This is a genomic window from bacterium, from assembly GCA_037128595.1.
GTDB lineage: Bacteria > Verrucomicrobiota > Kiritimatiellia > CAIKKV01 > CAITUY01 > JAABPW01.
Map to the genome: position 1 here is coordinate 1 of JBAXWB010000020.1, position 92,461 is coordinate 92,461.

A 92,461-nucleotide genomic window follows, 5' to 3' on the forward strand; every position below is an offset into this window, starting at 1 on the left:
TTAGGATGTCATGTTTCAAAAACAACAATAATGAGATGGTAATTCGGCGCTCACCCCAATTAGTATGTCCCTGGTTTTCCGATCAAAGAAATATTTGCAGGCAAATATAAGAGTGATAGAGTTAAAACATGACAGTCAAAGAAATTGCGATTCATACAATAGAAGACCTCCCTGAGGAAGCCTCTTGGGCGGACATTCAAGAACGAATCAATTTTGTCGCCGGGATTCGCAAGGGGCTCCGGGAATTGGATGAAGGCAAAGGAATCCCCCACTATCGTGTTAGGGAGGAGTTTGCCGAATGGCTTACGAACTAACCTGGTCGCCTGCTGCCCGCTTGGACTTGAAAGAGATTTTTGCCTACATCGCCGAAGACGATCCCATTGCAGGAAAGAAATTCATCCGAAGTCTGTTTATGGCTGTTGAGCGTCTTTCGGTGTTCCCAGAATCAGGTCGTGTCGTCCCGGAATTCAAGGACGTAACAATCAGAGAGATCATTCATAGGCCGTGCCGTGTTGTTTACAGAATCAAAGCCGGACAAAACCTAGTTGAAATCGCTCGAATTTGGCATGCCGCGCGAGGGATACCCCAATTATAATTGACCAACCACCGACCCCACTGTACGCCTCGCCCTGTCGGGCTCGTCGCCAGTGAGCCGGACCGTTCGGCCCATTAAAATGATTTGACCCACGGGATTTCAATACATACACTGTATTTATATGAGTGGCATTCAATTCAAGTGGGATGAAAACAAAAACAGCAAGAACAAGAGGGCGCATGGGGTCTCTTTCGAAGAAGCCCAGACAGTCTTCTTGGACGAAAATGCCATTCGGTTCTTCGATCCCGATCATTCGGAAGAGGAAGATCGATTCATCATGCTCGGAATCAGTTTTAAGCTCCGGGTGTTGGTCGTCTGTCACTGTTACCGGGAAAATGACGAGGTGATCAGGTTGATTTCCGCCCGGAAGGCCGACAAAGAGGAATGCAAAGATTACGAGAGGTGAACTATGCGAGCACATTATGACTTTTCGAAAATGGAAGGGGCTAAAAACCCCTACATTAAGCAGCTTAAGCAGCCCATTACCATCCGACTGGATAAGATGACGGTGGCTTATTTCAAAAACCTCGCCACCGAATTGGGAATGCCGTACCAGAATTTGATCAATCTTTACCTCCGCGACTGTGCCGCTGAGCACCGTAAGCTGGCATTGAAATGGGCATCATAAATTTGCCGAACCAGCAAATTCAGCCTATCGCCGGGAAGCCCGGCTCAGGCTGATTTGCGTCGTGGGGATGAAAGAATGATTGAAGGATAAGACGATTCAGAGTTTAATAAAGACATGACAGCATTACTTGAAAAAGCAATTAGTCGGGTGTCCGGCTTGCCCTCGAAGCAACAGAACGAGATCGCGCGTTTTGTGTTGGCCGAAATCGATGCTGAAGTGAAATGGGACACGTCGTTCAAGAACTCCCAGGATGAGCTCGCAACCCTTGCGGGAGTTGCGTTGGCAGAACGGCGGAGGGGCAAGACCCGAAAGATGGATTTTGCTCATGATATCTGAAACGACGGACTCCTTCCGGCGGAAGCTGCGTGAGGCGCCGACGGCGGTTCGTTCTCCTGCTCGTCAAGTCTATCGACTTTGGGCATCCAATCCCCGCCATCCCTCGCTGCAGTTCAAGCGCATTCACCACTCCGAGCCTATCTACTCCGTTAGAATTGGAATCCACTGGCGGGCCGTTTGCGTCGTTCATGAGAATACGGCGGTTTGGTTCTGGATTGGATCGCACGCGGCTTATGACGCATTGATCAAAAAGTTGCGGAAACGATGATCATGAAATCAGTACCCCCACCAGCCAATTTACGCGACGCTTTACAGCGCGCATGATTGGCGCCGTTGTCCGCCTTTGTTTGTGCCGTCCAGACTGCCGCACGCGGCGATATTGCCGGTGTTGTGCTTTGCTTCGGACTTGTCGGCATGTTTGGCAGTTTCGAGGTGGGCTACGACGGAGTGCGGCTCCCGAGCGCGAAGACCAACGTCCGCCTCGCCTATGCCGAAAATCCCGTCGAAGTCGAACGGGTACGTTTCGATATCACCGACGACGGGTTTACCCGCTGCGATGAAAACGGACCGTTCCCCGCCCGGGTCGCGATACGCTGGCGTGACTTGGCCTCGTCTCATGATCACCTCACATCGCGCCTACTGGGCAATGCCTGAATAAACTAGGCTATGCCTTTCCAGACCATGGACCATGGTGATTCAGGTACAGCAGGACTGTCGAACAGCCTGATCATGTCCCTCGGGCCAAGATGAATATCCCCAGTTATCATCAGTCCCATCAGGATCATTAATCCCACTGCCAAAATCATTACGGCCACTCTCCTCAGCGTCTCTTCCGGAATTCGATGTAATATCGTGTAGGCATGTTCCTGATGTAGGGTGCCATGGTGACCATGTTCCCATATCCTTATGGCTGATACTGGATGCATCACGCCCTCCTTTCTCAACCTTCCCTCCTGAAGATATTTTCCCCTTTTGAGGGGAATGTGTCCAATATCATTTCAAGGGTGACGTGTTGAGTCCAGCCATGCAGATGTCACAGAGCTTCCAATCTCCATGCGAGAGCAGGCCATGGATGGCGTGATGTCGCCATTCTGCCTGTGAGGCTGGGGTGGCGAGTCTGGCTAAGTTTGTTGGGATAAGCCCGTTTGCAAACGGGTTGAACCCCAACTGTACGGCACGACTCATTGCTTGAGCGGTGGCATTTTTCGTGGCCTTCTGGTCACCACAGATATCACAAGGCATGGTTCACCTATTTCATTTGCTAATCATTAAATAACTATTTAGTTCTTTTAGATATACAATGTTCCCATAACGGGAACAAGGATATTGTGCCCGAAGTTGACTCGCCTCTTCCCACTAATGGAGGGCGCCGCTCTGTCGGCGCCAGCAACTACCTGGAAATGGTTTTGACGGAGCAAAACCCTCCATTTCAGCAGGTGAAACGGAGAACTTGCCGTTCATAGGGGGCTTGGTGTATATGTTAAATATGAGTAAAACACTGGTGGTATTGGCGGCGGGGATTGGGAGTCGGTATGGGGGCCTGAAACAGATTGAGGCCGTAGGCCCCAATGGAGCTATTGTGATCGAGTATTCGGTCTATGATGCCATTCGCGCCGGTTTTGACCGGGTGGTCTGCGTGATCCGGCGGGACATCGAAAAAGACTTCCGTGACATTGTCTCCTCCCGTTTCGAAAAATACATTCCTGTCGATTATGTGTTCCAGGATATGGCGGATCTGCCGGCTGGTTTTTCAGTCCCTGCCGACCGCAAGAAGCCATGGGGGACCGGGCACGCCGTGCTGGCCTGCCGGAATGTGGTGCAGGCGCCGTTTGCGGTGATCAATGCCGATGATTTTTACGGGCGCCGCTCGTATGATGCGCTGGGTGCCTTCCTCAAGGGCGTCAAGGCGGACTCTTCGGATTACAGTATGGTGGGCTTTACCCTGCGCAATACCCTGTCCGAGCATGGTCATGTGGCGCGTGGGGTGTGCGAGGTGGATAAAAATGGCCTTCTCACGCGGGTGGTGGAGCGCACCAACATCGAAAAGATGGGGGCGGGTGCCCGTTTTAACGATGCGGATGGGTCGCATCTGGACCTGACGGGAGATGAAGTGGTCTCCATGAATATGTGGGGGCTGACCCCGTCACTCTTCAGTCACCTCGAGCGTGAATTTGTGTCGTTCCTTCAGAAAAATGCCGCAAATCCCAAGGCCGAGTTCTTTTTGCCGACAGTAGTTGATGGGTTGATCAACAGCGGGAAAGCAACGGCCAAAGTCCTCTCCACTCCGGAACTGTGGTTTGGCGTCACCTATCCCCAGGACAAGGCTGTCGTTGTTGAGGGGATTCGTGCGTTGGTGGAAAAAGGCATTTATCCCGAAAAATTGTGGGGCTGAACCGATTGGCGTGTCAGCTTTTCGGGAACCCGAACACCTCGGCCACTACCATGCAGACGTCGTCATCAAAGCCGATGCCAGCCGTGTAGTTCTCGGAGTCGGCGGCCATGGAGGCAAGCAGCGTATCCGGAGATAAGGCTAGATGTTTGCGGGCGCTGGCCAGCAGACGCTCCTCCCCATACTGCTCCCGGCCTTTCCCTTCAGCTTCCGTAATGCCATCGGTATAAATCAGGACGCCATCGCCTGCATGAAGGGGGCGCTCGATGGTGGGGTACGTATGCTTGTCCATGATGCCGAGGGCCGGGCCCAGAGGTTCCGGCCGGTCCCGAAGCGGCACGACGGTTTTGTTCAGCCGGTTGATCAGCAGCGGATTAGGGTGTCCTGCATCGCTGAAGGCGAGGCGCCGGGTATCCAGGTCGAAAAAGACATAGGACGCCGATACAAACATGAACTCTTCGGCATCCCGCATGATGGTCATGAATTCCCGGTTGATGTGGGACATGAAAAAGCCGGGGTCATGAGCCACGGGTTTCAGCTCCTCGACCATACTCCGCATAATGGCCGTGATGAGGGCGGCCCGCATGCCATGGCCCATGACATCGCAGGCAAAGACTCCCGCCTGATGGCTGGAAATGGGCAGAATGTAGAAGAAATCGCCGCCTAATGTGGTGCTGGGCCGGTAAAAATGGTTGAATTTCAACAGGCTATGCTCGGGTTTACTGTTGGCCGGAAAGGTCGGGAACTGGCGGGGGAGCAGGGCGAGTTGAACATCCCGCGCCATGTCGAGATCCGCTTCCATCTCCGTGTTCCTGATCCGGAGTTGTTCGGCATACAGTTCCCGCTGGGATTCGGCCAGGCGCCGTTCCGTCACATCATTGAAGGAGAGCACGATGCCAGTTAATTCGTCGTCCGTATTGAAATTGGCCGTGGCGGCAGCTTGAACATAGAACAGACTGCGGTCCAGGCGTTGTGCCTGAACCTCCTGGCTCCAGGCCTGTCCCGTGGAGACCATTTCCATAATGGTTTTTCCGAGATGGGGATTGCTGAATAACTGGGAAAGGGAAAGCGTCTGGGCTTGTTCCTGATTTTCGATACCCCACATTCGTAGCGCCGCCGGATTGCCATAGGTGAGTTTGGATTGCAGATCGGCAATGGCGATACCGCTTCCTGCCAGTTGGATGGCCGTGTGCTCGGTTCGCAGTTGCTCATCTGCCTGCCGGCGCAGCGTAATGTCGCGCACAAAAAAACAGAGATAATCCTGGCCCGAGAGAAAGAGCCGGTTAATGGCCGTCTCTGTGGGGAAAACCGATCCGTCCTTTCTGACAAAAAACGCCTGAAGCAGCACAAAGCGGGTGGAGGCCAGGTTTTCCCGGATCATCGGCAGGATGGTTTCGTCCGCCCCATAGAGCAGATCGAAAAGTTCCATGTGGCAGAGATCGTGGTGTTCGTGTCCCACAAACTGGCACAGACGCACGTTAACATCCACGATGCGGCCTTGATAATCCGTAATGATCGCCCCGTCATATACGTTTTGGAGGAGCTGCTGAAAGTCCGAGTCGCCCACCAAGCTGGTATCGGCCTTGGCCTTGGTAATGCGGATGGTGGGGCGCCGTGAAGACGTGGTGAATTTGGGGCCCAGCTTATCGGGGGCAATGTCCGGCGTAAGATCAATACGCATGGTCCGGGAACTTTCCCGGGCCTGATCGGCAGAAGGGTTGTGAGTATCCATAATGTCGAATGACTTCCGTTAATTGGGAGGGATGCTACCACGTCAGCAGCATCGACACAAGTGTCACCTCATCTCGCGCGCGGCACGTGGCCGTCATTGATTCCTTTTATTTTTATTCATCCGGTTGAATGCACGTAAACCGGGATATTCTCCGCTTGCCAGTACTCAGGCAAGAATAGTACCGTTACTGTTATTCGTTTTGTGACCGGACGTGGAATGCGAGAGGAGTCAAAATGACAGGAACGCTTGAGCAATACGGGAAATTTTCACTCGAAAAGGGCTGTTTTGAGATCACGGCGGAGCCCCCGCGCAAGTGGCGAAATATCCTATATAACCAGTGGGGCGGGGCCGAATACTACGCCGAGGCGACGCATATCGGGGATGGCATGTCCCGCTATCGGGATGAGCAGGGGAATACCCTGAATGTCATCGGGTATGACTGCAAATATCTCTATATCCGGGATGATGAGACGAATACGGTGTTTAATCCCGCGGGGATGCCAGTGGCCACGCCGGTTCAGGATCGCCTCATCCGCATCTACCCTTCCAAGACCGAGATTTCCTCCCGCTGTGGTGATCTGCGCGTGACGGCCCGCTATTTTGTGCCTAAGTCCGAGACCTTGGAAGCCTGGACGGTGACGCTGGAAAATCTCAGTGACCGGCCGCGTACCATTTCCGTGTTCGCCTATGCGATGTTCGCCCTGAATGGCAGTGATGCCGAGGGGCGTGGATTCTGGAAGGATGTCTACTCGGAAATCCATGCCGAGCTTGGCGGGACGCTCATCCTCAACCGCCTGCACCCGCACCCGCTCCAAAAAAGGAATGGCTATCTGGTCGCCTTGAACCATTATCGTGCCGCCAATGGCTACCGCGATCAGTTTACCCGCGCGGATTACGGATTGGGGGCGCCTAAAATCCTGCAGGGGTGGAATTGCGACAATCAACGGAATTACGGTCCTGACTGCGCGGGAATTGTGCAATGTACCCTCACCATTCCCCCTCACGGTAAAGAGCGGGTGGATTATATCGCCGGGCCCTGCTCAGGTGCGGATGAAGTGCAGGCTATCAAGGCACGGCTGTCGCCGGCCCGTCTGGACGAGTTGGATGCCGAGCAGATGGAGGCGGAGCGGGGCCGGGCGGGCAGCTTCTCCGTGTTTACGGGGGAGGAAAACTGTAACCGCGATGCGCTGATCAATCTCTTTGCCAAGAAGCAGATCTACTCCTACCTCATCGACAAGGGCGGGGTGCGGGATAATTTGCAGAATGACAATGCCCTGGTGCTGTTTGATCCGGCCGCTGCACGGGCCAATATCCTCAAGACCCTGACGGTGCACAAGCCGGACGGGAGCAGCCTGCATAGCTGGCGGCCGCTGAACCGGCATCACTACTCGGATAAGCCGTTCTATATGCTCCAGACCATTCCCTGGTATATCAAGGAGACGGGGGATACCAGTATTCTGGAAGAAACCGTCCGGTATTTTGAGTCGGAAGAAACCGGCACGGTCTGGGATCACCTTCAGCGCGCCTACCGGCATTTGAGCCGGGATCTGGGAAAGCGCGGCCTGTGCCTCCAGCATCATGCCGACTGGAATGACCAGCTGGAGCCTTCGGCAAAGACCGGGGCGCGTGAAAGCGTCATGGTAAGCGAACAATTGTGTGCGGGGCTTCTTGAAATGGCGGAACTGGCGGATCGCATGAAGGAGCCGGCCACCCGTGACGAGTGTCGTGGCCTCCATTCCGAGATGGCCCGTAAGGTCAATGAAGCGGCCTGGGACGGGGCCTGGTACCAGCGCACGATCTGTGAGGACGGCTATGCCTTGGGGTCCGGTAAAAATGAGGAGGCGAAGATTTTTGTCAACACCCAGAGCTGGGCGGTATTGGGGCGGGTGGCCGATGAGGTGCGATTGCGGCAATGTATGGACTCGGTTGATCGGTACCTGACCAAACCGGAGGGCATCCCGATCTGCGACCCGCCTTGCAGCAAGTTCGATGAACGGATCGGAAGGTTCACCACGGTCATGCCCTATCATATCGAGAATGGCGGCTGCTATAATCACGCGGCGGGGTTCAAGACGGTGGCCGACTGTCTTCTCGGCCGTGCCGAGCAGGCGTGGGACACCTATGTCAAGGTGGTTCCTGATAATCCTGAGAATCCCATCAGCCAGTCCTGGGTCGAACCCTTTTCCTTCACCAATTTCTACACGCGGGTTCCGATGATCCTGGGCCGGTCCGGCTATGCCTGGCGGACAGGAACGGCCGCCTGGTTCACGGTGGCGCTGGTGGAATATATTCTCGGGGCCCGGCGGCATTATGACGGGTTGCAGATTGACCCCTGCCTCACGAAACGGATCAAACAGGCGAGGGTCATCCGTCGTTTCCGCGGGGCGACCTATGAGATCGCCCTCGACAACCGTGCCGGCCGTTGCCGGGGGGCCGCCTCCATCACCGTGGATGGGCAGGCTATCAAGGGGAATATCCTGCCCCTATTTAAAGACGGACGCCATCAGGTAAACGTGATTATTTAAGGGTTGATTGGATGGCGGAGATACCGGATTCTAAAAAGATGGTTTTGACAGAGCAAAACCCTCCATTGTAAAAGTGGCGGTCACCGCGTTGTTGGCATTAGATAAAACAAAGGAAAATAATGAAATCAGCTGTTAGCAAGACCCTCTCGGCGCTCAAGGCACGCCACCAACGGTTGTTGAATTTAAAAAACAAGGTGGATCCCCATTCCTATAACGGGTGGTATGACCGGTGGGTCAACCCGGTACTGACGGCTGATCATGCGCCCCTGGAGTGGCGGTTCGACCTGAACTTGAAACGCAATCCCCTGTTGCTTGAGCGCATGGGCGTCAACGCCACCCTCAATTCCGGTGCGATGGAATGGGGGAAGGGGATCGTGCTGAGCGTGCGCGTCGAAGGGGCTGACCGGAAATCCTTCTTTGCCATTGCCGAGAGCAAGACGGGCGTGGACGGGTTCCGCTTCTGGAACGAACCGGTCGTGATGCCCGAAACCGCGATTCCCGACACCAATGTCTACGATATGCGGCTCGTCCGGCACGAAGATGGCTGGATCTACGGCTTGTTTTGTACGGAGCGCAAGGATCCCCAGGCGGGCCCCGGCGATTTGTCCAGTGCGGTGGCGCAGTGCGGCATTGCCCGCACGAAGGATCTGGTTAAATGGGAGCGCCTGCCGGACCTGAAATCCCGGTCGGCCCAGCAGCGCAATGTGGTGCTGCACCCGGAATTCATCAAGGGGCAGTACCTGTTTTATACCCGGCCCCAGGACAGCTTTATCGAGGCCGGTAGCGGGGGCGGCATCGGCTGGGCCTTGGCCAAATCCATGGAGCGCGCGGTCATCGGGGAAGAGAAGATTGTCGATCCCCGCGTGTATCATACGATCAAGGAAGCGAAGAACGGCCTGGGTCCGGCGCCCATCAAGACCCCCAAGGGCTGGCTGCATCTGGCGCATGGGGTCCGCAATACGGCGGCGGGATTGCGGTACGTGGTGTATCTCTTTCTGGCGGATTTGAAAGAACCCTGGCGGGTGACCCATCGGCCCGGCGGCTATTTCATTGTGCCGCAGGGTGACGAACGCATCGGCGATGTGTCGAATGTCGTATTCAGCAACGGTTGGGTGGCTAAGGCGGATGGCCGCGTGTTTATCTATTACGGAGCCTCGGATACCCGGACCCAGGTTGCCACGACCACGGTGGAACGGTTATTGGACTATGCCCTTAATACGCCGGAGGATGGCTTGCGCAGCGCCGAATGTGTGCGGCAGCGCATCGCCCTGATCCGGGGCAACCGGGGCCGGTAGTCCTGCGGGGTTACGGCGGTTATTCGTGATTGAAATTGTAAGACGGGCGTAATACCGTAACCCTTCATTTATGACATTGCGGAAAGTAGCGGAAAAAGCGGGAGTGGCGATCGACACGGTGCGCAAAGCGCTCCGTGACGACCCTACGATCCGTTCCTACCTCAAGGAGCGGGTGCTTAAGGCGGCCGAAGAGATTGATTATCACCCCAATCTGGTGGCCCGTGCCCTTCGTGAGAAAGCCCTGCAGATTGTCCCCATCTCCGTCAATGAACTGCAAAACCCATATTTCGGGAGTTTGGCGCTTCACCTGTCCCAGTGTTTGTCTGAGCAGGGGTTGGAGCCGGCCCTCTGCCTGGATGCTGAACATTTATTGAAGCTCAGCCGAACGTTGTCTCCCTGTGGCAGCATTCTGGGCTATGGTTATTCTGACGAGGCGGTGCGCCTGCTGGGCAAACGTCAGAAAGTCGTGAGTGTGGGCGTTGAGATGAAAACCATTCCAGGAATGGGCATGGTGTTCATTGATTTTGCTGAGGCTTATCAGTCGATTGCCAAAACCTTGAAGCGGATGGGGCGACGCAGTGTGGCCGTGCATTCGATTACGATGGCCGACTATGTCCAGAGAGGGGAGACCTCCCGCAAATTCGGTGCCGCCATCAATAGTCTGAGCGAATCAGGCTTGAAGCTTGTCCGGATTGACGGCCGTGATTTCTTCACGGATCTTGAGGTGATTCCCAGGTTTCTGGCGGCTCATCCGCGAGCGCTGGATACCGTTATCTGTGAAAATGACCAGGTGGCCACCCGGCTATACGGAGCCCTGATGTCACGTGGCATCCGCGTCCCTGAAGACGTATTGATTGTGGGCTGTGACGCCAACCTGATGATGCCCGGTACCCTGTCGATCAAGATTGACACCAAGGCCGTCGCTCAGGAAGCGGTGGGACTGTTGCTCCGGTTGTTGGATGGGGTGAAGAATCCGGCGGCCCGGGTGTTCAAACCTGTGGCTGTGGATGAATCCGGGATGCTTGAAACAAAATAGAGTTATATTAACCAAAGGAAGCTACGATGAGAATTAATCAGATTGCGGCTCAATTGTACACGGTCCGGGACTATCTCAAAACCCCGGCGGATATCGCTGTCAGTTTGAAGAAAATACGCCAGATCGGGTACGAGGCGGTTCAGGTGTCCGGGATGGGCCCCATTGATGAAGCTGAACTCAACCGGATCCTGGCGGGGGAGGGCCTGATCTGCTGCGCCACCCATGAGGACGGGAATAAAATCCTCAATGAAACCGAAGTGGTCATCGAGCGCTTGCAGAAACTGAACTGCCGGTATACCGCTTATCCCTGGCCGGCCGGTGTCGATTTCAGCACGCTCCAGAATGTGCTGGATCTTGCGGCCAAGCTGGATGCCGCCGGGAAGAAGATGCGTAAAGCGGGCCAGGTATTGACCTATCATAACCACGGCATCGAACTGATGCATGTGGACGGCAAGCCGGCTTTGGATTGGATTTATGAGAAGAGCAACAAGAAGAACCTTCAGGGCGAAATCGATACGTTCTGGATTCAAAATGGCGGCGCGGATCCCGTGGCCTGGTGCAAGAAGCTCAAAAACCGCCTGCCGTTGATCCACCTTAAAGATTATACGGTGATGGAGCATAAACCCAGTTTCGCGGCGGTGGGGCAGGGCAATTTAAACATGCCTGCCATTGTCAAGGCGGCGGAAAAGGCCGGCTGTGAATGGTTTATCGTGGAGCAGGACGACTGCTACGGGCGTGACCCCTTTGATAATCTGGCCATCAGCTATGCCTACCTCAAGGGACTGGCGACTTAAGCGGCGGCTGCGGTTTCGGTCTGAGTGAAATAATTCCGTGCAATTCCTCACGGGCTGTGTCATCTTTATTATAGTATCGATATCATTATTAGGGAGGCGCAGATGCAGTACGGGTATTTTGATGCGAAAAACCGCGAATATGTGATTACCCGGCCAGACACCCCGCGGCCTTGGAGCAATTATCTGGGCACGCGGGAGTATGGCGCGATTATTACGAATCACGCGGGTGGCTACAGCTTCTACAAGTCGGCCGCCCTTGGGCGTTTTCTCCGGCTCCGGTTCAACAGTGTTCCCCTGGATCAGCCGGGACGGTATTTCTATTTGAGAGATGCCGAATCGGGCGATTTCTGGTCGGCCTCCTGGCAACCAGTGGGCAAACCGCTTGATCAATACAAGAGTATCTGCCGTCATGGTACCGGGTACACGGTGATCGAGTCCGAGTATGCCGGAATCCGTTCAGAAACCACCTATTTTGTGCCGCGCGGTCAGACGTTCGAGTACTGGCGGTTGCGGGTGACCAACACGACTCAGGTGCCGCGCCAGATCTCCCTCTTCAGCTATTGCGAGTTTGCCAGTAACTGGAGCACCTCCCAGGATCTGGTGAATCTGCAATACAGTGCCTATATCACGGAAGCAACCTGGAAGGACGGGCTGCTCCAGATCGCCATTAATAATCATCTGCCCGCCGATCCCGCGAATTTTGTGAATAACGATCAGGGCCGCTGGTCGTGGATGACGCTGGTGGGGGCGCCGGTGGCGGCCTTTGACTCAGACCGCGATGCCTTTCTGGGGCCCTACGGGACCTATGCCCATCCGGCTGCGCTTGAGTCGGGCCGGTGTTCCGGATCATTGGCCTATGGCGACAATGCCTGCGGCAGTCTCCAGTCTGACCTCCGCCTCAACCCCGGAGAAACCCGGGAGATTATCGTCATGTTGGGCGTTGGCAAAGCCGCTGAAGCGGGGCGACCTGCGGTGGCCGAGTTTGGTAGCCCGGCCCGTTGCGAGGAGGAGTTGCAGAAGATGAAGGCCGGCTGGCATGCGCAGCTGGACGGGGTTGAGGTGACCACTCCTGATGAGTCCTTTAATCACATGGTCAACATGTGGAACCCCTATAATGCCCTGATCACGTTCGCCTGGTCCCGCTCGGCCAGTCTGGTCTATAACGGAGAGCGCGATGGCCTTGGCTTCCGGGATTCCGTTCAGGATGTGCTCGGGGTGGCCGCCATGATCCCTGATGAGTGCCGTGCCCGGCTTGAACTTCTGCTGACCGGGCAGGTATCCCATGGCGGGGCGATGCCACAGGTGTTCCCTTTCTCCCATCAGCCCGGGCACGAGACTCCGCCGCCCCCGGAGCGGTTGCGTTCGGACGACTGCCTATGGTTCTTCAATGCCGTTCCGCTTTACGTGGCCGAAACCGGGGACCTGGAGTTCTATCGCAAGGTGCTCCCGTTCGCCGATCAGGGGGAGGCCACGGTGCTGGAGCATTTGCGGCGCGCCCTGGAATTCAATCTGACCCGCACCGGCCGGAACGGGCTCCCTTGCGGGCTGGAGGCCGACTGGAATGACTGTCTGCGGTTGGGCTATCACGGGGAGAGCGTGTTTGTGGCGTTTCAGGTCCGGTTCGGACTCGGGGTGTATGCGGAGGTGGCCACCCGGCTGGGCTTGATGGATGAGGCGGCATGGGCCGAGTGCGAGCGAACCCGGCTGGATGAGCGCATCCAGGCCCGGTGCTGGGATGGCAAGTGGTTTATCTGGGCGATCGGCGAGGATGGCACCGTGTATGGTTCGCAGACCCACCCGGAGGGGCAGGTCTATCTGAATACCCAGGTGTGGGCGGTGATGAGCGGTGCGGCGACCCCGGAGCAGGCCCGGCAGGCATTGCAAGCCGTCAAGGACCAGCTGGCCACGCCCTACGGCCTCATGCTGTGCGCCCCTCCGTTCGTGAAAACCAAGGTGGATGTGATGCGGGCGGTTCTGTTTGTCCCCGGCACCAAGGAGAACGCCGGGATCTTCAGCCATCCCCAGAGCTGGGCCGTCATGGCCGAGTGCCTGCAGGGGCAGGGGGATCAGGCCTATGCTTATTACCGGGCCTTCATGCCGGCGGCCTTCAATGACCGGGCGGATGTCCGGGAAGTGGAGCCTTACGTCCACTGTCAGAGTACCCATTCCCGCTATTCGCCGCGCTTCGGGGTATCGCGGGTACCCTGGCTCTCCGGCACGGCCTCATGGAGTTGTTTTACGGCCATGCATTACATCCTCGGGATCCGCCCGGAGTTGGACGGCCTGCGTATCGATCCCTGTATTCCCTCGTCCTGGCCGGCCTTCAGGGTTTGCCGCCGTTTCCGGGGAATGAATCTGAACGTGGTCGTCCGCAATCCGGCCAAAGTCTGCCGGGGCGTGAAGCGTCTGACCGTCGATGGCCGGGAGCAGGCTGGAACATTGATTCCCTTGGACGCCCTGCGGGACCAGAGTGTGATTCAGGTGGAATTGGGGTGAAGTGGATTTGGTAAACAGGTTGACTTGACATAGTCATAGCCCCGCCTCGGGAAGTCTAATAAAATCAATTGGAAATGGAGAAAAACGCATGAAGCATAAATACGCAACGATCTTTCACGCCAACCTGAACTACGCTTTTCTTGAGGAGTACAAGTATGAGCAGGTGATCCGGGCCTCCTACGAGACGATTATTGATGTCTTCCGCGAAAAATGTCCCGATGGCCGTTATACCTTTGAAGCGTCCGGCTATACCATTGAGCAGATGGCGGAGAAGACCCCGGATGTTCTGGAAAAGCTCAAGGCGGCGATCCGCAGCGGCCAGTGCGAATTCATGGGCGCTCCCTATTCCCACCCGATCATGGCGAATATTCCCGAGGAGGATGGCCGCTGGTCCTGCGAGTTCGCCCAGCGTGTCTATGAGAAGCACCTCGGGTTCCGGGCGGAATCCTTCTGGAATCCTGAATGCACCTGGATGCAGTATGTGCCTCGCGCGTTCCATGATGCCGGCGTGAAGTATCTCACCCTCGACTTCGAGTCGTATATGAGCTGCAACGACAAGGATTACAGCTGGGTCGAGCGCAACCGCACGCGCGACATCGGATGGGGCGGGCATCTGCCCTGGTATAATCTCGATCCCAACTGCAAGTTCCTGCACCGGCCTTTCCGGGATGTCGTGCCCGGCATGCACGGCTTCTGCCGGAGCGACCGGCTGATCGGCAAATATGTAGGGTACTTCCTGGATCGTCTGCCGCTGTCGGAATATATAGACAACATTAAGAAATGGACCCCCTCTGACGGAAAAGGGGCCACCCTGATTATTGCCGACGATGCCGAGTACTGCGGCACGACCGGATATTTCTTCGTGAAGCATTACCGCGACTATACCCGTAGCTTCACGGTGGATCCCGGTGCGGCGGGCAAGCTGGAGCGGCTGACCAAAGCGGTGATGGAGATCGGCCAGTTGGTGACCTTCAAGGAGGCTTGTATGGAAGAGCCGGTGGAAGAACCCTTCTTTGTCGAGGATCGCTTCGCCTGGCATAAGACCTGGGCGGATGCCTGGGCGGGAACCCCGGAGGCACGGGAATGGGACCCGATTCTGGCCGAGATGCGGCGTGATTATGCCCGGACGGTCCAACCGATCGCCGAGGCGCCGGCGAATGCCGCCCGGTTCCGCCCGCTGGTCGAAAAATACTGGTTCCATCTCACCAACTCCGCCAACAGCGACGGGCGCTGGCCTGCACCACCGGCGGAGACCTGTCCCTTCAACCGGGAATGGGTGTTAACCGAAATGGACCGGACACGAGCCGCCCTGGCCGCCCTCAAGGTCGCCATTGCCGGGATGCCCTTGCCGCCACCCGTTGAGGATAAGGATGACCAGAGGGATTGGGAATACGGCTATCACTTTACGGACAAGGATGTCACCCAGGTCGCCCGGCTGAACAATTATGAGTTACAGCACGCGATTTACTTTGCCCACAAGATGGTGGATAGCAAGAAGGCGGAAAAGGCGGCGGAAGGCAAGGCGCTCCTGCGCCGCGTGTTTGATGAGTTGGACCGGCGTGGCATGAAAGGGGTTCGCCCGCCTTCCATTCAGGAAGGCACATGACCCTGTTCCCCATCCTCACCCAACAGAAGAAGGTCCCTTTTTTGTGGATCGTGCTGATGAACTTCTCATGGTTTGTCGGTTTGTACACCATGTTTGTGGTGGGGACGGCCCTGCCGTTCACCATGCGGCGGTTTACCGATGACACCCGGTTGATGAGCCTGGTCACCAGTGTCGGGCTATGGTTCGGGATTATTCTGGGGCCGCTGGTGAATTATATCAGCGACCGGATCTGGACCCGGTTCGGACGGCGCCGGCCCTTCATGCTGGTGGCCATCTGCGGCACCCTGCTGTCCATGTTCTGTATCCCGTTCATGCCAGCCCTGTCCCCCCTGATTATGGTGGTCGTGGTGAGCTCGATCCTTGGGGATGTGGGCTCCACCCAGGAGCCGCTGTGGCTTGAGGTCATTCCCTCGTCCCAGCGCGGGACGGCGGTGGCCGTGCGAACCCTGATGACCAGTATGGCCAGCCTCCTGTTCTTTCAGATCATGTTCGCCCAGTTCGATTTCGTATATCACCTGCCGGGCGGGATGATGCTCACAGGGGAGCAGATGTGCTACCTGAGCGCGGGCATCCTGCAGTTGCTCTACCTGCTCCTGCTGGCATTTGGTATCCGTGAGGTGAAGCCGGAAGGCATCACGTTGCAGCATCCGGAAGAAATCCGGTCGGAACAGCTCCTGAACGCCATTGAGGGAATCTTTGCCGAGCGTCGCTGGTGGCATTACCTGTTTCTCTGCCCCTTGCCGGCCCCCTGGATGCTGGCGATTGCGGAACGTTCCCGCCAGCGTTGGGTGATGCTAATGCTTTTTCCCTCGGCTTTCTTGGCGCGTTTCATGCGGGATGTCTTTTGTGAAACACGGTGGTGGTGGATTTATATGTTCTATATTGCCGGCACCTTTATGACGGCGGGGGGCGGCTTTGCCAACTTGATGCTGGTGGAGCAGTTCCATTATTCCAAGCCCCGGATTGCCCTTACCGGTCTGCCCGGCATGATTATAGGTAACGCAGTGATCATCCCCTTCATGGGCTGGTATGCCGACCGGTTGCCCCGGATTCCGGTCTGGCTGCTCGGGGGACTGGCTGCCGGGGGTGGGACCGGGCTCTGGTACTTCATGACACTATGGGGGGATGTCCCCAAGCTGGATCTGCCGCCGTTCTGGGTCATGATGGTGATGTTGGTGCTGGCGACCGTTGCGGTGGGTGCCCTGGAAATTCTTCTTTTCCAGGGGTTGCGGTCTTTGAAACCGGCCGCCAATCCACGTATCTGGGCCTGGTTGTTGAACATGGTGAAAACCCTGCTGGGGATCGCCTTGACCTATGCGATCATCAAATGGTCATCCGGGAGTGTTCCCAGTATGACGAACTGGTATCTGATGATGTGCATCTGCGGGGCCATGGGGATCCTGACGATTGTCAGTGGTCCGTTGTATTATGACTTCCTGCCGAAGGATAAGATCGGGACCATCAGCTCGGGGTGCGGGTTGCTCAGTACGACCGTCTCGGCTGTCATCAGTACATTTGTAGGGGTCTGGATATTCTACTTCACGAAATGGTCAAGTGGCCATGAGGCGACATCCGCCACGCAGGATTACTCCAGCTACCTGGTGATGCAACTGATGTTTGGCGTGATCACCATTGTGTTCACAGCCGTTTTCTTCTATCGTTTCATGAAAGGCCGGATGGTGGAATACGGGCGGCTCGGGCTGAACTCAACGGATCCGACCCCTGAAAATCACAGCTCAATGGTGTGAGCCAGCGGGTACTGAGGGGAGAAGGGGCGCTTTATGGATAAATTTTGGATTATCATTGTCGCGGTAGTCTTGTTGGCTGTCATGGTGAAGGCCATGGGTGCGTCACGGGGCAATGCCGCAACGGCCAAGGAGAAAATCAAGATGGGCGCGTTAATATTGGATGTCCGGACGGCGGGTGAATATCAGGGGGGCCATGTTGAGGGGGCCATCAACATCCCGGTTCAGGACCTGGAATCCCGCCTGGGTGAACTCAAGGATAAGAAGCGCGCCATTGTGGTCTATTGCGCTTCCGGCATGCGGAGTGCGTCTGCCGTCAAAATTCTCACGGGCGCCGGCTTCAGCGATGTGACGAATGCCGGCGGGTGGGGCAATCTGAAATAACCGCTCACTCGCTTGACTCTCGTTAGCGGTCAATGGCATCATGTCCCGCTATTTTTGTGGGGACATTGTGAAATCGAACCGGTTGGAAAATCTTGAGACCTTTCTGGTGGATTTGATCCAGCGAAAGGATACGTCGCGGATCAAAGACTGGCGTACCCGCCTGCTGCTGGGGGTGCTCCGGCAGGCCTCCTATGGGTTTAAAGGCATTGTGCGTCTCCGGCATCTGCTTTACGATCAGGGGATTTTCCGGCATCACACCCTGGGGTGCCAGGTCATCAGCATCGGCAATGTGACGGTGGGCGGAACGGGAAAAACCCCGGTAGTGGAGGTGTTCGCTCGCACACTTCAGAAGCGGGGCCGCAAGGTGGCGATCCTGAGCCGGGGTTATAAGAAAAAAGAAGCCCCGTTTCTCTCCCGTCTGGTGAATAAACTCCTCCTGCGTGAGTCGCGCACTCTCCCCCGGATCGTTTCTGATGGGAAAAAACTTCTGCTCGATTCGGCCTACGGGGGGGATGAACCGTACATGCTGGCGTCCAATCTTGCGGATGTGGCCGTTCTGGTGGATAAGGACCGCGTTAAAAGCGGCCGGTATGCCATCAGTCGCCTGGGCTGCGATACCTTGATCCTGGATGACGGGTTCCAGTATCTCTCGTTACGCCATCATGTGGAGATCGTTCTGGTGGATAGCAAAAACCCCTTTGCCAACGGGTATATGTTGCCACGCGGGCTGTTACGTGAGGATGTGAAGCATCTCGCCAAGGCCCATTACATTTTCATTACCAAGTGTGATGGGAGTGATAACAGTGCCTTAAAGGCCGATATTCGCAAATTGAACACGCAGGCGGAAATGATCGAATGCACCCATCGGGCGCGTTACCTGAAGAATGTCTTTACCACCACCCGCGAGGAACTCTCCTTTTTAAAGGGACTCACGGTTGCGGCCGTCTCCGGGATTGCGGTCCCCGGGGGGTTTGAACGGGAACTCGAGCATCTCGGGGCACACCTGATCCAGCGGGTTCAGTTTGCGGATCACCATCGCTATACCCAGCAGGAGATCATCGAGGTCATTAATACGGCCCGAAACAGCGGGGCTGAGGCGATCATTACCACTGAAAAGGATGCCGTTCGTTTTCCCCGTCTTGACCGGTGCGATCTTCCGGTCTATTTTCTGAGGGTAGACATAGAACTTCTGTCTGGAACGGAGGACTTCAATGCCTGTATCGCTCGAATCTGTTATAAGTAAGGCGTCGGATGCCGCTCCCCGCTTGTTGGTCGTGAGTCCGACGTGGCTGGGCGATTGCGTGATGGCCATGCCGGCCTTGAACGCCTTGCGCAAGCAGTTGCCCCGTGCCAGAATCACCCTGCTCGCCAAACCGTCTGTGGCACCGGTCTGGTCTCTTTTTCCGGGGATTGAAGGGGTAATTCCCTTGAAAAAGGGGTTGATGGGAATGTTGGATACCATCAGTAAGGTCAAGGCGGGCCAGTTTGATTTCGCCTTTATCCTGCCGAATTCTTTCAGGTCGGCCTGGATTCCCTGGTTGGCGGGGATTCCGGGGCGCAGGGGGGTGCCCGGCCAGAACCGGTGTTGGATGCTGACGGAGTCAGTCCACCTGTCGTCCTCCGCCCGGGCTGGCCATCAGTCGCTGGAAATGGCGGAAATCTTGCATCTGCCGGTTGATCGCCTGGAAGCCCCTCCCTTCCTTTTTGTGCCAAGGGCCGACCGGGAGCGGGCGAGCCGGTTGCTACCCGTAGACCGTCCTTGTGTGGCTTTTTTTCCGGGGGCATCCTATGGTCCGGCCAAGCGTTGGCCTGCCGAGCGATTTGCTTCCTTAGGTACCCGACTGGTGGCAGAGCAGGGGTGCAGTATCCTGGTCCTTGGCGGGAAGGCTGATAAACCCGTTTGTGATGAGGTGGCGGGCCGGATTGGCGGCGGCGCTATCAATCTGGCCGGGGAAACGGATCTGATCGAGTTGGCCGGGTTGCTCGGGCCGTGCCGGGCCGTGGTGGCCAATGATAGTGGCGGGATGCATTTGGCCGCCGGACTTGGTGTCGCGCTGGTGGGGATTTTCGGACTAACCGATCCAGTCAAAACAGCGCCGGTGGGAGCCTGTAGCCGGGTGCTTTGCGCCGAAGGGGTCGTCCGTTCGCGTGATATTGCCCGTGATTCGCTTGAAGCCCGTAACGCCATGGAAAGCATCGCGGTTGAAACCGTATATCAGACAGTGCTGGCATCCCTAAAAGCCTAATAGTCTACAGACTGCTTCCCTATTTATGAAGATCTCGATTATCACTCCCAATTACAATGGGGCACGGTTCCTGGAGGAATGTGTGCGCTCGGTGCATTCGCAGCGTGGGGCCGGCGTGGAGGTGGAGCACATCGTGATTGATGGGGGGAGCCGGGATCACTCCCTGGAGATCCTGCAACCTTATCGCGGAGGAATCACGCATTTGATTTCTGAAGCCGATCGCGGTGCCGCCTCGGCCATAAACAAGGGCTTACGGTTAGCCTCCGGCGACGTGATCGGTTGGCTTAATTCCGATGACCGTTATTATCCCGGTGCGCTCGCCCGGGTCACCTCGGTGATGCAGGCCCATCCCGGAAAGGCCCTGTGTTTTGGCCATTGTCCGATATTGAACGAAGAGGGGCAGGAGATCCGGAAGGCCATCACCCGCTTCAAGGAGTGCTTCTTTCCGGTCTCTTCGCGATTCATGATCCAGAGCATCAATTATATTTCTCAGCCGGCCATGTTTTTCAGGCGTTCGGCTTATCAGGTGGCGGGGCCGCTTCGCGAAGAGTTGAGGTATGCCTGGGATTATGAATTCATCCTGCGGCTTTGGCAACAGGGCGGGGCCGTGCATGTCCCTGGTGGCCCGCTGGCGGCCTTTCGATGGCATCCAGGGTCGTTGAGTGGGCAGGGGTTTGTGCCCCAGTTCCAGGAGGAACTGGAGGCGGCGCTGGCGGATGCCGGCCGGTATTCCCTGCAAGGCCTGATGCATCGTGCCGTCAGGTGGGGGATTGTGACGATTTACAGCCGGATGACGAAGCCTTCTCCAACTCCGTGATACGGAGTTCCAATTCGGCGGCATGCTGGCAGACCCGGCGCTGGTCAGCGCGCAACTCGGACAATGCGAGCGAGAAATCAAACACGACCAGCAGGAGAAAGGCAAATACGACCATGGTGATGGCGCTGATATACTGCATCCCGGTCAATGCGGCCAGCCAGCCCACCGCATCAGGGTAGATGGCAAATATCAGCAGCGTTACCCCGGTGAAAACCCACAGAAGGGCGTAGCGTTCTTCCATGGCAAACCGTCGCACCGCCTCCAGGGTGATCATCAATACGAGGGCGCTGAGGAATCCCAGTACAATGCGCATCCTGAACACCAGGGAGGCTGGATTTTCGTCCCGAAAGAAGGAGGGGTGATAGGCCGCCAGCGCACAACCGATGCCAATGGTGATCCAGGCCAGTCCGAGGAAAAAACGCTTCTGTTTCTGCGTCACCATGCGGAACCCCATCCCCAGCATTCCCAAACAGAGGGCGCACAGGAAAACTTTCTGCAGCGTCATGGCATCTCCTGGATAATGTTATGGCGGGCGTAGCGGCTGTTGACCGTCCGGGCCCGGTCAACCGCCAAGGCCAGTCCAACCTTGAACATATAGTAAAAAGCCCCTGATGACTTTATGGAGGAGACGCCGGTGGTGCGCGGGCGGAAACGGGCGCCCACTTCACGGAAACGATAGCCCTGCCGCCGGAGCAGCGCCAGGGATTCGGGTTCAGGATAATCGAGCGGGTAGGAACGGGAGAAATAGGAGATCAGGGGGCGGTTCATCATTTGAAAGCCCGAGGTCGGATCGGTGACACGAGCCCGGCAAATGAGGGAGAGTAAAAGGGCCAGACCCCGGATGCCGGCGTATCGGAAGGCGGTACTCTTGTAGGAGTCGGCGTCGTCTTCGAGGAACCGTGAGGCGATCACGAGGTCCACATCCCCTGATGCCATTGCGGCGACCAGTTTGGGGATTTCAGAAGGGGGGTGCTGGCCGTCGCCGTCACAGCGGATGATATAGTGATAGCCTTGCCGATAGGCGTAGCGGAACCCCGCCTGAACGGCGCCACCCACTCCGAGATTACACGGCAGATCGAGGACATGAACGCCCTGGGCACGGGCCACTTCTGCCGTCCGGTCAAGGGAGCAGTCATTGATGATCAGGATGTCAGTTCCGGGTGCCGCCGCGCGGACTTCAGCGATGAGTCCTGGAAGGGCCGCCTGCTCGTTGAAAGCCGGAATAATGACCAGAGTTTTTTTCAGAATGTCGTCCATGCCGGAAGACCATACTGAAAAATCAGTTACTTGTTAAGATGTAACTGTGCTTGGGGGGGCGGAGGGCCAGGGTCTATTGTTTTGGCCTGTTTTGGCTTTGCGGATGCGACGGAGCGCATCCCTCCACTGTGAGAACACATGATATTTTCCTGATTTCGATCAGTTTGGAGGGTTTCGCTCTGTCGAAACCAGCGCCAGATCGGTCAAAACAAAAGACCCTGGGCGGAGGGCGCCTTGGCCAGTGGGGTGACGCGGCTCGCCACAATGATTCTCAGCCGCGGACTGACGGCCAGTTCATGCACATCCCATAGGTCCCGGGGCAAGCCGGCCACCGTCGTCTCTATGAGGAGATTAGTGGCGTAGCGTCGCCGCTGTTGTTCGACATAATTCTCCTTTAAGGCCGGACTGATGGTACCAAAAACGCCGAAATCCATTCCTACAAGATCCTCCGGCTTATCCAGCACGATTAGGAACTGGTTCCCCAGTGCCATATACTTGGGGAGGGGGTTGTATTCAACAATCCTGTAGAATGTCAGGCGCGGGTTAAAGCCGGTGATGGCACGGTAGACGTCCGACTGAATCAGGGAGCGGGAGCATATCCCGAGCTTTTGATGAGGGTCAAGGTGTTGCGCGAGAAACTGGTGCGCCGCCAATGAGGTGGTGTCGGGCGAGGGGTCCCGGTGCGGGAACGAGCGGAGCAGGCGGATCGTGCGGACCAACTCGTCCTCTGCGCTGCTGTTGAGGAGGGGGTGCCCCGGCGGATGGGATAGTGTCCAGGCTCCACTTGCCACCAATCCAGATAGCAGCAGGGGGCGCAGACCGGTGCGCCAGTCCCACAGCGCGCCGGCAATGGTGCCTCCCATCGCGCCCACGGCAATCAGGAGGCTCCAGCCTTCGCGCTGATACGCCGTGAACTGCAGCCACCCGGTGGCCACTTGTACGCAGGCTAACCCGCCCCAGCATCCCAGTAAAAGCGTCAGCGGTTGTTTGCGACGCACACCCCACACGAGGGCGCACAACCAGAGCGCTATCAGGCCTATCAAGGTGGAATCAAGCAGGGCTGAATGCAGTCCAACGCGCTTGATGGCAAGGAAATCACGGCCGAGCATTTCCAGGGTCAGGAGCGTCGTCATCGATTCCGGATTCGCGTTCAACGGGCCGGTCGTCTGGTTCGCACCCGTCAGGTGGATCGCCGTCATCGCGCGTTGCCACGGGGTCATATGCGTCATGTGGAAGGCCAGGAGGCCGAGGCCGACGGTCATGAGCAGCAGAATCAGGCGACCGCGCTGCCACACGGACTGGCGCGTTCCGGCCCCATCAATGAGGAGCAGGAGGAGCAGCACGCCATAAACATGTAAAAGCATCATCGGCACGGTAAGGGCCAGCCCCGTGAATCCGGCCACCAGCCACAGGATGCCGCGGCTCCGCGTTTCCGGTACGCGGGCCAGCAGATAGCCAAGCCACAATAGCGGCAGCACGATAAAGCCGATCTGGTTGGCGAAGGTCCCGACCCCGGTTTTAATCAGCAGCATCAGGCCCGGGAACCAGGCGACGCAGGCGGCTCCACAGAGCGCGGCCACACCGGATTTGCTTCCCAGGCGCAACAGGGCGTAGACGGCCAGCACCATCGCTGAACCGAAGAAGGGGCCACCAAACCGCGCGAGATAATAGGGGTCCCAGTGAAAGGCGAGGGCGGGCAGGCTCATGATCCACGCGAAGCCTGCGGGATAGCTGCTGTTTCCAATATAGCCCCAGGCCAGTACTTCGCGGACCATTGTGAGGTGCGTATAGGCGTCAGACTGACCCAAGGCCCAATGCTGCAGGGGGTGCAGGCTCCTGACGAGGATCCCGATCAGCAAAATAGCGGCCAGTAACCCGCTCTCCCCTTTCGGGATGGTGGACGATAGCGGACTGGCGCGGCGTGGCAGGAGTATGGCCGCTAACGTGAGTGCGGCGCAAATAACCAGGAATCCGGCGCCCTCCAGATATGGGGTATGGCGAATACAGCGGGTCCAGATCAGGCCGTACACACTCTGAACGGTCAATCCGAGCAGGAGTGCTGCGGCCGCTGTCACAGGCCAGGGACCGGGCGCGAGGAAACGTTTGGCGGGCAACCAGAGTGGCAGCAGGTAGAGCAGGGTGAATGACGTCAGCACCCCAAGTGTGATCCACACGTCTTGCATAGAGGTCCTTTATCTGGAAAGCGACGGCAGCAGAGGTGTTTTCCCCTGCGCGGCATCGTAGGCGCCGCTCCAATACATGCTGGCTAACAGGAGTCTCCAGCGCAGCGGGCGCGGGTGGGATGGGGTGGCCGGCCCGGCCAGTCGGGTGGCCGTTCGGCGTGCCCATGGGGAAGCGAAGAGGCGCATCAGCAGGTTCCTCGCCAGCGCACGGGGACGCGAAAGGGGCAGGGCCCCGGTGTTATAGAAATGGATGGAGGAATAGCCCATGCGGTAGATCCGGGTGCAAATAGATTGCAGATTCATCCAGTGCCGATGCCGGACCACCAGGGTGGGGTCGAAGGTCAACTGCATGCCGTGCCGCTCCATTCTCAAGCCGAGCTCAAGATCCTCGTGCGAGGCGAAGGGAAAAGACTCATCGAATCCGCCCGCCAGCGTGAATAATCCTTTTTTGAAAGAGACATGGCAGGTGTAGAAGAAGTGACCGGAGACCGGGCAATCTACGGGAAGATCACGATAGTTGAAGGCGTAGTGCCGTCCCCCCTGTTCCAGCCAGCGCATCAGGACGGTGGGCGGAGGGGTATCGTCCCAGGACGAAGCCCCCAGCAGTGCCTCGGTCACCGCAGGATGTGCGGCATGCCATTGCATGTGCCGTGCGACCAAATCGGGCGGGGCGAGGATATCATCACCCAGGAGCAGGACCACCGGCGCGCGAACGAATCGTAGCGCCGCATTGCGTGCGCGTGCGGGCCCGCCTTGCTCACTAAGAACCACGCAAGTCATCGGGTGGAGCGCCTGTGCGGAGGCCTGAAGCAGTGTCGCCGGGGCCGTGTCACCGGAAGCGTCATCACAGACGACCACTTCGAAGGCTTCCGGGGGGAGTCCGGTCTGGGCGTTCAATGCCTCAAGCACAGGCCCCAGGGTATCCGGGCGACGATAAGTTGGAAAAACGACACTGATGGCGGGGATCATTCCGCTTTGCCAGCGTTGATTCTGCCAGGAGGTGTGGGCGGGAATGGGGGGGCTTGCGTTCATCACGGGGGATCCAAAGTGATGCGCAGGAAGCGGCCGCGGAAGGTGCCCAGCACATAGGCGAGATAGATGCGGCCGCGGATACGGTGGTCGCGCCCGGCCAAACCTGCGGCGGAGAGGGTGTGGCGCAGAGCGCGTGAGATCACCGCAAGGAACCCGGTTCCGGTGTTTGACTTGGCCGAGGGGAGCTGGGTGTTAGTTGCTGCGGGCAGTTGTTCACGCAATGTGCGCCGGATAACCGTATCGGTAATACCGCCCCAATAGTAGCGGCGGTAGAAGAACGCGGGTTGGACCCTTTCCGGCGGCACGTCGTGAAGCATCCGGATTTCCGGGTGGTAATACAGACGTCCGTTGCGCGCTTCGATGCGGCGCTGGAGCTGCGTCTCTTCGCCGGACAGCAGCAGTGTCTTGATGCGGCCAAGTCGTTCGTCGAAGCCGCCTAGTTCGGCGAGGAGCTCGCGGGAGAAGAAACTGTTGCCACCGCCCAGCCGCTCATATCGTTCCAACCAGCGCGGCTGGTCCCCGAGATCGAGTGCGCCCAGGCATTCCTGCATCGACTCATCCAGCCAGGTGGGGCAGGGCGCGTGCCAGTCGAGATCAATGGGCCCACCCGCCCAGGCGGGGGGCGGTTGCACCTCGGTGAAGGTTTTCAGCGCACCGGCCAGCCAGCCTTCGGACGCCTGACCGTCGTCGTCGAGATAGCCCACCACCGGGGCTTTCGCCTCGCGCCAACCGGTATTCCGTGCGCGCGATAATCCCGGCACCGGTTCCATGACATAGCGCACTCCGGAGGCCGCATAGGTGGCACATACGGAAGGGGTATCATCACTTGAGCCGTTATCAATGACCAGCACCTCGTATTGCTCGCGTGGGAGCGTCTGCCGCAATACGCTACGCAGGCAGAGATCAAGCAGGCGTGCTCGATCTCGCGTGCAAATGATGGCGGTAATCAGGGGGGCACTCATGACGGGGGTGGCTAGGAGCGGCTGGAGACAGGGGCCCCGCTCACCCGTTCCGGGACATGAAACTGCTTGCAGAACCAGGCGGTGATCAGGTGGTCAAAGATCACGTGGACATCTTCGACATAGCCATAACTGTAATTGGGGACCAGTACCGGGGTGTCGAGCAGGGGTTGAATCTTACCGCCATCAAAGCCCAGCAAGCCGGCGGTGCGCAGACCCATTTTTCGCGCCAGTTCAACGGCACAGATCAGGTTCGGCGAATTGCCGCTTCCGGTAATGACGATCAGCAGATCGCCTTTCCGGGCGAATAATTGAAGCTGTTCGGTAAACACGTGCTCAAACCCGAAGTCATTGCTGAGGGCCGTGATGAGCGATACGTTATCCGTCATCGACATCACCCGGAAACGCTTAGTCGTTTTATTCGGCAATTTGCCGAGCACGGTTTTGGCCAGGTCGCAGGCCATATGTGAGGCGGTGCTTGCGCTGCCCCCGTTGCCAATGATGAATACCTGCTGATCGGCATCGTAGGCATTCTGGAGTTCCTCGATCAATGCCGCCACCTGCACGGCATCCACGCTGTTGATCACTTGTTTGAGTCCCGTGAAATATTCGCCAACAAAATCGATGCTGGTCGCTTTTTTATGTGTCATGGTCGCTTCCTTTTCCTGAGATTCAGTTACTCGATGAAAATGATTTTACTGCCCTGCGGCTCGAACCGGAAGGGAATGGGGCGCAGTTCGGGGAGGGTCCGGATGATATCTGCGTGCCGGTCCGGATGTGCATAGAGCAGGAGGAAGCCGCCACCGCCCGCGCCGAGGAGTTTGCCGCCAATGGCCCCGTTCTTGCGTGCAAGTTCGTACCAGCCGTCAATGGAAGGACTGCTGATCCCTGCCGCGAGGGTGCGTTTCAGCATCCAGCCGGCGTGCAACATCTCGCCGAATCCATCCAGATTACCGGCGCACAGGCTTTCGCGCAGTTGATCAGCCAGGTCGCGCATGGTCCGGAGTCCGTCCATGGTCACGCCGTTCTGTTCGGTATTCTTCCGCTGCTCACTGAGCACGTCATTGGCCGAGCGCGTCAGGCCGGTGTAGAGCATCAGCAGGCTTGACTGCAATTGCTCCCTGAGCTCTTTACGGCAGGGAAGGGGATCGACAAAGACCGATTCGTCCGGATTGAACTGGATATGTTGCATGCCGCCATAGGCGGCAATGTACTGATCCTGCTTGCCGATCGGTTTGCCGCAGAGCTCAATCTCGATCCGACAGGCCTCGTCGGCCAGTCGCTCGGCACTCACCAATTTTCCCGTGAAGGCATAGAGCGCGTTGAGTAGTCCAACCGTGTAACTGCTTGACGACCCGAGTCCGGTACCCTGCGAGGGCACATCAGAGATGGAGGTGATCTCGATCCCGCCTGTAATACCGGTGAGTTTGAGTGCCTCCCGGATTAATTCGTGTTTCAGTTCCGAAGCGTGGTCCACGATCTCGGTGACCGAATAACTTACACGAACCTTGTCGTCGAATTTGCGATTGACCGTGATGTAGATGTATTTGTCTATGGCCGTGCTCAGGACAGCCCCGCGTTCACGGCCGTAATAGGCGCGCAGATCGGTGCCACCACCGGCAAAACTGACTCTCAAGGGGGTGCGTGAAATAATCATGATTCATAGCCTTTCGGGTGTTCGTGTTGCCAGGTCCAGGCGGTGGACACCATACTGTTGAGATCCGGGAATTGCGGGATCCAGCCTAATACGGTGCGGGCACGGTCGGCGGCGGCGATCAGGATGTCGGGATCCCCCGCGCGGCGCGGCGCAGGGTCAACGCGCAGGGAGCGGCCGGTGATGGCTTGCACGGTCGCAATGACTTCCCGATTCGAGTACCCGCGTCCCAGACCCAGATTGACAGCGGTGGGTTCCGTGCGGTCTATCCGGTCCAGGGCCAGCAGGTGGGCCCGGGCGATATCTACCACATGGACGTAGTCCCGGATACAGGTCCCGTCGGGAGTGGCGCGGTCGGTACCGAACAACTTGAAGGCGGAGCGTTGATTCAGGGCGACGGCAAAGAGGAGGGGGATAATATGTGTTTCCGGTCGGTGATCCTCGCCGTGCAGTGCCGTGGCGCCGCAGGCATTGAAATAACGTAGCGAAATATGCCGGAGCCCATGGGCAGAATAGTACCAGTGGAGCGCCTGCTCGAAGGCCCATTTGGAGGCGCCGTATGAATTGCACGGTTGGCCGGCCATATCCTCGGTGATGGGGGTGTGGGCCGGCTGGCCGTAGGTGGCGGCGGTCGATGAAAAAACGAGGCGGGGGACACCGGAGGCCACCATGGCGTCGAGCAGGTGGATTCCACCTATGAGATTGGCGCGATAGAACCGGCCCGGATCGCGCATGGAGACGTCAATCAGGGCTTCGGCGGCCAGATGCACGACGGCATCAGGGCGTATGGCCTGCATGGATTCAGCGACGGCGGTGGCCTCCAACAGGTCGACCCGCTGAAATTGCGCCCGTCCGTCAACGGCCTTGAGATGGCCGTTTGACAAATTATCCCATACCCATACGGTGTGGCCGGCATCACACAGCAGTTCTGTTACCACACTGCCGATGAATCCTGCTCCGCCTGTAACAAGCACTTTCATGAAGCTTCCTTGATATTGTGCAACCGCGACGGCCAGTCACGAATGGCCATAGCGTATTTGTCGGGCGTACCCATGTCAATCAGGTAAGCGGATTCCGGCAGTCCCCACCCGAAAATCGGTACGTTTTCAGATAACCATTGCGGGAGGATGTCGCGGCCGAAATCGCTGAAACGGCCTGCGGGAATCCTGGCTAGGAGTGCGCGATCAAGGACCATGATGCCGGAATTCACCCAGGGGGATTGAATCTCTTCTTTTTTAGGCTTTTCCAGGAAACGCGTCACCCGCTGGTTGTCATCCAGTGCCACCACCCCGCACTGCTCCGCATCCGGCCGCTGGTCAAGGGTGAGGGTGGTATGCGGAGCTGGCCCGTGAGCGTGATGGAAGGCGATCAGCGCCCCCAGGTCCAGGTCCGTCAGGACATCGCCATAGGCCACGACGAAGGACTCCCCGAAAAACGGTTCCATCTGTTTAACTCCGCCTGCCGTCCCTAGTAATTCAGGTTCTTGCGAATAGTGCAGTGACACTCCGAGCCCAGTCCCATCATTGAAGTAATCGCGAATGGCCGTACTCTGGTAGTGCACGTTGATAGCAATGTGAAGAATGCCGTGCCGGCGTAGCCAGTTCAAGGTGTGCTCAAGAACCGGTTTGCCGGCCACGGGCACCATCGGTTTGGGCATGGTCTCGGTGAGGGGATAGAGGCGTGTGCCTTTTCCTGCGGCTAAAATCATGGCTTTCATGGGGCTCCTTGTTTGCTGCTCGAGTATCCAGAATAATTCAAGGTGGCGTTCGGCGTCCCCGACGAACGATTCTGCGTACGGTCCGCCAATCAGCCGCCGAGGACGCCGGCTGCCACCCAATCAATCAGCCACCTGTGCGTTGCGCTTTTTTATTCAAATTGAGCGCCATTCGGCCCAGGGCCAGCCACTCCTTCAGGGAGGTCGAGCGTGTGCGGCGCAAGGGCGAACCTGCGTAGTGACGGATCATCCATGGTCCCAACGCCCCGGCGTGGTAACAGGCCCTGAACCAGATATCGCCCACCGTGCGCCTGAAGGTGGCCATTGGATAGCGCTCGCGGTTCGTGTTAGCGGCTAACAGGGCTTGCAGCCACTGTTCACCCCGTATGAGTTCATCGCGTTGACGGATCGGGAAACACCGGCCACGCCCCAGATTGCGATGAAAACGGGTCGTCTCATCGTCGGTGGGAAGTCCCAGTTCCGCCAATTCACGGGCGGCAATGCGCGTGGCCAGTCGATCCATTTCGCTCCAGTCCGCTTCCGACATGCTTTTGGCATGCACCCGGTAATGGAGTAAAACGCGATTGATGTTCGCACAGGGGAAAAGCCTCACGCAACGGCTCCAGAGCTCGTAGTCGTCGGAGGGACAGAAGGCCGGATCGAATCGTAAGCCGTGTCGGGTAACCAGTTCGCGGCGTAGCATGATGGTCGGGTGGGCAAACGGGTTGTCAAACAGGGAGTAGCAGAGCGTTTCTTCAGTGGTGAGCGGCGGGCAGTGAAAAGTACCCTTACGCAGGCCAAAGGCCTGAACGCGGCCGCCACACAAACCGACCTCCGGGAACGTGTGCAGGAAGTCGGACTGGATTGCAAGGCGATCCGGCAGCGCGATGTCATCCGCATCCATGCGGGCGATCAAGGCGCCCCGTGCCTGTGTCAGCCCCAGGTTGAGCGCACCGGAAAAACCGAGCCGTTCCGCCCCGCCGATGACGTGGACCCGCGGGTCGTCTGCGGCGAATCGGGAAAGGAGTTCCGGCGTGCCGTCGGTTGAGCCGTCGTTGACCACCAGAAGCTCAAAGTTCCGACAGGTTTGGCCCAGAATGCTCTCTACGGAGGCGCGCAAATACTCTGCGCCATTATGGACCGGCATCAGGACGGTAATCATTGGGGAAGATGTGTTCATCGGAATGTTTATGGTCCGGCGTGCGGGATTTTCATAAAGTAAACCAATAGGTTCATTTTAGAGCGCTACACAGGTGGCAGCCGACGTCTCGGCGGCTGATTGACGGATAGGACGCAGAATCGTTCGCCGAGGACGTCGAACGCCACCTGTCCAGAGTCAAAATTTAGTCTTTCCAGTGATGTCCGTAAGTCGATCCAGAGCACTGACGGCGGAGTCCTGTCCGCTCCAAGCCAGGAAACGCCCTGCGTAATTCTGAAACGTGCCGGCCTGGATCAATCCGCTCCAGAACATGGGGTAGGGGCCGTTGAGATAGCGGAGGTAGGAGAGCAGATGACGGTCCAGACGCTCCAGCATCGCTTTTCCTGCTAGGCGGGCTGTCCAACGGGCGATGTGAATCCCCTGAAGCGCCAGGCGGCGTGGCATCGGTCGTTCGAACCAGCGGCCGCCAATGGCATAGCCATCCCCACAGACCTGGTAGGTTCTGGAGCATAAGTCGGGATCCAGTTCTCGCGCGGCGCGGTCCATGGAGCCCTCGAAGGCCCGTGCGCTAAGCGCCTCGGGCTGGCTCGCGCGTAATTGGCGTAAGATACGGGCCAGGGTGGGTACGTGCCAGAATCCGGGGTGGAGGCTGAACTTCCAACGGAAGTCGGGTGCATTCCTCTGCCAATGTAAGTCGGACGCGCCCAGGACGGTTCCGGCTTGAGGCTGATGCTGATCCCAACCCATGAGATTCACCTGAATCGCGCCCAAACGCGCGGCAGTATCCGGAAGCGTGTGGTTCAGGTACTGGGCATTACAGGGTCCGAACGGCGCATGATCATCAAGAATTAGGTAGAGCCACTCGATTCCGCGTGCCTCCAGTGCCGTAACGGCCTGCAGGGTGATGCCGATCCAGTCGCGCGGGTTTCCGATGAACGGCAGACAGGCGTCGGGCTTAAGTGCTGGCCTGGTCAGGCCACAGATGAAGACTTCGGGATGGTCAGGCCAGCATGTGTCGAGACGACCGAGCGTAAAGTTAGCAACCGGTTGGTAGGCGTCGCAGGTGGATAGCAGGATGGCAATGTTCACGAGGCCCTCGTTGCCAGGTTATTGAATATCTCCGCATGGCGGCAGAGCCACGGTTGGATGTCCAGATGTGCCATCGCATGAAGACGGGCGGCCGCCGCAAAGGTGGCTTGTTGTCGGGCGACGGTAAGGAGTGCCTCCGCCAATGCGGCTGGCGAGGGAGGGTGGTCCTGCTCATAATCAATAGGGCCAGGTATGCCTACCCCGGCGTCTTGGGTCACCAGTTCCGGCATGCCGCCCGTTGCGGAGTAGACGATAGGTAGGCCGCAGGCCATCGCCTCGACGACCAGGCGCGGACAAGGGTCGTTGTATTTGGTGTGAAGGAGCACATGCGCCCTTTGCATTAGGGGCACGGCCGCCGTCTGCGGATAGGGGCCTGTCAACTCCACCCGGTCTGCCACGCCGCGTTTTGAGGCGTAGGCCTGCAGCTCCGCCTCTGCGGTTGCGGTATCGGAACGCCAGGCACAGCGGCCGGCAATAATCAGTTGAGATTCCGGCAGGTGCGGGAGGAGTTCGGCCAGCGTATCCACTGCCGTCTGTACGCGGTAAAATGAGCCATGGCTCCCGGCCAGCAAAATCACAAAGCGCCCCGGTGCCGGGTCCGTTGGGGCTGGCACGAATACACGGGTGTCGACTGGATTATGCAGGATATCGCTGGGACAGTGTGCTTCGCCCAGATAGCGGTCAGCATTGTCCTTGCAGAAACGGCTTTGATAAACGATGTGGTCGGCCTGCACGAGCAGCTTCCGCATGTCCGTATTGGCGTTCTCCCAGCCGGGACCGTACCACCCGGGATAGGCCACGCCATTCTGGTTGAGGATAAAGTGCGCCCCGGCCCGGCGGGCCCGTTCAGCCATCCGTGAGGCAAACAGCGGGGTGTAGCTGCTGATGAGGTAAAGGAGGTTGGCCCTATGGGGCGAGTTGGGGAACATCTGCTGGAGATCCTGGACCTTGATGATGCCCCCATGCCCGGGTTCATGGGGTGCGGGTAGCCGGTCGAATCCGTAGAACACCCGCGGCGGGGTCCCTGTAGGGGGGCACACCTTCCAGCGCCTATGCTCTCGCCATTCCACGGGGAGCCGGTACAGCATTCTCTGCCAATGAGTCTTCATGGTCATTTTCCGGGGCCGTGATAAAGGTTCGGTTGTGACGAGGCTTTCCAGACAAGAAGGTGCTGTGCCAGTAAATCCGTAAAGCGTTCAGCCCCGTCACGGTTAAGATGTTGCGAATTATAGAAGGCGGAATGATCCCGGCAGATCGGGTCATCCGAAAAGTCCCAGAACGGGACATGGTTTTGCGTGGCAAGTGTCATGTAGGCCTGGAAAATTTCAGCGCGGTTGATCGTCAGTTCAATATTGCGGTGAAATTCGGGGGGATAGACCACGATCAGTTGGGCCCCATATTCTTTGGCCAGGCCTGCAATGTGCTGCAAGTGGTTGATTCCCGCCTGAGTGATCGGGTACGTTTTGCCTCCGGGATGATCATCTATAAAGCGGTCGAAAGAACCGTCCCATGTCCCGTTATGTGGCCGATAACCGTCGAAGCGGTATTCCCATGAGGCCGTTTCGCGTCCAATCAGACTCCAGATGGATTCAAACAGCATCACTTTATCCACTGCAAAATTGTAAAGCGGGACGTGGCGGCGCATCCAGAAGCCGGGTTCGACTGCCCGCGTATACGCATAGAGTGACGTCTCGTTAAGATAGGGTGCGTAGAGCGAGGGTTGATACACCTGGTCGAGCGGTTCCAGGGAGAATATGTCTACCGTTTGAATGATCACTGCCGGCGCCCGGTTATGGTGCAGGTAGGTTTCGAGAAGGGCAGCCTGTGCTTCCAGCCGGGCGCCGTCGATGGCGATATTGAAACAGGTCAGACCGGTTGCCTGACCCAGCCGGCGGCTATCCACATCCATTAGCGCGCGTGATGAGCCCGAGATCAGAAGCTCCGTATTGATCCGCCCGGAAACAATCCGGTTCCATACCCCGTAATCGCCCGTTTGTTTCCGGTGGATGCCCCACATCAGGAGGGCATCCAATGCCAGTGCCACCAGCCACAGGCCGAGGGCAAACATCAGAGCACGTAATAGGAGCGCACGCATGGGCTAGAATTGGAAATAAATGAACGGTTGAACACGGAACTCGCCCAGGAGCACAATGGCCAGGATCATTCCATAGGCGACCCCCCAACGGATCCAGGTCGGCTGGTTGGATAGCATGGGCCGGAGATGCCAGCGGCGTTGCAGCAGATGTACGCTGATCAGGATGACCAGTGAGGCAATGGCCAGGATAAACTCCTCAGGCCTCAGTCCCGCCCACGCCGTCGTGTGCCAAGGTCCCTGCCAGGCGTTGCGCAACAGCACGCCAACATCCGATAGGCTGGCGGCACGAAAAAAGAACCAGGCCACCAACACCAGGTGGAACGTACACAGTACCCCGACGAACTTGCGGAGTGATGGCCAGCGCGCCAATCCGACTACCTCCCAAAGATGCGAACGCCAGGAAGCGGTAAACCGTCCGATCACCATGTACAGGCCATGCAAGCCGCCCCACACCACATAGGTCCAATTGGCGCCATGCCACAGCCCGCTGAGGAGGAAAACCGCCAGGGTATTCCGGACCCAGAGGACGGCTGACACGCGGTTGCCACCCAGCGGGATGTAGACGTAATCCCGGAACCAGCTGGATAGCGAAATGTGCCAGCGTTGCCAGAACTCGGCGATAGACGTGGCGAAATACGGACGCCGGAAATTCACCATCAACCGGACGCCCATGCACTGCGCTGCACCGCGCGCAATGTCCGAGTATCCTGAGAAATCGCAGTAGATCTGGAACGCAAAGAAATAGGCCGCCACGAGCACCGGCAGGCCGTGGTAGGCACCCGGATGGTTGAAGACCTCGTTGACCTGAATGGCTAGGCGGTCCGCAATCACCACCTTCTTGAACAGGCCCCACAGCATCAACAGGAGTCCATCCCGCAGCCAGACCGGGTTGAAGTCATGGGGCTCGCGCAGTTGATGCAATAAATTCTGCGGACGCTCGATCGGACCGGCCACGAGTTGGGGGAAGTACATGACATAAAGGGCGAACACTCCCAGATGCCGCTCTGCCGGTTGATTTCCCCGGTATACCTCAATGGTGTAACTTAACGATTGGAAGGTGTGGAACGACAGGCCAATAGGCAATATCCAGGCCAGGGGTTGAACGGGATAATTCCAGTCCAGCACTTGCGCCAGACCAGCCAGGTTGGCATTGATGAAATTGAAGTATTTGAAGAAGGCGAGTACGCCGACATTGGCAACTATGCTTAGCACCAGGTAAAATCGGCGCCGCTGCCCTTGTGCCGGCTCAATCAGGAGTCCGGCTACGTAATCCACAAGAATCGTAAAGAAAAGGATCAGGATATAGGCCGGCACGAAGGCCATGTAGAAATAACAGCTGGCGGCCAACAGCATGATCCACCTGACGCGCGGGGGCAGCAGGAAATACAGTGCCACCACGAGCGGGAAGAACAGCATGAATTGGAATGAGTTGAACAGCATGTGTCAATGAGTTGTCTGAAATCAATTGCCCCAGGCTCGGATCAGGTGACTGGTTCCATTAGATCACAGCGGCAAGACGGGCACAGGCGATGAATTTGTCAGCAAGTTCATCCATGCTGTCCACCCAGATCGTATTCTGGAACGATTCATAATGAGCGGTGATACGCTCGAGTAAGGCGGGGATTTCCAGCGGGTCGCGGAATCCCAGACCGCCGAACTCAACCAGCTCCGGATGTCCGCCGTCGTGGAGGTAAACAGCAGGAAGCCCGCAACTCAACGCCTCAACCAACGAGTTTGAGCAGGGGTCGCGCTGGCTAGCGGTGATGAAAACATCATGCTCTTTCAGCATGCTGGCCAGACTAATTGAGTCCACAGGTTCCACCACCCGGATATTCTTGAAGGTCTCTTGAATACGTCCCACGAAAGTGTATTCATAGCGGGTCCAGTCGAGATGCTCATCCAGCCACCGGTAAGTATCACGGCCCTTGCGAGGGTTGTCAGACCAGGCGGTCGAAATCAGCCGGGTTTTGCGTTTCGGGTCGAAGGGGAGGCATCCCTCTTTATTGAAAATGGCCCCATCACAGCTGTTCCAGAGCAGGACAGGCCGGAAGGGTTTGAACCCGAGATCGTAGGTCTGGCTCATGCTCCACCCGCTCTGCATGACGGTGACGTCAGCCAGCTCCTGGTTGATTTTGTAGCAGGCGGCGTCGCTTTTGGTGTCATTCCCGCGATACAAACCGATGGGACCATCAATTCGGTGGACCACCACGGCGCCAGGTTCGAGTTCCCGGTCAAACTTTTCACGATCAAACCAGATGGATTGGATGACATGTGCATCGGCACCAACCCCTGAATTCCGGACTACCGCCATGCCCTTCCGTTTTAAAGCCCCTTCGAGTGCGATCATGAACTGGTTGCCGCCACCATAGGGGGGCGGCTGAAAATCGTTCCATAGCGCGAAGGTTAATTGTTTCTTCTTCCCGATCCGTTGTTCGATCTGTGTCCTTCGAATCTCGCGGTTCGGGTTGACGACCGGGGCTTTACCCCGGCCAAACCATGAAGCAATGCCTGAGGGCCGGACCACCTGAGCCATGACGGCTCGCTTTGGGGAGGCGTTCAGCAGGGCCTGTTCATAGATATATTTGAGTCGACCGGCGATGGCCTGATGCGTGTTGAATTTGTGGATATGCTCATAGGCGGTCTCGATCAGGGGGCCAAGATAGTTATCCTCGATGTCCCTTGCCAGCATTCGGGCCCCTTCTTCTGCGCTGTCGAAAATCTGGTTCCTGAACAGGATATCGGGAGACTGGCCGACGCGGGTGCTGATTAGTTTGGTTTTGCTGGCAGCGCATTCCAATACTGAATTCGGGGCCCCCTCCCAGCGACTTGAAATGACATAGGCATCCAGCCCCCTGTACAGTTTTGCGACCTCATCCAGGCTCAGCGTATTCTCCGCAATGTCGTCCTTCGCGATTTCCTGTCCGACAAAGGTGTACGGGATACCCCGGGCTTTAAATTCCCTGCGAATCCAGTGACGTCGGGGCCCGGCCAGCAGGAAATGCACGGGCAGGCCCCTGCGGTGCAGGAGGGTTGCCACTTCCAACAGGACATCGGCGCCTTTCTGTTTCTTGGGAAGGGAAAGGTCGGACCCTGATGAGTCCCGGTGAAAATTACCGATCAGGTGGCGGTCAGACGGAATCCCGAACCGTGCTTTCAAGGCGGCGGAGGCTTCCTTCCGGTCCGGTGGAGGGGCGAACTGCATTACGTCAATGGCGTCCGGGAAGAGCATGCAGGGAAGTCCGCAATTGCTCACAAACTGGAGCGATTCAACATACTCGCAAAGCCAGATATCAATGAGTTCGCGTACCTTCAGATATTCCGGGCGGTTGAAGACGATATGGGGCTTGTCCGCAATGCTGGCAATCACGCATTTGCCGGCTAGCTGTTTCGGGGGCAGTTGCAGAAGGGAATGCCAAAACACGGTGTGGATGATGTCCGCCTTCTCAAGAGGGACCACCTCGACGAATTCTTTTGAAAGCTGTGTCAAGTGGTGGAGATCATGGTCCAGAGCCCAGCTGATGCCTTCACCACCTGTGAAGAAAACTTTAAACTTTTCCATAATAGTATCCTCTCTCAGAAAACGGGTCGCCGGTTATAGTGCGGCAACAATATGAGCCAGAATTGACTGATAAAACGGCAATGAATTGCAGGGAATCACGAAACCGCCCCATACGGAGTACATTGGGAGCAGGAGTCCGGCCAGGCCGACCAGCAGCAGGGCCCCCTGCCACTGTCCCTGCGATGCCGGCGTCCAGGATTGCTCGACATGGCGGTTGGCGCAGATCACGGCATGCAAGGCGGGGGCCCAGGCCAGAAGCGTAAAGACCCGTGTCGTGTCTGAGGTGAAGAAGGTGATGCCATAGAGACTGGTCTGGGCTGCTAGCGCCAGCAGAACGTAGCGTGGTGTGGATGACCAGAGAATGGCCAGACTGGCTGCCAAGGCCACCCACACGGCACCGTGAAGCGAAAACAGGGTCATGGGAAGCTGAGAAAAGTTGTTATGCACCAGATTGACCAGCGGCAAACTGCGAGCGCAGTGATAACGGGAGACCAGTTCGATTCCATATGCCATTAGAAAGCCATGAAGCACCCAGCGGCCCAAGGCAAGCCCGGCAATAGATGCGATGAGTTGGGGCCAGCGGAATCCCGGCTCGTGTGCGGCCCAACGTAAGAGGCAGAGCGTGGGGATAATAAATAAAAAAACGGCATGGTTGGTGGCGGCCAAGAGGGCCAACAGCCCCAGGGCGAGCGGGGCGTTTAGAAACAGAAAGGGCACGGTCATGACGAACGTCATGGCGTCGGGCATGCCGACGAAAGAATAGAGAACGCCTCTGACCGGATGTGCGAGGAGTATCAGGAGGAAAAGGGCCGCCGTTTTCCGGTGGGACCGCCATGCCACCAGGGTCGCAAAGGCCGCGAATCCGCAGAAAACCAGGGTCATGCAAAATAGGCTGTAGGCGGTAAGTGTCTTGAGGCCGAGGGCATGGGCGCAGAGCGGCTGGAGCAGGGTTTCCTGAAAGTAGTTTGCAGGCGCCAGATCCAACCTGGTGCGGAAGGGGTCCAGGGAGAGCTGGTAATAGATGGTGTCCGAGGCCACCGCAAGCCCGGTGTAGAGGATGCTGAATACCGTGGCGCCCACCATCAAAAGGATGGGGTGGCGTTGGACAAGGGCTTCGAAACGGCCCTGCAATAATTCGATCCAATGCGTGAACATGGGTGTGGTGGCCGCTTATAAGCCAAATGAACTGATATCTTTTTCAACCTGCGGGCCCCGCATGTAAAAGTCGCGCTTGAAATAAGGGATGTCCTCGCGCCCGAACAGCGAAAACACCCAGGAGCGGAGATTGAATGACCACATGGTTGCCTCTCCCACCCCTTTGCGGATCTTCACCTTTTCGGTGTTACGCCGCAGGTCCACACTGCTGCGGTGCGTGAAACAGAGGTGCAGGCACCGTAACGGGGTTGCCTCCCAATCCAACTGCTTGTGCAGTTCACACACGGAGTGTTCGTTGTAACCGGGTTTATAGGTAATGGTTCCGCCGTGAAGTCGCTCGGGGCAGGGGGAGGGCCAGGACTCAATGGCTCCGAAGTTATAGAGTTTCACCATGCTCCGGCAGGGTGGGGCGAGGTGGCCCGTGGCGCGTTGCCGGTCACGGTTAAACTGACGCACGTTCAGTACATTCCCCAGGAGTTTGAAATGCTGGTTATACCGGCCGGCGAGCAGATCGGCGCGGAACCGCTTGAGGCCGACCGGGTCATAGACCTCATCTCCATCCACGCCGAACACCCAGTTCGGTCCACCGGCATAACCAGCGATCCAATCGTGTGACTCGGAAGGATGATCCACTGTTTTGTATTCGATTTTTGGATGTTGCGTCGCCATTCGCCGGACAATGTCCGCTGTACCGTCGGTGGAGTGATTGTCGGCAACATAAATCCGATCGCAGAACTCAAGAATGTTCCGGAGGACGGCTTCGATGAAGAGATCCTCATTCTTGATGAGGACGATCGCAATGATTTGAGGTGTATTCATAGGGTTTTCGACGGGGCCTCCCGGCATGTCTGTGCCATGTCGTTCAGCATCAGGTGTTCCCGCAGCCAGCCGCGCTGCTGGGCGTTTTTCAATCGTTGGATGGCCAACGGTTCTTCGGGCCTGCCATGGAGCTGATTTAGTTGCGATTTGACGCGCGCAAGCGAGAAACCAACCGGATATGCGTCATCTTTCTCGGCCAGGATGGTTAATTCGTCTGCGAACCAGTGTTTGCCTCCCGGCAGGTGCTGCAGGAAGCGGCAGGCATGAAACAGCCAGGCCACGGAATTTGCTAACCACTTCCGGCCACGGAAGGCCCGGGTCAAAGGGTCGGCTGGCAGGGAATGAAACTGGCGCCCATCCTCAATTACGCTAAAGCCATTCAGAAACAGATTTGTCCGGAGGAATCGGAAATCCCAGAAACGCACATGATGCCCCTCACCGAACGGCCGGTTGCCACTGCATAAGGAATAGAGCCGGTAACCGGAATACGAGATGTTGGGGGTGTTGACCAATAGCATGCCGCCGGGCTTGAGGACGGTATGACACAGGCGCAGGAAGTTGTCCGAGTCGAACACATGTTCAATGGTCGCCAGTGACACCACGAGGTCGAATGTGCCGGCATGATTTTTGGCCACACGGTCCACCTCTGAAGCATCGGCATCCAAATCCACGTGCAAGGTGTCGAAGCCGAGTGCCTGCTGATGGGCGAGGTGGGCGGGGGCATAGTCTGCGCAGGTGACCTTCATGCCGAACTGGTCACGCAACAACTCAGAGAATTCGGCATTCCCGGCACAGAGGTCCAGGCAACGCAAGCCGCGCAACCCGCGTCGGGTCAACACGCTGGATGCGCTCCGGTACCAGGGCCGGTCATAGTGTTTCACGGTACCGCGTTCGTGTGCGGCCCGGGCATCATGTTCAGCTTTACTCATTGATATTCCCCCGCCTTACATTATCCGATGGAAGCGACTGCTTTGATCCAGGTCTTCATACAGTTTGCCGTGTCAGTCAGGAAATCACGGCCGCCGTGGTCCCAAACAAAGCCTTTGAACTGGTCCGCCTCCGCCGCGAGGTGGTCCGCCAGGCATGCATAGGCTTCCAAATGTGTGGCCCCCGACAATTTCACTTCTATCATCCATGGGATCAGCTCCTCAATCAAAACCATGCCGGCCAGCTCATGGTAAAGATCCTTGAACAGGTTATGCGGCGACCGACGATGATCCAGGATAGGCGTGCCGACCCGGATCCCTTGCCCAAGGTGTTTCACGCACTTCTGCGTCAGGTAGCCGCTCAGGATGTCGCCGTAGCGGTCAATCTGCAGTCCCTGCAGGGGGAACCCCATCCGGACGTAATAGTAGGTCAGCGCGGCCGCTCGCGTCAGCGCGGTGTTCTGCGTGTTGATGGGCGACCAGACATCCGGGCCCATGATGACGCTGGGGCCTTTGAATGTCAGGACTTTGGGCCGCCGGCACAGACGGTATACCGCATCGACATCCGGCTCATCAAGCCACAGTCCGACATTCATGGCAATGGGTAGCGGCGTCCCGCCATGTATCCATTTGGTTTCCCGTTCCGCACGCTGCGCAAAATAGGGGAATCCCCGGGGAAATATGCCCTCCGCATCTTCCTGCTGACCGTCCTGATTTGTGTCAGCCCGATCCGTGCGCTCCCCGCTTTTCAAAAGGCTGCAGACGTTGAACCAGCCATCTGACGAGTGCACGATGGGATCAGCGGTCGTCCCGCCCACGACCCGGTGGTCTTCGACGAATCGGGTGCCTGCGGGGCAATAGTTGTCGTCGTCGATCGAGACCAGCGTCTCGCACCCCTGGTCCAGGGCCATGAGGTATCCGACATTCCGCCGGTTGTCGGTGTCATAGGGGATGAACCCCGCAGGCAGTCCCAGGCGTTGGAGGAATGTCTCCTGCTCCTCGAGCGTCGGGCAGGCGACGCGGAAGCCTTTCTGCCGCGCCGCCATCGCCGCACGCCCCACGCTTGCCGGTGTCTTCCGGTCCGGAATGATGATGAGGTTGGCTGTGTCGGAAAGATGGCCCGCCTGCAAGGCCTCCACATAGCTGTCGAGAAAGGCCGGCTCGAATATGGTCGTTACAACGATGCTGGTCATGCGGTTACTCCATCTCCTGGTTTTACTTTATTCATGGATTGCACTTTCATGGCCCATCGTCGCGAGTAGGGCAGAAACCGCTGACGGGTTGCCCGATTCCAGCGCGGCCTGCATCTGGCGTACCAGCGGCTTGCTCTGCGCGGCGGTCTCCTTGAACCAGCTCCCTTCGTGCACGTCGTGGTCGTATTCCATGCCGGGCACGACATGGAGAAGCCCGCCCCCCTGCAGCCATACCAGGTTCGCAAAGAACACATCGGCCCCCCCCACATTCCGGCTGGCATACGGCGTAAGCCCGGCCACGTAGGGTTTGACCGGCACGATGTAATTTCCAGTGTTCAGGAAAACGCACATCGGATCCTTCCAGGCCGGCGTAAACAGGGCGGGCGCGGCTTTCAGGTCCATCGTCGTGCCGGCCAGGAAGCTGAAGTCAAACCGGGGCCGGGCGCGTTGGGGACAGTAAATCACCCGCTCGGACCATGTCGCCAAGGCATAGAAGCGGTCAAGATAGTCCGGGCCGAACTGGTTGTCGGAATCGAGCAGAAGCGCCCAGTCCAGACGGCAGTCGCCCACGACCGCCAGCTTGTTGCCAAAGGCACCCAGGTTGGAGGCATTGCGAAAGAGCCGCACCCGCGGTCCGAGCCGGCCGAGGCCGGCCGCCATCTTGTCAAAATTCGCAGTATCCGAGGCATCGTCGCGCACGACGATCTCGCCGATGCGCGGATCGGGAAGCATCCGTTGAACGACCTGCAGGACGCGGTCGGCCCGGTTGTGTGTCGGGATGGCCACGGCGATGCGCCGCGGATCGGAACGCAGCCGTTGGCGCGGCAGCGTGAACGTTCTCAACATCTGCATGATTCTTTCCGGTAGCATATTCATAATGTGGTTTGCCCCGTGTACGCCTTCAGGCGTTGTGTCAGGTGCCGTTGGTCCAGCCGTCCGTCCTTTCCAAGCACCAGCCAGCCAGGAAGCGGTCGGTGTCCGGTCGGTCCATAGATTTTAAGACCCTTGGAAAGCAGCGCCGCGCTGTAGCTGAGGCAGCTTTTAGCCATGACCAGCACATCGGAGAGCACCAAGCTGTGGAAGGTGGAAAGTAATTCTTCGTTCAGGTGGAACTCGACCCCGAACCGGCGCAGTTCGGGAAAATCCTCCTCGGTCCCTTGCGAAAACACCCTGATCACATAGGGCGCATCCGTGTCGTGGAGCGCATCGGTGATCGTCTGCAGGAGTACGGCGCTATCATCGCTGCGGGTCATGAGGTGCAGCTTGTGCGCGAGGTCCTGTCCCCGGCGGAGGTGTAAGGCGACGTTCACGACGCCGGGGGTGTAGTAGCCGGTACACCCGTCCTTCGGAGCCGCGTGGTAGCGCGCGGCAAACCGGTCGGTCAGGCGCAGGTACTGGTGGGGATACAGGTCTGCGTACGCATGGCAGTTGGGCGTTGACCAGAAGCTGTCGTCGATCATCCGGATTTGCGTGGGGTTGTTCACCCGGCGGGGCTCGCCCAGCTCGTGTGCCACATCCGCAACCGCCAACTCGCCGGCCCCGATCCCGAAAAACCGTTCGCACCGGGTCGGCCAGTCGGGCTCGTCGGCGGGCGTGTTGTGGAGGGAGGTGAAAGGACTGTGGACATACGTCAGCCCCTGACACTCCGCAAAGAGCATGCCGGAGAGGCGCGCCTGGAGTTGCGCGCCCAGCCCGTCCTGGTTTCCCGGGCAGGTGATGTGGCAGTTGCCGGCACGGAGCCAGCGCTGTTTGAGGAAGATCGCACGGGGGAGGACGCGTTCTGTCCACCACCGCTGCGTTCTGTTGGCGGCCCTTGTGTTTGTCGTCATGGTTTTGGTGATCCTTGCCAGCGGCTGGCCCACTGCCGCATCCAGGCCCGCCCATAAGTGGCGAGGGCGTAGCAGACAAATGCGGGGCTGCGCCAGCGGCGTTCAAAAACCTGCAGGGTTGCGGGTGTCAGGCAGCCCGTCTGGTACTCCCATTCGTTTAGCTGTGACGGATTGCCATCCACCCAGAGAGAGTGCCATTTTTCCAACAGATATTTTTTATCCCCTTGCGCCCGGTCCATGTTGTCTTTCCGAAGGAATGTGTTCGCGTGGTAGTTGTGTAGCGCCCGCGCCCCACGGGAAATATCGATTTGATATCCCGCCTGAACCAGGCGCATGCAGAGATCGAAGTCCGCAAAATAGAACTGGAATCCTTCATCGATCCAGCCGACCTGCTCCAGCGCGGCACGCAGGAACAGGCCGTGGTTGACGTAGACCTGGCCGAACACCTTGCGGATCCAGAGCTTCGGTTGGGTCGGCCACTCCAACCAGGGGAATGCCAGTGCTCCCAATTTTTGGCCTGCCGTCAATGCCGATTCAAACTCCTGGATGCCCCTGGCTAAGGCGCCGTATTCAAGGATGACATCATCACTGACCATGAGGATATATTTGCCCCGTGCGCACTTGAATCCGAGGTTCATGAAGCCACCCCAGCTCCGCCGTTCCAGCGGTTGCCCCTGCCAGTTGCCTTTGTTGTGCTGGAGGATCAGGACCACATCCTTCTGCTTCGCCAGCCACTCGACAGACCCATCGGTGGAGCCGCCTTCCACGATGATGATTTCACCGCCTACGGTCTTGAGCTCCCTGCGTAAACAGGCGATCGTCTGCTGGAGATACCACTTGCGGTTGAACGAACCCAGGACAATGGACACTAGGGGGGTGTTTATGGAAGGGGGAATCATGGTTGCGCGCATTTTCCTTTTAGTTCACTCATGAGTGGGCAGGCTTTCACCACCCCACTGTGCCATACCCAAACGTGCGGCAACATAAGGGGGGAATGTGAGAATAAAGCCATACCTCCGCGCCGACACCAAGGGGCGTAGTGCCCTGAAATAGAGACGTAATGCCAACTGAAATTGGGAGGCATGGGCGAGTTTAACGCATCGCCGGGCGAAGATGTTTCCTAATCGGCTGCGACGGGCATGAGCCCGGCCCGCACCACCGGCATAGGCTTGTTTGTCGAACTCCTCCTCGAGAAGGCGTAGGCTGCTCTCGTACAGTAGGGCTATGTTATTTGATGTATTGCCCTGATGAGAACGATGCAACATGGTCACCGGTTCCGTAATCAAAATATAGGGGATATGGGATCCAATCCGCAGGAGTAAATCCAAATCTTCGTCAGTGATCAATCCCTGATGAAATCCCTCTGACTTCATGAACAGGGCGCGAGGGATAGCACCGATGAGACTGGCAGCGTGTGAAGCATAGGTTGGCGCTGCAATGAAGTCAGGATAGCACTCGGTTTTCAGTTCTGTATTCACCCACGTCCGGGTGAGGGTCGTTTCCATAGGGGTCCGGATCATATACACCAGGCAAGTCGGTCCGTATTTCTGAACCGTTTCGTTAATGGATGCCAATGTCCATGGAAGCCATGTGTCGTCGCTGTCCAGACAGGTCAGGTAGGCGCCGCAGGCAACAGCGGCGGCCGCATTGCGTGCCGCTGCTGGTCCCTGCCGCTGCGTCCGCACTACCGTGATGCGGTCACCACAATCGGCCAGCACCTTCGACGTGTCATCCGTTGATCCGTCGTCGCAGACAATCACCTCATAATCCTGAAAGGTTTGCGCCCAGACCGAGGCCAACGCCTCCCGTAAAAATGTCGCTCGGTTGTATGTCGGGATGATGATGGAATAAAGTGGCATAGGATGTGAAGGACGCCTTAGGCGCCGGGGGTATTCAGGGTTGGATCGGACCAGGGGCCAGATAGGCGTCGGGCGCAATGTTGGCCGACCTGTTCAAGAAGACGACTCGTCATGATTGCGGTCAGATATCCTCCATACCAGAGGCTCAGGCCGAGCCTGTTCCGGCGCGGTAGAATGTGAACCGTTTGGCGGAACAGATCGGCACTTTCGCGCCAGGCTCCGAACTGCTTCGTCAGGTGGAGCGACACAGATATTCCGAACCGGACGATGCGCTTGGCAACCAGTGGGTCGTTTGCCCCATGCCCGTACAGTCCATTGTGAAAATGGTTCAGCATCTGCTTCACGCCTTCGAATCGTGGCTGCATCAGCCGCATGGTGCGACCTGCATGTTCACGCACGTAGACGGTCGTGGGTGCGTCCATACAGACATAGCGCATCTTACGGGAGAGCCGGAGTATCAGATCAGTGTCACAGCCGGAATATCTGTACTCCCAGAAGCCCTGAGCGGACACCAGGAGTTGACGGGGGATGGCCCCCAGCATGCCGGACCCATCCGGCACAGAGGGAGGGGCTTCCGCGTAAGAATTAAAAACGCGATAGGATACCGGACTCGGGTCCGCAGGTTGTTTTGGAACATTATCACCCATAAAATAGGTTGGATACAGATACACGCCTGCAGGTTGTTCCACGGCCTCGACTACCTTGTCCACCTGCTCCAATGTCCACGGCATCCAGAAGTCATCGCTTCCAATGATGGACACATAGGTGCCCTGGGCCATAGCCAGGGCGGCATTCGTGGCCGCGCCAATCCCCTTGTTCGATCCACGCTGGGTTCGGAGGCGATCCCCATAACTTTTCAATACCGACTGAGTATCGTCGGTGGATCCGTCATCATAAACCACCAGTTCGAAATCCCGATAGGTCTGCCCAAGCACCGAATCCACAACTTGCCGGAGGTAATCGGCGCGGTTGTAAGTGGCGATGATGATGGAGTACTTGGGCATGGGGGTAAAAAGGGTGTGATCTGTTGTTTATGTAAGTAGTTGTTGATAAACAGACAAGGTTTCGCTCGCTACGTCATCCCACGATGGCCAATGGGTAATCCGAACGGCGCCTTGCTGAATCAGTTCTGCATAGCGGCTCGCTTCAGTTGCGCGACAAAGCGCTGCGGCCATGTCATCGGAGGAAAGGGGGTTAAAATATTCAGCTGCTGAACCCGCTACTTCCCGGAATACGGGAATATCAGAGCAGACCACCGGCGTGCCGCAGGCCATGGCTTCGAGCAGGGGTATCCCGAACCCCTCAGCTAAAGAGGGGTACACTAAGAGTTTAGCCGCAGCGTACAATTCTACAAGACGCTGGTCGCTTACGGCGCCCAGGAAATGAATTTGCGTGTTCAGCCCCTGTTTATCTATAACGGCTTGATGCTCTTTTGCCAATGGTTCATCCGGGCCACAAACGACAAGATGTGCCGTCATAGAGGGGGCTAAAGCCGCGTAAGCCTCGAGTATCCGTGTAAAATTCTTGTATGAGCCACGACGTCCCACGAAAAGCCAGTAGGGGTGCCCTTGGCATACTGTATCGCGTAAATGTTGGCACGCAGCGGAAGCGACCTGGGCGGTGCGAAATACATCGCCAACGGCTAACTGAATGGTCCGGATACGTTCCGGTGGGGTATTGGTAAATTTAAGGATATCCCGTTTGGTGCATTCACTTATGGCGATCACGCCATCCGCTGCTTCGATGGCTGATCGTTGTTGTGCAAGGAAGGCCGATCCGTTGGGGTGAAGGTCGGGATGATGCGCATCGACAAAATCATAAACGCTTACCACATTGCGACTTTTGGGGAAGGGGCTTTTGGTATAATAGCTCGAGTGAAAAATATCGGGGCCCTTCCCGTAGAGCTTGGCCCGCTTTGATAAACTCTGCAGGGCACGTGCCGGATGAGTCAACGCTCCATGGAAAGAGGAGAATACCGGGACCACATGAATATTGTCATGGATACCCACGCTCCCTGGAATCACTTCGGAGACGAACCATTCAGCCGAGGCGTCCATTTTAGGCAACCGAACCAGAAGCTCATCAAAATATCTACGGATGCCGCCAACGGGACTGCGTGCGTAGACCATTCCATCAATCCAAATCTTCATAATCCATCACGGTTTCACAAATAGAAGGGCGCCAACGCCACAGCCAGGCATGGTTTCCCATGAATCAAAAACCTTGTAATGAAGCGCAAATAGTTCGGGATCCTTGACCGCGACATGATTGCCATCACGGATCCAATCTTGAATATAATGATGAAAATGACCGGGCTGTTTTTCCCCATACCAGCCAATGCGAGTGGGCTGTATTCCCAGGGGCCGGATTAATCTTTGCTCGATGGCGTCTGCATCATACCAGCGCTGGAAGAAGGTTTGGGTCGTTCCGTCAGGCAGGACTTGTGGTTGTTGGGTCCCGTAACAATCGTTTTGGCGGTACTCGATCCGGAATGTCCGATCAACGGGAACCGTCAGGATCAGATGCCCCCCGGAGCGCAGGGCGGAGAACATTTGCTGGACTGCCCACGTGTCGTCATGATGGCCATTCTGAATGTGCTCGATGACGGAAATCGACCAAATGACATCATATCCGCCTTTTCGAACGGGGAGTGATTCTATCCCGACTGGCTGTGTGGCGACGTTGGTGAAGTGGAGGGTTTCAATAATGGATTGGGTCTGTTGCACATCACGCAAATCAGGATTGATAATTTGCAAGTGTGCCGAAGGATGGCGCTTGGCTACATATAAACTGAATAAATAAGGAGAACTTACGTCCAGGCAGTGTTTGATTTTGGCCGGCAATGAGTCGCGCGCAAAGGAAAATTCATAATATCGCGTACTACTTAAAGGGGTTGACAGCAATCGCCACGATGCATGATGGGCTTTGATGAGCAGGCGAAAACCCAGCGAACGTCCAAACTGGAAAAAGTCATGTCCGATCAGGTTGGCGCGGCGGCCTTGTTGAATCGATTTTGACGAACGATAATACCAGAGAAACTGTTGCCAGAACCAATCCAGAGTTTGTCTGGGGCGGCTTCTGTTTTGATGGGGACCACGCCACCAGCGCAACATCCTCTGGACGGAATCATAGGCTTGGTCAAGCCGGGAAGGGCTTGCTGCGCGCTCACGAGCTGCCACATATTGCCGGGTGGCCGCAGTAACATCCGGGCGCAATTCGATTTCAGGGAAGCGAGCCGGAATCTCACGGGACATGGGATTAGTTTTGATCACAAATTTCTTGAGTCGCAGGTTCGGGCGGTAGTTGACGCCCCCGTCCAAGCCGATGTTGTTTGTCAGGTAGGCCTTGGTTAGTGCGTGTAACCAATCTCGTTGGAGGCACTCCAGGAAAACCGGATAGTCCCAATAACGGCCGGGATATTTATTTACCGCGCGCACTGCTTGCACCACGTCATCCCCGGCCTGCCGTGGGATTTGGTCAGGAGATTCAAATGTTGGGCGATACTTTAGCACATTGGCGCCCACCATCTGCCACCGGTCTGCCCACGTGGCCCAGCCCCAGCAGGCGAAACGGGGCGAGAGGATCACATCGAAGGGATACCTCTGCAGGGCGTCCGGGCCGATGGTGGGATAGCCCCCCACGGAGAAGATTCGGGGTTGATTCCGGTAAACGTCCAACAAGCGCTCCATGGCTTCGCAGAACACTTCTGATGGAAGTACGTCGTCCTCGACCACGATGGCTTGGGGGTATCGTTCGAAAATTTCGTTCAGGCCAGAGACAATATTGCCGGCAGACCCTAGGTTGGTTGGGCGCTCGGTGAGAGTGATGGGTAAGTCCCGGTAGTTGCGAAGGAGATCACGGACTTCGCGCACGCCCGCTTCATCCTCGGGCCGCGCGGGGCCGTCGGAAAAGGCCAGCACCTCTGCAGGCCGAACCGATTGGCACGATAGGGCATCCAGGACCCGTAAGGTCTGCTGGGGGCGGTTGTAGGCAAAGAATATGACGGGTGTGGTCATTAGCTGAAAAAAGGCTGCGTGTTTCTATCGGGCGACAAATAACATGTCGGCGTAGTCGTCGTTAGTATCCAACACTGTCAAAAGACGGTAGTACGGATCAAGTCGGCTTCGGATCAGTTTCTCGTCGCGGACTTCAATCAGGATATGTCCGGGGCGATGCCGCTGAAAATCCAGGCCACCCAGCACTTGAGGTTCATAGCCTTCGACATCGAGGGAAAGCAGATCAATCTGTTTGACGCCATGGGCATCCAGGATAGAACTCAGAGTTCGGGTTGGAACTTCCACGAGGCAGGGTTGTTGGCCCCGTTTCAGGTGTTGTGACGCGACGGTTTCGTGCCGTTGTTCCTCCGCCTTGTCCTGCGCGCCGGGAATCTGGCTCATCAGGCCAAGACACTTGATCGTGATGCTCTTGGGCTCGGCATCAGAAGCCACCAGCGCGCATGACTCGACAATACAGCGAGGACGGTTGACCCGACATCGTGCAGCCAGTTCGGGTACAGGTTCGACCAGAAGGCCTGTCCAGCCCCGGTACCGCTCGAAGTACAGGGTATTGGTCTGGCTGACCCCGTCATTTGCTCCGGCTTCGATAAAGAAGCCTCCGTGCTTTTTCAAATAGGGGGCCAGTTTCAAGTCTAAGCCATTGAGGCCGAACGAATGGCGCAACGGCGGCGGACAGAAACGGGAGCGTATCCACCGTAATGAGTCTGTCATGATCATGTTTGCTCCTTCTCGTTCAAAGTCCAGTCGCCCTGCAACAGTACGGGGGCCCCTTGCCCGAAACCACGCCGGCCGGTGCCATAAAAATCCCCTTCAGCGACTTGCAGGTGCCCAATGCCGTCACGAGGCCAGTCCACTTCGCTCCCTCTCGCGGTGATGCGTGCCCCGAGGCGATAGCGGCCCGCCGCGAATGGCAACTTGTTCAGCCGGAATCTCACTTCGCCACGGGGGGTTTGTAAATCAAACAGGTTTCCCTGATATGACCCGTAGATCACCGTCAGCATTTGGACTCCAGAGGAGTCCTGGATGGAGAGCCCGAAATCCACCTCGCGTAGGGGGACTTTGGCGCGATCACATTCATATGACAGCACGACCACCATCGGGTCGCCGCTGCGGGCGGTTTGGATGGGACGGCCTTCAGAATCCTCCAGATGCCAGGCGGTGAGCTTGACGACCCCGGAGCCACTCCGATCCGTGCGATGGGCCAAATCAACCCGTGCCAACGTCTGGTCAATGACGCCATTGATGTAGTGATGGATCACCTGCCGGGGTTGGCCGTCAGCGGCAACCTTCCCTTCGTGGATCAGCACACAGCGGCTGCACAGATTTTGCACTGCCGCCATGTTGTGGCTAACGAAGAGAATGGTCCGGCCGGTTTTTGCCACTTCTCCCATTTTTCCTAGGCATTTCTGCTGGAACGCCGCATCGCCGACGGCCAACACCTCGTCCACCAAAAGGATTTCCGGCTCCAGATGGGCGGCGACGGCAAATGCCAAACGCACATACATTCCGCTGGAGTAGCGTTTCACCGGGGTGTCAATGAACTGTTCCAGTTCCGAGAAAGCGACGATCTCGTCAAACTTGGCGGCAATCTCGCGTTTTTTCATGCCCAGAATCGTGCCGTTCATATAGACATTCTCGCGCCCCGTCAGATCCGGGTGGAAGCCTGTCCCTACCTCCAGAAGCGAGGCTACACGGCCATTGATAAAGGCTTCGCCGGATGAGGGTTCCGTGATCCGGGTGAGGATTTTCAACAACGTGGACTTGCCTGCTCCATTACGGCCAATGATGCCGATGACACTGCCTTGTTCCACGTCGAACGAAACGTCCTTCAGTGCCCAGAACAGATCGGCGCCTTTGCGTTCGGCCTCGACTTTGCGGGCCTCGGTGGCGGTATGGCCTACCTTGCTGAAGTGTTCATGTGGGTCACGGCCACGCAGTTTGTGCCACCAGTACTGTGCCTCATCCACCAGTGTATGGCGCCCGATGGTGCCAAGGTGATAGCATTTTGAGAGATTTTGAACAGAGATAGCGGTGGTTGTCATATCGTATCCACAAAATTGCGCTGAACGCGATTGAAGACTAATAAACCGCTGGCCAGCAAGATTAGCGTAATGGCCACACTGACGGTTGCGGCTAACAGGGTCACAGTACCGGTGCCGGTGAACATCCAGCGGGCGCTTTCGACCACAAATGATAGGGGATTGACCCAAAGCAGGATTTTCATGGAGGGACGCACCACCAGTGAAGCCGGCCAGACGATGGGGGTGGCATACATCCAGATCTGTGTCAGAAAGGTGAGGGCAAAGCGCAAGTCGCGATATTTTGTCGTCAAGGCCGCCACCCATAATCCGACGCCGAGTCCGATCAGCGCGCATTGGATAACCAGAAGGGGAAACAGGAATAATTCCCAGCGCGGGTGCATGGAGGATGGTGTGAATCCCAGGAAGTAAGCGTAAAACCCGAGAAACATGACGAGATTCAGGACAAAGTGGGCCAGGTTGCTGATCACTCCGGAAAGCGGGATGATCAGCCGGGGGAAATAGACTTTTGACAAGATACTTGTATTAGACACCAGGGAATTTGCGCCCTGGGTCATACAGCCTGAGAAATAATTCCATAACACCGTCCCACTCATGTAGAAAACGATTTTCGGGACCCCGTCCGTGGAGATATTGGCCAACTGCCCGAAAATGACTGTGAACACCAAGGTGGTGATCAGGGGCTGGATGATGAACCACAGCGGCCCTAAAATGGTTTGCTTATAGATGGCGGTCAGATCCCGGACGGTCAACATCCAGAGCAGGTCGCGGTATTCCACGATCTCTTTCCAGTTGATTTTCCACCAGGGCTGATTGGCTTTGATATGAGTTCTATGCACGGTTGTTAAGTTGTAATGTTGTTAAGTTGCTTAACCTGTGGGCAGACTTCGTCCCTGTAAATTATGCGGCACTTACGCCGGGCCTGCCGTCGCAGGCAATACTCAAAAAAATCAACTCACTCGCGTCAACAGTTTGACCAGCGGATTCTCCAGGACCGACATGGCGGTATCCCGGAGTTTTCGGGCGCGTTTGACGCGGCCCAAGATGAACTCTGCTTCTGATTCCGGTGCTCCGGTTTTCAATTCTGATTCGGCCTGCTGAAGTTCTGTCGCCAATAGGCTCATTTTATTGCGGACCATCATAAGGAGGCCCTGATGAAGGGCGCTGGCGATGTCGTCGGCGGTCCGGTAATAGGTCTTGCGGTCCCCTGATTTCCAGGAACGGCGCAGGAGGCCGAGGCTTTCCAACTGGCGCGCGGCAATGCTGACCGCCGCCTTGCTCAGTTCCAGCTCTTTTGCCAGATCCTCCAGCGACTGTTCAGCGGGAGTGAGATAGAGATGGACGAGCAGCTGCCCAACAATACGGCCCAACCCGAGGTCCTGGGCGGTTCGTCCCCCTACCTCCGTTAGCCGCTTCCTTACTTGTGCCGTCGATTCGCTCATAAAAAGTGCTGAGTGTTTACAAAACTGTTAACGCACAAAATACAAGAAACAGAAGGAGGTGTCAAGGAGGGTTTGGGAATGGGGCAGGGAAGACGCATCTAAATATTCAGTAGAATCAAGATAATCAGACAGAATTTCCAGATGTGGGTGCATCCCTGTGTTTTGACTCTCGCTGTGGGGCGGATGTCCCCATCCGCCTAGTTGCCAGGTGGATCCTCCGACAGGCGGCTGGGGACATCCGCCCCACAACTCAGAGATGCACTCAACCCTTGCTTCACTCTTTATTTTTTTTTGTTCATTCTATCAAATTCCATTTATTTTAAACGCAATATGGTGATTTTAGATGCGTCTGCCCTAGGGAAACCGACAGGGAAGTCCCATCAAATGATCAAGACAACGCCGGATCATGAGGCCTTCTTGACTACATCCTGGATGACCAATCCCGCCAAGGTGAAGCCAAATACCGCCGTCACATGCACCGCCGTCCCATTGACCTGAGTCTTGCGGGCGCACCAGTCGGGATTATCCTCATTGTCTGAAGGGGCGAGTGATGGAAGCGGGGCGGAATGGGAGCAGGCGCATTGGCCGGTACCGCAGATGGTCTCCGTTTTGGGATCAAGCGGCACTTCCTCGCTATAGACACAGAGAAAATCCTTGGTGACGCATTTTTTGCCCAGCCGTTTCCGGACCATGCGGGCAAGGGGACACATCCGGGTACGGGAGAGTGGCCCGGCTTTGATCTGGGTCGGATCCAGTTTGGCGCCGGTCCCCATGCAGGAATAGACGGTGGTGCCGGCATCCAGACTGCGTTCGATCAGCATGACTTTGTACTGGAGGCTGTCTATCGCATCGAGGACATAGTCGTAGGTTTTGAGATCAAACTGTTCGCAGGTGCGCCCGGTATAGGCCAGATGGTGGGCGTCGATGGTGGCATAGGGATTGATGTCCAAAAGCCGTTTTTTGAGTTCCTCCACCTTGGATTTCCCGACATTCACCGTGGTGGCCTGGAGTTGCCGGTTGATATTGGTCGAGCAGACATCATCCGAATCCACCAGCGTCAGGTGTTCAACGCCGGAGCGGATCAGGGCCTCTGCGGTCCAACTGCCCACCCCGCCCACCCCGAACAGGGCTACGCGGATATGGGTCAGCCGATCCATGGCCGGCTTGCCCACCAGCATGGTGGTGCGATGAAAGAGGTGCCCGCGGCAGGGGGAAGGTGCTGCCCCGCTCATGGTGCTTTAGCCCGGGTGGTCAAGACCAGCACGGTCCGGGATGGCAAATAGGTCAAAATTGAGCCCGTGGTTCCGCCATACTCCCCCCAGGGGGCCAGTCGGCCAAACCCGCCAAATTCCGCCGCGTCACTATCGACGAGCAGTTGGTATTTTCCCGGCGGCACCGGGATGGGGTAGTCCGTAAAGGATTTCGAGGGGCTGAAGTTAAAGATGAACACAAGCCCGGCCCGTTCAAAGGCCAGCACCTGATCGGACACATGCTCATGCAGGAAATGCGGGCCGGGTGTTTCGATGAGCTTGTAATCCCGGCACAGGCCCATCATGGCTTTGTCGAACTCGGCCAGAAACCGGTAGCGGAGATTCGGGTCATCGCGCAGATTCCATTGGCGGCGCGCATAGTGATAGCTCCAGTGATTGCCTTCCCGCGGGAAGTCAATCCATTCGGGATGCCCGAATTCATTTCCCATGAAATTGAGATACCCGTGCCCCGCGGTCGCCAGCGTGACCAACCGGATCATCTTGTGCAGGGCCATTCCCCGCTCGACCCGGAGATTATCCTGGGAGACGCTCATGGACGTGTACATGTCGGCATCAATCAGGCGGAAAATAATGGTTTTATCCCCCACCAGGGCCTGGTCATGGGATTCCGCGTAGGAAATGGTCTTCTCATCCTGGCGCCGGTTGGTCAATTCGTAATAGAGCGTGCCGACGTTCCATTGCTCGTCGGGAACCTCCTTGATGAGCTTGATCCAGTGGTCCGGCGTTCCCATGGCGAGGCGGAAATCAAAGCCAATGCCGCCATTTTGAAGAGGCGTTCCCAACCCGGGCATCCCGCTGACATCTTCGGCAATGGTCATGGCATCCGGCCGGACCGTATGGATGACCTGATTGGCGAGCGACAGGTAGGCGACGGCATCGTCATCCACATTCGCCCCGTAATAGTCATCATAGCAGGTGAAGGCCTTGCCCAGTCCGTGGTCGTAATAGAGCATGCTGGTAACGCCATCAAAGCGGTAGCCGTCGAACCGGTATTCGTCCAGCCAGAACCGGCAGTTGGAGAGCAGGAAGTGGAGCACCTCGGTTTTGCCATAGTTGAAGCAGCGCGAGTCCCAGGCCACATGATCGCCACGTGCCCCTTCATGGAAATACTGCGTCAGGGTGCCGTCGAACCGGCTTAAGCCCTCGGTTTCGTTCCGGACCGAATGAGAATGCACCAGGTCCATGATGACGGCCAGTCCGGCGCCATGCGCGGCGTCAATCAGGGATTTCAGCTCTTCCGGGGTGCCAAAGCGCGAGGAGGCGGCGAAGTAATTGCTGACGTGGTAGCCGAACGAACCATAGTAGGGATGTTCCTGAATGGCCATCAGCTGCAGGGTGTTATAGCCGGCGGCCACAACCCGGGGCAGAATCTTTTCTTCAAACTCCCGATAGGTACCCAGGCGGGCCTCCGGTTGGGCCATGCCGACGTGAGCCTCATACACCCGGGGGGCGTCAGCACCTCGTTTGAAGGAACCGTTTTTCCAGACATAGGGTTGTTCCGGCCACCAGACCTGGGCACTGAAGATCTTGGTGTGTTCATCCTGTATGGCGCGACGCACATAGGAGGGGATGCGTTCCGCCCAGCCGCCCTGCCACACCACGAGGAGCTTGAAGAGATCTCCATGTTTCAAGGCATCAGCCGGAAGCGGCAGTTCCCAGACTCCGCTGGATGATACCCGGGTAAAGGCGAAAGCGGCGGTGGCTTTCCATCCGTTGAAATCGCCAATCAGTGAAATGGCGGTAGCATTTGGTGCCCATTCCCGAATGATCCAGTTTCCGCCAGCGAGCCGGTGAAGCCCGAAAAATTCATGACCGGACGCAAAGTCGGCCAGCGCCGTCTTGCCGAGGGTTAAGCGCTTTTCCGTCGCCCGGGCAAGCTGGAGCCGGCGCCGAATGACGGATTCAAACGGTTTCAGGTAGGGATCCCGTTGAACCAGCGGCAACTCGGAGGTCATGTCTTGAGAGGGGTCTGTCATGTCATCTGAATCTTATGCCCGGAACACTTCAAACGTGCGGGACTGGCCATCGGCCCGTTGAATTCGCACAGTGATAATGCCATCACTGTCGCAAGTATAGGTTTCCAGGGCTTCGCCTGCGAGATCATTTCTGTGGAAAATCTGGGCCGGGGTCAGCATCTCATTGACGGCCAGCGTGGTGTCATAGGGGAACAGGATTTCGGACCAGGTCCGTAAGCCGGCCTCCGGTTTTCCTTCGGCATCTACCGAGGTGCATTCCAGGTAGCGGAACCGGCCGATATTATGGCATGGCTGGTAACGGACCTCGGTCGAAATCGGGGCCTCCCCGCGGGCGGGAAGCCGTAAGCCGGCTTGAAACACCGGGGCAAAGACTTCGCGGGTCCCGTGGTCAGCCAACCGGATCACGCCGAAATGACGGGCGAATACCTCGTGCACCCGCATGGTCTCCACGCTTTGGATGGCGGCACCCATGGAGGTGGCGCTGAAGGGCTTGTCCGTGGTGAAGAGTTTCACTTTCGGGAACCGGTGCGCAATCAGTTTTCCCACCAGTGGCAGACGGGAGGAACCGCCCACCAGATAGATGGTTTCAAGTTCATCGTTGCCCGCCGCTGTGATGACTTCTTCAAGCTTTGCCACGGCCGGCTCGATCAGGTCGGTCAGCTGTTTTTCGTAGGCGGCCGCCGTCACTTTGACCGGATTGCCCGACAGTCCGATTTCCTCGGGGTCCATCGTGAGGGTCCGGGACTGGCCGGCGCTGAGCCGTTCTTTTTCACGGCAGGCATGCATAAGGAGCAGGGTGCGGTGAAAAGGGGAAAGCTCGAGGAGTTTGATTTTCAACTTCTCGCAGAAGAGCTCGGCCAGGATGCCGTCAAAATCATCCCCGCCCAGATTCTCGATGCCCGCTGAACTGAGTACGGTGTAATCGGTGGCGTGGATGCGCACAACGGAGGCGTCGAAGGTGCCCCCGCCCAGATCGAATACGGCGACCGTCATCTTGGACTGGCGCGCCTTGGCCCGGTTGCCATGTACCATCCGGTCCGCCAACTCGATGGCCGCCGCGGAGGGTTCGTTCAAGGTGCTGATGACCGAGAAACCGGCCTCCTTGAAGGCCGAGCGGGTCAGGTGGCGCTGGGCCCCATTGGCATTCGCCGGCCAGGTGAGCACGACTTCAAGGGGTTCTGCGGCGCCCACAATCCCTGAGGCGCGCACGGACGCGTAGATTGCCCGGGTGAACTGCTGGAAGGTGTCCCGCATGTCCAGACCGCCGGGAATGGAGTCGGTGGCAATCCGCATTCCATCCACATAGTTCCGGAACAGCCGTTTGAAGGAGCGGACCGGGATATAGCGCTGGGCCGCCCCGGGTTCGGCCAGTGAACGTTCGGCTTCGGCGCCGAAGCGGAGTCCGCGCGTGGTGGTGTCGTAGACGAAGAAGGAGGGAAACGCTTCGCGGGCGACCCGGCCGATGGCGGTATCCGTGACATGCGGAACCAGGGGATAACGCCCCCGATCCGCACAGACGACCACGGTATTCGTGGTGCCGTAATCTATTCCCAGGCGTGCCATAATTATGCCCTCCGGTTGACTGCCACCAGGGCCTTGGCCACGATGATGCCGCGTGAGGTGTGAAACCCCGGGCGCAAGGTTTCCATGATGATACCGTCGGGAAGGGAGGAGTCGGAAACTTCGCGGGAGACGGTGTGGATCAGGGGATCGACGTGCTCCAGGCGTTCCGCCTCGAACTTCATGGCTCCCAGATCGGACAGCAGGGCATCCATCTGTTCGGCAATACGCCGGGCTTCTCCGCCCGCCGAGGCCGCGCTGTTCCGGATGGTGACCAGTTCCCGGATCACATCGTTCATGCGGGCTTCCATCAGATCATTCAGGACCCGGCGCAAGGCGTCCACTTCCTCCATGGAGCCGGTGGTGACCGGGGCCATCTGCCGGGAGAATTGCGTACGGAGGGCTGTGATTTCCTGACGGAGCGCTTCAATACCGGTAACGGGGGTGGGGGGCACCGCTTTCGTTTTCACGGGGGAGGCGATTTTGACGGGGGGGCGCACGACGGGTTTCACGACGGGCTTAAGAATCGCTTTTTTCGCAACAGTCTTGACGGCGGGTTTGCTGCCGGCTTTGGCGACAGTCTTAGTGAGTTTCATTTTCATTGGTATTTATCCTTCTTTACATTCAAACGAGTTCAACAGGTGAAACAGACTAGAACAGATTGTCAAAAAATCAAGTTCAAAACCTTAGGCGTCTACCTGATTTATGGCATGTATTATTGCATGAATGTGGTCACGGAAGCCGAGGGGGTTGCTTCGGCGGTGCTCCTGCGCGCGGTTGAGCCTCTGGAGGGGATCGTCGACCGGACGCAGGGTCCCGGCCTGCTATGCCTGGCGATGGGCATCGACCATAAGTTGAACCGGCATGATCTTCTGAGTGAAGAGTTCTATATTGCTGACGATGGGCCTACCGTATTCAGGATGGTGAAGCGGCCCCGGATCGGAGTGGATTACGCCGGGGCCTGGGCCAGACGGCATCTGCGCTTCTATATTGCCGGCAATCCCTTTGTATCGCGACGGTAGCGTCGAGCTTTGAGCTTGAACAGAGTGCAGGGCACCCCTATGATGCCTCTCGATTTCAACAATGCCCCGGTAGCTCAGCTGGACAGAGCAGCCGTTTCCTAAACTGCAGGTCGCGCGTTCGAACCGCGCCCGGGGTACCACTCTTCAGATTCATGTGAATATTTCCCGTGATCAAACGTCTATCTTAACAAAGGGGCGTTAGTGAACTTCCCAAAGAGAGAACTCACATGAATAAGATAATGAAAATTTCAGCAGTAATCGTGGCGGTGATGTTGGCGGGGTCGGTCACAATGGCGGATCCTTATGGGTGCAGGAGCGGTTATTCCAGCCACTCCGGCGGGTATGATCATGGACGACATGGCGGCTATTACCATGGGGATTACGGGGGACTGGCGCTTGGGCTGTTTGGCGTGGCGGCCATTGCCGCCGTGGCCTGTGCGGTAAGTCAGCCTGAACCGGTCTATGTCCAGAGGCAGGTGGTGTATGCCCCGCCTCCTGTTGTCTATGTGGCGCAACCCGCGCAAGTGGTGTATCAACCTGCGCCCGTTCAGATGGAATATGTGCAGCAACCCATATCCATGGTCATCAATGTCCAGAATTCGAATGGGTCCATGACCCCGGTAACGCTCCGGCAGATTGGCAACCAGTGGGTGGGGCCAAGGGGCGAGTACTACGACAATCTGCCAACCATCGGTCAATTACGGACGATTTACGGGTTCTGACCTGCGAGAACGTTGAGAGGAAGACTTCACCACTGATTGGGGAAATGAAGGAAATCTAGATAATGTTAGGCGATTTGATGTCTGGCGAGTACCCCAGCCATCAAATCGCCTAACGGTTTTCCTTAATTGAAGAAGCACCATGGCGGGATTTTTGGATCGGGTACTCCCGAACAAGAAATGCCGCCATATTGTTTGATCTTCGCGGTCTTCGTGTGTTTCTGTTCAAGCTTTTCTCTTAATCTGGATTTCTTTTATTTCTTAAATTAGTGGTGAAGTCTTTTCCGGGTTCTGAACTTTCTTTCTTTGCTTTGTGGCAGGTTGTGGCTAATGTTTCCCCTCAACACATTAAGGGAGCAGCATGAACGTTTCAGGTAAGTTGGTCGAAATTTTCGAGACCGTGAAGATCAAAGACTCTTTTCAAAAACGCGAATTCGTCCTTGAATACGCAAGCAACCCTAAATATCCGGAACTCGTTAAGTTTGAACTGGTTCAGGATAAATGCAACCTGCTGGATAGCTTCAAAGCGGGGCAGGATGTGTCGGTGGAGTTTGATCTGCGTGGCCGGAAATGGACCGATCAGAAGGGCGTGGTCAAATATTTCAATACCCTGCAGGCCTGGCGTTTGAGTGCCGCAGACGGCGCTTCCGGCGGTTCTCCGGCTGACCAGGATGGCCCGCCCGTGGAAGATTCAGAGGATTTCAGCACGGAAAAAGATGGTGGATTGCCGTTTTGATGACCTGATTCAAAAAAAATTACAATAAAACCGATAGGTCATCCGTTTTGCAGGGTAGTTGGTTGTTTTGTTAACAATAGTTAGGATTAATGAAAGGATCAGTATTATGAAATTGTTAGGTTTATTCGGGTTGAGTGCAATTGTTGCGGCATCTTTGTCAATGACGGCCTCGGCCGAAGAAGTCAAGGCTCCGGAGGCCGTTAAGGGTCACAAGGGCGACAAGATGGAAGCGTTTAAAAAAGCGGATGCGAATGCCGATGGCAAACTGTCGCTCGATGAATTCAAGACAATGGCCAAGGGGCCCGATGCGGACAAGAAGTTTGCCGCGGCGGATACCGATAAGGATGGGTTTTTGACCCCCGAAGAGCTTAAGGCAGCCAAGAAGGCGGCCCATGAAGCCAAGGCGGCCAAAGTGGCTCCTGCGGCTCCTGCAGCCCCGGCAGCACCTGCCAAGTAAAAACTGTTATCTGAGCTGACGCTCAAGTATAATGCTTGCCCTGCAATGGAAACGTTGCAGGGTTTTTTCTTTTTATAAGGGTATTGATAACGATTATGACTGAATGCGACACCTTTCTGGATTTGCTGAAGCAGGCACTGCGGGATAATACGTTTATCAAGCTGGTGCTGGGAAAATATCGGGGCCGGCAGGCCGGACTTGAAAAAATCACCATCCGGCCTGTGGTCATCGCCGGCCAGGAAACCCTCTCGTTTGTCTACCGGCATCAAACCCAGGATGTAACCCGTAATTATGAGGCCGCGCAGGCCCTTCCAATGATCCAACAGCTTTTGGGTAGTGATTTTAAAAGTGCCCACCTGTTTTCAATCACCGCCGATGTTCAGATTGATTTCAGTAAGAAGGGGAAGACGTTGCTCAGTCGTAGCAAACCCTCCAGCGAGGTGCTGCCTGCCCGGGAACACGACCGGGTCAAGGAGCGCCTGATCGATGTCAACAGCCCATTCCTGAAGGCCTTGGGTGTCACGAACGAAAGCGGACAAGTGCTGCCCTCCATGTCCAATAAATGGAAGCAGATCAATGTCTTCCTGGAACGGTTTCGTGAAGCCCTGTCCGCCTCACGAATCGCCCAGGATACTCCCGTGCGGGTCGTCGACTTCGGTGCCGGTAAGGGCTATCTCACCTTCGCGATTTATGAATATTTGCGTACCATGCTGCGACGGGAAGCGGTCGTGACCGGAGTTGAAGTCCGGGATGACCTGGTGCGTTTTTGCAATACCGTGGCCAAGGCCCGGGGAATGACAGGGTTGAGTTTTACCCCGGGCGATCTGACCAGTTATGCGCCAGGCTCCCTGCAGGTGCTGATCGCCTTGCATGCCTGTGACACGGCCACGGATCAGGCGATCGCCCTGGGGATCCGGGCGGGGGCCGATATCATTATGTGTGCCCCTTGCTGCCATAAGGAGGTGCGCCCCCAGATGGTGAGCCCGCCTGTTCTTACCCCCATGTTGCGGCATGGGATCCACATGGGGCAGGAGGCGGAAATGGTCACGGACAGCCTGCGGGCACTCTGGTTGGAAGCCTCCGGGTATGAGTCGCAGGTATTTGAATTCATTTCGTTGGAGCATACCGGCAAAAACAAGATGATTCTCGGCGTCAAACGCGCCCAACCGGAGCCCCGTGAGCCGGTTCTGGCGCGCATCAAGGCGCTTAAGGCGTTTTATGGCATTAAAGAGCAGGCGCTTGAGACGTTGTTATGATTGATTTCCAAAATGTTTCGGTAGGCTTTGGGGCACAACAGGTGCTCGATGATGTGTCATTCCGCATCAATCGCGGTGAGCGGGTGGGTATTGTCGGTCCCAACGGAGCCGGTAAAAGCACGATATTCTCGCTTCTGACCGGGGAATCCACGCCGGACCGGGGCGATGTCTCGATTCCCCGCAATATCCGGGTGAGTCACCTGCGCCAACAGCTCAAGCCGGCGGCTGCTGATATCAATCTGCTGGAATATTCTGAAAATGCACTCCCGTCCCTCATGGATAACCAGCGACAGATCGAGGCTTTGGAGGTGCAACTCGATCAGGTGGCCGGGGTCGAACGCGACCGGGTAGTTCGCCAGCTGGGGGTGTTGCAGACGGATTTTGAGCATCAGGGCGGGTATGCCTTGAGCAGTCGGGCCAAGGCGGCGCTGGGAGGGCTCGGATTTGCGGTGAGTGACTTTCATCGGCCGTTTGCCGCCTTCAGTGGAGGCTGGCAGATGCGCGCGGAATTGGCGCGTGCCTTGGTGGCGGATCCCGACCTTCTGCTTCTGGATGAACCGAGTAACTTCCTCGATATCCCCGCCGTGGAATGGCTGCAGCGTTACCTGCGAGACTATAAGGGAACGCTGGTACTGGTCTCCCATGACCGTTATCTCCTGAACACCCTGACGTCGGTGACTATGGAGGTGGCGGGGGGACAGGTGACGCGCTATGCCGGGAACTTCAACAAATATGAGGAGGATTGCCGGCTCCGCCATGAACAACTGGAGGCGGCTCGCGGGAACCAGGACCGCCGGCGTGAGCAGATCGAACAGTTTGTCGAGCGGTTCCGTGCCAAAAACACGAAGTCCTCCCAGGTCCAGAGCCGGCTTAAAATGCTTGAGAAAATGGATGAAATTGAAATCCCCCGCGTGGTCATGCGCGCCCCGAGGATTCGTGTCCCCAAACCCCCGCATTGTGGCGTGGAACTGGTCCGGCTGGATCAGGCCGGGGTCACCTATGATGGCCAGAACTGGGTGTTGAGGGGCTTGGATATCCGGATTGAGCGCGGAGCCAAGATCGGACTCGTGGGCTTGAACGGGATGGGCAAGACGACCCTTCTCAAGACGATTGCCGGGAAGCTACCACTGAACGAGGGCCGGCGGGTAATGGGGCATAATGTGGTGATCGGGTATCAGGCTCAGGATTTCGCTGAAATGATGGATCCGGTACGGACCGTGCTTGAAACGGTCAAGTCAGCCGCGCCGTTTCTTTCCGAGCGTGAGGTCCGCAGCATGCTAGGTGGATTTTTCTTTTCCGGAGACGCGGTGGAAAAGAAAATTGCCGTCCTGAGCGGGGGCGAGAAAATGAGGGTCGCCTTTGCGCGTCTGTTGGTGAACCCGCCCAACTTCCTGATGCTGGATGAACCCACCACTCACCTGGATATTCCTTCGCGTGAAGCTCTTGAAAATGCCCTGCATGACTATGAGGGCACGGTGTGTCTGGTCAGCCATGACATTGAGTTCACCCGCCATGTGGCCACGAGTATCATTGCCATGGCCCCCCCGGGAGTGCGCCACTATCCCGGCGGCTACGATTACTATCACGAGAAATCGGAAGCGGAGGCGAAATCACAGAATTCAGAAGCCAGAATTCAAAATGCAGACGAGGATAAAGGCGAGGGAGGGGACCGGAAAGCCTTGAGGCGGGAGCGGGCCCAGAAACGGCAGGAGTTGAATAAAATCCGGGGGCCTGTCGAAACCCGTGTAAAATCCGCCGAGCGCAAGATGACGGCCCTGGAGCAGGAGCAGGACAAGCTGTCCGGTGAGATGATGAAGCCGATGGAGGGGACGGATTACGCGTCGCTCAACCGCCGCCTCAGTGAGATTCAGGCGGAACTGGCTGAGACGGTGGAACGTTGGGAAAAAGCCTCGCTGGAATTGGAAGCGCTGCCCAGCGAATAAAGTAGGCAGAGGGCAGTATGCAGTGAGCAGCAGGTAAAAAGAGAGAGGAGTCAGTATCCAGAATCCTTTCTGAATCTGACTCCTCTACGGCTGCTTACTGCCGACTGCTAACTGTTTACTGGTAACCTCCTCTCATCCCCCTTACTTTTTGTCTACAGCTTTTCCTGCCTCCAACCAACCTGCAATTCCCTGCGGGTACTCAATCACGTTGCTGTAACCGAGTTTTTTCAACCGGTCTGCCAACGCTTTGCTCGCGGGGCATTTAACCCCTGCACAATAGGTCACAACCAGGGCGGATTTATCCGGAATCGCCGTAGTGATGACGGCTTCGTCTGCGTCAGCACTCAACTGCTGTGCCCCGGGAATGCGCTGCCCATCGTCATATTTCCCGCTTCGAGCATCAAATAGTTTGAGCGGTACTTTTGACTGAATCAGCGTCGCCAACCCCTCGGTGTTGACCACAGCCTCCTTTGGGGCTGCAACACAGGTTGCACCAGCCTTCGCCCCTAATGCACACACTCCACCCGCACAATCCTCAGCAAACGCAACCGCCGAACCCACACCAACCAATGCCGCAACCGCCACACTGGCAATTTTTATAACCTTCATAGTTTTTTCTCTTTCTTTCGTTTTTTTCATCAATGTTCTAACCCAAATGCAGGTCAGAAATAACTGTTTTTTAATAAAGCATAGAAGGTGCCATGCTTTAAATTATTGCAATAAAAAGTATAACTTATTGAGGGTGTGGCAGATGTGAATGAGAGGGACTTGCAGGGCTGCTGTCTTTTGTGGATTAAATCTGTATCATTTGGATTCATTGAGACATTGTGAGACAGGAAGTGAGTTGAATCTAGAAAGAGCAGTTCATCCGCGCTTTGCGCGGGTGAACCTTTTCTTGATCATGTATAGCATACTGTTGACAGAATGAGGATGAAGTGAACCCCAACCCTGAAGGGGTTGAAGTCTAAAGCCAGGGGTGAAACCCTCGGAGTCGGGGAGGTTGAAATCAACCGGAATGGAGGGCGCTGCTCCGTCAGCGCCTTGATCGTCCTATCACCCTTCCAAAACCAGCAGATCAGGGTGGGGGTTGGCGGGATCCTCGCAGAGGTGGCGCGGGGCTTTTCCGCTAAAGAGGCGGATCCAGAGATGGAGGCTTGCCCCGACGATCAGGAGCACCATGACCAAAAAGGTCACGGTAACGGCAATATCGACCTGATTGTTGAAAATCTGGGCGGACAACTTGGCGATCTCGGAGGGGGCGGCTACCGCCAATTGCTGGCGCAGGGTGGCAATCGCGGGCAAAAAGCCACCGGCAGAGGCGGTATAGATTTTCTGCCAGCCGGCCGTCATGGTGACCACCAGCAGGAATATCAGGGGCACCAGCGTGACCCAGATGTACCGGTCGCGGTTCATTTTGATCAGAATCGTGGTGCCGAGGGCCAGTGAGATGACCGCCAGCAGCTGGTTCGCAATGCCGAAAATGGGCCAGAGGCTGTTGATCCCGCCATAGGGATCAATGACGCCCTGATAGAGGAACCAGCCCCAGGCACTCACAAATAACACACTGGCAAGCAGATTGGCCGGGATTGAGGCCGTATTCCCCAGTGGTTTCCAAACGTGACCCAGAACGTCCTGCAACAGGAAGCGGCCCACCCGGGTGCCCGCATCAATGGTGGTTAAGATGAACAACGCCTCAAACATGATGGCGAAATGATACCAGAGGGCCATCATGGCCTTGCTGCCGATGGCGTCGGTAAACATTTTGGCCATGCCAACGGCAAAGGTGGGGGCGCCACCGGTCCGCCCGATCAGGGTCTTCTCGCCCACATCGGTTGCCAGCTGAGCCATGTCCGCTTCAGTAACATGAAAGCCGGCGGCGGTAATTTTGGCCACCACGGCGGCGGGTTCACCCTTCATGTTGATGGCAAAATACTGGCCGGGCTCCATGGCACAGGCGGCCACCAAAGCCATGACGCCCACCGCCATCTCCGTGATCATGGCGCCATAGGCCACCGAACGGACGGTGGATTCGTGAGTGACCAGTTTGGGGGTGGTCCCGGTGGAGATGAGGGCGTGAAAGCCGGAGATCGCGCCACAGGCAATGGTGATGAACACGAAGGGAAAGAGTTTGCCCGGAACGACCAGGCCGTTTCCGTAAATAAACCCGGTTAACTTGGGCATGTGGAGTTGCGGGGCTACCCAGATAATGGCCAGCATCAGGATGATCACGGTCCCGATCTTCATGAATGAACTGAGATAGTCGCGCGGGGCCAGCAACAGCCAGACCGGCAGGATGGAGGCCAGGAGCCCGTAGCCGATAATCGACCAGGCCAGCCAGGGTGCGGAGCGGGTGAACCAGGCGGCCCAGACGGGCGAGCTGTGGACATATTGTCCGGCCCAGACGGCGAGCATCAGAAGTAACGCACCCATGATGGAGCCTTCCAGGACTTTGCCGGGGCGTATCATGCGGAGGTAAATGCCCATGAACAGGGCGATGGGAATCGTGGTCGCCACCGTAAAGAGGCCCCAGGGGCTTTCGGCGAGCGCCTTGACGACGACCAGCGCAAGGACGGAAATAAGAATCACCATGATGCAGAGGATGCCGACCAGCGCGATGGTACCGGCGAAGGTACCGACCTCCTCCTTGACCATCTGTCCCAGCGATTTTCCGCCCCGGCGCATGGAGCAGAACAACGCCACCGCATCATGCACGCCGCCGGCCAGGGTGCCGCCAATGAGGATCCACAGGGTTCCTGGCAGGTAGCCGAACTGGGAGGCGAGCACGGGGCCCACGAGGGGGCCGGGGCCGGCAATGGCGGCAAAGTGGTGCCCGAAGACGATCCAGCGGTTGGTGGGGACAAAATCCTTGCCGTCCTCTTTAGTGTAGGCCGGGGTGGCCCGACGGTCATCCAGGGTCAGCACTTTGGCCGCCAGCCACTTGCTGTAGAACCGGTAGCTGATCATGAAGAAGCAGAGAGTCGCCGTTACAAACCAGAGGGCACTGATCGATTCGCCCCGGTGAAAGGCAATGACGGCCAGCGACGTCGCGCCCAGCAGGGAAAAGAAAAGCCAGAAGAGAATGGATTTAAGTTTCATGATGCCGTGTAAAGTGCCGTCAGCGCATTGAAATGTCAAGGAACGGGTCCGGCTGATTCCCGTCTGTCTTTCCCTCATGGAGGGTTTTGCTCTGTCAAAACCGGCGGTTATCGATTAATACTGAAGGGTTATCAGGAAAAGGAACCGCCATGGATACCAAACAGCTGTATGATGAATACATGATCACCTCGATGGTGGCCGGGATTGAGCCCATTATTGTGGAGCGCGCCGCCGGGTGCGGGATCACGGGGCAGGATGGCAAATCCTACCTGGACTGTTTCAGCGGGATTGCCGTGACCAACGCCGGACACGGGCATCCGAAAGTGGTGGCGGCGGCAAAGGCACAGATGGACAAGCTGGTGCACTGCTGCACCTATGTCTATTACAATCCGCGTGCCGGGGAATTGGCCAGGCGCCTGGCGCAAATCACCCCGGGCCCCTTGCAGAAAAGCTTTCTGGGCAATAGTGGAGCCGAAGCCGTCGAAGGCGCCTTGCGGTTGGCCAAGCAGTTTACCAAACGCAAGGAAGTCGTCTCCCTGACCATGGGATTTCACGGCCGAACGGTCGGGACGTTGTCGGTGAGCGGGAATCGCCGGGTCAAAAAAGGGACCGGGCCCTATCTGTCGGGTGTGGCCTTCGCCCCGGCCCCGTATTGTTACCGCTGTCCGTTCAACTCCTCGTATCCCGGTTGCGGCCTGGCTTGCGCGGAGTCGATGGACCAGGTGCTGCGCTATCAGACAGCTGGTGACGTCGCTGCGTTTCTGGCGGAGTCGGTGATGGGCGAGGGGGGGATCATTGTGCCACCTCCCGGCTATCTTGCCATTGCCGCGAAAATAGCCCGTGATGACGGGGCGCTCTATATTGCCGATGAGGTCCAATGCGGCTTCGGACGCACGGGCCGGATGTTTGCCTGTGAACACGAGGGCCTGGAACCGGATATCCTGTGCATGGCCAAGGGGATTGCCGATGGCTTCCCCTTGAGTGCATTCACGACCAGGCCGGATATTGCCGCCGCTTTCACCCCGGGTGACCATCTGTCCACCTTCGGCGGGAATCCTGTCAGTTGTGCGGCGGCTCTGGCCAACATCGACGTGATGATTGATGAGGATCTGCCCGGTAATGCCGCCCGGCGTGGCGAGCAGTTGATGCGGCGGTTGCGCGCATTTCAGGACCAGTGCGCCTTGGTCGGGGATGTCCGGGGCAAGGGGTTGATGATCGGCCTCGAACTGGTTTCCGATGACAGGAAAACGCCTGCCGTCAAGGAGGCCAAACAAGTCCGGGACCGCTGTCGCGAAAGCGGCCTGCTTGTGGGGATCGGAGGCGTTTATGGGAACGTGATCCGGCTCCAGCCGCCACTCGTGCTCACTGAAACCGAGGCCAGCCGGGCGGCTGATATCCTGGAACAGGTGCTGCAAAGTGTGTGCAGGCAGTCATCATAATCCTGCCGTTTACCAGGGTCTTTTGTTTTGACTTTTTAGGCGCTGCGGATGCGACGGAGCGCATCCCTCCACTGAGAAAACACATGATATTTTCATGTTTTCAATCCTTATGGAGGGTTTCGCTTGCTACTCTGCGAAGTCAGCGAAAACTTCCTTCGCTACGAAGCACGAGCTGTCGAAACCAGTGCCAGGATAGCCAAAAAAAAGACCTTGTTCGTTTACTTCAGTTGATTTCGGTCTGGCTGCCCGCCCTGGCTGGGAAGCGTACTTCCAGGCCTGACTCCGCTTGTCTTTGACTTCCAGCGGATTTCGTCATGGTGGGCATCAAATTTTTTCTTATCAACTGGTCTTGGCTTATCCCCTTTTCCGTTCATTTCCATCTCCGTTTTTTTGCTGGGGGGAAGGCTATTCGTTTTGAGCCCTGAAAATCAAGCCGGATTCACCTGCCCCGGGGAGTCTGGCAGGGTCTTTTGTTTTTGTCTATTGGGGTGCAGCGGATGCGACGGAGCGCATCCCTCCATTGGGTAAACACAGCATATTTTCATGATTTTAATCAGTATGGAGGGTTTCGCTTGCTACTCTGCGAAGTCAGCGAAAACTTCCTTCGCTACGAAGCACGAGCTGTCGAAACCAGCGCCAACAAGACCAAACACAAGCCCGCGGGAGTCTGCCGGTTTCTGAAAATTTCTGGTACCGCCGTTTACCCGTGTTATGCTTCCCGAGGGATCAGGAAATTCTTTCAATCCCGGAAAATGGGTTTGGCGGGTGGAGGCTATGATGACGATATTGACGGCGCAGGCGGTTCTGGAAGGCATTCGCGAAACAACGGCGTATGGGGGTGCCCCGATGTTCTGGGACCAGGCGATGGCGGAAATGCCGGCCGGTCCGCTCCCCTTTCTCGAGCCTGCCGACGTGCCCGCCCGTCGTGCCGCAGCCGGGCTCCCGGCTGAACGGGACGTCCTGTTGACAGGGATAGCCGCGGTTATCGACGCCGACCCGGCGTTGCGGAGCCTGGCCTGGTATTTGCATTGGCGTGTGTTCGTGGCCCCCCAACACGGGGCACCCTGGGGCGCCCCTTCGCTTCTCCCTCGGCTTGGCGAACAGGCGGGGCTGTTCTACTTGCTGCTCAGTCTGGAATTTGTGCCCCGCCTCACTATCTGGCATCGCCATCTTGGTTATCCCGGGACCGTCACCCGCCAGACGCTTCAGCAAATCGCCTCCTTCGAGGGCAATCACCTGCGTGGTCGTGGCCGTCCCGGCATCTACGAGAGTCAGTTCGTTTGGTTGGCGACCTATCTGGTGGATCCCTATGTCCGGCTCGGACGATTCGAGTACCAATTGCATACTTACGGGGGTGGGGTCTCTGTCTGGAAGCGTGCCGCTGATGGCCAGGTACTGGCACTGGCTGAAGAGGGGACTCGTGTGGCGGCAGATGGCCTGAGGCTGGGGGATCAGGCCCCCGCGACAGAGGGCTGGACCGCCTGGTTGAAGGAGACGCCGTCCGCTCTTTCCGGCTTTCCGGTTGATCCGGTTGGCCGCATTCTGGATAAACCGGTCCACCTCGACCGTTCGGTCTGGATGCCTTGTTTCAGCAAGGGGGCTACCGTGCTGGATCTTCACATTCCAGCCGGTGGCAGTATGGATTGGGAGGCCATGACGGATAGTTTCCGGCAGGCGCTGGCTTTTTTCCAACAGCACCATGCAGACCGGCCCTTTGCCGCCCTGGTCGTGAACACCTGGTTCATGGATCCGCGGTTGGCGGACATTCTGCCGGCGGAGTCGAACCCACTCCGGTTCCAACGGGCGGTGTATCTCTACCCGGTTCCTCCCCAGCCTGACAGTCTTTGGTTTGTGTTCCTGGGTAATACGCGTGAGCCCGCCGCCTTGCGCCGGGATACCTCCCTGCAGCGCCGCCTTGCCACGTTTCTGGAAAACGGAGGGACCTGGCATGGGGGCGGGATGTTTGTGCTGCCCGGTGACATGCACCACTTATGCGATGGCCATTACCGGAATCGGTTTAATGCCCTCATCGATTCCGGCAACTTGCGCCCCATTACGGTTTCGTGACCGGAATGATTTCCACCTGGTGAGGCTGCATTACTAATGTCTTACGGATGGCCTCGAAATATTCGGGCATCTTTGCCAGGCGGTTCTTCAGGGCCGCTTCACGCTTGGCCTCAAGATCATCAACCTTGATGTCCAGGAAATCGGGGATCTTGACCTCGGCGAGAATGACTCCCCGGAATATTTTGCCATGATAATAATCGTTCTTGGCCTTCACGGCTCCCCAAACGGCGTTGACCTGATCGGCAATCGGCCCTGCTGACAGGACCGCCTGCGCCATGTTGACTCCCGTATTGAGCGCGATATGCGAATAGTCCGCCACTTTCTTTCCGCCAAGGCGGACTTCGTACTGGCCGGGTTTGAGCCCCGTCACTTTCAGGCGGTAGTCGTTGAGTTCCTCCATGATGGGCGTCCATTGCAGGATTTTGCTGGATTCCTGAGGGAAAAACGGAAGCGCCTGGTCCAGCTGCACGAAGGTCATCTTGCCCGTGGCATCCACGCTGACGCTGTCGATCTTGCAGTTGAAGGTATTGACCACCTTGCCGGCCGCCCCGTCAATTTCAACGGAAGCGACGGCCAGGGGAAAGCTCATCCCCTTGAGGATGGCGGCGGCCATGATGGCCTGGCCGGCCGGTCCGGGATGAACAACGTCACCGCCGCCGATGCGGATCTTCGGATCGGTGGCCCGGGCCTTGTCGATGACTGAAATAAAAGGATGGAGCTGATCAATGAACAGCGCGTTCCCATTGGTGGCCGCGATCTGCTTGATGCCTTCGGAGTATTTCTCCAGGGTTTCGTTGTAGCCTTGGAGGGCCGGCCCTTCCTCCGTTTTTTCCACGGGGCTGGGGGTGCACCAGGCGACGCGGATATTTGCCGCCTTGGCCTGGTCGGCAATTCCCTGTAACCCATCCATATAGGTTTTGAAGCCGGCTTGATCGAAGGCCTTGTAACCGCCGTCATTCATTCCGAAATCAACCGTCATGGCGGTGGGGGCGTTGGACAGGACATCGCGCTTGAAGCGCTTGGTGCCTCCCACCGACCGGTCGCCACCGATGCCAACATTGGCAAAGGTGATGTTCCAGGCCGGGAATCGGGTAAGGATCCAGGTTTCAACGTAATTGCTGTACAGATGCTGTTCGGTGATGCTGTCGCCCATGATGACCACCTTGTCGCCGTCCTTCAAAAAGAAGTCGGCGGCGTTGGAGGTAAGGGTGGCGGCCATGATGGCCAGTGCGACGAGTGCGTGTTTGAAACAAGTCTTCATCAGTGATTACTCCTAATAGTTACGTTCGTGAATGCGTCTGTGCTCAATGCAGAATGCCTGTCTTCAACGGTGATTTCAATGAGTTTCTCGGGAAGTTGAAAAAGCGGACGGGTTTTTCCCGCGCGAAGCACAGCAGTTCAAATAGAATGTGAGTCCGCCTTGTTGGCATAGGCAAACCCCTGATAGAGAATCAGGTTTCCCCCGATTGTGGAAAAATCGGTTTTATTGTGATGATACCTGATCTTTATAGGTGAACATGAAAACGGCCATAAAACAGTGGAGATATTTCATCAAAACAAGCCTCCCTTTATTGGGCATTCTAACCCTAATAGCGGTACCTTCATCTCATGCCGCCAATGTAAATCCAAAAGCTGATGGGCTTGATCAGGTTCAGGCGCAACCTCTATCCGGGGAAATGCCGTTTCTGGATCGCTTTGAGCCAAATACCGTCAAGTTTGGTGATCTCAACGGTCAGAACGAATGGAAGGCCTCCCCCAATCATACGGTGCAGGTACAGACCAATATTGTATGGGAAGGCAAACAGGCGGTCCTGTTCAAATCTGAAACGGTGACATCCGAAGTCAGCCGGATTTTCAACAATCCTCCAAGTCAAGTGGTCTGGATTGATTTTCATGCCATTGAAAGGGGAACGCTGATTCCGTCAGAGCCATCCGATCAGCTTGCGGTATTCCTGTTTGATCTCGAAGGACGGATGATCGTGCAGGATGGGAAGAGGATGAAAGGGGATCAATGGGTGACGCTTACCAACGGGCTTTCGGAAGCAACCCTGGGCACCTGGGTTCGTCTTACTATAAAATTGGATTTTGACAACCAGCGTTGGCTTATATGCCTGAACGGAAAAAAAGTGTCTGAGAATTTGGGGTTTGGCAGAGCCTCCCGGGATTTTCATCAGTTTCTCACTAAAGGCCTTGTTGGAGGTTTGGATCAGTTTTGCGTCAGTACCAACACCCCGCCCGGACTCACGCTTGACGTGGACTTAAGCCAAACCTGCCGGAATTCTTTAGCACCTCCTGATACAAGGCTGGCAACACGGGAGTGAGTTAAGCAAATATATGTTTGCTGAACGTGAAGACAATGGAATTGACTGCTCTAGGATTTGACGGCTGGTTTGAACATCGATCCGCTCCCCTCCTGCAACCGGGACACAGTATCGCGCGCGTCACGGCCGTTGATAGGGGGGCTTTCCTCATCCGGAATCAGCACGGAGAGACTTATGCGGAAATCGCGGGCAAGTTCCGTTTCGTCGTTGAGGCCGCCATCGACCTGCCGTGTGTAGGCGACTGGGTAGGCGTTCAATGCCACGCATCGGGCGGTCCCGCCATGATCCATAGCGTCATCCCGAGGAAGACCTTCCTGCGTCGCAAAAGCCCCGGCAAGACTGTTGATTTCCAGATGATCGCGGCGAACATCGATGTCGCCTTCATCGTACAGGCCTGTGGATTCGATTTTAACTTGGCTAGGCTTGACCGGTACCTTGTGATGGCAAATGAGGGCGCGATTGAGCCGTGGATCATCCTGACAAAAACCGATCTGATTTCGCCCGGGCAACTCGATCAGGCAATCATGCAGGTGAAGCAGATAAGCGTCTCCACCAAGATCCTTACCCTCAGCAACACCACGGGCGTTGGGCTGCAGGAGTTCCGTACGCTCCTAGTGCCCGGTAAAACATACTGCCTGCTTGGTTCCTCGGGAGTGGGGAAGACCACCCTTGTCAACCGACTGATCGGACAGGATTCATTTGACACCAAGGCCGTCAGCGGGACAGGTGAAGGTGTTCATACCACCGCCCGTCGCCAGTTGCTCCTCCTTGATAATGGCGCCATGTTGATCGACACGCCGGGAATGCGCGAGTTGGGCCTGCTTAGAGCGAGCGATGGGGTAGACGACACCTTCGCCGAGATTCGCGATCACTCCAGGGAGTGTCGCTTTGCAAACTGTACCCATACCGGGGAACCTGGATGTGCCGTCCTGCTGGCGGTGGAGAATGGAACCTTGTGTAGGGATCGGTATCAGAGCTACCTTAAACTCAAGAAGGAGAGCGAATTCCATGACCTCTCCTATGCCGAGAAGAGGAGGAAGGACAGATCATTTGGTCGCTTCATCAAGTCCGCCAAGAAGAGCTTGAAGCAGTGAAAAACGGGCTTGGGCCGACAAGACTCGTTGCGAATGACGTTTGACCGGCCACAGCTTTTGCCGGAAACGAGTTTTTGCACATGGATATACAGGATCTACAGGATGAGGATGTGGCGGGCTTGTTACATTTACCAAGCTGAAGTGTAAATTGATTATTATTTGTACAATAATAACACTCCTCCAAACGTTCTGGTAATCAATGGATGACTCTTGGAATACGAGTAGCACAGTTAAACAAGGAGAACAGTTATGAAGAAAGTCGTTATAATCCTCGGAATGTGTCTCATCGGGTTTGTTGTACAGGCAGCCACCACAGACTTTGAGGCAGCAGTGGCTCAGGGTGCAGGGATAGAAGGCGAAAAAGGCGTGAAGCATCTCAGTCAAGAAGAACTGTCGGCTCTAATCCAGAAACATCTTGCAGAACGTCAGGCGGAACTTCAAAAGGCAACGGCAAAAGGGCATACGGATATCGCCGCCGCCCTCCAGAAGGTGATCACGGACCTCACCAATATGCAAACCGCCCTCACTAACAAGGATAGTGCCGCCTTCAAAGCCGCCAACGAACAACGCAAGGCTGACAGGGAAGCGTTGGAGAAACTCCGGAAGACGGACAAGTTGGCTAAACCCCACAAAGCGAAATCCTAATCGAGGGCTGCTGACATCTTGGCGCAATCAAGTTCCCTGCCGTTTCACCGAGGCCTTTGAGCGTGTTTCCTGCAGTTTTACTTGGGAGGCGCGATTTTCCAGGATGCCCATGGAAAGCTCTACACATTCGGCGGCCTCTTTGGGTGTCATGGTCCCCACGGTGACCATGTCGATCGGCCGGAGTGTGTTCCAGACAAACTGGAGTGCTTGAAAAGGGCGCAGCTGGCCGGCGGCCATGGGCTTGATCGTCATGACTGGTTTTTGAGCCGCCTGGATGATCCTTGCGGTCCAGTCAACTTCGACCTGCATCAGGAATCCCATGGCGTTGTAAATGGAGATATAGGTCGCCACGTCCAAGCCGCTCTCGTCGGCATAGGGGATCGCCTCAGGCATATGCGTGGAAAGTCCCGGAATCATGCCGCGCTCGCGGATCATCGCCGCTAGCGTCTCCATGTGCCGTATCTTGCGGGTACAACGGTCCAACAAAGCATCGGTGGTGGACTGGTGGGGCATACAAAAAGTCACGCCAAGACTTTTCTGCTCATCAAGAATCTTCGCCGCGGCAGTTTGATCGACGCCACGTAGCGGGGTGTCTGCGGTCACCGGAAATCCCGGCGTGGAAATGTGTTCATGTTAAACCTTTCAATGCGGAGATAATGTCGTCTTCCCATTGAATCGTGTCGGAGTCGGGAATCCTTTTTTGAAGATCCATAGCCTGTAACACCTTGGACATTCCTGATTCCAGTGAAATTACCGGTTTGAATTCGGGGACGTCCCGGAAGATTTTGGCGGCGCTGTAATAGGTGATGTGGGCAAAGATAGTCCGGCAGATGTCGAAATTCGGGATGTTCTGTTTTTCCAGCACTGCAAGCGGAACGCCCTTGAGTTCGACCTCCCTGCCGATGACCCGCATGGCGGTGCGATGGTAATCCGCCCAGGATATAAAACCGCCATTGTTGAGATTATAGGTTTGCCCGATGCAATGTTTTTTGCCCAGGACTCCGGCGAACGCCAGTGCGGCGTCGTCTACGTGAAGAAATTGATGCAGGGCGTTGCCATCCCCGCAGACCAGGATGGGTTTACCTTTGCGCACCCTGTCGATCCAGGAAAAGTCCCAGGCGATTTGCCGCAATAAGCCGAGTTGAGCCCCGTAGGTTGTGGAGGGTTTGATGATGGTGAGGGGAAAGGCATTTTGGTAGTAGGCCGCAAGAAACACGGCGTCTGCAGCGGCCTTGTTCCGGCCGTAATCGGTAATGGGGTTCAAAGGATGGTCCTCGGTGATGGGCAGCCATAAGGATTCAATCCCGTAGGTGCAAACGGTGGAGCACTGGACGAAATGCCCGACATGCGGGAAGGCGCGGAGATCGCTCCGGGCATCGTCGCCGGTGAAGCAGATCATATCAATGACGGCATCAAAGTGTTCCCGCTGCATAGCGCCTTCAAACTCAGCACGCTGATTACGGTCTCCCGTTATCCGGCGGACTTCTTTTGGAAATGCTCCGGTTTTCCCCCGGGTGTAGCAGGTGATCTCATGTCCTTGTTCCAGAAGGACACGGACGATGCTGGTACTGATATTGCCGGTGCCTCCCACGATGCAAACATTCATGTGTTCCTCCTTGATCAGTGCGCGTTGGAATACAGTAAGGGCTAAATCTCCGGGTACTCTATCGAGGTATTGAGTTTCCGCCAAGAATATCCTGCTTTTTGTCGAAGTTCGTCCCTCCTCTGGTCAGTGAAAAGCCTAAAAGGAATCATTCTCTCCCGGGACAATCGGCATAAGCGGTATAAAACCGAGCCTACAAATACCATTTTCCGTAAGGCGCTCCCTACGTAAAAAAAGCACTTTGGCCTACATACAAAACAATTCAGGGATGGTATCAATATCTTCCACCTAATTCGATGGATTGAAAAGAGCCAGACTTGGCGAGCGTCGGCGATATGGCAGTTGCCGGGATTGCTCGTTTGCCAGCTTCCCAACTCATGTCATGCTCATCAAAACTCAATGGAGGGCGCTACTCTGTCAGCGCCTGCCGCCACCGGTCGCCATCGAGAAAGACCCACGCTCGCACGCACACGCGGGTTTTCTGCAACTCCGCATCCGGTCCCTGTCACCTCGTCGCTGTAAGCTCGCAAAACAACGAGCTCCTATCCCTCTGGGCTACTTAAGCGCCAAAACTTGGAGATGTGCCCGTTTATTACTGAACTTGACCTTCATGCCGGATTTTTCCATTCTTGCATCCATAAAACCGTTGTTTGGGGTGGTCTCAACGGTCATTTGCCCGTATTGCGCAGGTAGCGTTTTTCTTATCCATCCATATCAAACTTTTTGGAAAGACATCGCTTTTGCAATTTTTGACTAGATTGGTCTTGAGGAAAACAAGAATGAAAAACCTGACTAGGCTTGCTCGAAAATGGACGATGTTGTTCGCCGCGGTATTGGGTTGGCTTGCGTTATCCATCTCGGACACGGTGGGCCAGTCGATCAGCCTGCAGGATAGCGGACTGCCAAACGTGGATCATCGCTACGACGTTGTGGTGCGCCGTACCGCGATGTCGGTTGCGGCGACTCCATCCGACCATACCGCGGCAGAGCAGTGTTTGCGTCTGCTCGTGCCCACTCTCCGCATCGAACGGCACACCTTGCTCGGTAGCCCTCAATGGCTGAGGGCGGACGATGCTTTTCTCACGGCACCCCGTGTGTCCGGTACAACCGGAATTCAGGCGGCACCATCCGTCGATGTCCGGAGCATTGCGAAACAATTCGTTACTGACCATGCGGGGGTTTTCGGTCATGACGCCAGCGTACTGGAAACGGCCAAGGTCCAGCGGGAGTTTGTGACCGCTCATAGTGGATTGCAGACCATCGTGTGGGCGCAGGAGTTTGACGGAATTCCGGTTTTCGAGTCGGTTTTCATCGCCCATGCGACAGCGCGCGGGGAACTCGTCAACATCTCAAGCCAGTTTCTTCCTGACCTTGCCGCGGCTGCCGAGGCGGGCTCTCCCCGCTCCCGCGCGAATGTCGTGGCACCGCCCGTGACCGCGACACAGGCCGTGGTTGTCGCCTCGATTAGCGTGGGGGAATCCCCTGAACTGGCGGCCACCCTCATCGCGCTCGACACCCCCGTGGGTGCCACGCAGTCCCAGCGGTTCCGCGGCGGGGCACTCAAGGGAGAGGCGAAAGCGGGGTTAACCTGGTTGCCCCTCGATGCCGCGCACCTGCGCCTCTGTTGGGAAGTCTGGCTCACCGGGCAGGCCCGCGGCGAACTGTATCGCGTACTCGTTGATGTCGAGACCGGCACCATGTGGATTCGCGAAGCTCACACATCGTATGCGGTAAATGCCAAGTACCGCGTCTTTACCGCAGGGAGTCCAACCCCGCACTCGCCGGGTTATGCCGCACCAGGCCAGACCAGCCAGCCACTGGACGTCGCACGGTCGTTGGTTACCTTGACGGCGGTCAGTGCCACCGCTTCCCCGGACGGCTGGGTTACGGCCAACGAGACCTTGGGAAACAACGTCGATGCCCACACCGACCTGGATGCCGACAATGTTGCCGATACGCCCCGCCCGCAAGGTTCTCCCGCCGGCACCTTCGACTTTCCCGTCGCCTTGCTTCAGCCGCCCTCCGACTACCGCAAGGCAGCGGTCGTCAACTTGTTCTACTGGTGCAACTGGATGCACGACAAGCTCTACGATCTGGGATTCACCGAGGCAGCCGGCAATTTCCAGACCGACAACTTTGGCAGGGGCGGCCAGGATGGAGACGCGGTGCAGGCCGACGCACAGGATGGCGAAGGAACGGATAACGCCAACTTCCACACGCCGATGGACGGCAGTGCGCCGCGCATGCAGATGTACCTCTGCACGCCCCCGAATCCCGATCGTGACGGGGATTTTGACGACGAAGTAATCCTGCACGAATACACCCATGGGCTGAGCAACCGGCGCGTTGGTGGAGGGCTCCTGATCAACGCGCATCAGACGGCGTGCATGGGCGAAGGATGGTCCGACTTTTACGCGCTGGCCCTGTTGACCCCACCGGGGGCTGACCCCAACAGCCACTATCCTTTCAGCGCCTATACTTCTAAGAATATGATCTTTAACCGCCACACCTGGGCTGCCGGCGGCGACAATTACTACTTTGGCTGCCGGCGCTACCCCTACAGCACAGACCTGTCGGTTAATCCGCTCACGTTCCGGGATATCGATCCCGCCCAGGCCAATGCGCACTCAGGCGTGCCGGTCAGTCCCCTGTGGGTTGGTATGCCGGCGGGTGAGGTGCACATGGCCGGCGAGGTCTGGTGCGTGACGCTCTGGGAAGCCCGCGCGAAGCTGATCCAGAAGTATGGCTATGCCGTCGGTAATCAGCGTATCCTTGAACTCGTCACCGATGGCATGAATCTTTCGCCGGCGGATCCGACATTCCTCCAGGCGCGTGACGCGATTCTACAGGCCGACCTGGTCCTCACCGGTGGCGCGGACAAAAAGGAACTCTGGGATGCGTTCGCCAAGCGCGGCATGGGAGCAAGCGCCGTAGCAGCGCCGAACACGACCACTACCGGCTTGTTGGAAAGTTTCGATCCGCCGGATATACTGAGCGTCACTCCAACCTTGGCCGTGAATGTCGAGGGATACTACGGGGGACCGTTCACCCCCTCGCTCCAGGTGTTCACGTTGACGCGCCAGAGCGGGGGCAACCTGAATTGGAGTGCAGGAGCCACGGCGCCGCTCCACTTATCGGCCACGTCCGGCACGTTGACGGTCGCCCAACCCACAACCAGCGTCACGGTTTCGGTTGGTTCAGGCGCGAACGCGTTGGCGGTTGGCCCTGTCCTGCGCAGTATCCTTTTTACGAACACCGCTACGGACGTGGCCCAGTTGCGATATTTCGCAATCAATGTCAAGGAGCCGTTGGCGGCGAACCCGCCCGCCGTAACAACGTTTTCGGGCTTTACGGGAGCGCTGCCAGCCCCATTGAGCACCACGCTGGTTATCACGAATCGGGGAGGTGCCGCCATCCATTGGACCGCTGCACCGCAACTGCCCCTCACGGTTGTGCCTTCCAGCGGGACGCTTGGCGCTGGCCAGGCCATCACGCTGACCGTATCCTTCGATGCGGATACCCTGGATGCCCTGCCGTTAGGGGACACCCTTCTGAAGCTGGACGTGACTGATGACACGACGGGACAAGTGCTGGGCAGCACGTTTCACCTCAAGCTGGCAGAACCGCTCGATGTCAGCCCTCACGATGGGCAGATGATTCTCGGGCCCGTGGGCGGTCCGTTTGTCCCGGCCTCCCAGCTTTTTACCCTCAAAAACCAGGGCGCCATGGCCATGCCCTGGCATGTTACCGCAGAACTGCCTCTCGTCAGTACATCGGCCAGCGGAACCCTCGCGCCTGCCGGCGGCGAGAAGACCATCCAGGTGGGCATCAATCCATCGGCCGTGGCGGCGCTGGGGGTCGGTATCTCTACACGGCATGTCTATTTCACGGACGAGTTGAGTGGTTATGTGATCACCAATTCATTCACGTTGCGCATCGGAAAGGGGGACTACCACACCGAAAAATTCAGTTCCTATGGCCGCCCCTTCGATCTGGGAATGACGACCCTGACATTCACGCCGGACGGTTCACAGAACTACTATACCCTCTGTCGCGCCGAGGTCGTCGATTTTCCCACGGATCCGTCGGGCGGTACCGAGATCCCCTCCTATGGCGACACGATTACCCTGGGCGGCGGCAAGACCGTGTCCCTTTTCGGCACAAAGACCAACACGGTTTATGTGAGCCGCGACGGTTATGTTGACGGGTTCAATGGCCCGCCGGGGGGCGATTACTGGCAGTCCATGCGCGCCCAGTTATTCGACGGCCTGCCCGACCCGGATATAGGAACGGTAACGTGGAAACAACTCGCCGACCGTCTCGTGATCACCTGGGACAATGTGACGGGATACTCGGCCGACGAGCTCAACAACTTCCAGGCGGAGTTGTTCTTTAACGGAATCGTCCGTTTCACGTGGTTGGGGACCAGCGATACCCCGGTTTCCGCCATCGGGCTGTCACGCGGCACGGGTGAGCCGGCAGACTGGGTTTCCAGCGATCTCAGCACCTACCCGCTGTGCGGCGAGGTGCCGCCGGCGTTCGATGTGCCGATGACGCTCACGGTGCCGGTTGACGGTCGAGAGGGCGGCAACGGCCTGTACATCGGCGGTGTCGTGCAACTTGACCAACCATGGCCGGATGACCTGCTCGTGAACCTCACGTCCAGCGATACGAGCGAGGCCGTGGTACCTGCCACTGTCACCATTCCTGCCGGCAAGACCAAGGCTGGCTTCGGCATCACAGTCGTTGATGATGCGATCCTCGACGGCTCGCAGGTAGCGACGCTTACCGCCACGGCGGCGGGGCATACCAAGGCGACCGACACGATCGTTGTGGACGATAACGAGACTGCCACGCTGGAGGTACATCTGCCCCGCTCGGCGTATGAAAATTCCGTCGTGGCTGGCGTTGTCACCACGGATCGCCCGGTGCAGGACGATGTGCCGGTCTGGCTCAAGGCAACGGCGCCGGACATCCTCAAGGTAAATTGGCCCATGACGGTGATTCATTCAGGAGCAACCTCCGGCACGTTCACGGTGACGGCTTTGGATGACAACCTCCTGGGCACCCCGCGCAGCGCCGGCGTGATCGCCAGCGTGGCCGGGTGGACCTCCGGCACCGATTCCGTTTCCATTGCCGATAATGACCCCACCAACATCACGGTACGGCTGCCCAACTCGGCTCAGGAGGGCGACGGCCTCCTGGTGGGGCAAGGCGAGGTGTCCCTCGCGGGCTTTATCGCCAGCAACCTGGTGGTCGATCTCCATTCCCCCGACACCACCGAACTTACTGCGCCTGCTTCTGTCACCATCCTGGCGGGGCATAGCAACGCATTTTTTGATATCGGGATTGTGGATGACGCGGTGGTCGACGGTATGCGGTGGGGCACGGTTGTCGCGGAGGCCGCCCGTTTTCAGGCCGGGACCTGCTCCATGCGCATCTATGACAATGATGGACCGCCCGAGGTGTTCGACCCACAGCCATCCAACTTGGCGGAAGATGTCGCGCTGCAGCCGGTGCTATCCTGGGGGCGCGTTGAAGGTGAACTGGTGATCAACGGAAATTTCGATGCGCCGGGGCTGACAGGATGGACGAGGGAAGACATTGGTGCGGGAGGGTGGATTCGAAACAACGGGACAGTAGACCCCGAGTCATCGGATGGCCCGCTGCCGCCGTTTTCGGGTATCGCCAGCGCCCTTCTGCGGCAGAGCGGGAACGGACGCCACGCACTCTGGCAGGACATCACGATTCCCCAGGAGCTCTCGGCCGTGGTCCTTTCCTGGACCGATTGCATTCGTAACCATGCGGCGGACTTTGCCACAAACCAGCAGTTTCGTGTTGAATTGCGGGACCCCGATAACAACCAGACCCTGCAGGTACTCTTCAGTACACAATCGGGAGAAACCCGGTTGCGCAACTGGACCCAGCGTACGGTTGACCTCGGCGCCTGGCGCGGGCAGAAGGTGCGTCTTGCCTTCGTGGGGGAAGATGCCCTCGGTTTCCTGAACGTGCACCTTGATGAGATTAGTATTCTGGCCATCCCGCCCGTCCCAACCGTCTTTGAAGTCTACTTGGGAACAGTGGATCCGCCCGATACCGAGCAGTATCTCGGGAACACAAGCGGGACCACGTGGGTGGTGCAGGGCCCCCTCATGACGAATACGACGTACTACTGGCAGGTGGTGTCCAAGCGTGGCGTCTTCCGCACCCCGGGACCGGTCTGGCAATTCAACACCGGCGATGACAGCGTGCCCCCGGGGCTCGTCCTGTCGACCCCGGCGGATTTCAGTATTGTCTCCGCGCCCACCAACGTGATCGTCACGGCCTCTGTAGGGGGGAGCACCATGCGCACCTTGACGCCTGTTGGCGCAGTTGATTTCTACGCCGATGACGTGAAGATCGGGCAGGACAACGTGGCCCCCTTCACCTTTGTCTGGACGAATGTGCCGCCAGGAGAACACGTTCTCCACGCGGTGGGCCGCGGAGGCGTGCTGAACGCGTTTGTACTCGCCACATCACCGGACATTCACCTGTCGGTTGCGCCACCTTCAGGGAAGATGCTCTACACCCTGGTGCCCTTTGGCAGTTTGTGGAGCTACAACGATACCGGGGTATTCCCGGGGGCGAGTTGGTGCTCGCTGTCGTTTCGCGGCCGGCTGACTGGCTGGAAAAGCGGCCCGGCCAAGCTCGGCTATGGCAAGGGCGACGAGGCCACGGTCGTGAGCTATGGCGACGAGGCCCTGAACAAGTATATAACGACTTATTTCCGGCGCACGTTCCCGTCGCCCAACGTTACACTCGAGAGCCTGACGCTGCATGTTTTGCGTGACGACGGGGTGCGTGTCTATCTGAACGGGACGGAAATTCTGCGCAACAACATGCCCTTGGGTCTCCTTACTTCAACCACGACCGCGATAACGAATTTGAACGGGTTTGCGGCCGAGCATGCGCTTGCGACCACGACCGTCGCCTTATCAAACCTTGTCGCGCAGGGAAACTTGATCGCCGCCGAGGTTCATCAGGCCGCAGCAAACAGCACCGATCTCGGTTTCGATCTCGAGCTGACGGGTATCGGTGATACGCTGCCCAGCGTCACCGTTACAAGTCCGGGCGACGGCACGGTATTCGCCGCACCCTCGCAACTCGTCCTGGATGCGAGCGCCACCGAACCTTACGGCGCAGTAACCCGGATAGAAATGTTCATCGATGGCGTGAGTTTCGGGAGGGTGCCGGGAACAACCGGTCCACTGCTGTGGCACGCGCCTTCGCCCGGCATTCACACCCTGCTCGCTGTGGCAACAGATGCCGCGGGCCATGAGGTGCAGTCGACACCCGTGGTGGTGGCGATTGTGGCACCCCCGGTCCTGGCGCTATCACGCGAAGGGGTCACTCTGGAACTGAATTGGCCGGTGACAGCGGATGGTTATCATCTGAGAACGACTACCAATTTGCTGACGCCCGTCACGTGGGAGAATATCGATGCTGGGTTGATCCAGACTGACGGTCTGTGGCGGGCAGCCCTGTCGTTTACGAATACCGTGCGGTTCTTCCAGTTGCAGTCCCCTTGAAACTCTGCGCGAAGCACAGGTGGCGTTCGCCGTCCTCGGCGAACGATTCGCCCCTGGTGCTTCGCTTAATCGGCCGCCGAGACGTCGGCCGCCACCAGACGCAAACTCAAAGACCCACCCATGCATATACGCGCGGGTCTTTCTTTTTCCTGCCGACGCGTCTCGTCGCTAACATTCACTAAATCACTATTGCCTTGTTCGTGAGTGCCCTGCCATAATCACACCCATGAAAACAAAAACAAAAACGGAAAAGACCCAGAAGGCAGATGCACCCATGACCCGCAATGAATTCAAGGAGGCCATTTCCAAGATGACCCGCAACGAATTGATAGGGATCCTCTGCGATATTTATTATGCCAATGCCAAGGAGGGTTGTGGATGCGACTGCGGATGTGAAAGCGAATCAAAGAAGACTCCGGCCAAGGCGAAAAGGTCAGTAAAGAGTTCCAGGGCTTCCAAGGTTTCCAAGAAGAAGTGATCAACGTGCAGTAAAAACTTCATGTCATAATCCGCAGAAAATAACATGTCGAAGAAGGATGTGACCTAATGAGTAAAACGAACTCGATAGACGTGTTGACCGATCCCGAGATCCAGCGGCATACCCAGCGAATTCTGGAATTGCAAAAAGAGGAACGGCAGGCGCGGGAGGAAATGGGGCGGATTGTGGCTGGGATTGGCGCCGAGCTGATCGCCGCCAAAGAGGCGCTCGACAAGACCCCGGACAGGACCGCTTGGCAGCGCTGGCTGAAAGGGCATGTGCATTACTCGGCGGACACGGCGCAGAATTACATGCGGGTCGCCAGGCTCGTTGGAAAAAACCGAAGCGCTTCGGTTTTTTTGGGCTTGGAACCCACCGCCCTGTATCGCCTCGCCGCGTTGCCTGACGAGAAGGCCGCCACACTCACACCCGATACGCTACTGACCGACCCGCGAACCGGGCGGCAAACCGCCCTCAGCCAGATGAGCGCCCGCTCGTTGGACCGGGCACTCGACGCCCTGGAGGGCAAGGCGGTCCCGCAGAACCCGAAACCGGCCTCCGCAGGTGTCGCGTTGGCAGGTGAGACCCGCGAGGATGCGGCCGCCGACGCCCAGCGAATCATGGGCCTGCTGGCCGATCAACTGGCGGATATCCGTAAACGAAAGGGATCGTTGACTGGTGCCTCAAAACAACGGGTCCTGGAGGCGATCGAGCACTTGCGCGGCATCGTGTTGAAATGGCCTGCTTGGGCTACGCCTGCCACCAAGAAGAAATGAGAAGATTGCCGTCCTGGCGGACGATTCGCCTATTCTGTCCAAAATCTTCGCCTGATACGGCAATTCTATCTTTTGTACCCAGAGTTGATTGCCCTGAAGACTCAGTTATTCGGGATTTCCGAATAACTGCCGCCGATGGCAAGCAATATGCCACTAACTTCGATGATTTGGACGCCATCATCTCCGTTGGCTACCGGTGGAACTCTTACCGTGCCTACGCGGGATATGGACCGATCCCGGTATGGTTGACAACGGGTGCGATCCTAGGGCGTGCGGCAAAAGCCGGGGAAATCCTGGGGACAGGAAATTAGTTAAATTAAGCTACAATATAATGATTGCTTTAGCCGTTAAGTGATGCATGGGGTAGCCATGTCGAGTTTGCCAGGAAGGAGACATCATGAGAACGGCGAGGATCGTGGAGGCTGGGGCGGCATATTATCATATCATGTCGCGGGTGGTGGATCGGCGGATGGTATTTGATGATGGAGAGAAGGAACGTTTTCGTAAGACGCTGCGGGCTGTGGCGGAATTTGCCGGGGTGCGGATCATGACCTGGACTTGCTTAAGTAATCATTGGCACGCCCTGATATATCTTCCTGAACGTGAGGAGGTTAGTGATGGGGAGTTGGGGAGGCGGTTGTCATTTCTCTATGATAAGACCGTGGTTGAAAATGTGGCATCGCAATTGGCGTTCCTGCGTGCGAACGGGGATCACGAGGCGGCTGAATCCCGGAAGAGGGAGTTCACCTATCGGATGTATGATCTGGGTGAATTCGTGAAGACGCTGAAGCAGCGGGTGAGTTTTTCGTATAACCGACGGCATCAACGGAAGGGGACACTGTGGGAGGAACGGTTTAAAAGCATATTGGTGGAGGGGAGCCCTGGAACGCTGATGCGGATGGCGGCATATATTGATTTAAATGCGGTGAGGGCAGGGCTGGTCAAAGATCCAAAGGATTTCCGGTTTAGCGGATATGGGGAGGCGATGGGGGGCTCAAAACCTGCGAGGGAAGGATTGATGGCGGTAGTGAAGGAGGGGGATGTGGCAGAGGACTGGAACGTGGCCTCGGCGCGATATCGTCAGTTGCTGTATGTTTCCGGGGAAGTGCAAGGGGTTCGTGAGACTGGTCAGCCGGTAAAAAATGGTTTTAGTGCAGAGGCTGTCGCGGCGGTGATTGAGAAAAAAGGTAAACTGCCGCTGAACGAAATTTTGCGAAGTCGGATCCGGTATTTCACGGATGGAGCGATCATCGGGAGTCAGGTGTTTGTGGAAGAAGCATTTGGTCGGCACCGGACGCATTTTAGCGCCAAGCGTGAGGCGGGAGCCAAGCCGATGAAGGGTGGGGATTGGGGCGATATGTTTACCGCCCGGCAGTTACGGGTGGATCTATTTGGACCTCCAGTGTCAGCATAAACGGCGGGTGAACTGATAACCTGTCTTTCGGATGATTTCGGCGGTAGATTCAAACCCTGCCATCATCCGGTATTGTGTTGGTAGAGCTGATTTGATGTGTTTCCATCCAGATTTCGGCTGGTGCCTGCAGAATGGACTGAAATTTCTGGGTCGATGATTTTCTGAATGAATAATCAAGGGGAAAAGGGATGAAATGTCATGGCCGCTAAACAAATCTCCTGTCCCTATGCCCCCTTCTAAAAACCAGTTGGTGCCAATGATCATGCGAGAGAGCGAGACCCCTCCCACGGTAGTGCGGGGAAATGTGTTCATGTTAAACCTTTCAATGCGGAGATAATGTCGTCTTCCCATTGAATGGTGTCGGAGTCGGGAATCCTTTTTTGAAGATCCATAGCCTGTAACACCTCGGACATTCCTGATTCCAGCGAAATGACCGGTTTGAATTCGGGGACGTCCCGGAAGATTTTGGCGGCGCTATAATAGGTGATATGGGCAAAGATAGTCCGGCAGATTTCGAAATTCGGGATATTCTGTTTTTCCAGCACTGCAAACGGGACGCCTTTGAGTTCGACCTCCCTGCCGATGACCCGCATAGCGGTTCGATGGTAATTCGCCCAGGATATAAAGCCGCCATTGTTAAGATTGTAGGTTTGTCCGACGCAATGTTTTTTGCCTAGGACTCCGGCGAACGCCAGTGCGGCGTCGTCCACGTGGAGAAATTGATGCAGGGCGTTGCCATCCCCGCAGACCAGGATGGGTTTGCCTTTACGCACCCGGTCGATCCAGGAAAAGTCCCAGGCGATTTGCCGCAATAAGCCGAGTTGAGACCCGTAGGTTGTGGAGGGCTTGATGATGGTGACGGGAAACGCATTTTGGTAATAGGCCGCAAGAAACACGGCGTCCGCGGCGGCCTTGTTCCGGCCGTAATCGGTAATGGGGTTCAAAGGATGGTCCTCGGTGATGGGCAGCCATAAGGATTCAATCCCGTAGGTGCAAACGGTGGAGCACTGGACGAAATGCCCGACATGCGGGAAGGCGCGGAGATCGCTCCGGGCATCGTCGCCGGTGAAGCAGATCATATCAATGACGGCATCAAAGTGTTCCCGCTGCATAGCGCCTTCAAACTCAGCACGCTGATTACGGTCTCCCGTTATCCGGCGGACTTCTTTTGGAAATGCTCCGGTTTTCCCCCGGGTGTAGCAGGTGATCTCATGTCCTTGTTCCAGAAGGACACGGACGATGCTAGTGCTGATATTGCCGGTGCCGCCCACGATGCAAACATTCATGTGTTCCTCCTTGATTAGTGCGCGTTGGAATAAAGTAAGGGCTAAATCTTCGGTTACTCTAGCGGGGTATTGAGTTTCCGCCAAGAATATCCTGCTTTTTGCCGAAGTTCGCCCCTCTTCTGATCAGTGAAAAGACTAAAGGAATCAATCTCGCGGGTAGCAATCGGCATAAGTGGCTCCGAACCGTGCCTACAAATGCCATTTCTGTAAGGCGTTCCCTTCGCAAAAAGAAGCACCATAGCCTACATACATAAGAATTCAAAGATGGTATCAATAATGTTTTACAAGATTCAATGGATTGAAAAGAGTCAGGCTTGGCGAGTGTCGGCGATATGCCATTTGCCGGGATTGCTCGTTTGCCAGCTTACCAACTCATGACAGACTCATCAAAATGAAGGAGAAATTAATATGAATGTTCTGCTGATGGATGATGATCCTGCCGTATTATCGATGATTCAAGGGGCATTGGAGAAGTGGGGACACAAAGTTGATTCCTACCTTAATCCCGAAATTTGCCCCGCTTATTGTTCGCAGACCTGTCCCTGCACGATATTCACAAACCGATGCCCTGATGTCATCCTGACAGATGTGAATATGCCCTTGGTGAATGGGTTCAGATTTGTTGAAGAATTAAAACGCAAAAGTTGCAGGTATCAGAAAATCGGAGTGATGTCGGGTGATTGGAGCGATTCGGATCTTCTGAAAGCCACTCAAATGGGGTGTACGATCTTTTCTAAACCCTTCGAACTTTCAAGACTTCGTTCATGGGTGTCGGAAAAAGTCCCTATCGTTGATCATCGGGTCAATGAGGTGTAGTTGCGGAAAAGCATCCGAGGCCCGGATAAGGCGTATTTTTGGCGTAAACTGTCCCGTGAAACTCTGCGCGAAGCACAGGTGGCGTTCGCCGTCCCCGGCGAACGATTCGCCCCTGGCGCTGCGCTTAATCGGCCGCCGAGACGTCGGCCGCCACCAGACGTAAACTCAAAGACCCACCCATGCACATACGCGCGGGCCTTTCTTTTTCCTGCCGACGCGTCTCGTCGCTAACATTCACTAAATCACTATTGCCTTGTTCGTGAGTGCCCTGCCATAATCACACCCATGAAAACAAAAACAAAAACGGAAAAGACCCAGAAGGCAGATGCACCCATGACCCGCAATGAATTCAAGGAGGCCATTTCCAAGATGACCCGCAACGAATTGATAGGGATCCTCTGCGATATTTATTATGCCAATGCCAAGGAGGGTTGTGGATGCGACTGCGGATGTGAAAGCGAATCAAAGAAGACTCCGGCCAAGGCGAAAAGGTCAGTAAAGAGTTCCAGGGCTTCCAAGGTTTCCAAGAAGAAGTGATCAACGTGCAGTAAAAACTTCATGTCATAATCCGCAGAAAATAACATGTCGAAGAAGGATGTGACCTAATGAGTAAAACGAACTCGATAGACGTGTTGACCGATCCCGAGATCCAGCGGCATACCCAGCGAATTCTGGAATTGCAAAAAGAGGAACGGCAGGCGCGGGAGGAAATGGGGCGGATTGTGGCTGGGATTGGCGCCGAGCTGATCGCCGCCAAAGAGGCGCTCGACAAGACCCCGGACAGGACCGCTTGGCAGCGCTGGCTGAAAGGGCATGTGCATTACTCGGCGGACACGGCGCAGAATTACATGCGGGTCGCCAGGCTCGTTGGAAAAAACCGAAGCGCTTCGGTTTTTTTGGGCTTGGAACCCACCGCCCTGTATCGCCTCGCCGCGTTGCCTGACGAGAAGGCCGCCACACTCACACCCGATACGCTACTGACCGACCCGCGAACCGGGCGGCAAACCGCCCTCAGCCAGATGAGCGCCCGCTCGTTGGACCGGGCACTCGACGCCCTGGAGGGCAAGGCGGTCCCGCAGAACCCGAAACCGGCCTCCGCAGGTGTCGCGTTGGCAGGTGAGACCCGCGAGGATGCGGCCGCCGACGCCCAGCGAATCATGGGCCTGCTGGCCGATCAACTGGCGGATATCCGTAAACGAAAGGGATCCTTGGCCGGTGCCTCAAAACAACGGGTCCTGGAGGCGATCGAGCACCTGCGCGGCATCGTGTTGAAATGGCCTGCCTGGGCTACGCCTGCCACCAAGAAGAAATGAGAAGATCCCTGAATCCATGGAAGACCCCCGCGCACGTCCACGTGGGCCTTTTATCTTCACCTCAACAACCGCGCGGTCATCAGATTGACGGTCTTTCATAGCTCTTGGTAGCAGGTGGGAAAAACCGATAATATCCACCGATTATTTTCAATCTCCTTTACAATGAGCAAATGGCTGTGACATCTTCAGCAATCGGCAAACGCTTTTGAAGGGTACCCCGCATGACACAATGGATCGCTCCGTCGGAAAAGGATACTGCCTATCCGGATCACGATGCCAGCGTATACGCCGCTGCTGGCTGAGCAGTCAGGTTGGTGCGCCGAGCGTGCCGTCTATATTGCACCTATAAACTGCACCGAACTACCCCGAAAGGGGTAGAGAGCGCCGGAAGGCGCTCTTTAGATGTCGGCATGAAAAAACCGCGTATTCCCTAGGGAATACGCGGTTTTAAGAAGTGGTGGTGGGATAAGGATTCGAACCTTAGAAGGCGTAGCCAGCAGATTTACAGGAATACATTTTATCAAATACCCCAATAAAACCGCTATTTTGTCACCTTTAAGACAAATGCCATTCACCTTTAAGAGAAATGGGCGACAGGGTGTGACAGGTTATGACTGGTTACGACAGGGTGGGGATGAGGTTGGGTTATGGTTAAATCAAGATGCTTTTTTACGGCGTTCAATTTCTTCAAGTAATGCCTTGCAGGTCTTTGCTAACTCATCATCGGCAACGGTTGAAAGATTAGTAAGGGCAACAGGCGGGAGGGGCATGGTTTCCTCTACGGCTGACTCAGGGTTGGAAGAGATGGCAATCAAGTTATCAAGTTTCTTAATCGATGCGGTCAAATGGGCATCTGAAAAATGCGTATATGTTTTTTCCATTTGGGAACTGCCCCATCCAACAAGATCTCTAACAACCGCCGAATCAACCCCTGATTCCTTGAGTCTCGTAACAAAATGATGGCGGAAAGAATGAAACCCAATCTCGACTAATGCTCTGCCATCGCATCCAGTTTCATCATGATGGATTTTGAACCCGCATACATTTTTAAAGAACTTTTGTAGCCTATCGGAAACAATGCCAATGTCCTTGAGATAGGAGGATGCAGAGGCAGGGCAAACATATTTTCCGCTTGCTTGCTTTTTTAATTCGCAAAGATGGTGGTAGAGCCCGTCAAGAATATGCATTTTAATGAAATGGTTTGGTCTGCGACTTCTCGTTTTGAAAGGCGAATGAGTGATCATGCGTTTGTCTAAATCAACTTCTCGCCATTCCAAACGACAACAGTCCTCAAGTCGAAATCCTGTATGATAGCCAAGAAGACATAGGGTCAATGTCTCGCCAGTTGCTTTTGATAAAATTGTTTCAACCTCTTGGCTGGAAAATGGTCTGCGCCCCATCTGCTCAAATCTTTTTCGGTTGATGTTGTCCCAAGGATTAAGCTGAATGTCCAAAGTGTCGTTCAAGGTGCGAAATACCATGTACATGATGTTTATGTATTTGTTGAACGTATTGCCTCTTCGGTTGGAGCCGATATGCGATGCGAATTCACGGGCAGTGACTTTCTTGACCCCAGAGACAGTCGTAATCTCAGCGTGATTTTGCTTCATCCATTTAATGAAGGTGTTGAATTGGTAGGCATACTGTTTGAAAGTATTCTTGGCAGGGTTTGGGCGATTTACAGATTGCTCGAAGGCTTTCCAAGCCATTGAAAGTTGAATGTCATTATTGATGATCAAAGGTTTTTCGGTCGGCTCTCCGTAATTTTGGAGGAAGTCCCCTTTAGAGATATCGGTTATAATTGAAGCGATAGCGGTCTTCATGCGAGATTCGGCTTCGGTTTTAATAGTAGTATCAAGGGACTTACCATATGGAATGCCTTTATGTTTCCATTGGCACCACCATACGTTGCCTTTCTTCGTTAAACATCCTTTTGGTAGCCTGTTCCTCATGACACTCACGACACCTTCTCCAATTCATCCTGCTTGAGATGCTTAAGATGTAAGGTTGTTGTGCTGATCCGTCTATATTCCCTCTTAGCGGCAGCATTACTTGGGGATAGGGCGGAAAGGTCATCGAGTGCGTTAGAGGGAACCCGTCTGCATTCCCCTAACTTTTTGGAAGGCAATTGTCCCGTTGAAATCCAGCGTTGAACGGAACGTAAGCAGACCCCTAGTTTATCAGCAACTTGATTTGGGGTTAGATACTTTACAGGTTGAGATATAGCGGGAGCAGTCCTTGCAGTTGGATTCTTGCAGAACGCTAGAATTGCCGATTTGTTTTCCTGCGTTACAGAGTCATCGTTATCAAGAATCGATTTTATAATATTTAATGTACCATCCTTCATCACTTCCTTTCCCAGCCCAATTTCTCAAGCGATGACCAGTGGGGCTCTAGTCGTCATCGCAGTTGTTGTCCCCGCTAGCTACTTTGCCAGCGGGGAAATTCTTTAAATGTCCAATCCCTTCTCGGTATGAAGCTCCAGACCAACGGCTTTTTTCATGCTGTCCTTGTATTTGATAATCGGGTCATTCCTGTATCGCTCATAAAGTTCCCGTAGAAAGTTATCAGTCTGTCCCCGCAGCAATTCATTCGCCCTGTTTTTTGCGTCAAGATCTCCAGGGCAATTCAGGGAGATAGCCGCTCGGAGCCCATTGACTCGCCCCAACCAGATTGAATCGGTGACAAAAGGACGGGTCGCTTGAATAACTCGGTCAATTTCGAGATCCAACATAGGTTCGCTTGAGACACTTGTTTGGTATCCTTGAGAATAAGCCCATTTCAAGGATGCCAACCGTTCCTCGAATTTAGGGGCTTTATTTTCCCAATACTTCAAGACCTCATTATCCACAGATCCAATCGTAAATCGGAAAAGTATCTGTGACTTATAGGGCTCCAATTCCTCGCATAATGCCTTGATACAGGAGAGAACAGGTTTGCTTACGACTAGGACATCATTTCCTGCCGCCAATAACTTTTTCAATACCACTAAATATTCCGCT

80 protein-coding genes, 1 tRNA gene and 2 pseudogenes are annotated in these 92,461 nt (G+C 56.6%); 38 read left to right on the forward strand and 45 right to left on the reverse strand.

The annotated features are described in order from the left end of the window. Positions 1 to 128 precede the first annotated feature (128 nt). The 6 genes from WCS52_12685 (at position 129) to WCS52_12710 (ending at position 2,213) form a co-directional block, all read left to right on the forward strand. Positions 129 to 314, forward strand: coding sequence for a hypothetical protein (locus WCS52_12685; protein MEI6168039.1), 186 nt, complete (start codon positions 129 to 131; stop codon positions 312 to 314). Then, complete coding sequence (locus WCS52_12690) at positions 299 to 595, forward strand: type II toxin-antitoxin system RelE/ParE family toxin (protein ID MEI6168040.1); 297 nt, start codon at positions 299 to 301, stop codon at positions 593 to 595. Before WCS52_12685 ends, WCS52_12690 begins: the two co-directional genes overlap by 16 nt. Before the next feature lie 121 nt (positions 596 to 716). Then, the gene (locus tag WCS52_12695) at positions 717 to 1,001 is read left to right on the forward strand and encodes a BrnT family toxin (protein MEI6168041.1); all 285 of its coding nucleotides are present in this window, start codon (positions 717 to 719) and stop codon (positions 999 to 1,001) included. Positions 1,002 to 1,004: 3 nt separating this feature from the next. Next, complete coding sequence (locus WCS52_12700; protein ID MEI6168042.1) at positions 1,005 to 1,223, forward strand: CopG family antitoxin; 219 nt, start codon at positions 1,005 to 1,007, stop codon at positions 1,221 to 1,223. Between the two features lie 114 nt (positions 1,224 to 1,337). Beyond that, the gene (locus tag WCS52_12705; GenBank protein MEI6168043.1) at positions 1,338 to 1,559 is read left to right on the forward strand and encodes a hypothetical protein; all 222 of its coding nucleotides are present in this window, start codon (positions 1,338 to 1,340) and stop codon (positions 1,557 to 1,559) included. Positions 1,560 to 1,892: 333 nt separating this feature from the next. Further along, a complete protein-coding gene (locus tag WCS52_12710) occupies positions 1,893 to 2,213 on the forward strand; it encodes a hypothetical protein (GenBank protein ID MEI6168044.1) in 321 nt (106 codons plus the stop codon). A gap of 5 nt (positions 2,214 to 2,218) precedes the next feature. Here the strand turns inward: WCS52_12710 and WCS52_12715 are convergent, their stop codons facing one another. Beyond that, positions 2,219 to 2,485, reverse strand: a complete 267-nt coding sequence (locus WCS52_12715; protein MEI6168045.1) for a hypothetical protein — start codon at positions 2,483 to 2,485, stop codon at positions 2,219 to 2,221. Positions 2,486 to 3,045: 560 nt separating this feature from the next. Here WCS52_12715 and WCS52_12720 point away from each other — a divergent pair. Next, positions 3,046 to 3,951, forward strand: a complete 906-nt coding sequence (locus WCS52_12720) for a nucleotidyltransferase (GenBank protein ID MEI6168046.1) — start codon at positions 3,046 to 3,048, stop codon at positions 3,949 to 3,951. Between the two features lie 13 nt (positions 3,952 to 3,964). Here WCS52_12720 and WCS52_12725 read toward each other — a convergent pair whose 3' ends face one another. Further along, a complete protein-coding gene (locus WCS52_12725) occupies positions 3,965 to 5,680 on the reverse strand; it encodes a SpoIIE family protein phosphatase (GenBank protein MEI6168047.1) in 1,716 nt (571 codons plus the stop codon). Positions 5,681 to 5,913: 233 nt separating this feature from the next. On the opposite strand from WCS52_12725, the gene WCS52_12730 reads away from it, so the two are divergent. The 11 genes from WCS52_12730 (at position 5,914) to WCS52_12780 (ending at position 20,624) form a co-directional block, all read left to right on the forward strand. Further along, positions 5,914 to 8,205: a hypothetical protein gene (locus WCS52_12730; GenBank protein ID MEI6168048.1), complete on the forward strand. Its 2,292-nt coding sequence runs from the start codon at positions 5,914 to 5,916 to the stop codon at positions 8,203 to 8,205. A 119-nt stretch (positions 8,206 to 8,324) separates the two neighbouring features. After that, entirely contained in the window at positions 8,325 to 9,500 is a 1,176-nt protein-coding gene (locus tag WCS52_12735) for a glycosidase (protein ID MEI6168049.1), read from the forward strand. Positions 9,501 to 9,570: 70 nt separating this feature from the next. Then, positions 9,571 to 10,536, forward strand: a complete 966-nt coding sequence (locus WCS52_12740) for a LacI family DNA-binding transcriptional regulator (GenBank protein ID MEI6168050.1) — start codon at positions 9,571 to 9,573, stop codon at positions 10,534 to 10,536. A 26-nt stretch (positions 10,537 to 10,562) separates the two neighbouring features. After that, a complete protein-coding gene (locus WCS52_12745) occupies positions 10,563 to 11,330 on the forward strand; it encodes a sugar phosphate isomerase/epimerase (protein MEI6168051.1) in 768 nt (255 codons plus the stop codon). A 102-nt stretch (positions 11,331 to 11,432) separates the two neighbouring features. Then, on the forward strand, positions 11,433 to 13,826 hold the full coding sequence (locus WCS52_12750) for a N,N'-diacetylchitobiose phosphorylase (GenBank protein ID MEI6168052.1): 2,394 nt from the start codon (positions 11,433 to 11,435) through the stop codon (positions 13,824 to 13,826). A gap of 88 nt (positions 13,827 to 13,914) precedes the next feature. Then, positions 13,915 to 15,432: a hypothetical protein gene (locus WCS52_12755; protein ID MEI6168053.1), complete on the forward strand. Its 1,518-nt coding sequence runs from the start codon at positions 13,915 to 13,917 to the stop codon at positions 15,430 to 15,432. Further along, positions 15,429 to 17,180 carry an MFS transporter gene (locus tag WCS52_12760; protein ID MEI6168054.1) on the forward strand — a complete coding sequence of 584 codons (1,752 nt, stop codon included), beginning with the start codon at positions 15,429 to 15,431 and terminating at the stop codon, positions 17,178 to 17,180. Before WCS52_12755 ends, WCS52_12760 begins: the two co-directional genes overlap by 4 nt. A gap of 33 nt (positions 17,181 to 17,213) precedes the next feature. Further along, a complete protein-coding gene (locus WCS52_12765; protein MEI6168055.1) occupies positions 17,214 to 17,561 on the forward strand; it encodes a rhodanese-like domain-containing protein in 348 nt (115 codons plus the stop codon). Positions 17,562 to 17,628: 67 nt separating this feature from the next. Then, positions 17,629 to 18,804: a tetraacyldisaccharide 4'-kinase gene (lpxK, locus tag WCS52_12770; GenBank protein MEI6168056.1), complete on the forward strand. Its 1,176-nt coding sequence runs from the start codon at positions 17,629 to 17,631 to the stop codon at positions 18,802 to 18,804. Further along, positions 18,773 to 19,807, forward strand: coding sequence for a lipopolysaccharide heptosyltransferase II (gene waaF / locus WCS52_12775; GenBank protein ID MEI6168057.1), 1,035 nt, complete (start codon positions 18,773 to 18,775; stop codon positions 19,805 to 19,807). The genes lpxK and waaF overlap by 32 nt, the downstream gene beginning before the upstream one ends. Before the next feature lie 25 nt (positions 19,808 to 19,832). Continuing rightward, positions 19,833 to 20,624 (forward strand): glycosyltransferase family 2 protein, encoded by a 792-nt coding sequence (locus WCS52_12780; protein MEI6168058.1) that lies wholly within the window; start codon positions 19,833 to 19,835, stop codon positions 20,622 to 20,624. Here the strand turns inward: WCS52_12780 and WCS52_12785 are convergent. The 34 genes from WCS52_12785 to WCS52_12950 all read right to left on the reverse strand — a co-directional run bounded on the left by WCS52_12785 (position 20,566) and on the right by WCS52_12950 (position 58,012). After that, positions 20,566 to 21,129 (reverse strand): DUF2304 domain-containing protein, encoded by a 564-nt coding sequence (locus WCS52_12785; protein ID MEI6168059.1) that lies wholly within the window; start codon positions 21,127 to 21,129, stop codon positions 20,566 to 20,568. The genes WCS52_12780 and WCS52_12785 overlap by 59 nt on opposite strands. After that, entirely contained in the window at positions 21,126 to 21,881 is a 756-nt protein-coding gene (locus WCS52_12790; protein MEI6168060.1) for a glycosyltransferase family 2 protein, read from the reverse strand. Before WCS52_12790 ends, WCS52_12785 begins: the two co-directional genes overlap by 4 nt. A 203-nt stretch (positions 21,882 to 22,084) precedes the next feature. Next, positions 22,085 to 24,064 carry a hypothetical protein gene (locus tag WCS52_12795; protein ID MEI6168061.1) on the reverse strand — a complete coding sequence of 660 codons (1,980 nt, stop codon included), beginning with the start codon at positions 24,062 to 24,064 and terminating at the stop codon, positions 22,085 to 22,087. Positions 24,065 to 24,073: 9 nt separating this feature from the next. Then, on the reverse strand, positions 24,074 to 25,096 hold the full coding sequence (locus tag WCS52_12800) for a glycosyltransferase (protein MEI6168062.1): 1,023 nt from the start codon (positions 25,094 to 25,096) through the stop codon (positions 24,074 to 24,076). After that, positions 25,096 to 26,058: a glycosyltransferase family A protein gene (locus tag WCS52_12805; GenBank protein MEI6168063.1), complete on the reverse strand. Its 963-nt coding sequence runs from the start codon at positions 26,056 to 26,058 to the stop codon at positions 25,096 to 25,098. The genes WCS52_12800 and WCS52_12805 overlap by 1 nt, the downstream gene beginning before the upstream one ends. A gap of 11 nt (positions 26,059 to 26,069) precedes the next feature. Beyond that, positions 26,070 to 26,705 carry an SIS domain-containing protein gene (locus tag WCS52_12810; GenBank protein ID MEI6168064.1) on the reverse strand — a complete coding sequence of 212 codons (636 nt, stop codon included), beginning with the start codon at positions 26,703 to 26,705 and terminating at the stop codon, positions 26,070 to 26,072. A 26-nt stretch (positions 26,706 to 26,731) separates the two neighbouring features. Next, positions 26,732 to 27,712: a GHMP kinase gene (locus WCS52_12815; GenBank protein ID MEI6168065.1), complete on the reverse strand. Its 981-nt coding sequence runs from the start codon at positions 27,710 to 27,712 to the stop codon at positions 26,732 to 26,734. Continuing rightward, on the reverse strand, positions 27,709 to 28,689 hold the full coding sequence (galE, locus tag WCS52_12820) for a UDP-glucose 4-epimerase GalE (GenBank protein MEI6168066.1): 981 nt from the start codon (positions 28,687 to 28,689) through the stop codon (positions 27,709 to 27,711). Before galE ends, WCS52_12815 begins: the two co-directional genes overlap by 4 nt. Then, positions 28,686 to 29,426 carry a nucleotidyltransferase family protein gene (locus WCS52_12825; protein MEI6168067.1) on the reverse strand — a complete coding sequence of 247 codons (741 nt, stop codon included), beginning with the start codon at positions 29,424 to 29,426 and terminating at the stop codon, positions 28,686 to 28,688. The genes galE and WCS52_12825 overlap by 4 nt, the downstream gene beginning before the upstream one ends. A gap of 124 nt (positions 29,427 to 29,550) precedes the next feature. Beyond that, on the reverse strand, positions 29,551 to 30,603 hold the full coding sequence (locus tag WCS52_12830) for a glycosyltransferase family A protein (GenBank protein ID MEI6168068.1): 1,053 nt from the start codon (positions 30,601 to 30,603) through the stop codon (positions 29,551 to 29,553). Positions 30,604 to 30,759: 156 nt separating this feature from the next. Continuing rightward, a complete protein-coding gene (locus WCS52_12835; GenBank protein ID MEI6168069.1) occupies positions 30,760 to 31,671 on the reverse strand; it encodes a hypothetical protein in 912 nt (303 codons plus the stop codon). After that, positions 31,668 to 32,780 (reverse strand): glycosyltransferase family 4 protein, encoded by a 1,113-nt coding sequence (locus WCS52_12840; GenBank protein ID MEI6168070.1) that lies wholly within the window; start codon positions 32,778 to 32,780, stop codon positions 31,668 to 31,670. The genes WCS52_12835 and WCS52_12840 overlap by 4 nt, the downstream gene beginning before the upstream one ends. Before the next feature lie 2 nt (positions 32,781 to 32,782). Further along, positions 32,783 to 33,739: a hypothetical protein gene (locus WCS52_12845; protein ID MEI6168071.1), complete on the reverse strand. Its 957-nt coding sequence runs from the start codon at positions 33,737 to 33,739 to the stop codon at positions 32,783 to 32,785. 30 nt (positions 33,740 to 33,769) lie between these two features. Next, positions 33,770 to 35,206, reverse strand: coding sequence for an MBOAT family O-acyltransferase (locus tag WCS52_12850; protein MEI6168072.1), 1,437 nt, complete (start codon positions 35,204 to 35,206; stop codon positions 33,770 to 33,772). Positions 35,207 to 35,264: 58 nt separating this feature from the next. Continuing rightward, entirely contained in the window at positions 35,265 to 37,325 is a 2,061-nt protein-coding gene (locus WCS52_12855) for a glycosyltransferase (GenBank protein ID MEI6168073.1), read from the reverse strand. A gap of 33 nt (positions 37,326 to 37,358) precedes the next feature. Beyond that, positions 37,359 to 38,480 carry a hypothetical protein gene (locus WCS52_12860; GenBank protein ID MEI6168074.1) on the reverse strand — a complete coding sequence of 374 codons (1,122 nt, stop codon included), beginning with the start codon at positions 38,478 to 38,480 and terminating at the stop codon, positions 37,359 to 37,361. A gap of 15 nt (positions 38,481 to 38,495) precedes the next feature. Continuing rightward, positions 38,496 to 39,299: a glycosyltransferase family 2 protein gene (locus tag WCS52_12865; GenBank protein MEI6168075.1), complete on the reverse strand. Its 804-nt coding sequence runs from the start codon at positions 39,297 to 39,299 to the stop codon at positions 38,496 to 38,498. Continuing rightward, on the reverse strand, positions 39,296 to 40,228 hold the full coding sequence (locus tag WCS52_12870; protein MEI6168076.1) for a methyltransferase domain-containing protein: 933 nt from the start codon (positions 40,226 to 40,228) through the stop codon (positions 39,296 to 39,298). Before WCS52_12870 ends, WCS52_12865 begins: the two co-directional genes overlap by 4 nt. A 20-nt stretch (positions 40,229 to 40,248) precedes the next feature. Then, entirely contained in the window at positions 40,249 to 41,418 is a 1,170-nt protein-coding gene (locus WCS52_12875; GenBank protein MEI6168077.1) for a hypothetical protein, read from the reverse strand. Positions 41,419 to 41,445: 27 nt separating this feature from the next. Beyond that, the gene (locus tag WCS52_12880; GenBank protein MEI6168078.1) at positions 41,446 to 42,294 is read right to left on the reverse strand and encodes a glycosyltransferase family 2 protein; all 849 of its coding nucleotides are present in this window, start codon (positions 42,292 to 42,294) and stop codon (positions 41,446 to 41,448) included. Beyond that, positions 42,291 to 43,247: a hypothetical protein gene (locus WCS52_12885; protein MEI6168079.1), complete on the reverse strand. Its 957-nt coding sequence runs from the start codon at positions 43,245 to 43,247 to the stop codon at positions 42,291 to 42,293. Before WCS52_12885 ends, WCS52_12880 begins: the two co-directional genes overlap by 4 nt. Next, on the reverse strand, positions 43,244 to 44,146 hold the full coding sequence (locus WCS52_12890) for a glycosyltransferase (protein ID MEI6168080.1): 903 nt from the start codon (positions 44,144 to 44,146) through the stop codon (positions 43,244 to 43,246). Before WCS52_12890 ends, WCS52_12885 begins: the two co-directional genes overlap by 4 nt. Before the next feature lie 24 nt (positions 44,147 to 44,170). Then, a complete protein-coding gene (locus WCS52_12895) occupies positions 44,171 to 45,106 on the reverse strand; it encodes a glycosyltransferase (protein ID MEI6168081.1) in 936 nt (311 codons plus the stop codon). 17 nt (positions 45,107 to 45,123) lie between these two features. After that, positions 45,124 to 46,110 carry a glycosyltransferase family A protein gene (locus WCS52_12900; GenBank protein ID MEI6168082.1) on the reverse strand — a complete coding sequence of 329 codons (987 nt, stop codon included), beginning with the start codon at positions 46,108 to 46,110 and terminating at the stop codon, positions 45,124 to 45,126. Positions 46,111 to 46,137: 27 nt separating this feature from the next. Beyond that, positions 46,138 to 47,256, reverse strand: a complete 1,119-nt coding sequence (locus WCS52_12905; GenBank protein ID MEI6168083.1) for a glycosyltransferase family 1 protein — start codon at positions 47,254 to 47,256, stop codon at positions 46,138 to 46,140. A gap of 6 nt (positions 47,257 to 47,262) precedes the next feature. Then, the gene (locus tag WCS52_12910) at positions 47,263 to 49,122 is read right to left on the reverse strand and encodes a hypothetical protein (GenBank protein MEI6168084.1); all 1,860 of its coding nucleotides are present in this window, start codon (positions 49,120 to 49,122) and stop codon (positions 47,263 to 47,265) included. 24 nt (positions 49,123 to 49,146) lie between these two features. Then, the gene (locus tag WCS52_12915; protein MEI6168085.1) at positions 49,147 to 49,833 is read right to left on the reverse strand and encodes an FkbM family methyltransferase; all 687 of its coding nucleotides are present in this window, start codon (positions 49,831 to 49,833) and stop codon (positions 49,147 to 49,149) included. Positions 49,834 to 49,835: 2 nt separating this feature from the next. Beyond that, positions 49,836 to 51,164: an ABC transporter ATP-binding protein gene (locus WCS52_12920; GenBank protein ID MEI6168086.1), complete on the reverse strand. Its 1,329-nt coding sequence runs from the start codon at positions 51,162 to 51,164 to the stop codon at positions 49,836 to 49,838. Then, entirely contained in the window at positions 51,161 to 52,000 is an 840-nt protein-coding gene (locus WCS52_12925) for an ABC transporter permease (protein ID MEI6168087.1), read from the reverse strand. Before WCS52_12925 ends, WCS52_12920 begins: the two co-directional genes overlap by 4 nt. 111 nt (positions 52,001 to 52,111) lie before the next feature. Then, positions 52,112 to 52,603 (reverse strand): MarR family transcriptional regulator, encoded by a 492-nt coding sequence (locus WCS52_12930; protein ID MEI6168088.1) that lies wholly within the window; start codon positions 52,601 to 52,603, stop codon positions 52,112 to 52,114. 404 nt (positions 52,604 to 53,007) lie between these two features. Beyond that, a complete protein-coding gene (locus tag WCS52_12935; GenBank protein ID MEI6168089.1) occupies positions 53,008 to 53,835 on the reverse strand; it encodes a tRNA threonylcarbamoyladenosine dehydratase in 828 nt (275 codons plus the stop codon). After that, positions 53,832 to 55,850 (reverse strand): alpha amylase C-terminal domain-containing protein, encoded by a 2,019-nt coding sequence (locus tag WCS52_12940; GenBank protein ID MEI6168090.1) that lies wholly within the window; start codon positions 55,848 to 55,850, stop codon positions 53,832 to 53,834. Before WCS52_12940 ends, WCS52_12935 begins: the two co-directional genes overlap by 4 nt. Before the next feature lie 12 nt (positions 55,851 to 55,862). Next, the gene (locus WCS52_12945; GenBank protein ID MEI6168091.1) at positions 55,863 to 57,413 is read right to left on the reverse strand and encodes an Hsp70 family protein; all 1,551 of its coding nucleotides are present in this window, start codon (positions 57,411 to 57,413) and stop codon (positions 55,863 to 55,865) included. 2 nt (positions 57,414 to 57,415) lie between these two features. After that, complete coding sequence (locus WCS52_12950; protein ID MEI6168092.1) at positions 57,416 to 58,012, reverse strand: hypothetical protein; 597 nt, start codon at positions 58,010 to 58,012, stop codon at positions 57,416 to 57,418. 90 nt (positions 58,013 to 58,102) lie between these two features. Between WCS52_12950 and WCS52_12955 the strand changes: the two are divergent. From WCS52_12955 to WCS52_12985, 7 genes and pseudogenes are all read left to right on the forward strand, one after another. Next, positions 58,103 to 58,432, forward strand: a pseudogene (locus tag WCS52_12955) (DNA-3-methyladenine glycosylase). 63 nt (positions 58,433 to 58,495) lie between these two features. Continuing rightward, a tRNA-Arg gene (locus WCS52_12960) sits at positions 58,496 to 58,572 on the forward strand. Positions 58,573 to 58,659: 87 nt separating this feature from the next. Then, positions 58,660 to 59,154 carry a hypothetical protein gene (locus tag WCS52_12965; GenBank protein ID MEI6168093.1) on the forward strand — a complete coding sequence of 165 codons (495 nt, stop codon included), beginning with the start codon at positions 58,660 to 58,662 and terminating at the stop codon, positions 59,152 to 59,154. Positions 59,155 to 59,512: 358 nt separating this feature from the next. Continuing rightward, entirely contained in the window at positions 59,513 to 59,887 is a 375-nt protein-coding gene (locus tag WCS52_12970; GenBank protein MEI6168094.1) for a DUF3127 domain-containing protein, read from the forward strand. 106 nt (positions 59,888 to 59,993) lie between these two features. Next, positions 59,994 to 60,344, forward strand: coding sequence for a hypothetical protein (locus tag WCS52_12975; GenBank protein MEI6168095.1), 351 nt, complete (start codon positions 59,994 to 59,996; stop codon positions 60,342 to 60,344). 95 nt (positions 60,345 to 60,439) lie between these two features. Further along, positions 60,440 to 61,600: an SAM-dependent methyltransferase gene (locus WCS52_12980; GenBank protein ID MEI6168096.1), complete on the forward strand. Its 1,161-nt coding sequence runs from the start codon at positions 60,440 to 60,442 to the stop codon at positions 61,598 to 61,600. Continuing rightward, the gene (locus WCS52_12985) at positions 61,597 to 63,543 is read left to right on the forward strand and encodes an ABC-F family ATP-binding cassette domain-containing protein (GenBank protein ID MEI6168097.1); all 1,947 of its coding nucleotides are present in this window, start codon (positions 61,597 to 61,599) and stop codon (positions 63,541 to 63,543) included. The genes WCS52_12980 and WCS52_12985 overlap by 4 nt, the downstream gene beginning before the upstream one ends. A 141-nt stretch (positions 63,544 to 63,684) precedes the next feature. Here WCS52_12985 and WCS52_12990 read toward each other — a convergent pair whose 3' ends face one another. Both WCS52_12990 and WCS52_12995 read right to left on the reverse strand, forming a co-directional pair. Beyond that, positions 63,685 to 64,152, reverse strand: a complete 468-nt coding sequence (locus WCS52_12990; protein ID MEI6168098.1) for a rhodanese-like domain-containing protein — start codon at positions 64,150 to 64,152, stop codon at positions 63,685 to 63,687. A 444-nt stretch (positions 64,153 to 64,596) separates the two neighbouring features. Continuing rightward, positions 64,597 to 66,639 carry a carbon starvation CstA family protein gene (locus WCS52_12995; protein ID MEI6168099.1) on the reverse strand — a complete coding sequence of 681 codons (2,043 nt, stop codon included), beginning with the start codon at positions 66,637 to 66,639 and terminating at the stop codon, positions 64,597 to 64,599. A 149-nt stretch (positions 66,640 to 66,788) separates the two neighbouring features. On the opposite strand from WCS52_12995, the gene WCS52_13000 reads away from it, so the two are divergent. Together WCS52_13000 and WCS52_13005 are read left to right on the forward strand one after the other, a co-directional pair. Continuing rightward, positions 66,789 to 68,078, forward strand: a complete 1,290-nt coding sequence (locus WCS52_13000) for an aspartate aminotransferase family protein (protein MEI6168100.1) — start codon at positions 66,789 to 66,791, stop codon at positions 68,076 to 68,078. A 774-nt stretch (positions 68,079 to 68,852) separates the two neighbouring features. After that, a complete protein-coding gene (locus WCS52_13005; GenBank protein MEI6168101.1) occupies positions 68,853 to 70,145 on the forward strand; it encodes an acyltransferase domain-containing protein in 1,293 nt (430 codons plus the stop codon). On the opposite strand, the gene WCS52_13010 is transcribed toward WCS52_13005, so the two are convergent. Then, positions 70,132 to 71,406 carry an SGNH/GDSL hydrolase family protein gene (locus tag WCS52_13010; GenBank protein ID MEI6168102.1) on the reverse strand — a complete coding sequence of 425 codons (1,275 nt, stop codon included), beginning with the start codon at positions 71,404 to 71,406 and terminating at the stop codon, positions 70,132 to 70,134. The two genes, WCS52_13005 and WCS52_13010, sit on opposite strands and share 14 nt — an antisense overlap. A gap of 256 nt (positions 71,407 to 71,662) precedes the next feature. On the opposite strand from WCS52_13010, the gene WCS52_13015 reads away from it, so the two are divergent. The 3 genes from WCS52_13015 (at position 71,663) to WCS52_13025 (ending at position 74,205) form a co-directional block, all read left to right on the forward strand. Then, entirely contained in the window at positions 71,663 to 72,466 is an 804-nt protein-coding gene (locus tag WCS52_13015) for a hypothetical protein (GenBank protein ID MEI6168103.1), read from the forward strand. A gap of 35 nt (positions 72,467 to 72,501) precedes the next feature. Then, positions 72,502 to 73,560 carry a ribosome small subunit-dependent GTPase A gene (rsgA, locus tag WCS52_13020; protein MEI6168104.1) on the forward strand — a complete coding sequence of 353 codons (1,059 nt, stop codon included), beginning with the start codon at positions 72,502 to 72,504 and terminating at the stop codon, positions 73,558 to 73,560. A 249-nt stretch (positions 73,561 to 73,809) separates the two neighbouring features. Beyond that, complete coding sequence (locus WCS52_13025; protein ID MEI6168105.1) at positions 73,810 to 74,205, forward strand: hypothetical protein; 396 nt, start codon at positions 73,810 to 73,812, stop codon at positions 74,203 to 74,205. A 27-nt stretch (positions 74,206 to 74,232) separates the two neighbouring features. Here WCS52_13025 and WCS52_13030 read toward each other — a convergent pair whose 3' ends face one another. After that, a complete protein-coding gene (locus WCS52_13030) occupies positions 74,233 to 74,808 on the reverse strand; it encodes a hypothetical protein (protein MEI6168106.1) in 576 nt (191 codons plus the stop codon). Positions 74,809 to 74,833: 25 nt separating this feature from the next. After that, positions 74,834 to 75,811, reverse strand: coding sequence for an NAD-dependent epimerase/dehydratase family protein (locus tag WCS52_13035; GenBank protein MEI6168107.1), 978 nt, complete (start codon positions 75,809 to 75,811; stop codon positions 74,834 to 74,836). A 776-nt stretch (positions 75,812 to 76,587) separates the two neighbouring features. Between WCS52_13035 and WCS52_13040 the strand changes: the two genes are divergently transcribed. The 5 genes and pseudogenes from WCS52_13040 to WCS52_13060 all read left to right on the forward strand — a co-directional run bounded on the left by WCS52_13040 (position 76,588) and on the right by WCS52_13060 (position 86,044). Then, on the forward strand, positions 76,588 to 83,376 hold the full coding sequence (locus WCS52_13040) for a M36 family metallopeptidase (GenBank protein ID MEI6168108.1): 6,789 nt from the start codon (positions 76,588 to 76,590) through the stop codon (positions 83,374 to 83,376). A gap of 226 nt (positions 83,377 to 83,602) precedes the next feature. Continuing rightward, positions 83,603 to 83,854, forward strand: coding sequence for a hypothetical protein (locus WCS52_13045; GenBank protein ID MEI6168109.1), 252 nt, complete (start codon positions 83,603 to 83,605; stop codon positions 83,852 to 83,854). 68 nt (positions 83,855 to 83,922) lie between these two features. After that, the gene (locus tag WCS52_13050; protein ID MEI6168110.1) at positions 83,923 to 84,630 is read left to right on the forward strand and encodes a DUF3102 domain-containing protein; all 708 of its coding nucleotides are present in this window, start codon (positions 83,923 to 83,925) and stop codon (positions 84,628 to 84,630) included. 95 nt (positions 84,631 to 84,725) lie between these two features. Next, positions 84,726 to 84,845: pseudogene (locus tag WCS52_13055) on the forward strand (cell filamentation protein Fic). A 182-nt stretch (positions 84,846 to 85,027) separates the two neighbouring features. After that, positions 85,028 to 86,044 (forward strand): transposase, encoded by a 1,017-nt coding sequence (locus WCS52_13060; GenBank protein MEI6168111.1) that lies wholly within the window; start codon positions 85,028 to 85,030, stop codon positions 86,042 to 86,044. On the opposite strand, the gene WCS52_13065 is transcribed toward WCS52_13060, so the two are convergent. Continuing rightward, positions 86,036 to 86,356: a hypothetical protein gene (locus WCS52_13065; GenBank protein MEI6168112.1), complete on the reverse strand. Its 321-nt coding sequence runs from the start codon at positions 86,354 to 86,356 to the stop codon at positions 86,036 to 86,038. The two genes, WCS52_13060 and WCS52_13065, sit on opposite strands and share 9 nt — an antisense overlap. Then, entirely contained in the window at positions 86,353 to 87,330 is a 978-nt protein-coding gene (locus WCS52_13070) for an NAD-dependent epimerase/dehydratase family protein (protein ID MEI6168113.1), read from the reverse strand. Before WCS52_13070 ends, WCS52_13065 begins: the two co-directional genes overlap by 4 nt. Positions 87,331 to 87,738: 408 nt before the next feature. Between WCS52_13070 and WCS52_13075 the strand changes: the two genes are divergently transcribed. The 3 genes from WCS52_13075 (at position 87,739) to WCS52_13085 (ending at position 89,459) form a co-directional block, all read left to right on the forward strand. Continuing rightward, complete coding sequence (locus WCS52_13075; GenBank protein ID MEI6168114.1) at positions 87,739 to 88,146, forward strand: response regulator; 408 nt, start codon at positions 87,739 to 87,741, stop codon at positions 88,144 to 88,146. A 285-nt stretch (positions 88,147 to 88,431) separates the two neighbouring features. Beyond that, positions 88,432 to 88,683 carry a hypothetical protein gene (locus WCS52_13080; protein ID MEI6168115.1) on the forward strand — a complete coding sequence of 84 codons (252 nt, stop codon included), beginning with the start codon at positions 88,432 to 88,434 and terminating at the stop codon, positions 88,681 to 88,683. Positions 88,684 to 88,751: 68 nt separating this feature from the next. Next, positions 88,752 to 89,459, forward strand: a complete 708-nt coding sequence (locus WCS52_13085) for a DUF3102 domain-containing protein (GenBank protein MEI6168116.1) — start codon at positions 88,752 to 88,754, stop codon at positions 89,457 to 89,459. A gap of 656 nt (positions 89,460 to 90,115) precedes the next feature. Here WCS52_13085 and WCS52_13090 read toward each other — a convergent pair. Next, entirely contained in the window at positions 90,116 to 91,282 is a 1,167-nt protein-coding gene (locus WCS52_13090) for a tyrosine-type recombinase/integrase (protein MEI6168117.1), read from the reverse strand. A gap of 626 nt (positions 91,283 to 91,908) precedes the next feature. After that, positions 91,909 to 92,461, reverse strand: a 553-nt coding sequence (locus tag WCS52_13095) for a hypothetical protein (protein ID MEI6168118.1), incomplete at its 5' end; no start/stop codon positions are given.

Coding starts and splice junctions, on each gene's coding strand:
- WCS52_12685 (MEI6168039.1), top strand. CDS start 129: ATGACAGTCAAAGAAATTGCGATTCATACAATAGAAGACCTCCCTGAG.
- WCS52_12690 (MEI6168040.1), top strand. CDS start 299: ATGGCTTACGAACTAACCTGGTCGCCTGCTGCCCGCTTGGACTTGAAA.
- WCS52_12695 (MEI6168041.1), top strand. CDS start 717: ATGAGTGGCATTCAATTCAAGTGGGATGAAAACAAAAACAGCAAGAAC.
- WCS52_12700 (MEI6168042.1), top strand. CDS start 1,005: ATGCGAGCACATTATGACTTTTCGAAAATGGAAGGGGCTAAAAACCCC.
- WCS52_12705 (MEI6168043.1), top strand. CDS start 1,338: ATGACAGCATTACTTGAAAAAGCAATTAGTCGGGTGTCCGGCTTGCCC.
- WCS52_12715 (MEI6168045.1), bottom strand. CDS start 2,485: ATGCATCCAGTATCAGCCATAAGGATATGGGAACATGGTCACCATGGC.
- WCS52_12720 (MEI6168046.1), top strand. CDS start 3,046: ATGAGTAAAACACTGGTGGTATTGGCGGCGGGGATTGGGAGTCGGTAT.
- WCS52_12725 (MEI6168047.1), bottom strand. CDS start 5,680: ATGGATACTCACAACCCTTCTGCCGATCAGGCCCGGGAAAGTTCCCGG.
- WCS52_12730 (MEI6168048.1), top strand. CDS start 5,914: ATGACAGGAACGCTTGAGCAATACGGGAAATTTTCACTCGAAAAGGGC.
- WCS52_12735 (MEI6168049.1), top strand. CDS start 8,325: ATGAAATCAGCTGTTAGCAAGACCCTCTCGGCGCTCAAGGCACGCCAC.
- WCS52_12740 (MEI6168050.1), top strand. CDS start 9,571: ATGACATTGCGGAAAGTAGCGGAAAAAGCGGGAGTGGCGATCGACACG.
- WCS52_12745 (MEI6168051.1), top strand. CDS start 10,563: ATGAGAATTAATCAGATTGCGGCTCAATTGTACACGGTCCGGGACTAT.
- WCS52_12750 (MEI6168052.1), top strand. CDS start 11,433: ATGCAGTACGGGTATTTTGATGCGAAAAACCGCGAATATGTGATTACC.
- WCS52_12755 (MEI6168053.1), top strand. CDS start 13,915: ATGAAGCATAAATACGCAACGATCTTTCACGCCAACCTGAACTACGCT.
- WCS52_12760 (MEI6168054.1), top strand. CDS start 15,429: ATGACCCTGTTCCCCATCCTCACCCAACAGAAGAAGGTCCCTTTTTTG.
- WCS52_12765 (MEI6168055.1), top strand. CDS start 17,214: ATGGATAAATTTTGGATTATCATTGTCGCGGTAGTCTTGTTGGCTGTC.
- waaF (MEI6168057.1), top strand. CDS start 18,773: ATGCCTGTATCGCTCGAATCTGTTATAAGTAAGGCGTCGGATGCCGCT.
- WCS52_12780 (MEI6168058.1), top strand. CDS start 19,833: ATGAAGATCTCGATTATCACTCCCAATTACAATGGGGCACGGTTCCTG.
- WCS52_12785 (MEI6168059.1), bottom strand. CDS start 21,129: ATGACGCTGCAGAAAGTTTTCCTGTGCGCCCTCTGTTTGGGAATGCTG.
- WCS52_12790 (MEI6168060.1), bottom strand. CDS start 21,881: ATGGACGACATTCTGAAAAAAACTCTGGTCATTATTCCGGCTTTCAAC.
- WCS52_12795 (MEI6168061.1), bottom strand. CDS start 24,064: ATGCAAGACGTGTGGATCACACTTGGGGTGCTGACGTCATTCACCCTG.
- WCS52_12800 (MEI6168062.1), bottom strand. CDS start 25,096: ATGAACGCAAGCCCCCCCATTCCCGCCCACACCTCCTGGCAGAATCAA.
- WCS52_12805 (MEI6168063.1), bottom strand. CDS start 26,058: ATGAGTGCCCCCCTGATTACCGCCATCATTTGCACGCGAGATCGAGCA.
- WCS52_12810 (MEI6168064.1), bottom strand. CDS start 26,705: ATGACACATAAAAAAGCGACCAGCATCGATTTTGTTGGCGAATATTTC.
- WCS52_12815 (MEI6168065.1), bottom strand. CDS start 27,712: ATGATTATTTCACGCACCCCCTTGAGAGTCAGTTTTGCCGGTGGTGGC.
- galE (MEI6168066.1), bottom strand. CDS start 28,689: ATGAAAGTGCTTGTTACAGGCGGAGCAGGATTCATCGGCAGTGTGGTA.
- WCS52_12825 (MEI6168067.1), bottom strand. CDS start 29,426: ATGAAAGCCATGATTTTAGCCGCAGGAAAAGGCACACGCCTCTATCCC.
- WCS52_12830 (MEI6168068.1), bottom strand. CDS start 30,603: ATGAACACATCTTCCCCAATGATTACCGTCCTGATGCCGGTCCATAAT.
- WCS52_12840 (MEI6168070.1), bottom strand. CDS start 32,780: ATGAAGACTCATTGGCAGAGAATGCTGTACCGGCTCCCCGTGGAATGG.
- WCS52_12845 (MEI6168071.1), bottom strand. CDS start 33,739: ATGTTTGCCCTCGGCCTGTGGCTGGTGGCACTGGCATTGGATGCCCTC.
- WCS52_12850 (MEI6168072.1), bottom strand. CDS start 35,206: ATGCTGTTCAACTCATTCCAATTCATGCTGTTCTTCCCGCTCGTGGTG.
- WCS52_12855 (MEI6168073.1), bottom strand. CDS start 37,325: ATGGAAAAGTTTAAAGTTTTCTTCACAGGTGGTGAAGGCATCAGCTGG.
- WCS52_12860 (MEI6168074.1), bottom strand. CDS start 38,480: ATGTTCACGCATTGGATCGAATTATTGCAGGGCCGTTTCGAAGCCCTT.
- WCS52_12865 (MEI6168075.1), bottom strand. CDS start 39,299: ATGAATACACCTCAAATCATTGCGATCGTCCTCATCAAGAATGAGGAT.
- WCS52_12870 (MEI6168076.1), bottom strand. CDS start 40,228: ATGAGTAAAGCTGAACATGATGCCCGGGCCGCACACGAACGCGGTACC.
- WCS52_12875 (MEI6168077.1), bottom strand. CDS start 41,418: ATGACCAGCATCGTTGTAACGACCATATTCGAGCCGGCCTTTCTCGAC.
- WCS52_12880 (MEI6168078.1), bottom strand. CDS start 42,294: ATGAATATGCTACCGGAAAGAATCATGCAGATGTTGAGAACGTTCACG.
- WCS52_12885 (MEI6168079.1), bottom strand. CDS start 43,247: ATGACGACAAACACAAGGGCCGCCAACAGAACGCAGCGGTGGTGGACA.
- WCS52_12890 (MEI6168080.1), bottom strand. CDS start 44,146: ATGATTCCCCCTTCCATAAACACCCCCCTAGTGTCCATTGTCCTGGGT.
- WCS52_12895 (MEI6168081.1), bottom strand. CDS start 45,106: ATGCCACTTTATTCCATCATCATCCCGACATACAACCGAGCGACATTT.
- WCS52_12900 (MEI6168082.1), bottom strand. CDS start 46,110: ATGCCCAAGTACTCCATCATCATCGCCACTTACAACCGCGCCGATTAC.
- WCS52_12905 (MEI6168083.1), bottom strand. CDS start 47,256: ATGAAGATTTGGATTGATGGAATGGTCTACGCACGCAGTCCCGTTGGC.
- WCS52_12910 (MEI6168084.1), bottom strand. CDS start 49,122: ATGACCACACCCGTCATATTCTTTGCCTACAACCGCCCCCAGCAGACC.
- WCS52_12915 (MEI6168085.1), bottom strand. CDS start 49,833: ATGACAGACTCATTACGGTGGATACGCTCCCGTTTCTGTCCGCCGCCG.
- WCS52_12920 (MEI6168086.1), bottom strand. CDS start 51,164: ATGACAACCACCGCTATCTCTGTTCAAAATCTCTCAAAATGCTATCAC.
- WCS52_12930 (MEI6168088.1), bottom strand. CDS start 52,603: ATGAGCGAATCGACGGCACAAGTAAGGAAGCGGCTAACGGAGGTAGGG.
- WCS52_12935 (MEI6168089.1), bottom strand. CDS start 53,835: ATGAGCGGGGCAGCACCTTCCCCCTGCCGCGGGCACCTCTTTCATCGC.
- WCS52_12940 (MEI6168090.1), bottom strand. CDS start 55,850: ATGACAGACCCCTCTCAAGACATGACCTCCGAGTTGCCGCTGGTTCAA.
- WCS52_12945 (MEI6168091.1), bottom strand. CDS start 57,413: ATGGCACGCCTGGGAATAGATTACGGCACCACGAATACCGTGGTCGTC.
- WCS52_12950 (MEI6168092.1), bottom strand. CDS start 58,012: ATGAAAATGAAACTCACTAAGACTGTCGCCAAAGCCGGCAGCAAACCC.
- WCS52_12965 (MEI6168093.1), top strand. CDS start 58,660: ATGAATAAGATAATGAAAATTTCAGCAGTAATCGTGGCGGTGATGTTG.
- WCS52_12970 (MEI6168094.1), top strand. CDS start 59,513: ATGAACGTTTCAGGTAAGTTGGTCGAAATTTTCGAGACCGTGAAGATC.
- WCS52_12975 (MEI6168095.1), top strand. CDS start 59,994: ATGAAATTGTTAGGTTTATTCGGGTTGAGTGCAATTGTTGCGGCATCT.
- WCS52_12980 (MEI6168096.1), top strand. CDS start 60,440: ATGACTGAATGCGACACCTTTCTGGATTTGCTGAAGCAGGCACTGCGG.
- WCS52_12985 (MEI6168097.1), top strand. CDS start 61,597: ATGATTGATTTCCAAAATGTTTCGGTAGGCTTTGGGGCACAACAGGTG.
- WCS52_12990 (MEI6168098.1), bottom strand. CDS start 64,152: ATGAAGGTTATAAAAATTGCCAGTGTGGCGGTTGCGGCATTGGTTGGT.
- WCS52_12995 (MEI6168099.1), bottom strand. CDS start 66,639: ATGAAACTTAAATCCATTCTCTTCTGGCTTTTCTTTTCCCTGCTGGGC.
- WCS52_13000 (MEI6168100.1), top strand. CDS start 66,789: ATGGATACCAAACAGCTGTATGATGAATACATGATCACCTCGATGGTG.
- WCS52_13005 (MEI6168101.1), top strand. CDS start 68,853: ATGATGACGATATTGACGGCGCAGGCGGTTCTGGAAGGCATTCGCGAA.
- WCS52_13010 (MEI6168102.1), bottom strand. CDS start 71,406: ATGAAGACTTGTTTCAAACACGCACTCGTCGCACTGGCCATCATGGCC.
- WCS52_13015 (MEI6168103.1), top strand. CDS start 71,663: ATGAAAACGGCCATAAAACAGTGGAGATATTTCATCAAAACAAGCCTC.
- rsgA (MEI6168104.1), top strand. CDS start 72,502: ATGGAATTGACTGCTCTAGGATTTGACGGCTGGTTTGAACATCGATCC.
- WCS52_13025 (MEI6168105.1), top strand. CDS start 73,810: ATGAAGAAAGTCGTTATAATCCTCGGAATGTGTCTCATCGGGTTTGTT.
- WCS52_13035 (MEI6168107.1), bottom strand. CDS start 75,811: ATGAATGTTTGCATCGTGGGAGGCACCGGCAATATCAGTACCAGCATC.
- WCS52_13040 (MEI6168108.1), top strand. CDS start 76,588: ATGAAAAACCTGACTAGGCTTGCTCGAAAATGGACGATGTTGTTCGCC.
- WCS52_13045 (MEI6168109.1), top strand. CDS start 83,603: ATGAAAACAAAAACAAAAACGGAAAAGACCCAGAAGGCAGATGCACCC.
- WCS52_13050 (MEI6168110.1), top strand. CDS start 83,923: ATGAGTAAAACGAACTCGATAGACGTGTTGACCGATCCCGAGATCCAG.
- WCS52_13060 (MEI6168111.1), top strand. CDS start 85,028: ATGAGAACGGCGAGGATCGTGGAGGCTGGGGCGGCATATTATCATATC.
- WCS52_13065 (MEI6168112.1), bottom strand. CDS start 86,356: ATGAACACATTTCCCCGCACTACCGTGGGAGGGGTCTCGCTCTCTCGC.
- WCS52_13070 (MEI6168113.1), bottom strand. CDS start 87,330: ATGAATGTTTGCATCGTGGGCGGCACCGGCAATATCAGCACTAGCATC.
- WCS52_13075 (MEI6168114.1), top strand. CDS start 87,739: ATGAATGTTCTGCTGATGGATGATGATCCTGCCGTATTATCGATGATT.
- WCS52_13080 (MEI6168115.1), top strand. CDS start 88,432: ATGAAAACAAAAACAAAAACGGAAAAGACCCAGAAGGCAGATGCACCC.
- WCS52_13085 (MEI6168116.1), top strand. CDS start 88,752: ATGAGTAAAACGAACTCGATAGACGTGTTGACCGATCCCGAGATCCAG.
- WCS52_13090 (MEI6168117.1), bottom strand. CDS start 91,282: ATGAAGACCGCTATCGCTTCAATTATAACCGATATCTCTAAAGGGGAC.